The following is a 115,343-nucleotide window of genomic DNA, read 5'->3' as shown; positions in this document are numbered from 1 at the left end:
TCAAGCGGGCTGCCTTCGCGGAAGGTTTCCTCCGCCCGGTTGGCGTAATAGCGGCAGAAATCGACGGCTTCGCGCACTTCGGCAACGCCATCGGAATAAAGCTTGCCGGCCTCGCGCTGACAGAGCGCGATGAACTCGTCCATGTTTTCTTCAAGCAGATCGCCCAGACGACGCAGTGCCGTCGCACGGTCACTTGCCGGTGTCTTGTTCCAGGTCTCATAGCCCTTGAGCGCTGCCACAACGGCGGCGTCAATATCAGCCTCGGTCGCCTGCACAAGATCACCGACCTTCTCGTCAAGCTTGGCCGGGTTGATGACATCAATCGGGGTGCCCGAAACAAGTTTGCCATCAATCAGCGGGGCGGCGTTCCAGGTCTTGTTCTTGATCTCGGCAAGCTTGGCACTGAGTGGCAGAAGCTTTTGCGTATCTGTCAGATCAAGCCCGCGCGAGTTGACGCGACTTGCACCATAAAGGTCAATCGGTGCCGGAATCTTCGGATGGCCTTTGCGCGGAAGGGCCGCCATCTTTTCGATCGGATCGGCGATCATTTCCTCGATCGGCAGCTGTTCATCCTGAATACGGTTCACAAAGCTGGTGTTTGCGCCGTTTTCCAACAGACGGCGCACCAGATAGGCCAGAAGGTCTTCATGGGTGCCAACCGGCGCATAGACACGGCACGGAACGTTTTCGCCGTTCTTGTCGACGATCTGCTCATAAAGTGCTTCGCCCATGCCATGCAGACGCTGGAATTCAAAGGTGCGGTCATTACCCGCCATTTCCAGAACCGATGCCACCGTGTGGGCATTGTGGCTGGCGAACTGGCAATAAAATGCATCGCGACGCGACAGCATATATTTCGCACACGCCAGATAGGACACATCGGTCGATGCCTTGCGGGTAAAGACCGGATAGCCGTCAAAACCGTTTTCCTGACTGAATTTGACTTCGGTATCCCAATAGGCCCCCTTCACAAGGCGGACCATCATCTTGCGCCCGACCTTGGTCGACAGATCGGCAAGCCACTCCAGAACGTGATAGGCACGTTTCTGATAGGCCTGAACTGCCAAGCCATAGCCTTCCCAGCCATCAAGATCCGGATCGGCAAAGACAGTGCCGATGACATCAAGCGACAGGTCAAGACGGTTGGCTTCCTCGGCATCGACGGTAAAGCCGATATCGTATTTCTTTGCCAGAAGTGCCAGTTCCTTAAGCCGCGGGGTCAACTCGTTCATCACGCGATCATAGTTGGCAAAGTCATAGCGCGGATGGATCGCCGAAAGCTTGACCGAGATGCCCGGACTATCAATCGGCCCACGGCCATTGGCAACGCGCCCGATATCATGAATGGCAGTTTCGTATGCCTTATAATATCGATCGGCATCCTTCATCGTCCGGGCGGCTTCGCCCAGCATATCATAGGAATAGCGATAGCCTTTTTCTTCATTCGCCTTGGCGCGCTCGGCGGCCTCGTCAATCGTGCGGCCCATCACGAACTGGCGGCCCATGATCCGCATGGCGTGGTTGAATGCCTTGCGAATGACAGGCTCCCCCGAACGGCCGATCATGCGTTTGATCAGGCGACCAGGATCGGCCTTTTCCGCCTTGCCGAACTTGATCACCCGCCCGGTCAGCATCAGCCCCCAGGTCGACGCATTGACAAAGAAGCTGTCGGAATGGCCGAGGTGGCTTTGCCAGTCGGCATCAAACAGTTTGTCCTGAATAAGCTTGTCGGCGGTCACCGCATCGGGCACACGCAGAAGTGCCTCGGCCAGGCACATCAGGATGACGCCTTCCTTGCTCGACAGCTCGTATTCATGCAGCAGGGCATCAATGCCGCTTTTGCCGTTATCGGCACTGCGCACGCGGGCAACCAGTTGATAGGCGCGGTTCTGAACGCGCGCGGTCTGTTTCGGGGAAAGACGCGCTGTTTCGATCAGGCGTTCAACAACGGCCTCTTCATCGGCACGATAAGTGTCACGGATCGTCTGGCGGATTTCATTCGGTTGCGGCAGTTCGGTACGGAACATGTTTAAAAGCCTCTCCCTGATGTTGGACTTTGCCGATCCCGAAGAACGCACATTATTTCAGGCGCTTCGGGGCCTTTTGCACCTCTATGGCAACAGACAATATTATTTCATCCGAAAAATGTGCTGCCATTTTTGGCTAAAATACGATATATCATCCACAATTTTTACATTCACATAGTCACAAATACTGGCTGGACGCTTAAAATGCAGAAGAACCACAAGAGCCTGGACAAGATCGACAAACAGATCCTACGCGAACTTCAGAACGATGGCCGCATGTCCAATGTGGAGCTATCACGCCGGGTCAATCTGAGCCCGACACCCTGTCTGGAACGCGTGCGCCGCCTTGAGCAAAACGGCTTTATCACCGGCTATATGGCAACACTGGATCCGCGCAAGCTTAACCAGTCACTTGTGGTCTTCGTTGAAATCACTCTTGATCGTACCACACCTGACGTCTTTGACGTATTCGCCGCTGCGATCAAGAAGCTCCCTGAAATCGAAGAATGCCATATGGTCGCAGGTGGTTTTGACTATCTTGCGAAACTGCGCGTCGAGGACATGTATGCCTATCGCGAGTTCCTTGAACGGCTGTCTTCTGTTCAGGGTGTCGGTCAGACTCATACATATGTCGTGATGGAAGAAGTAAAAGTCCGACCCGGCATCGTCATTCCCTGATTTTCTTTTTTTGTTGATTCGCAACAACTTAATAGATCAAAATCGCATTCATCAAAGCAGACATCAGATCTGCTGAAAAAGTTGTTGGTTAAAACAAAACGGAAAACGGGTGCAGGAACATGTCTGAAGTCAGCTTCTACTTCGATTTCTCGTCACCTTACGGTTACCTTGCCGCCGAGCGGATGGAAGACTTCGAAAAACGCCATGGCGTCACGGTCGTCTGGCGCCCCTTCATGATTGGTGCTGCCTTCAAACAGACAGGACAAAGCCCGCTTCTGGATCAGCCGATCCGCGGTCCTTATTTCCGGCACGACATGGAACGCTGCGCACGCCTGCAAAACATTCCGTTCCAAATCCCCAATAACTTCCCCTACGCGGCACTGGTTCCGACCCGGGCCTATTACTGGCTGGAATCGCGATCTCCGATGCTGGCGCGCAAGTTCGCCAAGGACATCTATCGCGGCTATTTTGCCGACGGGCTTGATATGTCCAACCCGGAAAATGTTTTTGCCGCCGCAACCCGCCATTCCATCAATGCATCCGAAATGCGTGCCGCCGTCGAATCCCAGAAATGGAAAGACCATGTCCGCGCTGTCACCGAGGACGCGATCAAGATGGGTGCCTTTGGATCGCCCTTCTTCTTCTACGAGGACGAACCTTTCTTCGGGAATGACCGCATCGATCAACTCGCCCAGTGGATTTCACTGCGCAAGCTCACACTTGGCAGCACAACAGACAACCCCGGGCAGTAGCACCGTCAACCATCGCTGTTGACCGAAGAACAACCCCTTCTGGAAGGCGCAGATCAGCCTTTCTACTTCACGACTTTTTCTTGCACTTTCGTGGTCGACAACCAGGTTTGTGCATTGCGTGCAAGAGCTTGGCGGATATCATCGCGTGCAAGCACTTCATCGATCATGGCGACCGCTTTCTTGCCCCAAGCATTCTTGGTGCAAACTACGTGGTAGTTGATTTTTTCTGATGCCTCGCGGAATGGGTGGGTAACGATCATCGGGGCGCTATCACCACCAAGACCGTTCTTTTGATTGACCAGAAACCACGTCAATGCCCAAGGTGGCGCCAGCGAAAAGTCCACACGTTTCATTTCAATCATCGACAACATCGGCGCCAGGAAATTGGGTGTGGGATGTCGAACGACGCTGTCTGAGTTTGAATAGCGCTGAATGATCCTGTCTGTTTCTTCGCCATACGAAATGCCCGCCCCGATTCCGACGACAAAGCCCGCGTCAAGCAATTGCGCCAGCGAGACCTTGTCATCAATCGCCTCACGGAGCTTTCGGTTGCTTGGGGAATACACCAGGTGACTGCTTTCAAGCACAGCGCTTGGCTGCTCGGAAAAATAGACAACCTCTTCGCGCTCAGCGGTCCGGATCAGTCCCGGTACACAGTAGTTTCCCGTTTTCATCAGGGCAAACAACCGCGCCATATTGGCATGCCCCTTCACCATGTCGGGATCAAGCGACGTACCGAACAATATATCAAGGATCCCGCCATGAAGCCCCTTGCCGGCCAACGGTCCGCTGCCAATACCAATCGGCGGCACATCGGCCTTAAGCCAATGAATTTCATAAAGCGTATCTTGCGCATGCGCGGACCTTTGTCCGAACACAACAGCAACACATGAACACAACACCAAACAGATCAAAGTCCGGTATGACATTATTTTTTCGCCCGCATTCCCAAGACAAGATCGATCAAAATAAGGATCGGCTGCGATTTTATGGCGACCACTGGTCATCTGCAAACAACCCATATGCGCTAAACGCTATGGGTGATTTGATAGCATATAGTTAATTTCGGTACTGAAATACCGATTTAATATTGACGTTTACGTAAACTTCACCGATAACAACAGCCATAAACACCCTGCACGCGGGCCGATTTGCCCATAACAAAAAAACGGTGAAAACGGACGATGACGGTACTGAAATCTGCGGTGAACGCCCGTTCCGAAGAATTCCGCAACAATGCCGAACATATGGAAAAGCTGGTTGCGGATTTGCGCGATCAAATCGCTGCGGTCAAACTGGGCGGCGGTGAACGCGCCCGTGATCGCCATACCGGGCGGGGCAAATTGCTGCCACGTGAACGTATTCGCCAGCTTCTTGATGTCGGCTCCCCGTTTCTGGAACTCTCCCAACTTGCCGCACATGGCATGTATGGTGATGAAGACGTTCCGGCAGCCGGCATCATTACCGGTATCGGCCGCGTTTCAGGCGTTGAATGCGTGATTGTCGCCAATGACGCCACGGTCAAGGGTGGTTCCTACTACCCGATGACGGTGAAGAAGCATCTTCGCGCACAGGAAATCGCACTCGAAAACAACCTGCCCTGCATCTATCTGGTCGATAGCGGCGGGGCCAACCTGCCCCGTCAGGATGACGTTTTCCCGGATCGCGACCATTTCGGGCGCATCTTCTTTAATCAGGCAACCATGTCGTCCAAAGGCATCCCGCAAATCGCGGTTGTCATGGGGTCGTGCACGGCGGGTGGTGCTTATGTCCCGGCGATGTCGGATGAAAGCATCATTGTCCGCAAACAGGGCACGATCTTCCTCGGCGGTCCGCCGCTGGTGAAGGCCGCCACCGGTGAAGTTGTCTCGGCCGAAGACCTTGGTGGCGCTGATGTTCATTGCAAAACGTCCGGTGTGACCGACCATTATGCACAGGATGACAGCCACGCATTGTCGATTGCGCGCGATATCGTCAAGAACCTGAACTGGACGAAGAACCCCGGCCTGACCTTGACCGAGCCGCGCGCCCCGGCCTATGACCCACGCGAGATTTATGGCGTTGTCCCGACCGACACCAAAAAGCCCTATGACGTGCGTGAAATCATCGCCCGCATCGTTGATGGCTCCGACTTTGATGAGTTCAAGGCACAGTACGGGACGACACTTGTTACAGGCTTTGCGCGCATCTTTGGCTATCCGGTCGGCATCATTGCCAATAATGGCATCCTGTTTTCCGAAAGCGCGCTTAAGGGGGCGCATTTCATCGAGCTTTGCGCACAACGCGGCATTCCGCTGGTGTTCCTGCAAAACATCACCGGCTTTATGATTGGCCGCAAATATGAAAGCGGCGGCATTGCAAAGGATGGTGCGAAACTTGTCACCGCCGTTGCCACGGCAAATGTACCGAAATTCACTGTCCTGATCGGTGGGTCCTTTGGGGCAGGCAACTATGGCATGTGTGGTCGCGCATACAGCCCGCGCTTCCTGTGGATGTGGCCAAATGCCCGTATTTCCGTCATGGGCGGCGAACAGGCAGCGAACGTTTTGACGCAAATTCGCGCCGATGCCGCCGAAAAGCGCGGCGAAAACTGGCCGGAAGCCGAGCAGGAGGCGTTCAAGGCCCCGATCCGCGATCAATACGAGGAACAAGGCCACCCCTATTACGCATCCGCCCGCCTTTGGGATGATGGCGTGATTGACCCGGCCGATACCCGCATGGTTCTTGGCCTTGGCCTGTCGGCGGCACTCAACAAACCGGTCGAAGAAACCCGGTTTGGTGTCTTCAGAATGTGAGGTGATCATGAGTAATGTAAACACCGATAACATTTCTGATGCCGCCCTGTGTGAGATCGCCGCCAATGGTGTTGCGACCATCACGTTGAACCGGCCCGAAATTCACAATGCCTTTGATGATGTCCTGATCGCTGATCTGACCGCAAAGATCGAAGCCCTTGACGCCGATCCGGCTGTTCGGGTGATCATCCTGACCGGGGCTGGCAAAAGCTTTTCGGCTGGGGCGGATCTTAACTGGATGAAGCGTATGGCGGGCTATAGCCACGCGGAAAACCTTGCTGATTCCCGTGCACTCGCCAAACTGATGAAGGTTTTGAACTTTGCCTCGAAACCGACCATTGCACTGGTTAACGGGGCTGCCTTTGGCGGCGGCGTTGGTCTGGCAGCGTGCTGTGACATTGTGATCGCGTCAGACCGCGCAAGCTTCTGTTTGTCGGAAGTCAAGCTGGGCCTCATCCCGGCGGTGATTTCGCCCTATGTGGTTGAGGCCATCGGGGTCAATCAGGCACGACGTTACTTCCTGACTGCCGAACGATTTAATGCCCAGACCGCCCATCAGATCGGACTGGTGCATGAACTCACCACAACCGATGAACTGACTGCCCGTGGGCAGGAAATGGCGAAGCTTCTGCTGGCCAACGGTCCGGATGCAATGCATGCGGCCAAGAACCTGATTTACGCGGTTGCCAACAAACCGATTTCAGATGCCGTGATTGATGACACCGCCCAACGCATTGCCGATCAACGCGCAAGTGCAGAGGGCCGCGAAGGTGTCGGTGCCTTTCTGGAAAAACGTCCCGCGAACTGGAGCAAGAAATAATATGCCGCGCAAACTTCTGATCGCCAACCGCGGTGAGATCGCCTGCCGCGTGATCAAGACCGCCCGTCGCATGGGAATTGCCACGGTCGCCGTTTATTCCGATGCCGACGCCAATGCCCTGCATGTCAAACATGCCGACGAGGCCTATCACATTGGCGCGCCTGCCCCCAAGGACAGCTATCTGCGCACCGACCGGTTGCTTGAAGTCATCGCCCAATCGGGTGCCGATGCGGTTCATCCAGGCTACGGCTTCCTGTCGGAAAATGCCGGTTTTGCCGATGCGCTGGAAAAGGCAGGCTGTGTTTTTGTCGGCCCACCGGCAAGTGCCATCCGTGCCATGGGGTCGAAATCTGAAGCCAAGAAAATCATGGGCAAGGCCGGTGTGCCGCTGGTGCCGGGCTATCACGGCGAAGATCAGGACCCCGACCTTCTGGCAGTTGAGGCCGACAAGATCGGCTATCCGGTATTGATCAAGGCATCCGCCGGGGGTGGCGGCAAAGGCATGCGTGCCGTTGAGAAGGCATCTGATTTCAAGGACGCCCTGATCAGTTGCAAGCGCGAGGCCGCAAGCAGCTTTGGCGATGATCATTGCCTGATTGAAAAACTGATTGTCAAACCGCGCCACGTTGAAATTCAGGTCTTTGCCGACAGCCATGGCAACGCGGTCTATCTATTTGAACGCGATTGCTCCTTGCAGCGCCGCCACCAGAAAGTGATTGAAGAGGCCCCTGCACCAGGCATGACCGAGGACCTCCGCGCCCAGATGGGCAAGGCCGCGGTCGATGCTGCCAAGGCAATTGGCTATCAGGGGGCCGGCACGGTTGAATTCCTGCTCGATGCGTCTGGTGCGTTCTATTTCATGGAAATGAACACCCGCCTTCAGGTCGAACATCCGGTAACCGAAAAAATCACCGGCGAAGACCTTGTGGAATGGCAGCTGCGTGTGGCCGATGGCGAAAAACTGCCAAAGGCGCAGGAAGACCTTTCGATCAACGGTCATGCCTTTGAAGTGCGCATCTATGCCGAAGACCCGCAGAATGATTTCCTGCCCGCAACCGGCAAGCTTGTCCATATGCGCATGCCACGTGAAACCGATCATGTGCGGGTTGATACCGGCGTCTATGAAGGCGGCGAAGTTTCCATTCATTATGACCCGATGATCGCCAAGCTGATCACCTGGGATGTGGACCGCACATCGGCCCTGCGTCGCATGGCGACCGCATTAAATGATGTGCAGATTGTTGGGGTGACCACCAATACCGGTTTCCTTGGCAATATCGCCCGCCATCCGGCCTTTGAGCGGGGCGAAGTCGAAACCGGTTTCATCCCGAACTATCAGGATGATCTGATCCCCGCCCCTACCACCACCGATAACGAGGCGCTGGCATTTGCTGCCCTTGATATCCTGCTGACCCGCGATGCGGAGGCCGCTCGTTATGCCGCACAAAGCAACGATCCCTATTCGCCCTGGCACAGCACCGCTGGTTTCCGGCTGAATGACGATAACCATCATGACCTGATCCTGCGTCATGACGGATCGGATTTGCTGGTCAAGGTGCATTACCGCGATCAGGGCTATGTCATCGATATGCCTGATGGTAGCGCTATCATCGCTAGTGCCGAGCATGACGAAAATGGCGCCATCGTTGCCAGCCTGAATAACGTCCGCAAACGCGCGTCGGTGCTTCGTGACGGTAATCGTCTGATGATTTTCCGTGATGGTCGCTCGGATCGTCTCGACATCTTTGATCCGCTGGCCGCGGCTGGTGGCAACGAAGGCACCGGTGGTGGCCTGACCGCACCGATGCCGGGCAAGATCATCGCAGTGATGGCAAAGGCCGGTCAATCGGTCACGGCGGGTGACAAGCTTGTCGTGATGGAAGCGATGAAAATGGAACACACCATTTCCGCCCCCGTCACTGGCACGATCAAGGAAGTGTTCTTTGGCGTCGGTGATCAGGTCGATGATGGCGCAGAACTGATCGCGATTGAGGAGGCCGAATAATGGCCTTGCTTTCCGATCTGCCAAGCCATGTCAAAATCGTTGAAGTCGGCCCACGTGACGGGCTTCAGAACGAAAAGGCAATGGTCCCGACCGCAACCAAGGTCGAGTTGATCCATCGTCTGAATGATGCCGGATTATCGGTGATCGAAGCCACCGCCTTTGTCAGCCCGAAATGGGTACCGCAAATGGCCGATGCGCCCGATGTCATGGCCCAGATCACCCGCAAACCCGGGGTGACATACCCTGTTCTGGCCCCGAACATGAAGGGTCTTGAGGCCGCGGTTGCAGCAGGCGCAACCGAGGTTGCTGTTTTCGGCGCGGCGTCAGAAAGTTTCTCCCAAAAGAACATCAATTGCTCGATTGCTGAAAGCCTTGATCGATTTCGCCCGGTGGCCGATGCGGCGCGTGACGCGGGCCTTGCAGTACGCGGCTATGTTTCCTGTGTGCTGGGCTGCCCGTATGAAGGCGACATTGCGCCTGAAAAGGTGGCCGAGGTCGCAAAGGCGCTTTATGACATGGGCTGCTATGAAATCAGTCTGGGCGATACCATCGGCACCGGGACACCCGCCAAGGCACAGGCGATGATCACCGCTGTTGCCAGACATGTGCCGACCGAAAAACTCGCCGCCCACTTCCATGATACCTATGGTCAGGCGCTGGCCAATTTGCTTGCTGTGCTGCAAATGGGTGTGACCGTAATTGACAGTTCCGTCGCCGGTCTGGGCGGCTGTCCCTATGCCAAGGGGGCCAGCGGCAATGTCGCGACCGAGGATGTTGTCTATATGCTGAACGGGCTTGGCATCAAAACCGGTATCGATCTTGAAAAGCTTGCCGAGACAGGAAGCTGGATTTGTGATCAGATAGCAAAATCAAGTGCATCGAAGGTCAATCTGGCCTTGGCAGCAAAAAGATCAACGACCGGGGACTAATGGATGGGCCCGTCAAAATACAGCTTCAGACGGGCCACCCCAAACGACCTGCCAATGATTGGCCGCTGGCTGCATGTGCCCGAAGTCATCCGCTGGTGGGGCGAACCGGCCGAACAGCTTGAACTGATTTCCGAAGATGTCGAACTGGCCGAAATGGCGACCCTGATTGTGTCGTACCGCAATCGCCCGTTTGCCTTTGTCCAGCATTACGACGCCCATCAATGGCCCCAAGCGCATTTTGATCCCCTGCCCGAACATACCCGCTGTCTGGACGCCTTTATTGGCGTGCCCGACATGATGGGCTGCGGACATGGTCAGATGTTCCTAAAGATGCTGACACGCCAGTTGTTTGAACGTGGCGCGCCCATGATCGGGATTGATCCCGATCCGGAAAACGAACGTGCGATTAGGTGTTATGAGGCGATTGGTTTTGTCGCCGGACGGGAATATGAAACCGCCAAGGGCCCGTGCCTTTTGATGACGCTTAATGCCCGCGATCAAAAACAAAGCTGATCTTTCTGATCGCAAATCACCCTGCGTTCCCGCTGCCAACCACGGGCTTGTGTGGACCCGATTGCAACAATTGGTCTGAACGCGGTTTCTGGCACGCCAGCCTGTAGCTGACGATGCCAGTCAAGGTACCGAACAATACAATGCCTGCGACCTGCCCCCACAAAACCCCGACGGCCCCGAAATAGATGCTGCCCAACCAGACGAGCGGGATCACACCAAGAAACTCCTTGGCAAGATCGGCAAGCATCGCAAGATTAGGCCGCCCGGTGACGTTAAAGAAGGTATGGGATGAAAACTGCAGGCCCAGGAACATGTAAAGCGGCGCAATCGCCGTACAAAACAGGCCCAGCAGGTTTGCGGTTTCCGGTGTGGTGCGAAACAGCTCAGCCAATTGGTCAGACAAAACAAACAACAGTGCTGACACCACCAGACCATAGACAACAATCAGCCCCCAAACCGAATGCCAGATGGCGCGCACCCGATCCGTGCGTTTGGCGGAAAAATTCTGTCCAAAGATCGGCCCGATAGCCTGCGGCAAGGCCATGTAACCGACAAAGGCGAATGGCGCGATGCGTTCAATGATCGCCATCGCCGCGACGGCGTCTGACCCAAACATTGCCATTGATGCCATGATAAAGCCGCTGGCAATTGGCGGGCCGGTTTTAGCCAGCCCGACAGGCACGGTGACCCTGGCAATTTCGCGAACATCTTGCGCGAATACAGCACGATTGAAACGGCCCAGCATGTTATGCACATTGCGCACGCCATAAAACGCAATCACCATGATCACGACGCGCGATATCACGGTGGCCCATGCAGCGCCTTCCACACCCCAGCCAAAACCAAAGATGAAGATGGGATCAAGCACACCGTTGGTGACCGCCCCTGCGATCTTGGCCCACATCGACCGTTGTTTGGCCCCGATCACCCTTAAAAGCGCCCCGGATGCCATGCTAAGCACCAGAATGGGCAGGCACAGCATGACGATCTGAAGATAACTGGTGCCAAGCTCATGAACGCGGCCTGATGCGCCAAGTGCTGCCAGCATAACTGGCGCCCCCCACCAAATCGCCGCCGTCATCAGAACCGAAAAACCGACACCGAAAAGCAGTATATGCGTTGCCATCACGCGCGCGCGCTCACGGTCGCCGAGCCCCTCGGCCCGTGCCACCAACGCCGTCATTGACGTCGACACCCCAAGCGATATCGCCAGCGTGAAAAATATCAGGGGCCAGGCAAAGCCAAGTGCGGCAACAATATCGACATCGCCCAGAAGGCTCAGGAAGAACAGATCAAGCGCATCGACAGCCACCATCGCAACAAGCGCAAGCATGCTTGTCGAAGCCATGCCGAGGATATGGCGCAGAACCGACCCACCGATAAAATACTGCTGCTGCAACGCCATTTTGTGTTTGATCCGTCACGGTTGGAAAAACGAGGCATCAATCGTTTTTGAAAGAGCTTGCAGATGTATCGGCACTGACAAGGAACTTGTGCCGCTGCCGCCTTGAAAGATGTTCTGTTTCTGCCGCCGACACCGGCTGTTTCGCCGCAAGGTTCAGATCCGTTCCGGCCTTCCATTTCGCGGCGATGACGCTTGGATTTTGCGGGCAGAACTCATTCAAGCGGGCTATCACATGATGCTGCACACGGCTGGCCTCGGGGAATTTCCGGTCCGTCCAGAACCGTTTGCGCGGCCTGAAATACCCGACCTCATCAAGGAACGAAACGCCGAAATAGTGACAGGACTCAAGCGAATTATAGAAATGTTCGTCAAAGACAAAACTGCCATCCTTACGCATCGAATGCGTCAGACACCAGCCCAACATCTCGTCAAGTTGCCTTGATGCGAAATCCCGCTGGGCTGGTGTCATATGTGACCAGCCATGACGAAATATCTTCGCGACATCGTAATTGTTGTGGTTGTTGAAATTGCCGCGGCTCCGCCAGCCAACCGGATATTCTTCACCCCGACGCTCAAGGGTCGTGCGGATCAGGCTTGGCCAATGGCGAACGTCCCCTTTGCGATAGGACACAATGTGGAACGTAAAACTCAGATCATCATAGCGATGGGTTTTACCATCTGATGAATACCATGGTCCCCAGTAACCGGTTTCCGGGTTTTGAATGTCGTCAAGGAAATCGGTAAAGGCCTTGATATATGCGTCATCAAGCGCGATCCCGCGCACATGTTCGCGGGCGAAATTGCGCAGGCGCGGCTTGAAGCATAACTGCGCCAGACAACACAGGACCGACCCCAGTTCATCACGCTTGTTGCGCCCGGTTGCGGCAATATCAGACACCAGAAGATCTTCGAGATAAGCGCGCATTTTCGCGATGGTTGATACCGGCTCCAGAAAATGAAGCGGATGGCGCGGTGCTCGTTTTTCCGTTGCCAGTTCATGCAGACGCACAATGGTCGCATCAAACTTGTGATGAAACTCGGTATATTGCCAGCCCCATGATCCATCGATCGATGATTGGCGCGCAACGTAACTTTGATCAGTTTCGGAAAAACTGCTTTCAAGGCGCGTTACAAGATCATCGAGCCGCGGCCAATAGGCCGTGTAACGTGCAAGCCACTTGGCATAGATATAGAGCTGCTGGGACGCAAGCATGGTGCGGCTATATTCGCTGAACCGGCGCAAAACCCCGGCCATGGCACCAAGATGATCGTTATATCTTTGTACTTTGTCGTGATAGGCACGGTCATAACGGGCGAAATCCCGCGTAATCACGCATCCGTCAACCGCATGAGCAAGTCCCGATACAGTAGTCATCTATGGTTCCGGCCACCTCGCTTGATCAAGAGAACGGCTGTCTGTGATTAGAACCACCTTCTTTGCCCAAAAGATGGCACACATCGAAAACTACGGATGTCGGTCAGATATCCCCTTCCGGGCTGCTATCGTCACGCAAGGAACAGCCAACTAAAACCTTAAAGGTTGTCTCAAATACCAACATAAACAGCTATTAATTGCATACAGGATATTGCGACCTGACGCTACCCTTTTGGCTAAAACTATACGTATCCATATTACCAAAGATTAATATGGCGCTGATACTCGGTTTCGCGGGCAGCACAGTTCAAGTAACTCTAAAATAATAACTTTCTAAAGTTTTCTGCCCGCCATGCAGACAGAAAAAGGGGCACCCAAACGAGTGCCCCTAAGTCAGAACATATTTGCCATGTTCGAATGTATAGGATTACACAGCGCGTACCGCGCTCAGGAATGCCTCCACCTTGTGGCGCAGGCTTTCAGATTCACGCGACAATTCTGACGCGGCACTAAGCACCTGTTCGGCAGCTGCCCCGGTGGACCCGGCCGCCTCGTTCACACTGACGATGTTTGATGTTACCTCGGTCGTACCGACGGAGGCTTCCTGAACGTTGCGGGTGATTTCAAGGGTGGCGGCACCCTGTTCTTCGACGGCACTGGCGATGGCGGCTGATATTTCGCTGATCTCGGTGATGGTGGACGAAATCGTGCCAATCGCCGTCACCGCCCCATCGGTTTCATTCTGAATACCGGTGATCTGGTTGGTGATGTCCTCGGTCGCGCGTGACGTCGCGGTCGCAAGGTTTTTAACCTCTGCCGCGACAACGGCAAAGCCTTTGCCGGCATCGCCCGCACGGGCTGCTTCGATGGTGGCATTCAGGGCCAGAAGGTTGGTTTGTTCGGCGATGTCGCTGATCAGACCGACCACATCACCGATCTTTTGCGCGGCCTCGGCAAGGCCACGGATCTGGATGTTGGTTTTCTCGGCATCTTCGACTGCGCGATTGGCAACCGTCGATGACTGGCTGACCTGCTGGGTGATTTCAGCAATCGAGGCGCTGAGTTGTTCGGTCGCACTGGCAACGGTCTGAACGTTGGTCGATGCCTGTTCGGCGGCCGCCGCAACGATGCCCGACTGACGACTTGTTTCCTCAGCCGTGCTGCTCATGCCGGTTGCGGTTGACTGCATCTCGGTCGCAGCAGAGGCCAGGGTTTTAAGGATAACCGACATGTCCTGATCAAAGCTGGCGGTCAGCTTGTTAATTTTCGCGGCCCGTTTTTCGCGACGTTTGACAGCCTCGGCTTCTTCCGCTGCGAGCTGTTCAGCCTTGATCATGTTCTCCTTGAAAACCAGCACCGCCTTGGACATATCGCCGATTTCATCGCGGCGATCCTGGCCCGGAATATCAATCTGCTTGTTGCCACCGGCCAGTTCCTTCATGACCTCGGTGATCTGACGGATCGGACGCGAAATACCCGTACCAATGATCCACGCGGCAAAACCACCAAGGATCACCGCGACACCGCCGACAATGGCGGTAACGATCACCGCCTGTGACGCCGCCTCGGTCGCACGGGGACCGATTTGATCCTGTTCCGCCTTGACCGAAAGTTTCAAGTCTTCAAGATTTTCGGCAACCACCGGGCCAACTTCATCGAGCGTATCAGCCACCAGCTGATCACGCGCCGGATCCCCCACCGGCAGTGATGCAACCTTGTCGAAGGTATCGCGATAGATGATCAGGTTTGCCCCGGCAGATTGCGCCGTTTCAATCATTTGCGGTTCATCAAGCAGGGCCACAAGTTCGTCATTCAACTTTATTGCTGTCGCCAGACGCTCATCGACATTGTCTGCAGCGGCACTGTCCCCTGTCAGCAGATAGTGTTTAACCGAGACACGTGCTTCAAGCAGGTTGGCCTGCACCCTGCCTGCTTGGTTGGACTGCAATGCGATATGGCGATACCGCACGAAGTCATCCCCTACACTGCTGATCGAGAACTCCGACCAGAGAGAGGCAAGTACGAGCAAAACCAGCACAACGCCAAAGCCGCCATATACTTTTGTTGAAATTTTGAGACGATTAAACACCGACATAAACGAGGTTCTCCCAATTACTCTGTCACCTCATTCATCATATTATATTTTTACAATCATTACGTGATATACGCGTGATTACGTCACTATGCGTTAGGTGATATCGGCCTATTCATTGTGACGACACCTTGCGTATAAGCATAAAACTTAAGAATAATCTTATATATACGTTTGATTTGTAGAAAGATTATGGTGAAATCAATCATGTAATCTATCTTATTAGAGACTTTCCAATGTATTGAGCCATGTGGAAAAAGAAAAAGGGCCCCCTGTTCGGGGACCCTTGATTGAATGGCTCAGGCTTATTCGACAATGGTCGAAGGCCGGATACTTTTCGCCGTTTACTGCAAAGCGGCGCGACGACGTTCGCGCAAAGATTGTGCCGTGACGCGACCATCACCGGTCGGCTGATAATAGACCGACATTTCCTTAAGTGCGGCGCGCACCTTGTTCAGGGCGACTTCGCCTTCGACCTTAAGGTCATAGGCGTCAAAGCCACAGCGGTGCATATAAAGGATCTGGTCACGCAGGACATCGCCAACCGCGCGAAGCTCGCCGGTGAAGCCCATGCGTTCACGCAACACCCGGCCATAGGAATATCCACGGCCATCGGTGTAGGCCGGGAAATTGACCGTGATGATCGACAGACGGTCAAGATCATCTGCCAGATCTTCGGGCGCATCGCCCGGGTTCAACTGCACCCCCAGGCCGCCATTGCGGCCCAGAAGGCTGTCACGTTCTTCCTTGAAACGGGCAAGCGGCACAATAAGGTTTTCATCGCTTGCCGGAAGGTCGCCTTCGGCGTCAACCGTGATCCATTCCTGTTCGATCACGCTGTCATTCTTAACGATCGCCATAAAGCACCTCCTTGAACGGATCCATGCCGACACGACGGTAGGTGTCGATGAAACGTTCGCCGCTTTCGCGGATATCAATATATTTGGTCACAAGGCTTTCGATCGCATCGACCACTTCGGCTTCGGAGAAACCGGCACCGGCGATCTTGCCGATCGAGGCATCCTGGCTGGCATCGCCACCCAGCGTGATCTGGTAGAATTCCTTGCCGCGCTTATCGAGGCCAAGAATACCGATATGACCAACATGGTGATGCCCGCAGGCATTGATGCAGCCGGAAATCTTGATCTTGAGTTCGCCGATGTCATGTTGACGATCGAGATCCCCGAAACGTTCGGAAATCCGCTGTGACAGCGGGATCGAACGCGCGGTTGCCAAGGCGCAATAATCAAGGCCCGGGCAGGAAATGATATCGGTAACATAGCCAAGGTTGGCCGTGCCAAGGTTGGCCTTGTCCAGTTCGCTCCAAACCGCGAACAGGTCGGCCTTTTTGACATGCGGCAGAACAAGGTTCTGTTCGTGGGTCACACGCACATCGCCAAAGCTGTATTTTTCCGAAAGATCAGCAACCAGTTCCATCTGGGTATCGGTCGCATCGCCTGGAATGCCGCCAATCGGTTTCAGCGATACGTTGGCAATCGCATAGCCCGGCTGTTTATGTTCGATGACGTTCGAACGCACCCAGTTGGCGAAACGACGGTTTTCCGACTTGTGACGTTCGAAATCGGCATCGTCGTCAGAAAGCGCTTCAAACGCCGGCGGGGCAAACTGTTCGATGTAATGGACGATTTCCGCATCATCAACGCGCAGCGACCCGTCCTTGATCTGGGCCCATTCCTCTTCGACAAGCTCGCGGATTTTATCAATGCCTTCCTCGTGAACGAGGATCTTGATGCGCGCCTTGTACTTGTTATCACGACGGCCAAAGCGGTTATAAACGCGCAGGATGGCTTCGAGATAGGAGAACAAATCGTTCTTGCCGATAAACTCGCGGATGGTCTTGCCGACAAACGGCGTACGACCAAGGCCACCGCCAACCATGACTTCAAAGCCGGTTTCACCTGCATCGTTCTGATGCATGCGAAGACCGATATCATGCACCTTCACCGCGGCACGGTCATTTGGCGATCCGGTCACGGCGATCTTGAACTTGCGCGGCAGATAGGTGAATTCCGGATGGAAGGTCGACCACTGACGGATCAGTTCGCAATAGGGGCGCGGGTCTTCGATTTCATCGGCCGCAGCACCGGCATACTGGTCAGTCGTGGTGTTACGAATGCAGTTGCCTGATGTCTGGATCGCATGCATTTCGACCTTGGCAAGGTCGAGCAACGCATCAGGGATCTCATCAAGTTTCGGCCAATTATACTGGATGTTCTGGCGGGTGGTGAAATGGCCATAACCCTTGTCATAGACCCGCGCAATCATGCCAAGCTGGCGCAGCTGGTCAGCGCGCAGCGTGCCGTACGGAACGGCAACGCGCAGCATATAGGCGTGCAGCTGAAGATACACACCGTTCATCAGACGCAGCGGACGGAACTGTTCCTCGGTAATGTCACCGGCAAGGCGGCGTTTTACCTGTTCGCGGAACTGTTCAGTCCGTTCATGGACAAGCTGGCGGTCAAAATCGTCATAACGATACATGGGGCTCTCCTTATACCGCCTGATAGCCGAGGTCTTCGCGGACACTCGGACCTTTGGTGCGCAGAACTTCGCGGTATTTTGTCGGCACGATATCCGCGCCCTGCTGTTCGACATCAATCAGATACGGCCCGACAATCACGATATCGAGTTCGGGTGCACTGGCTTCAGCCAAAAGCGCATCTGCGGCCTCTTTGCCGTCAGCGATGCGGGCATCGTTGATGTTTTCGCTCCAGCTACCATCGCTGGTCAGGAACACCACCAACCCGTCTTCCAGACGGTTTGCCGTGACAACTTGCAGGGACATTCGGTTCTCTCAGCGTGTAAATCTCTCGGGTTTGGTCCTGTATCGGACCTTTTATGCACCAGAATTTGGCTGATTACCCCTTATTGGTCAAGTTTTTTTGTGAAATATCATATATTACACTTATTTTTGTGTTTTAATAATCCACTATTGACCGCTCGGCGTACGGGTTCTACCTCATCAGTCATTAAACACCACCGCACAAGAAACCCTCCTGATATGCCTTTGAACATCATCAAACTGAGCGTCGGCACAGAAAGCCCCGAAAGCCTGAAGGAATGGCAGACCTATTTTCAGGCCATGCACGGGCGCATTTTCCACACCACACGCATGACACCCAAACGCAAGGCAGAGATTCTTGATGGCGGATCCATTTACTGGGTAATCAAGGGGGCCGTGCGCTGCCGCCAGCAGGTCATTGATCTTGAAGAATACGTCAATGAAGAAGGCACGAAATATTGCCGCATCGTGCTGGACGACGAATTGATCGCCACCCGTCCCTACCCGCACCGCGCGTTTCAGGGATGGCGCTATTTCCCCGATGATAAATGCCCGCCGGATGAAAAACAGGGCGGCGGCACCGATGCCCTGCCCGATGACATGGCCGATGAATTACGTGACCTTGGGTTAATCTGAGCTCAGCCCTCGACAGGGGCGTCCGCTTCATCGGGATCAATTTCGCGCAAGGTTTCAGCCACTTCATTTTTAAGCCAGCTTACAAATGCCTTTACGCGCGGACGTCTCAGGTGCTCCTCCGGATACACCAGATAATAGGCCCCGCTTGAGGCAACGCTTTGCGCAAACGGCCGCACCAGATTGCCCGCCGCCAGATCAAGGGCGGCCAGACTTGTGCGCGCCATGGCAACCCCCTGCCCCATCAGGGCGGCCTGAATGACCATGTCGCCGGAATTAAAGCGAAGACCACGGCTGACATCAACGCCTTCGGCACCGACACCGTTGAGCCAGAATTCCCAGTCGGCGGCATGCGGGTGATCAATAAAGGTTGTCGCATCATGCAATAGCTGGTGCCCGGCGACATCGGCCGGTTCTTTCAGTTCCGGATTGGCGGCAAGATAGGCCGGACTACAAACCGGGAAAGACTCGTCGCGCATCAGCATTTCGCACACCAGCCCTGGATAATTGCCACTGCCGAACCGAACCGCCAGATCAATGCCCTCGGTCCGTAAATTGACAAGCCGGTCATCGGCATGAATGCGCACATCAATATCAGGATACGCATCACGGAAATGCCCGAGACGCGGCACCAGCCATTTCACCGCAAAACTTTGCAACACACTGACCGTTACCACACCGGCTTCCTCAATCGTGGTCAGGCGTTCGATCTCCTCGGCAATGCATGAAAAGCCTGCTGTGGTTGCCTGGGCCAGTTGCGCGCCCTCTTCGGTCAGATGGATCTGACGCGGCAACCGATGAAACAGCTTGAAACCAAGATATTCCTCAAGCTGGCGGACCTGCTGGCTGATCGCACCCTGGGTGACAAACAACTCTTCGGCCGCCTTGGTAAAGCTCAGATGGCGGGCAGCGGCATCAAAGGCGCGCACGGACTGCAAAGGCGGAATCCGCATGGATATCACTCCAACATCATGAATTAGAATTCCTAATCCGTTTGATCAGAAATACTCGTTTGTCGCGCTCGAAATATAGACGCAATATGGCTTCAACAGCAAACATTGCATTAGCAATATTAACTCATGGAGAGAATGATGGCTTATTCACTTAGCCCTGCTCCGTCTGCCGTGGAGCGCCCGCCCAAAGCAAGTATCCGTACGTTCATTACCACCCTTGTTAGCCGCCTCAATGATCTTTCAAACCGATTTGCACGGTTGCTTGCGGTTCGTGAAGAACGTCGGATGTTGCTCAGGATGTCAGATCAGCAGCTTGCCGACATCGGGATCACCCGTGCCCAGGCCGAAGAAGAGTACCGGCAGTCTTTCCCGCTGCGATAACCCTGCAAGGGATCTGTCCTGCCGTAACCCGCCCCCACGGAACACCGCGCAATACAGATCCCCCCTTCGTGCCACCGCACACCCCACCCTTGGCCTGGTCAATGCCCTCACATTGACCAGGCTTTTTCGTGCGTCACGTTCATTTAGCACGCAACAGGTCGCAATTTGATCCATTGCATTGCGATGGTTTCAATAATCCCGCAAAGTTATGGCTACATCTGACCACAACCGGCGGAATCGGGCGCATGACCTCGGAAAAGAAAATGTCAAAGAAAACCGTGAAAACAGCCAAGCAGGACAGCAATGACGTGCTCGGTGACGCAACACGGCGCACGGGTAAAAGCCGATCTGCGGCCAACCGCACAGATGCGCTTTCAAAACTTGATACTGAGGCAAAGGACCACTTCTTGCTGGATTCCGAAAACCTGACCATGGACCGGATTGATGATCATCCTTCGGGACCGAACAAAACAACCAGCCAGAACCTGCGCAACATTCCGCAAGACCAGCTTCCGCCCGATATCGACCTTAACCCGAAGGCACGGGCAAAGAAGATGCAGGGCAAGCAATATCTGGAACTGATTGCCCCGCTTCATATCGAGCTTTTGAAACTGCAAAACTGGATCAAGGCGGAAAACCTCAAATCACTGATCATTTTTGAAGGGCGCGATGCCGCTGGCAAGGGCGGCACGATCAAACGTTTTACCGAACACCTTAATCCGCGTGGTGCCCGGATTGTCGCCCTTGGCAAACCCAACGACCGCGAACTGACGCAATGGTACTTCCAACGCTATATCGAACATCTGCCAAGCGGCGGCGAGATCGCCCTGTTTGACCGGTCTTGGTACAACCGCGCGATGGTCGAACGTGTGATGGGCTTTTGCAGCATGTTTGACGTCAGCGAGTTTTTGCAATCCGTCCCCGAGCTTGAACGCATGCTGATCCGATCGGGCATCCACATGACCAAGTTCTATTTCTCGGTCAGCAAAAAAGAACAGGCACGGCGCTTTAAACAACGCCAAAGCGATCCGCTTAAACAATGGAAACTGAGCCCGGTTGATCTGGCATCCCAGAACCTTTGGGATTCCTATACCGAGGCCAAACGCGACATGTTCTTTCATACCTCCACCACCGACAGCCCGTGGGTGATCGTGAAGTCAGATGACAAGAAACGTGCGCGCATCAACGCCATCCGGTTCTATCTGTCGCAGTTTGAATACCCCGGAAAACGGCCGGAAATCCTTGTATATGACCGCCGGATCATTCACAGCGTCGCCGAGGAACTTGATGAGGATTGACGAAATCGGTCAATCTCTGGTCTTCCGGATGGTGAAAACATTGTCGCGGTAACATTTGCGTTCATTGACATTGCCCGCGCTGCAACCTTTACTGGAAGCATATAAACCTTCGGGAGGCAAACAATGGCAAAATGTGCATTTATCGGTCTGGGTGTCATGGGATATCCGATGGCCGGTCACCTGCAAAAAGCAGGTCACGACGTTACCGTTTACAACCGTACTTCAGCCAAAGCAGAAAAATGGGTGTCCGAGTTTGGCGGATCGTCCGCCCCCACCCCGGCCGAGGCGGCAAAGGGTGCGGAATTCGTCTTTTCCTGTGTCGGCAATGATGACGATCTGCGCAGCGTCATGCTGGGCGACGGCGGGATGTTCGCCGGTATGGACAAGGGATCTGTCCTGATCGACAACACCACCGCATCGGCCGATGTCGCCCGCGAACTTTATGCTGCGGCCAAGGATATGGGAATTTCCTTCATCGATGCCCCGGTTTCCGGTGGTCAGGCAGGTGCCGAGAATGGCGTACTGACCGTCATGTGTGGCGGCGATCAGGATGCGTTTGATCGCGCTGCCCCGGTCATTGATGCCTTTGCCAAGTCCTGCAAGCTGATGGGTGAAAGCGGTTCCGGCCAACTGACCAAAATGGTCAACCAGATTTGCATCGCCGGTCTGGTTCAGGGCCTTTCCGAAGGTGTCAATTTCGGTGTCAAGGCCGGCCTTGATATGGAAAAGGTCCTCGATGTTATTTCCAAGGGTGCCGCTGGCAGTTGGCAGATGGAAAACCGCGGCAGCACCATGGTCGAGAACAAGTTTGATTTCGGCTTTGCCGTTGACTGGATGCGCAAGGATTTGGGCATTTGCCTTGAAGAATCCAAACGCAATGGCGCCCGTTTACCGGTCACGGCCCTGGTTGACCAGTTCTATGCCCAGGTGCAGGAACGCGGCGGTAACCGTTGGGATACCTCAAGCCTGATTGATTTGCTGGCACGCGGTTAAACTGCCGCTTGGCATCAGACCGACAAAACAAAAAGCGCGACCCGTTAAGGTCGCGCTTTTTTGATACGATATCAGGCGATACCGATCAGAGACCTGCGCGCAGCAGCGGCTCCATCTGATTGCGGTAGTTTGCCAGCGGGCCTTTATCGAAATAGCCCACCGCGCATTCAAGAACGGAATCGCGAAGGGGTTTCTCACCCTCACCGTCTGCCAGATTTTCCTCTAGATTCTCGCGGCTCGATTTGCCGAGGCGTTCGATCTCGATGTCCTGTTCGCAACTGGTGGCCTCAAGGGTTGCCAATGACTGACGCGGATCGCGACGGCGCGACGGCAGTGCGTGCTCAAGATCAATCTCGCGTTCGAATTCCTCGGCATCCGCCAGCGTAATTTCGATATCCGGGATCACACCGTGGCCCTGCACAATGTGGTTCTCAGGTGTGGTGTAGTAACCGGTGGTGATTTTAAGCCCACCGCCCGAGGTCAGCGGCATGATGCGCTGCATCGACCCTTTGCCAAAGGACCGTTCCCCGATGATGATGCCGCGACCGTTTTCACGGAGGGCCGCTGCCATCAGCTCTGCACCGGATGCCGAACCACGATCAAGCAGGATTGCCATTGGCACTTTCTCAAAGAAATCGGACCGGTCGGCTTCGTAGCTCCTTAGTTTGCGCTCACCGCGTCCTTCGGTGGCAACGATCAAACCTTCTGTCAGGAACTGATCGGCGATGTCTGCTGCACTGTCGAGAAGCCCGCCCGGATTACGGCGCAAATCGACAATAATGCCGCGCGGCGATGCGATCCGGTCTTCGAGTTCCTGCAAATATTCCTGCGTCTGGTCGAGTGTGGTCGCATCAAACCGCGACACCCGGATATAACCGATATCCTGATCAATGATGCTTGCCGTGACCGAGGGCACCTCAATCCGGGCACGCTTCACCGTGACATCAAAACTGTCTTCGACACGCTGGATGGTCAGGGTCACCGGATCCCCGACACGGCCACGCATCCGACGCACGGCCTCTGAAATCGGTTCGCCGACCATCTGATAGCCATCAATGTGCGTGATCCGGTCATCCGGACGCAAACCGGCGCGTGCGGCGGGTGTGTCATCAATCGGTGAGACGATCCGGATGCGCTTTTCATCATCAAGGGCAATGACGATCCCGACACCGGCAAAACTGCCTTCAGTACTTTCCTGCAGGCGGCGGAACATATCGTCGGTCATATACGCACTGTGCGGATCAAGGTCATGCAGACTGTCATCAAGCACGGCACCAACCACACCGATCGGCGATGTGTCATCGGTTTCAAGGTCTCCCAACATCGCAATGCTGTTATCAACGAACGCCACGCGATCAATTTGCTCGACATAGGTTTCCGACAGGACCTGAAGTGCTTCGACATAAAGCTTGTCGGCATGGGCAAACTGTTCTTCGCTCGCGCCAGCGGTCACACTGGTGCGGTAAGCGTCCAGAAATCTGCGTTCTTCATCGCTTGGCCACGCCGGTCCGGCACAGGCCACCAGTCTTGTCCCGGCGAACGAAATCACCACCGCAAACAAAATTGGCAATATTCCTTTACGCAGCAACAGCTTGCTCCTGTCCTTCGATTTTTTTGACCAAATGCATATTGAACATCAAGTGGCCTTGAACAACGACAAGTCTAGCCTGCCTTTTTTCGATTGGCGACCCCTTGGCAAATAATAGATGCCAGATCACGCAACTTTTACCTGTTTAAGGTATCGAATTCGGGTCTTGGGAACATATCGGTAGTCTTTTGTCATTTCGCCAGTGTGAAAGCCACAAAGCGTGACTTAAACCAATGTTGAATGCGTCCTTTTGCACGACAGCACGAATCAGACTCGATCTTGCGGGATCGGGTCGTTATGGTAGGAGGCAATAAAACAAGGTTGGCAAAAAGCCGACTGTTCCGAGCGGGCGGCTCACATTTCAGGGAGACGTCTTTTTTCATGAGCGACTTTACGCCCCCCATTTCAGATATCCGTTTTCTGATCCATGACGTGATTGGTCTGGATACGGTTTCCAACCTGCCGCCATATGGTGAAACCAGTGCGGATCTGGTTGACGCAATCCTTGAAGAAGCAGGGAAATTTGCAGCCTCCGTCCTTGCCCCGCTCAATCGCGTCGGCGATCAGGAAGGCGCAAAACTTCTTGAGGACGGTACTGTTCGCACACCGACGGGCTGGAACGAGGCCTATGCGCAATTCTGTGAAGGTGGCTGGCAAGGCATATCCGCGCCGGAAAGCGAAGGTGGCATGGGCTTGCCGATATTGCTTGGCGCGGCGGTTGCCGAAATGTGGCAGGCGGCCAATATGGCGTTTGCACTGTGCCCGATGCTGACATCCGGCGCGATTGAGGCCCTTACTGCCCATGGATCGGATCAGCAGCGTGAACTGTATCTTTCGCGCATGATATCAGGTGAATGGACAGGCACCATGAACCTGACCGAACCACAGGCCGGATCGGACCTTTCGAAAGTCCGCAGTACAGCCGTTTTGCAAGAGGACGGTAGCTACAAAATCTCCGGCCAGAAGATCTTCATTACCTATGGCGATCACGAGATGACCGAGAACATCGTGCATCTTGTTCTGGCCCGCACACCGAATGCGCCGGCCGGCGTCAAAGGTATTTCACTGTTTATCGTTCCAAAATATCTGGTCTCGGACAATGGTGAAATCGGCGCACGCAACGACGTCACTTGTGTGTCGCTTGAACACAAGCTTGGCATTCATGCCAGCCCGACGGCGGTTCTGCAGTTTGGCGACAAGGGCGGTGCGACCGGCTATCTGGTTGGCGAAGAAGGCAAGGGACTGGCCTATATGTTCACCATGATGAACAACGCAAGGCTTGCGGTTGGCCAACAGGGCGTGGCCATTTCCGAACGCGCCTATCAGCAGGCCCTTAAGTATGCCAACACGCGCAAACAGGGGCGTGACGCCAAAACCGGCGAAGAGGTGCCGATTGCAGTCCACGGTGATGTGCAGCGCATGTTGATGCGCATAAGGTCTTCGACCGATGCAGCGCGCGCGCTTTCGCTTTATGCCGCCGCCCAACTTGATCTTGCTCACCACCTTCCTGACAACCAGGATCGTGCGGCAGCACAGGCGCGTGCCGACCTTTTGATTCCGCTGGTCAAAGGCTGGGCAACGGATATTGGCGTCGACAATGCATCGCTTGGTGTTCAGGTCCACGGCGGCATGGGCTTTATCGAGGAAACCGGGGCAGCCCAGCACCTTCGCGACGCCCGCATTGCGCCGATCTATGAGGGAACCAATGGCATTCAGGCGCTTGATTTTATCGGACGCAAGGTGCTTAGGGATCAGGCGGCCGCGCTGATGGCAATGCTTGCAGACATCAAGGAAACGATCCACGGCCTGAAAGATATCGATGAAACAAGCGACCTCGCCAAGGCACGCCGTGAATTGGATCACGCAATCGTCGATCTCGAAAATTCAACGGATTGCGTGTTGGAACGCTGTGCCGCGGATGCTGATATGGCACAGGTGCTTGCCACACCATATTTGCGTCAGGCCGCGCTTTGCATTTCCGGATGGCTGATGCTGCGCTCTCTTGGCGCTGTGAACAACACCGAAACACCAGAAGACCTGCGCAAGGCAAAGACAAAAAGCTGTATGTTCTTTTTCACTCAACTCCTTCCTGAAGCCGCTTTCATGGCGACACAGATCAGGAATTGCACGGAAACGGAATTGCTTTAACCGCAGTCATAATTTTGCCGCGCTTTTTGATCATCACGACGTTGCACCATCGCCGCAAATGCAGAACGATGGTGCGACTTATTTGGCGCCCCTATTCAACCCATCCGATCTTAACGACACCAACCGACCTTCATTCGGAAATCCCGCAAGATTTGAACGGGTTTGACGACAATTTCCTGTTTCGGTTTTTGATTGCTTCTCTATAATCCGCCCAATGAATCGCTTAACCCGATATATGCTCAAACAGCAATTGATCATGATGGTCTTTGTCACACTGGGGCTTCTGTGTGTGATCTGGCTATCGCAAAGCTTGCGCTTTGTTGAAATGATTGTGAATCGGGGCTTGTCGATCTCGGTCTTTTTGCAGCTGACATCCCTGTTGCTGCCCAGCTTTCTGACGATCATTATTCCGATCGCGCTGTTTTTCGTTATTGTCTTTACCTACAACAAACTGATCCAGGACCGCGAACTCATCGTCATGCGCTCGGCGGGATTGAGCCAGTGGGCGCTCGCCAAGCCAGCCCTGATTGTCGCGCTTCTGTCGACGGCAGTCTGTTATTTCCTGACACTGTTCTACCTTCCCTACAGCTACACACAGTTCAAGGAGTTGCAGTTCTCGATCCGCAATGATTTCTCATCGGTACTGTTGCAAGAAGGCAGCTTCACCGACATTGACGGCTTGACCATTTATGTTCGCGAAGTCGGTCGGGATAACGAATTGCTGGGAATTCTGGTGCATGACGCGCGTGCCCCCGATGCCCAAACCACGATGATGGCCAAACATGGAGCCTTGGTGAGGACTGACGAGGGTCCACGCATTGTTCTGCTTGATGGCAACCGCCAGGAAGTCAATGCCGAGGATGGCACCATGTCGATCCTTTATTTTGATCGCTATGCGGTTGATATTGCGCAAGGCGCTGTCGACGAGGGCCTTCGCTATCAAGACGCGCGAGAACGCAGCGTTGAAAACCTTTTAACGGCCGTCCCCCCGGACATAATAGAGAGAGACCTTAATGCGTTTCGGGCAGAGGGGCATGACCGCCTGATCTCACCACTGAATGCCATCGCATTTGCCAGCATTGCACTGGCTGTGCTTGTATCAAGCAGCTTCTCCAGACGTGGTCAGACCGGCAGATTGTTGCTCGCAATTGGCGTGATGGTAGCTTTTCAGGCAGCCGGTATCGCCATGAAAAACCTTGCTGCCAAAAATCCGTCGCTTGTGCCATTGATGTATATGAATGCAATGATACCAATTGCCCTGGGGCTTTACTGGACTTTCCGTGGTCCGGTTATCAAGGCAAGGCGCGCAATAAACCAAGAGGCGGAAGCATGAGAATTTCACCGCTTCTAACATGGTATTTTGGCAAGCATGTCCTGATTTCGATCCTGTCTATTCTTGCACTCCTAATCGGTCTGATCCTGATCGGCGACACGATTGAGCTCCTTCGTCGTGCAGGCAATAAACCAGACGCCACGGTGAGCATTGTCTTGCAGATGGCCGCTAGTCGCATTCCGTTCATGACGGAGAAAGTCCTGCCTTTCGCCGTCCTGTTCGGGTCGATGTTTTCATTCTGGAAACTGACCGGCAATCAGGAGCTTGTAGTGACGCGTGCAGCCGGTGTCTCTGCATGGCAGTTCATGCTACCGCCTATCTTATGCGCCCTCGTTCTAGGCAGCCTTCAGGTAGGCGCACTCAATCCGTTGTCCTCAATCCTGCTTCAGAAGTACGAGACGCTTGAAGCACGCTATTTGCAGAACAATGCAAGTGTCATGAACCTGTCCTCAAGCGGTCTATGGTTACGGCAGGGCACGCAGGACGGTCAGGCTGTTATTTTTGCGCGATCGGTCAGCAACCAGCAGGGCGACCAACTTGATCTTCGAAACGTGACAATCTTCCGTTTTGAAGATGCGGATGATTTTACGATGCGGATCGATGCCGGTCGGGCAGTCCTCGAACCAGGAACTTGGCGTTTCTATGATTCATGGACATTCGTCCCCGGTCAGGCCAGCACGTTTGCAGAAGAAATGATGCTGCCAACGAACCTGACTGCGCGGAAGATACAAGACAGCTTCGCGTCCCCGGAAACGATGTCATTTTGGGACTTGAAGCCGTTCATCACGCTGCTTGAACGTGCTGGTTTTAATGCCACCCGTCACCGCATCCATTTTCATAGCCTGTTGTCGAGACCTTTACTTTTATGCGCCATGGTTTTAATCGCGGCTGCATTTTGCCTTAAATTTTCTCGACGTCGGCGCGCATCCCTTGTTATCGGTGGGGGTGTTGCATCTGGCTTCATTCTATATTTTTGCACAGACGTGATTTCAGCTTTGGGCGTTTCCGGCGGAATTCCACCGGTTTTGTCGGCGTGGGCTCCAGCTGGAATTTCTCTGTTGCTCGGGGTTACCACATTGCTACATCTTGAGGATGGCTAGCCTATGGTCATGGCGGGGGGAATGATAAAAAGACTTGTGACCAGCACCATTCTGGGCTGTGGGATCTTCGTGGGTGGCGGTCTTGCAAGTTTGCATTCAGCCACGGCACAAACAGCAGGCTCAGAAGTTCCTCCGCCGGAACCAGCCATTTTGTTCAGTGCCGACGAGGTCGATTACAATCAGGAACTGCAAACCGTCACTGCGCGTGGAAATGTCGAAATTTCCCGGGAAGGACGTATATTGCTTGCTGATACGGTGAGCTATGACCGATCACAGGATGTTCTCACGGCTTCGGGAAATGTCAGTATCACTGAACCGACGGGCGAAGTCACCTTCGCTAGCTACGTCGAGCTGAGCGGCGATTTCAAGGAAGGAATCGTTCAGGATATTTATGTCCTTCTCGATGAGAACACCCGGATTGCCGGTGCTGGTGCCCGTCGCAGCGGCGGGAACTTTACCGAGATTGCCAAAGCCGTATATTCCCCCTGCAAAGTCTGTGAAGACAATGGCAGCAGTTCGACGCCGCTTTGGCGCATTCGCGCGGCGCGCGTGCTGCATGATTCAGACAGTAAAACGGTGGAATACGAAGACGCTCGTCTGGAGGTCGCAGGTATTCCTGTTCTCTACACCCCATATTTTCAGCACCCAGACCCAACCGTGAAACGGCAGTCCGGTTTGCTTGCGCCATCATTCGGCAGCACCAGCCACGTTGGAAGCTACTTCAGCCAACCCTATTACTGGTCGATCGACAATAGCAAGGACATGACTTTCACGCCAACCTACACAACGGATGAAGGTCCTGTCCTCGCAACCGAGTACAGACAGCGTCTGGACAGTGGGGAATTCGACGTCGTCAACAGCATTACCAGAGATACAGAGGATGACTGGCAAGGCCATATTGACGCCAAAGGACGGTTTGACATCGATCCGACGTGGCGTTGGGGCTTTGACGCTGAGCAAGCCTCAGAGAAGACCTATCTCTCACGGTATGGTTTTGGCTCACCTTCTGTCCTGACCTCGAACCTGTTTACCGAGGGGTTTCGCGGCGCCAGCTACACGCGCGCTGATGCATACTACTTCCAAGGGCTAAAGAGTGATGATGACCGGGACACGACCCCCATTGTTTTGCCGCATCTGCAGTTTCACGGACAATCCGCGCCAGCAAAATACGGTAGCATAACAACCTTGGACTTGGATGGCCTCTCCTTGACCCGCGACGAGGGTACCAATTCGCATCGTATGTCTGCCAAAGCCGGTTGGGAGCTCCCTCACGTCGGCACAATGGGTGATGTCACCAAACTTAGTCTCTCCGTCCGAAGTGACAACTACCTCGTCTCAGACGTATCTCGCACTAACAGAGAAAACTACAGTGGATATACGGGACGCCTGCTGCCATTGGCAGCAATTGATTGGCAAATGCCGTTCGTAAGCAGCCAAGGCAGCTACCAACAGGTCATTACTCCAATCGCCATGGCAGCCTGGTCTCCGAACGGCGGCAATCCTGATGAGATTCCGAATGAGGACTCGCAGTCGTTTGAACTGGACGATATCAACCTGTTCTCCCATGACAGGTTTGGCGGCCTGGATCGCGCAGAAGACGGTCTCAGGGCAAGTTATGGGCTTGAGTGGGGGATCTACGGTCCCCAAGGAGGCTATACCAGCGCAATGTTTGGCCAAAGCTACCGCGCCAATGAAAATGATACTTTTGCCCAAGGCTCTGGACTAGATGAGCATCTTTCAGATTATGTTGGTCGAGTAACTGTTGCCCCGAACCAATATCTTGATCTGACATATCGCTACCGTCTTTCAAAAGACGATTTTTCTGCTCGCCGAAATCAGGTAACAGCGACTGTCGGATCACTAGATACGTTACGTCTAAATACGACGTATCTACACTTCACAGATGAAGCAGGCAGCGAAGAGTTTGACGAGCGCGAGGAAATCTACTTCCGTGCGGAACGTCAATTTAATCAGTACTGGTCGGGTCAGGCGTATGGACGCTACGACCTCGATGAAACCGACCCCTTGGAATATGGTATCGGTTTCGTTTATGAAGATGAGTGCTTCATCTTCGATGGGCGAGTCCGTCGGACCTTCTATCGGGATCAGGATCTAGGTGAATCTGACGAATTCCTTTTCCGTCTCGTTTTCAAGACCCTGGGCGAGTTTGCATCTGCAGCCGGATTGTAAGTAAAAATGATTTCCAATATTTCGATTTCGACTTCCGTAAAAATCTGCGCTGTGATGATTGCTGTCACACTATCGATGATGGTCGCACCAGTTCGTGCACAGTCGCCGGTTGGCGTTGCTGCCGTGGTCAATGATGATCCGATTTCAGTCATTGATCTGGTTGAACGTATCAAGCTTGTTGCCGTGTCGTCCAACATCGAAATGACACCTCAGCGCAGCAACGAGATGGCGCCGCAAATCCTGCAGCAACTGATCAATGAAAAACTGCAACTGCAGGAAGCCGAGCGTCGTGGCATCGAAGTGACCGATGAAGACATCGCGCGCGGCAAGTCAATGATCGAGCAAAATGCAGGCCTTCCCGACGGCATGCTCGACAGGTATCTGTCGCAACGGCAAATCGCATCTGGAACGATTGAAAATCAGATCCGCCCGCAGGTCGCCTGGCAAAAAGTTCTCGGCAGCATGCGCGGTGAAGTTCAGATTTCCGAAGCCGAGATCGACGACACGCTTGAGCGCATCATCAGTAACCAGAACAAGCCGCGTAACCGCGTTCAGGAAATCTTCCTGCCTGTCGACAACCCGCAGGACAGCACACGGGTTTACCAAACCGCGCAGGAAATTCGTGATGCCCTGAACACGGGTGCGGATTTCGCAGGTCTGGCGCGACAGTTCTCAGCCAGCGCGAGTGCTGCCAATGGAGGCGACCTTGGTTGGCTTTACGCCGGTGAAATGTCGGCTGACTTGCAACAGGCTGTCAACCAGCTGCAACCCGGTGATGTAAGTGCGCCGGTCCAGACCGTCCGCGGATATTACATTGTCAAACTGCTGGACCGTCGCGTTGGTGACACTGATGCTGTTACCGATACCAGACTGGACCTTTATCAACTGTTTGTCCCGATTAGCGGTGACATGCCGCAAGACCAGATTGATGCCAAAATCGCAGTCCTGCAGAACACCCGTGAAACGGCAAATAGCTGTGACGCCATGGCGAATGTCGCTGTCGACCTTGGATCTGATCTGAGCGGCAAGATGGAAGGCATTTCGCCGGATGCACTCTCTGGGCAGATCCGACAAGCTGTCACCAATCTTGATGAAGGAACACCGTCCAACATTATTCAGGTTGATGGCGGTGCACTGATGGTGATGATTTGTAACATCACCGAAGAAAGCAACCTGCCCAGCCGTCAGGACATTGAAAACCGTCTGCGGTTGGAACGTCTTGATATTCTGGCACGCCGCAAACTTCGTGAACTGCGCCGTCAGGCATTTATTGATATCCGGATCTGATCCGGTCGACAGGACCCCGATAGGAAGATGACAGAACGCGCCCCCATCGCATTGACGATCGGCGAGCCCGGCGGCATTGGCCCCGAGCTTGCCATCAAGGCATGGCTGCGTCGTACGCAGGATGAGCTTGCACCATTTTGCCTGATCTCGCCTGTCAGCATGATCACTCAAGCAATCGCCCGAAGTGGTACTGATGTTCCAGTGCGCGTGATCCAGACAATCGACGAAGCCACGTCCGTTTTTAAGGATGCCCTGCCGGTTCTGGAAATCGCAGATAGCGCAACCGAAGTTGTTTCAGGTGTAGCATCACCCAAAACAGCCAGCGTCGTGATTGAAAGCATCACAAAGGCCGTCGAACTGGCGACCTTGGGTAAAGCAAGCGCCGTCGTCACCAATCCGATCCAGAAAAGCGCATTGTATGAAGCGGGCTTCCGACATCCCGGCCATACCGAGTTTCTGGCAGAGCTCGCAGGACCGGGCACAATCCCCGTCATGATGCTGGCCAATAGCAAACTGCGCGTGGTGCCGCTAACCATCCATATACCGCTCAAGGATGTCCCGACACAGCTGACAACCGAGCTGATTGTCGAGCGTTGCCGGATCACACATCACTCCCTGCAAAATGCCTTCGGGATCGCCAAGCCGCGCCTTGCCATTGCCGGGCTGAACCCGCATGCGGGCGAAGATGGCACGATGGGTACCGAAGAAAAAACCATCATGGCCCCGGCCGTCAAACAACTGCGTGATGAGGGCGTGGATGTCATCGGTCCCCTTCCGGCCGATACCATGTTCCATGAAGAGGCTCGCGCCAATTACGATGTGGCGCTCTGCCCCTATCATGATCAGGCTCTGATACCGGTCAAGACGCTTGATTTCCATGGTGGTGTGAATGTCACGCTGGGATTGCCATTTATCAGAACATCGCCCGATCATGGCACCGCGCTTGATATTGCCGGCAAAGGCATCGCGCGCCCTGATAGCCTGATTGCGGCCCTGAAAATGGCATCAGAAATGGCGACAAAACGCCTTGCGACAGGAGCCTGACCGACGTGTCAGAAGACAATGACAATACTGGCAAGCTTGCCAATGACGGCCTTCCGCCACTGCGGGAGGTAATTGCGACCCATGACCTGTCAGCGCAAAAGAAATTCGGCCAGAACTTCCTGTTTGATTTGAACCTGACCGGGCGCATTGCCCGTGCGGCCGCACCGCTTGATGATGCCACCGTGATTGAAATCGGTCCGGGGCCCGGCGGCCTGACGCGTGCGTTGCTGTTTAACGGTGCGAAGAACCTGACCGTGATCGAGCGTGATCCGCGCTGCCAACCGGTTCTGGAACAGATCAGCAATCATTACCCCGGTGCGCTTCACGTCATTGACGGCGATGCGCTTGAGGTCGATGTCACAACATTGGGCCCGGCCCCGCGCAAGATCGTCGCCAACCTGCCCTATAATGTCGGCACGCAACTATTGCTGGGCTGGCTGATGCAGATTGATCAGTTCGCCAGCCTGACCCTGATGTTTCAAAAGGAAGTGGCTGAGCGCGTCGTCGCACGCCCGAAAAGCAAAGCCTATGGACGTCTATCCGTGCTGTGTCAGTATCTGTGCGACTGCGATATCCTGTTTGATGTCCACCGCAGTGCTTTTACCCCACCGCCAAAGGTGACCTCTGCCGTCGTGCAATTGCGCCCCAAGGCGGATCGCGGCACAGACATCAATTTGGATAGCCTTGCGAAAATTACTCAGGCGGCGTTTGGTCAACGTCGCAAGATGCTGCGCGCAAGCCTTAAGACCCTGAACATCAATGTAGGTGAATTGCTTGCGAAGGCCGGGATTACCGAAACCGTCCGGGCCGAGGAGCTTAGTGTTGCGGATTTTGTCCGCCTGACACAGGTTCATGATGAAATGGCCGCTTCGTAAAGCGGCCATTTTCGTATCCGGTATCAGTCTGTCAGAAGCTTTTTGACAAAGCCCGGCAAGCCTGTCTGGCGCTCGCGCTTGATGCGTTCGGCACCGATAATGTGTTGAACGTCAGAGATGCAACGATCCAGATCATCATTGATCAGCACATAGTCAAATTCTTCCCAATGGCTGATTTCCGCACCGGCCTTGGCCATGCGTTTCATGATCACGTCATCGGCGTCCTGCCCGCGATCACGCAGGCGGCGCTCCAACTCACCCGATGACGGTGGCAGGATAAAGACCGATACAACGTCATCACCGCCCTTGTCACGCAGTTGGCGGGCACCCTGCCAGTCGATGTCAAACAGAACATCGCGGCCTTCCGACAGTGCCTTTTCAACCGGTCCAATCGGCGTGCCATAGTAATTGCCAAACACTTCTGCCCATTCAAGCAGTTCGTCATCGGCAATCATATGTTTGAACTCATCAACCGATTTGAAAAAGTAGTGGGTACCTTCTTGTTCACCGGGGCGGGCCGCACGCGTTGTTGCCGACACAGACAAGGAGATCTTGTCATCGTTTTCTAGCAACTGACGGGTGATTGTCGTTTTCCCGGCACCGGACGGCGCACAGAACACCAGCATCACGCCACGGCGGTTATGCGGATCAATCATGTTGTTTCCTTCCCTGCCGCTTATTCGACGTTCTGGACCTGCTCGCGGAGCTGATCAATGATCACTTTAAGCTCCATACCGCAATTGGTCAGTTCAATATCATTGGCCTTTGAGCACAGCGTGTTGGCCTCGCGATTGAACTCCTGGCACAGGAAGTCAAGCTTACGCCCGATTGCGCCACCCTTAGTCAACATATCACGTGCTGCACTTATATGGGCCTTCAGACGATCAATCTCTTCGCGGATGTCGGCCTTGGTCGCCAAAATCGCTGCTTCCTGATGCAGGCGTTCGGGGTCGAACTTGCCCGCATCCATCAATTCTTCGACCTGACGTTTCAGACGATCCTTGATGGCGTCTGCGCGCGCTGATTCGCAGTTTTCAGCACGTGTAACAGTCGCCTCGATGTTATCGACATGGCCGCGCAGCATGGCGTCAAGTTTCTCGCCTTCCTCTGCCCGGTGGGCGGCCATCTGATCGATGGCCTCATTCAGGCTTGCCAGCACGGCGGCATCATTGGCGTCCCGGGTTGCTTCGTCTTCCTGTGGCTCATAGGCTTCAAGCACACCACGCACATTCATAAGATCTGCAATCGTTCCTGCCGACAGGCTGCTGGTATTATCAAACTCCTCAGCAATCTGGACCAGTTCGGAAAGCAGTTCCCGGTTCACCGAATAAGCATTGTTATCGCCGGAACGCATAACATTCAGGGTCACGCCCATATTGCCGCGCTTGAACCGCTTGGAAACCGCATCGCGCACCTTGGCCTCAAGACGCTCAAACCCGCCATTCAGACGCAGGCGAACATCAAGTCCCTTGCCGTTGACGCTGCGCAGTTCCCAGGTCCAGCCGAAACCATCGGCCGCGCCATCAACGCGCGCAAATCCGGTCATGCTTGAAACGGTCATCTTTTCATCCAGTTTGCTTTTGTGTTTAGGCGTTTATAACCATTGGCCAATGTCCCGCCAAGGGTGAACACCGATCATCACGCGATAACGACAATATGGTAAACATAAGCCGTATTTCATAATGCTGCCCTATTGCTGCAGCATGTTCCGCAAAAATCAATTTCCTTATTTCAAAACCCAGTACGAGCAACAATGTCCTTTCAGTACGATGCCATTCTGATCACCGGTGCCAGTTCGGGTATTGGCGCTGCCCTTGCCCGCCATTTCGCACGTACCGGCGTGACCCTTTTTATCAGCGGTCGCAATCAAACACGCTTGCAACTGGTGGAAAATGATTGCCGCGCCGCCGGGGCCAATGTTTATGCCGATGTTCTCGATGTGACGTCCCGCGAAACAATGGACGCCTATGTCACCCATTGCGATGAAATTGCGCAGCTCAGCCTCGTTATTGCCAATGCCGGCATTTCGGCAGGTACGGGTGGCCTTGGCGAAAGCCCAGAACAGGTTCGCGATATCTTTGCCACCAATGTCGCCGGTGTCCTGAATACGATTGATCCGGCGATCAAGGTCATGCGTGCGCGCAGACGCGGTCAGGTCGCATTGGTCGCATCCCAGGCATCATGGCGTGGATTGCCCTCTGCCCCGGCCTATTGCGCCAGCAAGGCGGCTATTCGGGTTTACGGCGAAGGATTGCGTGGTGCATTGGCGCCCGATGGCGTGAAGGTCAATGTCATCTGCCCGGGCTTTGTTAAAAGCCGCATCACCGATGCCAATGATTTCCCGATGCCATTCTTCATGCAGGCCGACAAGGCCGCAAAGAAGATCGTGCGGGGGCTTGAACGCGACAAGGGCATGATCGCCTTCCCGTGGCAAATGAACCTGATTATCGGAATACTTAAGATGACACCGCAATGGTTGATGGATCTTGCGGCATCCCGGATCCCGAAGAAAACATCATCGCCCGATAGCCAAGGCGAACACTAGGAAGCAAAAAGACGGCATCAACCCGATTCCGCCTTTATCATTTGGTTCGAACTCTTTGGCGTGATCACTGCCCGTCGCGGATGCGCCGCCACTTGGCAACGTTGCGATTATGCTCATCAAGGGTTCTGGCAAATGCATGTCCTCCCGTCCCGTCTGCAACGAAGTACAGATCTTCGGTCGCTGCTGGATGCAGGACCGCATAGAACGCATCGCGCCCCGGATTGGTGATCGGTCCGGGCGGCAGGCCGCTGGTGACATAGGTGTTATAGGGGCTCTCAAAACGCCAATCCTTGCGCGTCAAAGGACGTTCAAGACGCTTGTCCGGGCTAAGCGCATAGGCAACTGTCGGATCAGACTGCAAGCGCATATCGCGTCGCAGACGATTGATAAACACCCCAGCGACCCTTGCCCGTTCGCCAGCAACGCCGGTTTCGCGTTCAACGATGGAGGCCAGAATAACCGCCTCTTCAATGGTGTCGAACGGCAATCCGTCCTGACGGCCCGGCCAAAGCTGTTTGACCATTTCATCGTGGGCTGAGCGCATACGATCAATGATGCTTTGCTTCGTATCCCCAAACGAGAACTGATAGGTTTCGGGCAACAAGGTGCCATCGGCCGGAATATCGGCGATCTCGCCGGTTAATCCATCGACCAGCTTGATCCGATCAACGATTTCGCCGGAACGAAGACCTTCAGGGATGGTGACGAACCGTTTGACCGTATCCCCAAAGGCCAGAATTTCAGCAGCCTGTTTCGGGCTGACCCGGGCCGGGAAATGGTATTCCCCCGCACGCAGCGACCGGTCAAGCTGACTGACGCGAACCCCAGCAAGGAAGATCAGCGGTTCGGTGATGATGTTTTCACGTTGGAAAATCTCGGCAATACCGCGCACACCGGTCCCCTGCGGGATGATGATGTCGCGTTCCTGCGCCAAATTGCTCGGCGATGTGTATTGCACATAAACATACACCGCTGCCCCACCTGTGGCGAGAGCAGCGGTGATGATCAGAAAGCCAATAAAAAGCAGAAAACGCTTCAAGGGAATGCTCCCGGGGGTTGCTCTGCTGTTTAAACGGCCTTGAAAACAAGCGATGCGTTGGTGCCGCCAAAGCCGAACGAGTTCGACAGAGCGACATTGACTTTACGCTGTTTGGCTTCAAGCGGAACCAGATCAATGCCTTTGCATGCCTCGGACGGATTGCGCAGGTTCAACGTCGGAGGAACAACGCCTTCGTGGATCGCAAGGATCGAGAACACGGCTTCAATCGCACCGGCAGCACCCAGAAGGTGACCGGTTGCCGATTTGGTCGAAGACATCGACATTTTCTGGGCATGATCACCGAACAGGCGCTTTACCGCACCCAGTTCGATTTCATCACCCAGCGGAGTCGAGGTGCCATGTGCGTTGACGTAATCAACATCTTCCGGGTTCAGACCCGCATTGCGAATGGCATTGCGCATCGAACGGAAGCCGCCATTGCCGTCTTCGGCCGGTGCGGTGATGTGATAAGCATCACCCGACATGCCGTAACCGGCAACTTCGGCGTAAATCCGAGCCCCACGCGCCTTGGCGTGTTCGTATTCTTCAAGAACAACACAGCCCGCACCTTCGCCCATGACGAAACCGTCACGGCCTTCATCCCACGGACGGGATGCTTCGGTTGGTGTGTCGTTGTAGCTGGTCGAAAGCGCACGTGCAGCAGCAAAGCCTGCCATGCCAAGACGGCAAACAGCAGCTTCGGCACCACCCGCAACCATGACATCGGCATCGCCAAGCATAATCATGCGCGATGCGTCGCCAACGGCGTGTGCACCGGTCGAACAGGCGGTAACCACCGCATGGTTCGGACCTTTAAGACCGTGTTTGATCGAAACCTGACCTGAAACCAGGTTAATCAGACAAGACGGAATGAAGAACGGACTGACACGACGGGTCTTGCCGTTATTGACCAGATCAGTTGCCTCGGAAATCTTGGGCAACCCACCGATCCCCGAACCGATCAAAACGCCGGTTGCTTCCTGATCTTCGTCGGTTTCCGGCTTCCAACCAGAATCCGCAATCGCCTGATCAGCTGCAGCAATCCCATAGACGATGAAATCGTCCATTTTCTTCATGTCTTTGATCGAGACATGATCTTCAGCGTTGAAAAGTCCGTCACCCTCACCGCGCGGCACGAGGCCTGCGATTTTGGCAGGGATATCCGACACGTCAAACGTATCGATGCTTTTGATCCCGGATTGGCTGTTCAGCAGTTTCTGCCAAGTATTCTGTGCCCCGCTAGCAAGCGGAGTAACAGCACCAATACCGGTAACAACTACGCGTCTCATCCCGCATTACGCCTTTATTCTATGAATCCAGCAAAGACGAAAAGGGCGCCTGAGGATGCCCTCTAGGCGCCCATGTCTAACAGCAAACTTAGCTGTCCGCCTTTTCGATGAAGTCGATCGCGTCTTTAACGGTCAGAATTTTTTCAGCCGCGTCATCCGGAATTTCACAACCGAATTCTTCTTCAAACGCCATAACCAGCTCAACGGTGTCCAGGCTGTCTGCGCCCAGATCGTCGATGAAGCTTGCGTTTTCAGTGACCTTGTCTTCTTCAACACCGAGGTGCTCGACAACGATCTTCTTCACGCGATCTGCGACATCACTCATAGCTCAAATCCTTCAATAGGTTTTCTGTCAGTTAGTTTACACGTGGTACCCGTTGTGTCCCCCTATTGAAGGAGTTCCCGGGAACCGGAAACCGGCAACGAACAATCGCCAGTTTCAATATTTGGTATAGCGGCCTCTTTTAAACAGAAAAGAAGGCAACCCGCAACGGGTTAAATCATCGCCATTCCGCCATTCACATGCAAGGTCTGTCCTGTGACATAAGCTGCTTCGTCACTTGCAAGATACAGAACCGCTGCTGCGATCTCTTTGCTGTCGCCCATGCGACCTGCCGGAATACCGCCCAAAAGCTTTTCTTTCTGGGCATCTCCGAGTTCTTCGGTCATGGCCGTGGTAATAAAGCCCGGTGCCACACAGTTAACCGTAATTCCGCGCGCCGCAACCTCTTGTGCCAGCGATTTTGACCAACCGATCATCCCGGCCTTGGCAGCGGCATAGTTGGTCTGGCCCGGGTTGCCGGTCACACCAACGATCGAGGTGATGTTGATAATACGGCCGTGGCGACGCTTCATCATGCCGCGCAGTGAATTGCGCGCAAGCTTGAAGGCAGAGGTCAAGTTCACATCAAGAACCGCCTGCCAGTCTTCATCCTTAAGACGCATGGCAAGCTGATCACGGGTAATTCCGGCATTGTTAACCAGAATATCAAGCTGACCGCCAAGGGCCTCCTCAGCATTTTTGATCAGGCCATCGACCGATTCTTTATCCGAAAGGTTGGCCGGAACAACAACCGCGTTGCCACCGATTTCGGCAGCAACCGCTTCGAGGCGTTCCTGACGGGTGCCCGACAGAGCAACCTTCGCACCAGCTTCGGCCAGAACCTTGGCGATTTCGCCACCGATACCGCCGGTCGCACCGGTTACGAGTGCTGTTTTCCCTGCAAGATCAAACATAAATTTTCGTTCCCTTTGGGTTCGTTCGTGTTCCGGACACTCTTACAGAGCGCCGAGGAATGCTTCGATATCTGCCGGACCATTCACAGCCGTACCGCTCAGATCGCGGTCAATACGACGTACCATGCCGGTCAAAACTTTGCCTGCGCCGATCTCTACCAGATCGGTGATGCCCTGTTCTTTCATATAAAGAACCGACTCACGCCAGCGCACTGTGCCGCAAACCTGCTCTACAAGGAGTTTACGAATGGTTTCCGGATCGTCAGTTTTTTCTGCGGTCACGTTGGCCACGACCGGCTTGCCCGGTGCATTCATGGTCACAGCGCCAAGCGCCTCTGCCATGCGATCGGCTGCCGGCTGCATCAGGGCACAATGGAACGGTGCCGATACCGGCAACAAGACGGCGCGTTTTGCGCCCTTTTCCTTGGCGATCTCAATCGCGCGCTCCACAGCCGCCTTGTGACCGGAAACAACAACCTGCCCGCTGGCATTGTCATTGGCGGCGGTGCAAACTTCACCCTGTGCTGCTTCTTCGGCAACCGCGACCGCGTCGACATAATCAAGACCAAGAAGGGCTGCCATCGCGCCAACACCGACCGGAACGGCGGCCTGCATTGCCTGACCACGGATTTTCAAAAGGCGCGCGGCATCCGAAATGGCAAAGGTGCCTGCTGCTGCAAGGGCGGAATATTCGCCAAGAGAATGACCGGCAACAAGGTCGCACTTGTCGGTCAGGGTAAAGCCGCCTTCTTTTTCCAGAACACGGGTCACCGCAAGGCTGACCGCCATCAAGGCCGGCTGCGCGTTTTCGGTCAGGGTCAGTTCGTTTTCCGGACCTTCAAACATCAGCGCGCTAAGCTTTTGCGAAAGCGCATCATCAACTTCCTGGAAAACTTCGCGGGCAACCGGAAATGCGTCTGCCAGTTCCTTGCCCATACCTACCGCTTGCGACCCCTGTCCGGGGAAAACGAGTGCGCGTGTCATTATATTAAATAAACCCTTGTCCGCTTCTACGAAGACTGTGCCGAAAACCGGCCCCTTGAAATTGAGCCACCCTTGATAGCGTGCGCAAGCGCACTGTCAAGAACTGAAACCTGATGGGCGCGGTTGGTTTGATTTTTTTACGCCCCAAAACTGCACGTCGCGATAACACTATAACAATAGTGTTACTTTCGGGTTTGATACCCGATTTGCGCGTTTATGGCATATTTTGCGTCATTTACGAAGGACTGGCTGTTGCGCAGCGCACAATACGCAACACCCACACATCCCCAACGGACACCGCCGAAGAAGCATGGAAAACCAAGGCCTGCTGTAGCTTTAAGACCGAAGATGCATTGAATGCAGCGACAAACGCCGCCTTCACAATCGCGTGCATGTCGGTTATCCCGAAACCGCAATACTCACCCCATGATAGATCCAAGTCAGAAACACGCAGGTTTCTGCCGATACTGTCAAAGCCATCGCGCTATCCCGTAATCGGCAAAAAGCTGCATTTGGCGTTGCACTCATGGGCGAAAAGTGTATATTCCGCCGTCTCACGGCTCCTTGCCGGGATTGTCCGGCTATGCCTGCATGGCACGAGGTCATGCAGGAAGAGATAAGCCAAAAGGAGTAATAGGAGTATTATGAGCAAATACGAAAGCGTGTTTATCGCACGTCAGGACTTCTCGACCGCACAGGTCGAAAGTCTGAACGAAAAGCTGACCCAGACCATCGAAGGTCTCGGCGGCAAAATCGCCAAAACCGAATATTGGGGTCTGCGTTCCCTGGCATACCGTGTCAAAAAGAACCGCAAAGGCCACTATACTCTCTTCCAGATCGAAGCTGACAAAGACGCGATCGCGGAATACGAGCGTCAGATGCGCCTGAACGAAGACGTTCTGCGTCAGATGACTGTCAAGGTTGACGAGTTCGAAGAAGAACAGTCTGCCATTCTGCGCAACCGCGACGAGCGCGGCGGTCGTGGCGGTAATCGCCGTGGCGGCCCCCGTCAGAACGGCTAACAGATAGCGAGGAGATAATATCATGGCTGGACGTCGTCTGTTTTTCCGTCGTCGTAAAACCTGCCCGTTCTCGGGTGATGATGCGCCGAAGATTGACTACAAAGATGTCAAACTGCTGCAGCGTTTCGTTTCCGAACGCGGCAAAATCGTTCCGAGCCGTATCACTGCGGTTTCGGCCAAGAAGCAGCGCGAACTGGCGAAAGCCATCAAGCGTGCACGCTTCCTGGCGCTGCTGCCCTACGCAGACCAGGTCTGAGGCAGTCGGCAAGAGACCCTTTTGAGGTCTCGGGCCGGGAGTAAATGATGCAACGTGACACCCTCATAGCGATTGGGACCGGACTTGGCAGTGCCGTTCTGTTCCTGCTGGTTCTATCAGGAAATCCGTTTGCTCTTTTGCTTTCATACTTCGGGCATCTGCCGCTTTTCCTTACGGGATTGTGGCAAGGGCCCAAACGCCTGCTGGTTGCGGCATTTGCCGCATGTATTGCCCTCATTCTTATGGGGGGATTACTGCCTTTCACGGTCTTTATGGTCGTGTTTGCCGGACCGGCGATGTTGTTGACCCGCATGGCGCTGGTCGTCCGGAAAGATCAAAACGGCAATCTTGCCTTTCTGCCTTCCGGAATTGTCGTAAGTGCCATGGCCGTCATGGTCGCGACGGTAATGATCTTCGTTACCGGAACACTGACGGCGGAAGGTGTGGACATTCAGGACTTCATCGCGAAGTTCCTGAGCCAGATGTACTCGGAAATGGGTGTCCCTATGACATCCGATGTTCAGGGTCTGATTGGTATGTTCCAGACTTACTTCCCGGCGATTGCAGCGGTGAGCTGGCTATTGATGCTGTTCGCCAACGCCGCAATCGCACAGGCAATTTTGGTGCGTGCAGGCAAAAACCTGCGTCCGACACCAAATATGGCAACCTTTGCCTTGCCTGGCTGGTCACTGTTTGTGTTTGCCCTGGCCGGGTTTACGGTCGGCTTTGCCGATGGTTCGCTGGCTTATGTGGCGCGCAACGTCGCGGTGGTACTGGCAGTGCCGTTCCTGTTTCAGGGATTGGCGCTGGTGCATGGGCAGGCAGCCCGATGGCCGCAAAAACGTGTAATTCTGACGGTGTTTTACATCGTCGCGGTTCTGTCCACCTGGTCGTTTATCGCGATCACCGGACTTGGAATTGTTGAGCATTTAATCAGGCTGCGGGGGAAAGAACCGATGACCCGTAGCAATGAGGAGGATCGGTGATGGAAGTTATTCTGCTCCAGCGGGTAGAAAAACTCGGTCAGATGGGTGACGTAGTCACTGTCAAGCCGGGCCACGCCCGCAACCGCTTGCTGCCGCAGGGCATGGCCCTTCGTGCAACCAAAGCAAACATCTCTGTGTTCGAAGCACAGAAAGCACAGCTTGAAGCTGACAACCTGGAACGCCGTAAGGAAGCAGAAGCTGTTTCCGAGAAGATGGGTGAACTCGCAGTCACCGTCGTTCGTCAGGCATCCGACGTTGGCCAGCTTTATGGTTCGGTCACTGCCCGCGATATCGCAAACGCAGTAACCGAAGCAGGCTTCACTGTTGCCCGTACCCAGGTCGTTCTTGATCAGCCGATCAAGACCCTTGGTCTGCATCAGGTCCGTATCAACCTGCACCCGGAAGTTATCATTGAGGTAACTGCCAACGTTGCACGTTCCGAAGAAGATGCCGCTGAACAGCTCCGCAAGGGTTCTGCTGTTCTTGGCACCATCGAAGAAATGGAAGCGGAAGAAGAGGAAGCCCTCGAAGCCGCTGAAGAACTCTTCGAAGAAGAAGTTCCGGCTGACCTTGCAGAAGCAATCGAAGCTGACGAAGAAGAAACCAACGCTTAATCGCAGGTTCTTCGAACGATTTGAAAACGGCACATCCGCAGGGATGTGCCGTTTTCTTTTGCCCTAACGCCAAAGCCCGTCGATTTTTTCAAAGCATTTCAGGAGCCTGCGGCATTTGCGACCTCTGCGCTGGCGGAATACCGGCTATGAGTTATACCGATTAGCTCTTTGCGGTCTTGCTGATGCCTGCTACCTTTTCGGCCCATGACAGATCCCAATTTAGATGCCCTTTTTGCCCCGCTTGAACCGGACCATGGTGCCGACACCGAAATGGTGCTCGATCGCATGGCGCCGCACAATTTTGAAGCGGAGGCTGCCCTTCTTGGCGCGATCCTCAATAACAACGCGGCCTACGAGCGCGTGTCTGATATTCTGCGCCCGGAACATTTCGCCGATGGGCGTCACGGTCGCATCTTCGAGGCTTGCGGCAAGCTGATCGAACGCGGCCAATTGGCCAACCCGGTCACGCTCAAAGCCTATTTCAAGCAGGATGAACATCTTGCCGAAATCGGTGGTGCGCAATATCTGGCCGAACTGTCAAACAATCTGGTTTCGGTGATCAATGCCAGCGACTATGGCAAGCTGGTCTATGACCTGTATCTGCGACGCGAACTGATCGAACTTGGCGAGGAAGTCGTCAACGAAGCCTATCAGTACGAACTTGATACCGACGCTACCAACCAGATCGAAAGAGCCGAACAGAAACTGTTCTCGCTGGCAACAGCCGGTTCTGCGGAATCGGGCTTTGTCGCGTTTGGCCCTGCCCTTGCCAAGGCCTATGAGAATATCGATCACGCCTATAAAAACGCCGGGCGCGTTGTCGGTGTGACCACGGGCTTGCGCGATATCGACCGCAAGCTTGGCGGTTTGCACCCGTCTGACTTGCTGATCCTTGCCGGTCGTCCGTCGATGGGTAAAACAGCCCTTGCGATGAACATCGCGTTTAACGCTGCCATTGCATCGCATCAGAACCGCGCGGCGGGCGAAGACACCCGCGATGAAACACGAACCGGGGCGATTGCCGTATTCTCGCTTGAGATGGCGGCCGAACAGCTTGCCGGACGACTTCTGTCGCAGGCGGCCGAGGTTTCAGGCGATAACATGCGCCGTGGTGACCTGAACGAACAGGATTTCGAACGTCTGTTGCTGGCCACCCAGGAACTCAATACCGTTCCGCTCTATATCGATGATACACCTGCCCTTCCGGTATCGACACTTCGCACACGTTGCCGCCGTCTAAAGCGTCAGCACGGCCTTGCGATGATCGTCGTCGATTACCTGCAGCTTCTGGCACCGCCGACCAACTTCCGTGGCGATGGCCGCGTGCAGGAAGTTTCCGAAATTACCCGTATGCTCAAGGCGATTGCCAAGGAGCTCGAAGTTCCGGTACTGGCCCTGTCGCAGCTCTCACGTGCGGTCGAACAGCGCGAAGATAAACGTCCGCAGCTTTCCGACCTTCGTGAGTCCGGCTCAATCGAGCAGGACGCCGACGTCGTGATGTTCATTTATCGCGAACAATACTATCTCGAACGTGCCGAACCGGCCCAGCGCCCGGAAGAAGCCACCGACAAGTTCGGGGAACGCTATTCGCAGTGGCAGGAACGTCTGAACCACGTTTACAACACTGCCGAGGTTATTGTTGCCAAGCAGCGTCACGGCCCGGTGGGCAACGTGCGCCTGTTCTTTGACGGGAACTACACCAAGTTTGGTGATCTTGATCACACAGAAGAAGAATATGAATAGAGGATAGGGCAACCACCCATCCACCAACGGATTCCACGGGGTATTACGAATGACCGTTCTTCCCGCCGTCGGCCGTGCTGCCGAGTGCGCGGAACTGCAAATCAATCTGAAAGCAGTTGCCGACAACTATAAAACCCTGACCAAACGCTATACCGGGCGCACCTGTGCGGCTGTGGTAAAGGCGAATGCCTATGGTCTTGGCGCCGAAACCATCGTCCCGGTCCTGAAAAAGCAGGGATGCCGGCTGTTCTTTGTGGCACAAGCCAACGAAGCCGCCGAACTGTTCCCGGTTTTGCGTGGTGGTGGTCGCATTGCGGTTCTGAACGGTGTCCTGCCCGGTGACGAGGAATTCTTTATTGAAAATGACGTCATCCCGGTTCTGAATGATCTTGAACAGATCGAACGCTGGTCAAACCTGTGCCGCGAATATGAACGTCCGGCCCCGGCCTTTATCCATCTTGATACCGGCATGAGCCGCCTTGGCCTGACCCCACTTGATGTCAGCAACCTTGTCGACCGCTATTCATCCCTGCTCTATGGGTTTGAAAAGGCCGGTTACATGACCCACCCGGTTGCGGCTGATGAGGCCGGAAACCCGGTCACCAAGGAACAGTACGACCTGTTCATGAAATGGTATCGTCGCCTGCCGCCGGCCCCGCGCGGGTTCTGTAACTCGTCGGCGATTTTCCGCAACGATGACTACCATCTTGAATTCTGCCGTCCGGGCATCGCCCTTTGGGGGGGCAACCCGACGCCGGAAACCACCAACCCGATGCGTTCTGTCGTAAACCTTAAGGTCAAAGTCCTTCAGGTCCGCGAAATCGATGAACCGCAGACAGTTGGTTATGGCGGCACTTGGCAGGCAAAACGCAAATCGAAAATCGCCACCCTTGCAGTCGGGTATGCTGATGGTTGGCTGCGTTCACTGTCCAATTCCGGCAAGCTGATCATCAAGGGGCATGAAGTTCCCTATGTCGGGCGTGTTTCAATGGATGCGATCACGGTTGATATCACCGACCTTCCGGGCAAAACGCTTAAGGCCGGGGATATGGTGTCGCTTCTTGATGACAAGATGACGGTTGACGACGTTGCATCTGCTGCTGGTACAATCGGTTATGAAATTCTAACTTCTCTTGGACATCGCTACCGGCGGGTTTATACAGAGAGCTAAATCATAATAGCCAGCCAGACAATTCCGGCAGGTCGATAACAGGGGACTTCGAAGTACAGATGCCGATCTTTGCGCCGGTTGGCCATATGTTTCTGACCTTTTTGGCCCTTGTCGGTCGCGTCACGGTATTTGCGGGTCGCACCATCGGCCACATGGTCACACCACCGATCTATTTCCGCCTGATTTTCAAACAGATGCGTGAAATCGGCTATTTCTCGTTGCCGGTTGTCGCCATGACCACCCTGTTTGCCGGGATGGTTCTGGCGCTGCAATCCTATTCCGGGTTCTCGCGATTTTCGGCCGAAAGTGCGGTTGCGACCGTGGTTGTCATTTCCATGACCCGCGAATTGGGCCCGGTGCTGGCTGGCCTCATGGTCGCTGGCCGTGTTGGTGCCGCCATTGCCGCAGAAATCGGCACCATGCGTGTGACCGAACAGATCGATGCGCTGGTGACCCTTTCGACCAATCCGTTCAAATATCTGGTCGTGCCGCGTGTGATTGCCGGTTTGATCACCCTGCCCGTTCTGGTTCTGATCGGCGATATCATCGGGGTGATGGGCGGCTATCTGGTTGGCGTGAACAAGCTTGGCTTTAATGACGGCTCCTATATCCGCAACACGTTCCAGTATCTTGAACAGCTTGATGTGGTTTCGGGTCTGGTGAAGGCCGCCGTGTTTGGCTTTATCATCACGCTGATGGGGTGCTATCACGGGTATCATTCCCGCGGCGGCGCACAGGGTGTTGGTCAGGCAACGACCAACGCGGTTGTTTCAAGCTCCATCCTGATCCTGATTTCGAACTATATCGTCACCGAACTGTTCTTCACGCGATAAGGGCCGGTTGACAGGATCATGAGCAACACAGCCAAGATATCGCTTCGCAACGTTCACAAGGGCTTTGGCCCGAAAAAGGTGCTTCAGGGTGTCGACCTTGATGTCGCCAAGGGTGAATCGGTTGCCATCATTGGCGGTTCGGGCACCGGCAAGTCGGTTACGCTGAAATGCGTTCTGGGCCTTCTTACCCCGGATCAGGGGTCGATCAAGGTGGACGGGGTCGAAATGACCACCGCATCACAGGCCGAACGCGATGCCATGCTGGCAAAGACCGGCATGCTGTTTCAGGGTGCTGCCCTTTTTGACTCCCTTACCGTTTGGGAAAATGTCGCATTTGGCCTGATCGAAGGTCAGGGCATGAAACCTGCCAAGGCCCGCGATCTTGCCATTGCAAGGCTTGAGGATGTCGGTCTGGCGGCTGATATCGCCAAAATGTCCCCGGCATCACTTTCGGGCGGCATGCAAAAACGTGTCGGCCTCGCACGCGCCATCGCGACGGAGCCGGAAATTTTGTTCTTTGACGAACCGACCACCGGCATTGACCCGATCATGGGCGATGTCATCAACGATCTGATCGTCAAATGCACCCGCGAACTGGGGGCCAGTGCGATGACCATCACCCATGATATGGCCAGCGCACGCAAGATCGCCGATCGGGTTGCCATGCTGTATCAGGGCAAGATTATCTGGGATGGGCCGGTTGCCGATATTGACGATGCCGATAACCCCTATTTGCAACAATTCGTTGCCGGTGATATCGAAGGTCCGCTTGAACTTGATCTCAAGCATCTCTGAGCACTGTCTGACCGACATTCGCCCTTACTGACACTTCTTTGATCTGCGGAGCATTCTGTGGCCAAAACCCAAAGCCGTTTCATCTGCCAGAACTGTGGTGCCGAGTACCGCAAATGGACCGGACGTTGCGACGGCTGCGGCGAATGGAACAGCATCGAGGAAGAACGCGTTGAAAGCGGCCCCAAGGCCACTGGCGGCATTGCCGGGGGTGCCAAGGGCAAGACCATCGAATTCGTCGCCCTTGAAGGCGAAAGCGCCAGCCCGAAACGCATCATAAGCGGCATCACCGAACTCGATCGTGCGTGCGGCGGCGGGCTTGTACCGGGTTCGGCCCTGTTGGTCGGCGGCGATCCGGGGATTGGTAAATCAACCATCCTTTTGCAGGCCGTCGGGGCCATGGCCGCCAAACATAAATGCGCCTATATCTCGGGCGAGGAAGCCGTTGATCAGGTCCGCATGCGCGCCGCCCGCCTTGGCCTTGAAAAATCCAAGGTCGACTTTGCCGCCGCGACCAGCCTGCGCGACATCATCACAACCCTTGAAGCCAGCAGCCACGACGTGGTGGTAATTGACTCGATCCAGACCATGTATGCCGACACGCTTGATAGTGCGCCGGGCACGGTTTCACAGGTCCGCGCCTGTGCGCTGGAACTGATCCGCCTTGCCAAGCGCAAGGGCTTTGCTGTGCTGCTTGTCGGTCACGTCACCAAGGAAGGCCAGATTGCCGGTCCGCGCGTGCTGGAACATATGGTCGATACGGTTCTGTATTTCGAAGGCGAACGTGGTCATCAGTTCCGCATCCTGCGCGCGGTGAAGAACCGTTTCGGCGCGACCGATGAAATCGGCGTGTTTGAAATGGGTGATGCCGGACTGGTCGAGGTGCCCAACCCATCCGCGCTGTTTTTGGCAGATCGTGATTCCCCGGTCAGTGGCACCGCGGTCTTTGCCGGGCTTGAAGGCACACGCCCGATGCTTGTGGAAATTCAGGCGCTTGTTGCGCAATCGGCCCTTGCCACCCCGCGCCGTGCGGTCGTTGGCTGGGACTCTGCGCGCATGAACATGATTTTGGCCGTGCTGGATGCCCGTTGCGGCCTACCGCTTAGTCAGTTTGATGTTTACCTTAACGTCGCCGGTGGTTTGCGGGTGGGTGAACCCGCCGCCGACATGGCGGTTGCGGCGGCACTGATTTCAGCGGTCGCCGATGCGCCGGTTCCGGGCGAGACGGTGATTGTTGGTGAAATCGGCCTTTCGGGGGAAGTCCGCCCGGTCGGACAACTCGAATCGCGACTGAAAGAAGCGACCAAACTTGGCTTTGGCAATGCCTACACCCCCAAGAATGGCACCCAGGGCAAGAAGAAGATGTCGATCAAGGGCCTCAATCAGACCGAAATCGGCCATCTTCAGGATTTGGTAAACCTCTTCGGCGACGATGTCCGCGACAAGGTGCGTCCGCGCGAAGGCATGTATTAAGCGCCTTCAAAGCACGACTGCCCGCCACCCGGACTGACGAACAAGGTTTACACATAAATGGATTTCTCCGCCCTTCCCGATCTTGGCGCACGTGATGTGTTTGATCTGATTGTTGTCGGCATTTTGCTGATATCGGGGATCTTTGCCTTTTTCCGCGGTTTTATTCACGAAACCCTGTCGATGATGGGCTGGGTCGGTGCCGGGCTTGTCGCGCTTTATGGCTATCCGGTTGCGCGGCCCTATGTGCGGGATTTGATCCCGTCCGAACTGATTGCCGATCTGGCAACCGGGGTTGGCCTGTTTCTGATTTCGTTTTTGATTTTCTCGTTCATCAGCGGGCGCATTGGCCGGGCGGTTCAGAATTCCGGCCTCGATAGCCTCGATAGCACGCTTGGCTTTGTTTTCGGGCTTTTGCGCGGGGCACTGATCGTCTGTATCGGTTTCCTGGCCCTGTCCTGGTTGCTGCCAGCAGATTCGCAGCCCGACTGGGTCCGTGATGCCCGTACCCGCCCGGTTCTTGAGGAAGGCGCCTTCCTCATTATGCGCATGGCACCTGACGAAATTTTCGATACCACGGCGCAAGAGCTTGAGCGCGCTCAGCGTGAGGCCGATGCGAACGAAAAAACCTATCGCCAACTTCTTGGTCCGGAACCAAAAGGGACTGGACCCGCGCCCCTAAACGGGTATACAAGGCCCTCGCGCGATGATTTGGATCGCCTGATTGAGGCGACCACTAACGAGTGAGGCGTGTGGGTTTCGTACTAATAACGAATTCCGTGCGCCACCGGCGAGAGAGCGGAACCCACTCATGCTGACCACCAATCCATTTGATGACGACAAGCTACGTGAAGAATGTGGCGTCTTTGGCGTTTTTGGCTCCCCCGATGCGACGGCATTAACGGCCCTTGGCCTGCATGCGCTGCAGCATCGCGGACAGGAAGCCGCAGGCATTGTGTCCTATGACGGCGAAGATTTTCCGGCACACCGGGCATCCGGCCAGGTTGGTGATATCTTCGGCTCCGAGGATGTCATCAAAAGCCTGCCCGGCCACCGTGCGGTCGGCCATGTCCGATACTCGACGGCGGGCGGCAAGGGCCTTCGCAACGTGCAGCCGCTTTTTGCCGACTTTGAATTCGGTGGTCTGGCAATTGCCCATAACGGCAACCTGACCAACTCGCTTGCGGTGCGTGAACGCCTTGTGAAACGCGGCTCGATCTTCCAGTCGACCTCGGACACCGAGACCTTCATTCACCTGATCGCGACCAGCCTGTATGAAAAGATCGTCGATCGCTTGATCGATGCGGTCCGTCAGGTTGAAGGTGCCTATTCCCTGGTCGTCATGACCCAGAAGAAACTGATCGGTCTGCGGGACCCGCTGGGTGTGCGTCCGCTGGTTCTCGGCAAGCTCAATGACGCCTATATCCTGTCATCGGAAACGGTCGGCCTTGATATCGTTGGCGCGGAATTCATCCGCGACGTCGAACCGGGTGAAATCGTTGAAATCACCGATGATGGCCTGCGCTCGATCAAGCCGTTCAAGCCGCAAAAATCGCGCTTCTGCATTTTCGAGCATGTCTATTTCGCCCGCCCCGACAGCATCGTCGAAGGCACAAGCGTCTATGACGTGCGCAAGCATATCGGCCGCGAACTGGCCCGTGAATCCGCTGTTGATGCCGACGTTGTCGTGCCTATCCCGGATTCCGGTGTGCCGTCAGCCCTTGGCTATGCCGAGGAAAGCGGTATTCCGTTCGAACTGGGCATCATCCGCAACCACTATGTCGGGCGTACCTTTATCGAGCCGACCGATCAGATCCGCCACCTTGGCGTGAAGCTGAAACATAACGCCAACCCCGGCAAGCTTAAGGGCAAGCGCGTTATTCTGGTTGATGACTCGATCGTGCGTGGCACCACCTCGACCAAGATTGTTGATCTGGTCCGTCAGGCCGGTGCGGCAGAGGTGCATATGCGCATCACCAGCCCGCCGACCATGAACCCGTGCTTCTATGGCGTTGATACCCCGTCCAAAGACAAACTGATGGCGGCCAATCACGACATCGAAAGCATGGCAAAGATCATCGGCGTCGACAGTCTGGCCTTCGTCACCATTGATGGCCTGTATCGTGCCACCGGTCTTGAAGGCCGTGACAACGACAACCCGGCCTTCTGCGATGCGTGCTTCACCGGCGATTACCCGATCAAGCTCACCGATCACAATGCCGAAAACAAGGACCGCAAGCTCAGCCAGTTGGTTGAAAGGCAGTCTGCATGACCGACACCAAACGTCTTGAAGGTCGCGTTGCCCTGATCACCGGGGCCTCGCACGGGATCGGATGTGCGGTTGCCAAACGCTTTGCTGCCGAAGGTGCGCATGTGATTGCGGTTGGTCGTAATGTCGGCGCACTTGAAGAACTCAGTGACGAAGTGACCGATGCCGGTGGCAAGATCACCCTGCTGCCGCTTGATCTGACCATGTTTGACAAGATCGACATGCTGGGTCCGACAATCTATGAGCGGTTTGGCAAGCTTGATATCGTTGTGGGCAATGCCGGCCTTCTGGGCGAAATCGCCCCGGTGGGTCACATTGATGCGCAGGTGTTCCAGAACACCTTTGCCACCAACGTCACGGCAAACTTCCACCTGATCCGCACCACAGACAAGCTTTTGCAGCTTTCAGAAGCTGGTCGGGCAATCTTCGTGACCTCGAACGCATCAAGCAAGGGGCGTGCCTTCTGGGGCCTCTATGCGTCGACCAAGGCAGCCCTTGAAAGCCTTGTTCTGTCCTATGCGCAGGAACTCGAACAAACCAAGGTCAAAGTCAACCTGGTCAATCCGGGCCGCATCCGCACCAAAATGCGTGCCGAAGCCTATCCGGGCGAAGACCCGCAAACGCTTCCGACGCCTGAAAGCATCACCGACGTGTTTGTCGATCTGGCAGAAGCCAGCTGCACCAAACATGGCGAAGTGGTCGACGCGTACTAAGTTTGCACCGCGAACAGCACTCAGAACTGAAAAAGGCCTTGCTACATCAGCAAGGCTTTTTGTTTTGGAATGGCTGGAATGCAACCCTACTTAACCCCAAGCCACAAAATGGCCGTTGCCAACGGGTGCATTCAATTTGGGATCCAGATGCTGGCATGCTCCAGAGGAAATGCATTGTCATCTTTGACTATCTCAGAAGAAACATATCCGCGCTGAACTGATTTCAGGCGGGACCATTTCCTACGAACCTTATGCAGCCGAAGGCTCTCCGGATAGTCAATATCGAGTTCGGAGTCCGGGCCTCGTCCAGAAATTGAGATAAATCTGGGGTATGAGCCTTTTGCTTTCCGTAATTCCTCGTGAGCCGCGCCTAGATCCTCAAACGCGTCGTCCAAAATTACTTGAGTGGACTGCCTAATATTCTCGTGGATGCCTGCAAGAAGCGACACAAATCCGCGAATAAGAAACTTTAAATTTAGGTAATCAACCCCTAAAGAACTCACTTCTTTTCGCGTCTTTTGTCTAACTTTCTTCGCCGCCACAAAATCCTTCACACTAACCATAGGCTCAATAGTGACACGAAGACGACTAGGCTTTCCGGCCCTCTTATGACCGTACTGATTAAGGTTTGAGCTATGAAAGCTAAGATAATTCATAGGGATATTTTGATGAAGGGCATAGTTGCGGAGAGCATGCATCACGCGATATTCGATACTCGAATCAAAAGCCTCTGAAAAATAGTGATTAACATCTGCTGAGCACATTTTTCCCCTATTTATTTCGCCGACTTTTTTAATCACCTGATCTTCGTATATCCTTGATGACGCTAGAAATGACACCAACTTCAAATTGAGTTTCTGCCGAGCATCATCAAAAAACTCCCGATTATGTCTCTGCTCCCCATCGGTATAAAAGTACTCCAAACACAGATGCAGTAACTCAGTCTCGAAATCAACAAATGCATCAGCAAGTAGCGAGAAGAATTCCTCAATCTGAAAAATCAGCCCTATTAATTCGTTGCTTGCCAACAAACTGCTGTACCGACCTTCTGTTATCTCTATGCCTACACCACCTATTATTGGCTCTCGTAAAATGTAATCGGCCAATGGCCCGCCCCCGAATAAACACTAACTAAAAGTAGGTTATTCAACCATAACACTACCTGATCTCCAGACCATAAATTCTCAGCTAAGCATACCATTTCATTGAAGTTCAGGACCGGAACTCGTTAGGATGCAAATAGCAACCAAACGAATTTAGGACCGAAAATGTCGCCCGCACGTTCTCTAACAATCGCGATGGCATCTTTTTGCCTAGCAGTAACGCTTGTCTCATCGATTCCTTTCAATGAAGTACGGGCAGCAGACCAAAAAATACTACATATGCCAGACGCCGATGCAAAACGCGGTAAGGCCCTGTTTGCAGAGCGTGGATGCGTGATTTGTCACTCGGTCAACAATGTCGGCAGTGAGGTGGCGACCAGCCTTGATGCATCAAACATGAATATCGCACGCGAACCGTTCGAATTCTTTGCCCGCATGTGGCGCGGCGCACCGCAGATGCTAGCCCTTCAGCAAGCCGACCTTGGCTATCAGATTGATTTTTCCGGCCAGGATATCGCCGACATTTTCGCCTTTGTCCAAAGCCGCGAAATCCAGGAAGGCTTCACCGAACAAGACCTTCCCGACCATATCAAGGAAATCATTGATAACGGCCCTTCCGCGGCGTTCGAATAAGCTCTTGCGCAGCAACCCGGCACGAAAAAGCCGCCCTCGTTTCCGACGGGCGGCTTTGTTGTGTTTGGCAACAAGTCGAAACTAGCGTTTCTTTTTCTTGTTGGCGTAGGGGTTATCGCTGCTGCGCAGGTAAATACGGATCGGAACGCCCGGCATATCGAAATCTTCGCGCAGACCATTGATCAGATAGCGCGTATAGCTTTCGGGCAGTTCCGCCGCCTTGGAGCAGTTGATAAAGAAGCTTGGCGGACGCGATTTCGCCTGGGTCATATAGCGCAGGCGAATACGACGCCCGGAAATGACCGGCGGCAAATGGCGTTCGGTGGTTGCTTCAAGCCAGCGATTGAGCTGCGAGGTCGGGATGCGGCGGCTCCAGATATCGTGGATATCAAGAACGGTCGGCATCAGGCGATCCGTGCCACGCCCGGTCAGGGCCGAGAAGGTCAGAACCGGAATACCCTTGGCCTGGGCAAAGGACGTATCAAGCTTGTCACGCAGTTCCTGCATGACGCCCTTTTTGTCGATGATCGCATCCCACTTGTTGACCGCAATGATCAACGCACGGCCTTCTTCAAGCACCATACGCGCAATCGTCAGGTCCTGCTTATCAAGCGTGTTGGTCGCATCAATCATAAGGACCACGACCTGCGCATAGCGGATCACGCGCAGCGTATCGGCAACCGACAGCTTTTCAACGCGGTCATCAATCTTCTTCTTGCGGCGCATACCGGCGGTATCGACCAGACGGATCGGGCGGCCTTCATAGGACCAGTCGACCGCGATCGAGTCACGGGTGAGCCCGGCCTGCGGCCCGGTCATGACGCGCTCTTCGCCCAAAAGCTGGTTCAGAAGGGTTGATTTACCGGCATTCGGACGGCCAACAATCGCCAACTGGATTTTCGAATTGTCACGTGCGCCTTCGACAATCAGTTCGCCATCTTCGTCTTCGTCGTCCTCGCTGAATTCGATTTCATAGGACGGGAAGACTTCACCTTCGTCATCGGCAAAACCGTCTTCATCGTCGAAATCTTCATCTGCAAGGCTATCCGCACGGGCTTCGTCCAGGGCTTCTTGTGCGGCTTCGCGCGCATGCTGTCTGGCGATCCGTTCGCGGTCTTTCCATTCTTTCCAGTGCGGTTCAAGCATGTCATAGAGTAACTCGATCCCAAGGCCATGCTCGGCCGAGATCGGCGCGACATCGCCAAGGCCAAGGCCATAGGCCTCATAAAGCCCCGGATCCTGATCACGGCCTTCGTGCTTGTTGGCAATAACATAGACCGGCTTCTCGCGTTTGCGCAGCCAATCGGCAAAATGGTTATCAAGCGGCGTCAGACCGGCACGGGCATCAATCAGGAACAGCGCAACATCGCATTCCTCAAACGCCTTCTCACTTTGCTGGCGCATCATGCCTTCGACGGAATTATCAAACGCTTCTTCCAGACCGGCGGTATCGATAATGTCAAAAGACATATCACCAAGGCGTGCCTTGCCATAACGGCGGTCACGGGTCACACCGGGCTGATCGTCCACAAGCGCCAGCTTTTTGCCGACCAGACGGTTAAACAGGGTCGACTTCCCGACATTGGGGCGACCGATAATGGCAACTTTCAGCGACATCTGATTTTCAGACTCTCGTAATAAAAGGCGTTATGCGCCGTGGGCACATTGTCCCACGGCGCATCGCAAATCCTGCAAGGCAAATCGCCTTGCCTAAAACTGTATCCTGATCAGCGATATGCGATTAGATCGGCATCCGCAGTCAGGAAGTAAAGGCTGTCACCGGCAACAGATGGCGGCAGGGTAATTGGCCCGGAAACTTCGTCCTCACCAAGAATGTCACCGCTATAAGGGGAAACAGTCATTACTTCGCCCTGCTCGTTACCAACGATCAACCTGTCACCGGCCAGTACCGGCCCTGTCCAGACTATCGGGCCTTCCTGATCCTCGGGATCGGTAAAACGGGGCAGAACGGTCACCCATTTAACCTGTCCGGTGCGTCGACGCAAGGCAATCAAGTCATTTGTATTGGTTAGCAGGTATACATATTCGCCGGCCACCCATGGTGACTGGATGCCACCGGCCTCAAGTTCCCAGACACGAACCCCGGTGCGAAGGTCAATCGCGGTCGTCAAACCGGAGTTACTTGTCGCGATCACCAGATCATTATCAATCACCGGCAGGCCGCGAATATCGGCAATCGCCGACACCGCATCGGTACGACCGGCCGCCGCCAGCGCATCCGACCAGATCACCTGACCGTTTTCAACGCGAAGGGCATAAAGCTCGCCCGTCGAATAGGCTGAAATGACAACGCCCTGATCCACCGCCGGGCTGGCACCACCGATAAAGGACGCGCCCTCGGATGCACCACGATGGTTCCAAAGCGTTTCGCCCGTGCGCGCATTCAGTGCGACAGTCTGGTTATCGATGGTAATGGCAAAGACGCGACCACCGCGCACAGTCGGCGCAGAACGCATCGGTGCCGTGACCTGTTGACGCCAGAGGATCGTGGCACTTGGCGCATCAATGGCAATGATTTCGGCAAAGCCCGTGGTGGCATAGATAACACCGGCCTCATAGGCCAGACCGCCGCCCAAAAGCGAGCTGTCTTCTTCGTCCTCAGGGGCGAGTTCAAGCGACCAGATCCGCTTGCCCGAAGATGCGGCAAAGGCACGGACTTCGGCGCTGGCGTCGATGGTAAAGATCACACCGCGCGCGACAATCGCCTGATTAAGCAAAAGGTTGTCATCCATCGACCCTTCGCCGATATCAATCGACCAGTCCTGTTCGAGGACGTCGTTATCAAGGGCAACGTGATGAAGTGCGTGGCTCGGATAGCCGCCATTTTGCGGCCAGTCGACCATCGGTTCGGGTTCAGGCAAAATCACGCGCTGGTCGGTCAGTTCAATGTCGGGCTGAACCGTGCTTTGCAGGGCAAGGACCGAAATACGCTCCCCCGGGAGCGGCGGATCTTCTGCCTCGCCAAGCCAGCTTGAACACCCTGCCAAAAGGCCTGTCAGGCCCATTACGCAAAGAAGTGACTTAATACCGCGTGTGGTCAAAACCGTATCCCCTGAAAAAACTCACGTCATATGGATCGCGGGTTGCGATCCATTGATGCCCGAAGAACCTCAGGCACCAACAGCCTTGAGAATTTCACTTGCCCGTGCGCGCATTCCGGCCGGCGCACTGTTATCATCAGCAATCTCGGTCAGAAGCGGTTTGGCGGCTTCGACCTCATCACCCGCGATATGCAGAAGTGCAATCATTTCACGTGCAGAGTAGTACCACGCATTCTCGGGCACTGCGATCGGCTCCAGACGCGTGATCAGGTCCTGTGCGTTTTCGGCACTGGCACTGTTCATTGCGATCTGAACAACCGCAAGATCACGATAAACCTGATCAATGTCGGAATTACCGGCAATCGCTTCGAGTTCGCTGATTGCTGACGGCGTCGCATCCGCGCGAAGGTAAACGGCAGCCTTCTGGAAATGACCAAGCGCGACAAAATCGGCATTGCCATCGGCGATGATCGCATCAAGGGCGGCCAATGCGGCGTCTTCGTCGGTTGCGCTGTCCTGTGCCAGTTCGACGGCATTGGCAAGACGGGTACCGTTTTCGATGCTGGTGCTGGTTTCATAGGTTTTCCAGCCTTCACGACCGGCAACACCCAGCACGATGGCCGCTGCAACGCCGATCACGTATTTCCCGTATTTGCGCCACAGCTCTTCGCTGCGTTCACGCTTAAGGTCTTCTTCGACTTCCTGGAAAATATCAACCACGAAAACGGCTCCAATCCGGTCACAATAAAGCGGGCAACCTGCCCGCTTATCTGAAAAATTTCTGGCAAGGATTTAACGCGCCAGCGGGTACAGGGTCAAGTCTGCTCGACACCATTCCGGTTATTCCGACGATTATTTTGCCCCGTCCTCGGATTAAGCGGGATCGCAATAACCGTTTCATGGCTGATATCAGCGCCATGTGGCCCAATTCGGGCACAGCAAACCCAACGGGAAAGAATTGCCTGCCAGACACACATTTTCCCCGCGACATCGCCGGTTTTAAACGGCTTTGAAATGTTTGAACGCCACCATCACCGCACCCGGATGCTTTTTGACGGTGATGCACAGGGCTGAAAACGCCCACGATCAGTGCCACATGTCGTTTTATCGGGGGCAAAGACACAGTTCGGCACAGGGCTTGCTTTGGTAAATGCCAAGGGAACAGATTTGAACTTGTCATCGGTCATATTTGCCCGGTGAGCGGACGGAGACCACAATGAAACGTCGCGAGACTGCACATACCAAGCCCGCAAAACGGCGCCTTATCCGACAGCGTATCCTTGCCGGGCTGTTTGCAGCCTTGATGGGGTCGACTGTATCGGGCTGTGGAACAACGATGTCCGATGTTGTCGGCACCAGCCTGTTTACCGGCGGTGAGTGGTATATTGCCTTTGACGTGGTCAGCATCATCAATTCGGACAAAACCCTGATTGACCATGCGGTTTCGCTATCGACCGGTCAGGATTGCTCGACCATCCGCAAGATTGACGGCAAGTCCTATTGCAAAAAGGAACCGGTGCCTGAACCGCCGCTTTATTGCTATCGCTCGCTTGCGGCGGTCAGTTGCTATCGCACACCGGATCCCTACAACACCGGATCGCAAACCGTTGATTGGCCGCCAACCCGTTCTCGCAGCCTCTAAAATCCGGTCCGTTTTTCATCCATTGAAACTTGAGGCCTCGGTCAATCCGCGCTACCGTGTCATCAGGTTGTCATCTTCCCGTTGTGGCAAAGGACAACCCCGAACACACGCTGCCGGAGTACCACATGGGAACATTGTTCGATTTGGCCAAATACCGCAAAGCCAAAAGCTTTGTTCATTTTGACCGGGCTGAACTGATGAAACTCATGAACACATATTCCCGACAGGTTGCCAGCGGCGCCTGGAAGGATTATGCCATCGATCATCTGGACGGGATGGCGATGTTTTCGATTTTCCGTTCAACCCACGAAACCCCTCTTTTCACGGTCATCAAGCTCGGTAACGAGCACAAAAATGCCGGACAATATGTTGCCCTGCATAGCGGTGAGCGCATCAAACAAAGCGCTGAAATCGTCAATGTGCTTGAAGCCATCGAAAAACGCGCCCGCAAGGTCGTGCCCCTGTTTAAAACAAACTCCTGACGGTTCCCACACGTGACCAGCCCCACATCGGCCAGCCTTTCGGGCCGACACCCCTTATTCGCACTTGCCGTGCTGGCCTGCCTGCTGTTGCCAACAGCGGGACACACAGCAGGCATGAGCAAGGAATACCAGACAGGTTACTATGCCTATCAGGCTGGGGATTACCTGCGCGCGCAGTCCTTCTGGCATCTGGCGGCACAGGAAAACGACCCGTATGCGCAATATGCGCTGGGCCTGCTGTATTTTCGTGGTGATCTGGGTGCGCCTGAATATGAAATGGCGGCCGAGTGGTTTGGCAAAGCCGCAAAGACCAACCATGGCGGGGCGATCTATTATCTTGGTCTGATGCATTTCAACGGATTTGGCCTGCCCTACGATCATTTTCAGGCCACGAAGTATTTCAAGCGCGCACTGCGCATTGATCCGCACAATGCCAATGCCGCCTATATGATCGGCGCGCAGTATTTCCATGGCCGCGGGGTCCGCCAGAACTTTGTCGAGGCCGCGCATTACTTTGAAGTTGCCGCAAACGAAAATATGCACGCCGCACAATTCATGTTCGGTGCCTTGCTTGAACGTGGCTGGGGCGTGAAACAGAATTATGCCGACGCCTATTATTGGCTAAGGCGTGCGGCACGCGGCCCGATCACCTTTCCCGAAGGTGCCAACGAGGCAGAACCACTGGACGCACAGGCCGCACTGGACGCGCTGGAACCAAGGCTCCGGCCTGAGGAAATTCAACGGATTGAAAAACGCCTCGCCCTTGATGCAACGGGATAGGCTTGCAAGCGCCACATACGACACGGGCACCTGATTTCTTTCAGGTGCCCGTGCGCTTTAAGGTCTGTTTTGGCCGATCTTACTCGGCAAGCTTGTAGGCAATCACATAATCGCCCGGTTTGGTGCCAATCGATCCATGACCACCGGCGACGATCAGCACATATTGTGTCCCGTCATCGGTTTCATAGGTCATTGGCGTTGATTGACCACCGGCCGGAAGACGGGTTTCCCAAATTTTCTCGCCGGTCGTAGCGTCATAGGCACGGAAATAGTTATCAACCGCCGCCCCAAGGAACGCCACGCCACCCTTGGTCAGGATCGGGCCACCAATGCCCGGCACACCAAGTTCGAATGGCAATGGCAACGGGGTCATGTCTTCGACCGTACCATTTTTATGCATATAGGCAATCTCGCCCGTGCGCAGGTCGGCACCGGCAACATACCCCCATGGCGGGGCCTGACACGGAATGCCAAGCGGCGACAGGAACGGCCCCATTTCAACGGCATAAGGCGCACCTTCGTTCCGGTTAATCCCCATTTCACTGGCCTTTTCACTGCCACGGGGTGGCACCTCGGCACGCGGGATCAGGCGCGAGGTAAAGGCAAGATAGGTCGGCATGCCAAACATGATCTGGCGTTCCGGATCAACCGCAACACTGCCCCAGTTGAACGTCCCGAAGTTGCCGGGATACACCAGCGTCCCTTCCAGAGACGGCGGCGTGTAACGGCCTTCGTATTTCAACAGATGGAACGCGATACGGCACGCCATCTGATCAAACAGGGTAATGCCCCACATATCCTTGCCGGTAAGCGGTTCTGGCATGAAGGTCAGGTCTGAGACCGGCTGGGTCGGGGCGGTATGATCCTCGGGGATTGCACCGCCGGGTGCGGGCACCTCGGTCACCGGAATGATCGGCTCACCGGTGCGGCGATCCAGAACATAGATATCGCCCTGTTTGGTCGGTCCGACCAATGCCGGAACGGTTTCCCCATCGGGGCTGGTGATATCAAGCAGAGCTGGCTGTGCCGGTACATCCATGTCCCAAAGGTCATGATGCACCGTCTGACGCACCCACTGGACCTGCCCGGTCTCAAGGCTGAGTGCCACGATCGACGAGGAATAAGTTTCGACATTTTCATCGCGGTTCATGCCCAACTGATCCGGGACCTTGTTGCCCAGCGGCACGTAAATCATGCCAAGCGCCTCGTCCGCACTGGATACAGACCAGCTGTTGGGCGAGTTGGCAGTATAGGTTTGATCATCGGGGATTGGTTCGGTTTGTTCCGGATTGCCGGAATCCCAGTTCCAGATCAGCTCGCCAGTATTGATGTCATAGGCGCGAATAACGCCCGACTGCGATTTGGTGGAATAGTTGTCATTCACCGCCCCGCCGATAATGATCTTGCCATCTGCAGCAACCGGCGGTGACGTTGAATAGTAATAACCCGCCGGGTTGTAGGGCATGTTGGTTTCCAGATGCACCGTGCCCTCATCCCCGAATGACGGGCAGATTTCACCCGTTGCCGCATCAAGGGCGATCAGGCGTGCATCGGATGTCGGCAGGAACACACGTTCGGTGCAGGGACCGGTTTCGTTCGTCGCAGCATCCTTGTAATAGGTCACACCCCGGCATGTTTGATGCTGACGGTCCGGGTTTTGCGGAATACCCGGATCAAATTTCCACTTTTCCTGACCGGTTTTGGCATCAATCGCAATCGCCCAACTGTGTGGCGTGCAAAGATATAGCGTCTCGCCGATCTTAAGCGGTGTGACCTGATAGGTGGTTTCCGGCACGTCACTTTCGCGTTTCAAATCACCGGTCTGATAGACCCATGCCTGTTCAAGCGACGCAACATTGTCGGTATTAATCTGATCAAGCGGTGAATAGCGCTGCCCATAGGTCGTCCGACCATAATGATGCCAATCGCGATCGGGCACAGACCCGCCATATTGCGGGTTCTCGACAACCGTGCTGGTTGGCAGGGTGCCCTCGATTGCATTGGGATTGTTCATCATCGAATAAACCGCAACGATCACGGCGATAACGACGCTGCCTTCAAGCACAAAGGACCGAACCGGCGCCTTATTCTCGCTTGCACCATCCTCATCCTGCGACGTCCGGACCAGCGTTTTGCGGAAAACAGGCGTCATCAGCCAAAGCCCGACAACAATGATCAGGCCGCCGCGCGGTGCCAGTTGCCACCAGTCAAACCCGGCCTCCCACACAGCCCAGACCAGACTTGCGAGTGTAAACGCGCCATAAAACGGCAACAGAACGGGCTTGCGTGTAAAGGCCAGAAAGCTTGCAAACAGGAAGGCCAACCCGGCAAGCGCGTAATAGAAGCTCCCGCCGACTGCAATCAGCCATGCACCGCCAACAGCAAGTGCAAGACCGATCAAAGCCAGAAGGCCTGATGTCACTAGATTAATCATGGGGTAACCCTCGGCTAAATGAGGTCGCCAACTGTCATCAAATACAGTTGACCGGAACTTGAGTCTTCAAAGGGGTTTATCCACAAACGCCTGAAAATCTTGCAAGTTCCACCGAAGACAAAAAAATCCCACCGTCAGCCAAGAACAGGTGGGAAGCGTTGATTGCGGTGCGTTCGCAATTAGTGGTGGGTTTCGATGACCATGCCGCTTTTTACAACCTCGGTAATGGTCACACCCAGATTTTCATCAACGACAACCAATTCCCCGCGGGCGACCAGTCGGTTGTTGACGTAAATATCGACCGGCTCCCCCACACGGCGGTCCAGCTCAAGCACGGCGCCACGGGTCAGGCGCATCAATTGCGCGACCTGGATCTGGCTTTTGCCAATCACCGTTGACACACGCACAGGCACGTCATAGGCCGCCCCAATGTCGGAGGCCCCCATACGTACGCTAAACGGGTCCTTATCGTCGTCAGCCATGATTTCGCGCCATCCCGTCAAATCGAAAGAATCGTGAAGCTTGTATCTTAAAGGTGAGCTTTGAAAAAAGTGTTAGCAAGCCCAATCTGATAAAATCGACGATTGCTGATCGGTTCTCAAAATGTATCGGCACAATTTTACTGTCGTTTTTTGTATTATATTGCCCTAAACAGATGACGATTCCGGGCCAAACTTGGCCAAAAAGTGATCCAACCAGACGTCAGGATGTTCCATGCCTTATGACCGCCAATGGGTGGCCGATGCCATCAGCACGATTGAAGCCGATTTCAACCGGTCTGCCGATACCCATCTGATCCGCCTTGATCTGCCAAAGCTTGGTGACATTGGCCTTTACCTTAAAGATGAGTCGACCCATCCGTCCGGCAGCCTCAAACATCGTCTGGCGCGTTCGCTGTTTCTGTATGGGCTGTGCAATGGCTGGATCAACAAGGACACCCCGATCATCGAGGCATCCAGTGGCTCGACCGCCGTGTCAGAGGCCTATTTCGCCCGCCTTCTTGGCCTGCGCTTTATTGCGGTGATGCCGAAATCCACATCACAGCAAAAAATCGATCAGATCGCCTTTTATGGCGGTGAAAGCCATCTGGTTGATCACAGTGGTCAGATTTATGAAGAATCGCAACGTCTGGCACGCGAACTGGGCGGCCATTACATGGACCAGTTCACCTATGCCGAACGCGCGACCGACTGGCGCGGTAACAACAACATCGCCGAAAGCATCTTTGATCAGCTCAAACGCGAACCCCACCCCATTCCGCGCTGGATCATTGTTGGTGCCGGAACGGGCGGAACATCATCGACCATCGGGCGCTATATCCGTTATGGCCGAAGCCTTGGTCAGGGCTGCGAGCTTTGCGTGGCCGACCCGGAAAACTCGGTGTTTTATGATGGATATGAAACCGGCGACTGTTCGGTCACCAACAGCAAGGGATCGCGCGTCGAAGGCATCGGTCGCCCGCGTGTCGAACCCAGCTTCAACCCGACCGTGGTCGATCGCATGTACCGCATCCCCGACGCAGCAAGCTTTGCGGCCCTCTATTACCTGAAAAAGCATCTTGGGCGGCGCTGCGGCGGATCGACGGGCACCAACCTGATTGCGACCCTGTCGCTGATCTCGGAAATGAAGAAAGCCGGTCAAACCGGGTCGGTCGTGACCTTGCTCTGTGATGGCGGGGATCGCTATTGCGATACCTATTACAATCCCGACTGGCTCAAGACGCAGAACATCGACCTGACACCGTGGACAGATGCACTCGACCGTTTTGATGAAACAGGGCTCTTTGATATGCCGCTTGATCATTGCAGCGGCTATGCCGGCCGTTAAGCAATCTAAGCCTCACCAATCTGCGAACACAAAAAAAAGACGGGCGGTAAAACCGCCCGTCAGTCTTATCAGGGGAAGCTTCTCAGGGAGGAGAGACAGTCCTTAGCCTGTCACCGCAATCTTGCGCGGCTCGGGCTTCTGTTCTGCTACCTTTGGAAGAGTAAGCAACAGAACACCGTTCTTGAAGGATGCGGTAATGTTGTCGGCATCAATGGTATCGTTCAGGCGGAAGGACCGCTTGAAGCTGCCATAGCTGCGCTCGACAACATGGGCGCCATCCTTGCTTTCACGGCTGAATTTCTTCTCGCCGGTGATGGTCAGAACACCGTCAAGCACTTCGACATTGACATCATCCTGGTCAACGCCCGGGAGTTCGGCGGAAAGTTCAAAGTGATCTTCGCCGTCATAGATGTCGATCCGTGGGCTCAGCAACGGTCGGGCCGCTTCGCCTTCTCCGGAAGATACCTGTGCCGACGGGGCTGCACGGTGACCAAAGATCGAACCGATCATGCGATCAACGTCACGGGAAATAAGAGTGAAAGGATCACCGTAAGTCGGTGCAAAAGACGGACGACGGGATCCATTAAGAGTCTGAAGACCAGTCATTGTAGTACCCTCCATTACAGACGAGTATTCTTGCGCCATCAGTCCAGACCAGGCTGCAACCTTGACGCGCATCGGGGCACCATGCCCCTTTCCGACCTTGAGATAGATCGGGTGAAAATTTCTGCAAGTAGGTCGATGCATTTTTTTGCGAATTTTTGATTTTTTCTGATCGTCTGCTTGGACAATTCCCTTCTGGCATTCCATTCCCTGGAAAAATCCAACATGACACTGGCGCCCGCCCCGCCCCCGGATTAGCTTCATCCCATTGATTGGCGCCCGCGCGCCACCGTCCGAGTTAAAGGAACGCATATGAGCACTCTTTTCACGCCGCTTTCACTGGGCAAGCTATCGCTTGATAACCGCATTATCATCGCACCGATGTGCCAGTATTCCGCCGATAACGGCAAAGTCACCCATTGGCATGACATGCATCTGGGCAATCTGGCGCAATCTGGTGCCGGTCTTCTGATTATCGAAGCCACCGCTGTCGAACCTGAAGGACGCATTACCTATGGCGATGTCGGCCTGTGGGATGACGAAACCGAGGCAGCACTTGGTAAAACGCTTAAAGCTGTGCGCAGCCATTCCGAAATGCCGATTGCGGTTCAGCTGGCCCATGCCGGGCGCAAGGCATCGTGTGAAAAACCGTGGCTCGGGGGCCATGCCCTTTCCCCGGACCATGAAAATGGCTGGCAGGTCTCAGCCCCCTCTGCCGTGCCGTTCCGTGACGGTGATCCAATCCCCGAGGCAATGACAAAATCGCGCATTGCAGAAATCATTCAGGCCTTTGTCGAGGCGGCTGAACGGTCCGTCCGGTTGGGCTTTGACGCGATTGAAATTCATGGCGCGCATGGCTATTTGCTCCATCAATTCCTGTCACCGCATGCCAACAAGCGTGACGATGAATATGGCGGTTCCTTTGAAAACCGCACGCGCATCGTGATCGAAATCTATGACGCCATCCGCAAGGCCGTTGGCACGGACTATCCGCTGGGCATCCGTATTTCGGCAACCGACTGGGTCGAAGGCGGCTGGGATATTGACCAAAGTGTCGCGCTGGCAAAACTCCTCAAGGATCGTGGATGCGATTTTATCGATGTTTCATCAGGTGGCCTTCATATCGATCAGCAAATTCCGCTCGGTCCCAATTATCAGGTACCGTTTGCCGCCCGCATCAAGGCCGAAACCGGCATGACCACGATTGCGGTCGGCCTGATCACCGAGGCCGAACAGGCAGAAGCCATTACCTTTACCGGTCAGGCCGATGCCATCGCCCTTGCGCGCGGTATTCTGTATGACCCGCGCTGGCCGTGGCATGCCGCCGCAACGCTGGGCGCCGAGGTCAAGGCCGCCCCGCAATATCTGCGCTGCCAACCCCGAACACTTAAAAAGCTGTTTGGCTGACACCTTTTGAATTCATCAAAGAGCCCGCCAGTGTGCGGGCTCTTTTTTATTGCCGCTTAGACAAAGAAAAGGGGCCCGCCAGTGGCGAGCCCCTTCCCTTATGCGATAGGTCGGTTGGGTAAGGCTTAGAAGCCCATGCCACCCATGCCGCCCATACCACCCATGCCGCCCATGTCAGGCGCGCCGCCAGCCGATTTGTCTTCGGCTTTCTCGGCGATCATGCATTCGGTGGTGATCAGCAGACCAGCGACCGATGCTGCGTCCTGCAGAGCAGTACGAACAACTTTGGCCGGGTCGATGATGCCAGCTTTGACGAGGTTGGTGTATTCGCCCTTCTGAGCGTCGTAACCGAACTCTACGTCGTCCTGCTCAAGCAGTTTGCCAGCAACAACAGCGCCGTCTACGCCAGCGTTCTGTGCTATCTGGCGAACCGGTGCCTGCAGGGCACGGCGAACGATGTCAACACCGATGGTCTGGTCGTGATTTTCACCTTCAAGGCCTTCGAGGGCTTTGACAGAGTACAGCAGAGCCGTACCACCACCAGCAACAATGCCTTCTTCAACAGCAGCGCGGGTCGCGTGCAGGGCATCGTCAACGCGGTCTTTGCGTTCTTTCACTTCGATTTCCGAAGCGCCACCGATTTTGATCACTGCAACACCGCCTGCGAGTTTCGCGAGACGTTCCTGCAGTTTTTCACGATCGTAGTCAGAGGTGGTTTCTTCGATCTGGGCGCGGATCTGGCCAACGCGTGCTTCGATCTGCGCTTTCTCACCAGCACCATCAATGATGGTGGTTTCTTCTTTGGTGATGGTAACCGATTTCGCGGTACCAAGCATATCGAGGGTAACGCTTTCCAGCTTGATGCCGAGATCTTCGGAGACAACCTGACCACCGGTAAGGATGGCGATGTCTTCGAGCATGGCTTTACGACGGTCGCCGAAGCCCGGTGCTTTAACAGCAGCGATTTTCAGACCACCGCGCAGCTTGTTGACAACCAGGGTTGCCAGTGCTTCGCCTTCGATGTCTTCAGCAATGATCAGAAGCGGCTTGCCGGACTGAACGACCGACTCAAGCAGATGCAGGATAGGCTGAAGCGAGGAGATTTTCTTGTCGAACAGCAGGACGTACGGAGCATCCATTTCTGCGACCATTTTCTCCGGGTTGGTTACGAAGTACGGAGACAGGTAACCACGGTCGAACTGCATGCCTTCGACAACGTCGAGTTCGGTGTGCAGGCCTTTGGCTTCCTCAACGGTGATAACGCCTTCGTTGCCAACTTTTTCCATGGCTTCTGCGATCATGTCGCCGACTTCACGGTCACCGTTAGCAGAAATGTTACCAACCTGTGCGATCTCATCGCGACCGGCAACTTTACGTGCACGGCTCTGGATGGATTCGATCACTTTGGTGGTCGCAAGGTCGATACCGCGCTTAAGATCCATCGGGTTCATGCCGGCAGCAACAGACTTGTTGCCTTCACGAACGATGGCCTGTGCCAGAACGGTTGCGGTCGTGGTGCCGTCACCAGCCAGATCGGCGGTTTTCGACGCGACTTCGCGAACCATCTGTGCGCCCATGTTTTCGAACTTGTCGGTCAGTTCGATTTCCTTGGCGACCGAAACACCGTCCTTGGTCACGCGCGGTGCGCCAAAGGACTTTTCGATAACAACGTTACGACCTTTCGGGCCGAGGGTCACCTTGACAGCATCTGCCAGGATGTCGACACCGCGCAGCATTTTGGCGCGTGCGTCAGTGGAGAATTTTACTTCTTTAGCAGCCATAATATTCTTTCCTCTCTATGAGACGGATGAACGTGGACAAATCACCCAAACGGGCTGACTTAGTCCATGATGCCCATGATGTCGGATTCTTTCATGATCAACAGCTCTTCGCCGTCGACCTTGACTTCGGTGCCCGACCATTTGCCAAACAGGACTTTGTCACCTGCTTTGACGTCGAGGGCTACGACCGAGCCATCTTCTTTGCGAACGCCAGAACCAACAGCGATGACTTCGCCTTCCTGCGGTTTTTCTTTCGCGGTATCCGGAATAATGATGCCACCGGCAGTTTTGGTGTCGGATTCGACACGACGTACCAGTACTCGATCATGCAGCGGACGGAACTTCATTTTAGACAACTCCGTGTTTAAGCTAAGGCTCGTTAATAACTAAGACTAACCGGGATGAGCCCGTATTAGCACTCACCCCCGGCGAGTGCTAACAGCATTTATTGGAGTACCAGTTCAAAGTCAATAGGGAGATGTAAAAAGACGCAGAAATGTCACGATTTTTGGCGATTTCCGCATGCGGAGCGCAGCAAAAATCCGCCCCCGTTTTAAAGCGGGCTGATCAAAACATTTTCATGCTTAGGAAACAAGCCCCGACACCGCGCCGCAGAAGAATATATATCGGGCTGTCACACTTGCTTTTGCCATAGGGTTGTTTGGCAGATCCGGTTCAGGCGCCGAAGATGCTTGGCTCAAACACCTATGAAAAAGCGGGTTTCACGTCTAAGCTCCAGCCAAAGAACGCAAACAACGTCCAATGACCGCACAAACACCCGGATTGCAAAAAATGTCGTGCAGTAAAAATTCATCGGCCCTGCCGTCCGGGCCTTCAGATAAACGACAGGATCTGATGGCGCCTGCTTTTCTGTTATTTGCCCTTGTCGGTTTGTTTTCTTCGCAAACAATCAGCACCGATGCTTGGGCCGATGAGGTTGAGATCGAATGCCCCCAAAAGATCGCTTATGTCGAAAATGACCCGATGTCGCAGAAGTCGATTGTCATCCTGCAGAAACTCTATGCGGATCTCGGCTGCCCGCTTCAGGCCGTCAAACTACCGGGGCGTCGCGGGCTTTTGCATTTCAACCAAGGCCTTGTGGATGGCGAGTTATACCGCGCAATCCCAGCCGAAAAGAACTATTCGCGCGCCTTTGTAAGATCATCTGTTGCCCTGCGCGAGATCGCAAACCGGCTTTGGCGCAATCCGAACGATCAAGATCCGTCAACGCCGATTGCCTTTACGCTCGGCGTGATATGGCAGGAAAAGTATGTCCATGCGGATACGGTCAAAACCGGCATCACGCACATGCCAATGATGTATAATACGGAAAAGCACCAAGCCTATGCCGAAGGCCGCATCACGCGTTTTCTGTCAGCAGATAGCAATATCGACGACATGCTGACACAGGGCATTCTGGGCAACACACCAGCACCGGTAATCGAGGAGACGATTTCGGTCTTGCCGCTTTATCATTATCTCGGCGCGGAATTCGCCCCCTTCATGAAAAAGTTCTCCGCCCTCGTCGCGCAAACGGATCCATTTCGCAAGGCCCAGAATCAATAACCGCAATGATGAGCACCGCAACCTTGATAAAGCCGACCGCCCGTTCAATTGCCACGCCCGGAATTTTATAAAAATGCGCATATGCACGAAGGCCAAGCTTCTGCTATCCATAGTCTGAACGAATTAATTTACCCTGCACAAGGCAGCACGGATGCAATTTGAAGAGCTGGAAATTCCCGATCTTAAGCTGATCTTCCCGAAGAAATTTGGCGATGAGCGGGGTTTTTTCTCTGAAACCTATAATCTGGAAGCCTTTGCCAAAGCCGGCATCGATCCGCAGTTCGTGCAGGACAATCACTCTTTATCGAGCAATGTCGGCGTATTGCGAGGACTGCATTTTCAATGCCCACCCTTTGCCCAAGACAAGCTGGTTCGGGTCATCAGAGGCCGCATTCTGGATGTCGCAGTCGACATTCGCGCCAAGTCAAAGACGTTCGGGAAATGGGTTTCAACTGAAATCAGTGCAGAAGACTGGAACCAGATATTCATTCCCGCCGGTTTCGCCCACGGCTTTGTCACGCTCGAGCCCGATACGGAAGTGAACTACAAGGTATCAGCACCTTATGCTCCGGAAAGCGAACGTGCGATCATGTGGAATGATCCGGACCTTGGCATCGACTGGCCGTTTGACGAAAACCAGGTCACGCTGTCGGCAAAAGACGAGAAAGCCATGAGTTTTGCGAGCTATCGCGAGAACCCGGCATTCTAGTTCCACTTAAAGGATATCGTAGGTTTTTAGAACCGTCTGGAGATATACCTTGTAAGAGCTTGCGCCAAACTCACTCGCAAGCTTTTCAAACTGCTCGACCGAGATCATGCCCTTTCTCAGCGCGATTTCTTCAGGACAGGCAATCTTAAGGCTTTGGCGGCTCTCGACGGTGCGGACAAAATTGGCGGCATCAAGCATTGCCGCGTGCGTTCCGGTATCGAGCCAGGCATAACCCCTGCCCATCTTCTCGACCTTGAGCGTGCCACGGTTAAGGTAAGCCTTGTTGACGTCGGTAATTTCAAGCTCACCGCGTTTAGACGGCTTGATCGATTTGGCAATGTCGACAACATCTGAATCGTAAAAATACAACCCCGTCACCGCAAAGTTCGATTTGGGATTGGCCGGTTTTTCCTCAATATCCAGGGCCACACCATCGCGGTCAAACTCAACCACGCCATACCGCTCGGGATCCTGAACGTAATAGGCAAACACCGTTGCCCCATCGGATTGGGCCATTGCATTGCCCAACAATTCGGTCAGGTTGTGACCAAAATAGATGTTGTCGCCCAAAATCAAACAGCACGGGTCGTTCCCGACAAAATCCGCTCCGACAATAAACGCATCGGCAAGGCCTCGGGGTTCCGGCTGAACCGCATATTGAAGGCTGATGCCCCATTTCGATCCATCACCAAGCAGGTCTTTGAACAGCGGCACATCGCGGGGCGTGCTGATAATCAGGATGTCTGTGATCCCCGCCAGCATCAATGTGGTCAGCGGATAATAGATCATCGGCTTGTCATAGACAGGCTGTAACTGCTTGGAGACAACCAGTGTCGAAGGGTGCAACCGTGATCCTGTTCCGCCTGCCAGTATGATCCCTTTACGCATCCGCATTTTCCTTCCCAAGCCCTCTGATAACAGCCGTCAGGCTGTTATCAACATTTGGCAACTTGATACCAAACGTATCATTGATAAGCCTGCAAGACAGCACAGAGTATTCCGGCCTTTTTGCAGCGGTTGGAAATTCCGAGGACTTGATTGGCAAAACCACACAGTCCTTGCCTTTCCAATCCTCACCCCACTCCTGCAAAGCGATCTTGTGAATGCTTTTGCCAAACTCAAACCATGTCATTTCTTGATCTGAGGTCAGGTGATAGGTCCCGAATTTGTCAAACTCGGCAGAGGTCGCCGCACCGCAAAGCTCCAAAATAGCATGTGCCAAATCATGGGCGCTTGTGGGACACCCGGTCTGATCATCGACAATTCGAACCTCATCCCTTTGCGCCATGAGATTAAGCATCGTTTTGACGAAGTTTTTGCCAAACTGGCTATAGACCCAGGATGTCCGCACTATAAGGTGCTTTTGATGCGCCTCCCGGACAGCAACCTCACCCGCAAGCTTGCTGTTACCGTAAACACCCAGGGGCGAGACCTCATCTTCCTCGCGATAAGGCCTCGTTCCCTTCCCGTCGAAAACATAATCCGTTGAGACATGGATCAGCGGGATGGCGCGTTTAGCGAGGGCTTGTGCCATTGCGCGAACGGCATCGAAGTTAACCTTGAACGCGATATTTTCCTGCTGCTCGGCCAAATCCACGGCGGTGTAGGCGGCGGCATTAACAACAATATCCGGTTGCAAGCGGTCGATAACGGGTTCGATTTGGGATGCATCCTCAAGGTCACATTCTTCCCGGCCAACAAAGGTCAGTTGCGCGTCGGGAAACTCATGCGCAGATGCAGCCAGACAACTGGCAAGCTGACCATTTTTGCCAAATACCAGTATTTTAGGCATCGGCCTGCCCCTTGGCACTTCCCAGACGTTGGCCTGCATATTTGTTCTTTAGAATCGGCTCCCACCAGTCACGATTATTCACATACCACTCAATGGTTTGCCGAAGGCCGGTTTCGAAATCGTATTTCGGCTTCCAACCCAATTCATTCTGCATTTTGGTTGGATCGATGGCATAGCGCCAATCGTGGCCGGGGCGGTCTTTCACGTACGTAACCGCTTCATCAAAATTCTCGAAAGAGATATCGGGCACGATCTCTTGCACCGTATCGAATATGCGTTTGACGACGTCGATGTTGGTCAGTTCGTTGCAACCACCAACATTGTATTTCTCGCCAATGCGGCCCTCGGTCAGGATCTTGACCAGTGCCTCGGCATGATCTTCGACATGCAGCCAGTCGCGCGTATTCAAACCCTCGCCGTAAACGGGCAGCTTCTTGCCATGCAGCAGGTTGAGCGACATCAGCGGAATGAGTTTTTCCGGGAACTGATAAGGACCGTAATTGTTGGAACAATTGCTGATGACGATGGGCAATCCATAAGTATGGTGCCAAGCCTGCACCAGATGATCCGAACTCGCCTTGCTGGCAGAATAAGGGGAAGTCGGGGCATAAGCCGTCTCTTCGGTGAACAACCCGTCGCTGCCAAGCGATCCATAAACCTCATCGGTCGAGATATGGTGGAACCGAAATTTTGAACGTTTATCCGCCGGCAGCTTATCGAAATATGCACGCGCAACGTCAAGCAAGGCAAACGTACCAACCACATTGGTCTGAATAAAATCAGCCGGTCCGTCGATCGAACGGTCAACGTGACTTTCCGCCGCCAGATGCATCACCGCATCGGGCTGGAATTCATCGAACAGCTTGACGATGGCGTCCCGGTTGCAGATATCCTGATGGGCAAAATGGTAGTTATCGCGTGCGGAAATCGACGCCAACGTCCGCAGGTCCCCCGCATAGGTCAGTTTATCGATATTAAGGACTTCATAGCCCTTCAACCCGGTCATCAGCCGACAAACAGCAGACCCGATAAAACCTGCACCGCCCGTCACAATAACTTTCATTTTGCTCTCATTCACATCTATGGCTTGGAAACGACATCGTCGATTAGACATTACATCGCACAAACGACACTGTCGAACCTGGGCTTAACTGATTGACTAAAATAAGTTATTTTACTTTCTTGCCTTCTATGAACTAATTACACACAATTTGATATCAAACACACACCACATTTACATAGTCCATTGTGTACACGCACAAAAAGGCCAGATACATCTGGACCAAACCTCTGTATTTTTCCCGACACGGGACGCGCTTATTCAACCGTTACTGATTTCGCAAGGTTGCGTGGCTGATCGACATCGGTGCCTTTGTGAACAGCAACGTGATAGGCCAGCATCTGCACCGGGATGGTGTAAAGGATCGGTGCGACGAAGTCGGCGACCTTGGGAAGCTCGATCGTAGCAGAGGCCATATCGCCCAGTTTGGCTAGGCCTGGCGCGTCGGAAATAAAGATCACCCGGCCGCCACGTGCGGCAGCTTCTTGCATGTTTGAGGCGGTTTTTTCAAACAGCTCATCGGACGGCGCAATGACGATGATCGGAACCGACTGGTCGATCAGGGCAATCGGGCCGTGTTTCATTTCACCAGCCGCATAGCCTTCGGCGTGGATATAGGAAATTTCCTTGAGTTTGAGCGCCCCTTCCATCGCAATCGGATAACCCAGACCACGACCGAGATAGAGCACGTCACGCGCATCGGCGATATCAAGGGCTAGCTGTTTAAGTGCCTCGTCATGATGCAGCACTTCGGCTGCATGTTTTGGCACTTCGGTCAGCGCAGTGACGATGGCGGCTTCTTCGTCCTTGGCAAGGGTGCCGTTTTCACGACCAATGGTCACCGCAAGGCAGGCGAGAACTGTAAGCTGCGTCGTAAACGCCTTGGTCGAGGCCACCCCGATTTCAGGTCCGGCATAGGTCAGAAGCACCACATCACTTTCGCGCGCAATCGTGCTTTCAGGCACGTTGATGATCGATACGATCTTCTGGCCCTTGGACTTCGCGTAACGAAGGGCTGCCAGAGTATCAAGCGTCTCGCCCGACTGCGAGATGAACAGGGCAACGCCGCCTTTTGGCAGCGGCGGGCAGCGATAGCGGAACTCGGATGCCACGTCGACATCCACACCCAGACCGGCATAGCGTTCGATCCAGTGCTTTGCCACCAGACCGGCATAGAACGACGTTCCGCAGGCGACAATCGTCAGGCGCGATGCATCGGCAAAGGAAAACGGCATGTCCGGCAGTTTGATCGTCTGGGTCGCCGGGTTGATGAAAGCATGAAGGGTATCGCCAATCACCGCAGGCTGCTCAAAGATTTCCTTCTGCATGAAGTGATTGTAATTGCCTTTGCCCATCATGGCGCCGGAAACAGCCGACAGTTTGGTTTCGCGGGAGACGTCTTCGTCATTTTCATCGCGAACCTGAACGCTATCGCGGGTCATTTCGACCCAGTCGCCTTCTTCAAGGTAAATCAGCTTGTTGGTCAGGTGCGACAGCGCCATGGCGTCTGAGCCAAGATACATCTCACCCTCGCCCAAACCAACGGCAAGCGGCGTACCACGACGGGCGCCAAAGATGACGTCATGCTGACCGGCAATCATGATTACCAGTGCAAAGGCACCTTCGATCCGATGCAGGGTCGCCGCCACGGCGTCACGCGGGCTTTTGCCCTGATCAAGGAAATCGGACACCAGATGCACGACCACCTCGGTATCGGTGTCGGTGGCAAATACCCGCCCCTTGGCAGTGAGCTCCGCCTTGATTTCCTGGAAGTTCTCGATGATGCCGTTATGAACAACGGCAACCTTGCCATCGGTATGCGGATGGGCGTTGTTTTCGGTCGGAACACCATGGGTCGCCCAGCGGGTGTGGCCAATACCAACATCACCTGCAAGCGGCTCGTCGCTCAAACGGTTGGCGAGGTTGATCAGCTTACCTTCTGCGCGGCGGCGTTCGATATCGCCATTGACCAGGGTCGCAATCCCGGCACTGTCATAACCGCGATATTCAAGGCGTTTGAGCCCTTCAAGAATGCGATCGCTGACGCTGTCTTTGCCGATAATCCCGATAATGCCGCACATATTGGTTTTCTTCCTGCTTTATATCGCGTGTCTTCTGGCCACCCGAAGACGCGTGGCAATTTCAAAATCTTTGTTTTGGGCTATTTCTTGCCGGTCAGTTGGCTCATTTTTTCGCGAAACTTGGCCGCCCAGCCCTTTTTCTCGATCCGTTCGGCCCGGGTCAGGGTCAGCGCATCTGCTTCGACCTTGCCGGTGATCGTGCTGCCCGCGCCAACAATCGCGCCATCGCCAATTTCGACAGGTGCGACAAGCGATGAGTTCGAACCGATAAACGCCCCGGCACCGATGTCGGTATGCTGTTTGCGGAAGCCGTCATAGTTACACGTGATCGTCCCGGCACCGATATTGGCCTTGGCACCGACACGGGCGTCACCGATATAGCTCAGATGATTGACCTTTGCCCCGTCTTCGACAACGGCCTTCTTGATCTCGACGAAGTTGCCAACCCTTGCACCGGCACCGATTTCGGCCCCCGGACGCAGACGGGCATAGGGACCGATATCAGCCCCCTCGCCGACGACACAGCTTTCAAGATGGCTGAATGCCTTAATCACGGTGTTATCGCCAACAACAACGCCCGGGCCAAACACGACATTCGGTTCGACAATCACGTCACGGCCAAGCTTGGTGTCCGCACTAAAGAACACGGATGCCGGATCAATCAGGGTTGCGCCATCCACCATCGCCTGTTCACGCAGGCGGTCCTGAAGGATTCCTTCGGCCACAGCAAGCTGGGTGCGCGAATTCACGCCAAGGGTTTCGGCTTCATCAACCTCGACCGCGACACAGCTCTGCCCATTTTTCTGCGCCACTTCGACCGCATCGGTCAGGTAATATTCACCCTTGGCATTGGCGTTATCAATCGCCTCAAGGGTTGCGATCATGTCCTCGGCCTTAAAACACATCACCCCGGAATTACAGAAATTGATCTGACGCTGTGCGTCGTTGCATTCCTTATCCTCGACGATCGCTGTTAGGTTGCCATTCTGATCTGTGACCAAACGGCCATAACCGGTCGGGTCTTCGGGCCGGAAGCCCAGAACCGCCACCGCGTGATCATTTTCTTCGCGTGCCGCGACCAGGCGCGCCAGTGTTTCGGCGGTGAAAAGCGGGCTGTCGGCATAGAGCACCAGAACATTGCCCGTTAGGCCCTTCAAGCCATCCTTGGCAGCAAGAACGGCGTGCGCAGTCCCAAGGCGATCTGTTTGCTCAAAGGTCGGATGCGGCGCAACGGTCTTGATCAGATCCGGCATATCCGGGCCAACAACGACCATGGTCTTTGCGGCCTTCAGATGGGCAGCGGTGTCAATGACATGCCCCACCATCGGCTTGCCCGCGACCTTGTGCATGACTTTGGGCAGTGCGCTTTTCATGCGCGTGCCCATCCCGGCGGCCAAAACAACAACACTTAGTTCAAGAGACATTTATAACCCTGTTGGCTGCGCCATTCCGCAGCATCCCCTTTGCAGGCACCATCACGATGAAGTGTGATGCAAATATTCCCGTTCGCAGCAAGTCTTAGAACATATTCCCTGGCAGCAAAAGCCCATAAAGAATCACGTTTTGTTACCAGCTGTTAGCAGATGTTACCGATTGTTAATGGCACGGTTTCCGTTAAGTTCCTATAAACCATGCTGCACTTGTCACCACTGCTGCCAATTCACATCTAAGGAGCCCCACCCGATGGCCAAATTCATTCTGTTCGACCTTGATGGCACCCTGATTGACGGGGTCGATGACATCCTGTTTGCGATGAATGATTTGCTGGCCGCCCATGGTCATGCGCCGCTTGTTCGTCATGATATCGAGGCCATGCTGGGGGATGGCACCTGGATGCTGACCAAACGCGCCTTTGCCGCACGCGGATCAAAGCCCACGGATGCGATGCTGGACGAGCTTAATGTCGATTTCAACGCGCGATATGTCGAAACCGACTACGTCTATACCCGCCTGTTTGAAAACGCCGAAACAGTCCTGCGCCAACTGAAATCAGATGGCTGGACGATTGCGCTGGCGTCGAACAAGCCCGAAGCCCCGTGCAAGGCAATCCTGACCAAGCTTGGCGTTGCCGATCTGTTTAGCGTCATCGCTGGCGGGGACAGCTTTGAGGTCAAAAAGCCCGATGGTCGTTTCCTTGGCTTTGTGCTGGGTCAGCTTGGCTTTGATAAATCAACCGACACCGCAATCATGGTTGGCGATCACGCCAATGACATGAATGCAGCCCGCGCTGCCGACATTCATGCAATTGCCGTTGCGATGGAGGTCGATGATACGCGTGCCAAATCGCTTGACGCGGATGCGGTTGTGACCGGCTATGCCGACCTTGTATCGGCGATAAACGGCATTATAGATCGAGCCTGACAAACCAAAACCGGCCAGCAACGCAATGCTGGCCGGTCTGGCGTGTATCACATGTCACCCCCCAGCGACATGTGATCGTAAATCAAATCCCGGCAGGATCAATCAGTGACTATCCTTCGGAATTGCCTTGCCGCGATGACCGACGAGGAAGTCGAAGTCGGCCCCGCGATCTGCACCAATGACCGATTTGTAATAGAGCGAGGCATAGCCGCTTTCAGGGACCGGAACACTATTTTTCCAATCTTTCAGGCGCTGGGCCAGCTCTTCATCGCTGATATCGAGATGCAGGCGACGGTTGGGGACATCAAGCTCGATCATGTCGCCATTCTTAACGACCGCAAGCGGGCCACCGGCCGCGGCCTCGGGCGAGGTATGAAGCACGACCGTGCCATAGGCCGTGCCGCTCATGCGGGCATCTGAAATACGGACCATGTCGGTGATACCCTTGCGGAGCACCTTGGGCGGCAGGCCCATATTGCCGACCTCTGCCATGCCCGGATAGCCTTTCGGGCCGCAGTTTTTCAGAACCATGATGCAGGTTTCATCGATATCAAGGTCCTCGTCATAGATCTTGGCCTTGTAATCATCGATGTCTTCAAACACCACAGCCCGACCACGATGGGTCAGAAGTTCCGGGGTTGCGGCCGATGGTTTCAGGACCGCACCATTTGGTGCGAGGTTGCCTTTGACAACGGCAATGCCGCCACTGGCGGTCAGGGCCTTTTCGAACGGGCGAATGACGTCCTCGTTCCAGTTGCGGACATCCTTGACCTGTTCCCACATGGTTTCACCCGAGACGGTCAGGGCATCGTTATGAAGCTTGCCAGCCTCGGCCAATGCCTTGATCACCACAGGCAGACCACCGGAATAGAAGAATTCCTCCATCAGGTAATCGCCAGACGGCTGCAAGTTCACAATCGTCGGGATATCACGGCCCAACCGATCCCAGTCATCCAGCGACAGATCGATGCCGACACGTCCGGCAATGGCAAGCAGGTGAATAACCGCGTTGGTCGAACCACCGATTGCGCCGTTGACCCGGATGGCGTTCTCGAACGCTTCCTTGGTCATGACGTCTGACGGTTTCAGGTCATCCTTGACCATCTGAACGATACGGCGACCGGTAATGTGCGCCATCACGCGACGGCGGCTGTCGACAGCCGGGATGGCCGCATTGCCCGAAAGCGCCATACCAAGCGCCTCGGCCATGCTGGCCATGGTCGATGCGGTACCCATGGTGTTGCACGAGCCCGGCGACCGCGACATGGCAATTTCAGCTTCAAGGAAATCTTCGGTGCTGATCTTGCCAGCCTTGCGGTCCTCGGAAAGCTGCCAAAGCGATGTGCCTGACCCGATATCCTCACCGCGCCATTTGCCATTGAGCATCGGCCCACCGGTGACAACAATCGCCGGGATATCAACACTGGCCGCGCCCATCAGAAGCGACGGCGTGGTTTTATCGCAGCCCACCATCAGGACAACGCCATCAAGTGGCGTTCCGCGCAACATTTCCTCGACATCCATCGAGGCAAGGTTACGGAACATCATCGCAGTCGGGCGCAGCGTGCTTTCACCGGTCGAGAACACCGGGAATTCAAGCGGAAGACCACCAGCCTCGTAGATGCCGTGTTTGACGCGTTCCGCCAAATCGCGCAGATGGGCATTACACGGGGTCAGTTCCGACCAGGTGTTACAAATGCCGATCACCGGACGTCCGTCAAACAGATCCGATGGCAAGCCCTGGTTCTTCATCCAGCTGCGGTGATAGATATTGTCCTTGCTGGTTCCGCCGAACCATCCCTCTTGCGAGCGGAGGGTACGCGGCCAGGGTGCCGGTTTGAACTTCGTCATGCCCGTTTTCCTTTTTGACTTATTATCGTGACGGATCCGGTGATGTGCGGTTGGGATGGCCGCACACAGGACTTTGAACGACACGCATCAGCAACCAGCGCCATAAACCAATTATGGTGAAACCGGTTGGTGTGACACCGATGCGTATCGTTCCGCGCCATCGTGTTGTTACGCCTTGTTTTTGTTGTAGACGTCGAGGATCACAGCCGCCAAAAGCACGAGGCCCTTGATCACCTGCTGCCAGTCAATACCGACACCGATAATCGACATCCCGTTATTCATGACACCCATGATCAATGCGCCAACGACGGCACCAATGACCTTGCCAACACCGCCTGACATCGACGCGCCACCAATAAAGACAGCGGCAATAACGTCAAGCTCAAACGCAAGACCGGCCTTTGGCGTTGCCGTGTTCAGACGGGCGGCAAAGACCAGCCCGGCAAGGGCGGCCAACATGCCCATATTGGCGAATGTGAAGAAGGTCAGGCGTTTGGTATTGATGCCCGAAAGCTTGGCAGCCTTTTCATTCCCGCCGAGCGCATAGATACGACGGCCCAAAGTGGTGCTGTTGGTGATGAAGGTAAAGATCGCAATCAGAACCGCCATGATCACCAGAATGTTTGGCAATCCGCGATAGGTCGACAGCAGATAGGTCACAAACAGGATCGCAATCCCCGCCACCGCATGTTTGATGACAAATACGGCCATCGGTTCTTCGACTGCGGCAAACTTCTCCTGTTTGGCGCGCGAACGCAGACCAAGGATCGGCAGCAATGCCGCCAGAACCACACCCAGCGTCATCGAAAAGACGTTAAAGCGTCCCTCGATCAGGCCACCAAAGAAGTCCGGGATAAAGCCCGACGACATCGCCTGGAAGCTGTCGGGGAACGGACCAACCGATGCCCCACCCAGAAGTGCTAGCGTCAAGCCCTTGAACACCAGCATCCCCGCCAGCGTCACAATAAAGGACGGAATGCGCCAATAGGCCACCCAATACCCTTGGGCCGCACCAATGATGGCCCCGGCAATCAGGCAGACCGGCACGACCAGAACGGTTGGCAAGTCCCAATTAACGATCATCACGGCGGCCAGCGCACCGATGAAGCCAACGACAGAGCCGACCGACAGGTCAATATTGCCGCCAACAATCACCAGCAACATGCCAACAGCCATGATGATGATATAGCTGTTTTGCAGGAACAAGTTGGTCAGGTTGACCGGCTTGAGCATGATGCCGTCGGTCAGGACCTGGAAGAAGGCCAGAATGGCAACCAGCGCAACAACCATGCCGTATTCACGAATGTGGGTGCGCAGATAGTAGCCGATTGATTTGGTTTCAGTATCCGTCATTGTCTGTTCCTCAGCCTTTCAGGATCATGCGCATGATTGCTTCCTGGCTTGCGTCTTTCGCCGCAAGCTGTCCTTTGATCTCACCTTCGTTCATGACGTAGATGCGATCGCACATGCCCAGAAGCTCCGGCATTTCCGACGAGATCATGATGACCCCCTTACCGTCGGCTGCCAGTTGGTTGATAATCGTATAAATCTCGTATTTCGCCCCGACATCAATGCCGCGCGTCGGCTCATCAAGAATGAGCACTTCGGGTGCCGCAAACAGCCATTTTGACAAAACGACTTTCTGCTGGTTGCCGCCCGAAAGGTTCATCACCTTCTGTGCGACATTGGGGGTTCGAATGTTGATTTTTTCCCGGTATTCCTCGGCAACGGATCGTTCCGCGCCGTCATTGAGAACACCGTTTTCCGAAACACCCGGCAAGTTCGCCAGCGTAATGTTGGTCGTGATGCTTTCTTCAAGGATCAGACCCATTTCCTTACGGTCTTCGGTGACATAGGCCAGTCCCGATGCAATCGCCTTTTCCACGGTCGATACATCGACCGGCGTGCCATTGATCAGGATTTCACCGGAAATATCAGTGCCATAGGACTGACCAAAGATGCTCATGGCGAGTTCGGTCCGACCAGCGCCCATCAGGCCTGCGATGCCCACAACTTCACCGGCCGCAACATCAATGCTGACATTATCAACGACCTTGCGTTCGGGATGCAGCGGATGGGTTGCCGACCAGTTGCGGACTTCCATCAACTTGCCTGAACCGATACTTGGCGTGCGTTCCGGATAGCGGTGCGCCATATCGCGCCCGACCATGTCCTTGACGATATGGTCTTCGGTAATGTTGCCACCGCGCGCATCAAGGGTCGAAATTGCCTTGCCATCGCGGATAACCGTGATGCGGTCTGCCACCCGGTTGATTTCATTCAGCTTATGCGAAATCAGGATCGAGGTAATGCCCTGCGCCTTGAATTCCAGCAACAGGTCGAGCAGCTTCTGGCTGTCATTTTCCTGAAGACTTGCCGTCGGCTCATCAAGGATCAGCAGCTTCACTTTTTTCGAAAGCGCCTTGGCGATTTCGACCAGTTGCTGTTTGCCAACCCCGATATTGGTGACCAACGTCGCCGGGTTTTCTTTCAAACCGACTTTTGACAGCAACTCACCGGTGCGCGCAAAGGTCGCAGGCCAGTTGATCACGCCATTTTCGCTGATTTCGTTGCCCAGAAAAATGTTTTCGGCAATCGACAGCAACGGCACAAGTGCCAGTTCCTGGTGAATAATGATGATCCCGCGTTCTTCACTGTCGCGGATATCCTTGAATTCCTGCACCCCGCCATCATAAAGGATGTCACCTTCATAGGTTCCGTGCGGATAAACACCGCTCAGCACCTTCATCAGGGTGGATTTACCTGCACCGTTTTCGCCACAAAGCGCGTGGATTTCCCCGCGTTCAACTTTGAGGCTGACATCATCCAGTGCCTTCACACCCGGAAAGGTCTTGGTGATGTTCTTCATTTCCAGGATGGTATCCATCCGGTCCTCCCACTGCCATTGACACTGCAACGGCGTCTTCGTCTGCTTTGGTCTTTGTTTTCCTGGAAACCAGTCGGGCGAGTTGCCCTAGAGCACGTTCAGAAAAGCGGCCCCGGCGCAAACGCCGGGACCTTCAATGCCTAAGCGCTTATTGCACTTCGTCTTTGGTGTAATAGCCTGAACCAATAAGGATTTCTTCCCAGTTGGATTTATCAACCATGATCGGCTCAAGCAGGTAGGAAGGAACAACCTTCACACCGTTGTCGTAAGTGCTGGTGTCGTTGATGGTCGGCTTTTCGCCTGCAAGGACACTGTCAACCATCGAAACGGTCACGCGTGCAAGTTCACGGGTGTCCTTGAAGATGGTGGAATACTGTTCACCAGCCAAGATCGACTTGACCGACGGCAGTTCAGCATCCTGACCGGTAACGATCGGCATTTTCATATCGCCGGAACCGTAACCAACGCCTTTAAGCGAAGACAGGATACCAATCGACAGCCCGTCATACGGCGACAGAACACCATCGACTTCTTCATCGGTGTAATGTGCCGAAAGAAGGTTATCCATACGGGCCTGGGCAACGGCACCATCCCAACGCAGGGTACCGACCGTGTCCATGCCCATCTGGCCAGATTTGATCACGATGGTTCCTTCGTCGATCAGCGGCTGCAGGATCGACATCGCACCGTTATAGAAGAAATACGCGTTGTTATCATCCGGCGAACCGCCGAACAGTTCAACATTATAGGGCGGCTCACCCGATTCAATCAGGCCATCAACCAGCGAGGTGGCCTGCTGGACGCCGACCTGGAAGTTATCGAAGGTGGAATAATAATCGACATTCGGGCTTTCAACGATCAGGCGGTCATAGGCGAAAACCTTGATGCCTGCTGCTGCTGCGTTTTCCAGCGCATTCGAAAGCGTGGTACCGTCAATCGCCGCGATCACAAGGACGTCGACGCCCTTAACGATCATGTTTTCGATCTGGGACAGCTGGTTGGGAATATCGTCTTCTGCGTACTGAAGATCGGTTTTGTAGCCGGCAGCTTCAAACTGCTCGACCATGGAATTTCCGTCGGAAATCCAACGTGCCGAAGATTTGGTGGGCATTGCGATCCCGACATAGCCTTTTTCATCGGCATGGGCGTAACCGCCGGAAATCATCGGGCTCATCATTGCGGCCGCGCCAAAGGCGACCCCTGCCATTACGGCACCGAGACGTTTCATAGCTATCCTCCCTAAAAGACACGGCATACATGCCATTATTCTTTACGCCCGACTTTCACAGGCATTCGTGACCTGCATACGTCGTGTCTTTGTTTTCAATTGATATTGCATCCTATTTCCCAAAGGACACGGCGCCATTATTCAGACGCCCTACATAACAATCAAATAAACATTTTCGAAACTTGCATATCAAAATTGATATACTAAAATCACGCCATACCGGAGGAATCCATTATGGCCAAGACATCCAATCTGCTCCCGCTCAGTTCTGCCAAATCCCTGCTTTTCCGCTCTGGCAACCTGTTTCAGAGGGGGCTTAAGCTTAGTCACCTGCGCATGATTGTCGCCATGGAAGAGACCGGTCAGATCAGTCTGGCGGCTGACATGCTCAAGACATCCCAACCGGCTGCCTCTAGACTATTGTCTGAGATGGAAACCATCCTTGAGGCGCGTTTATGTGTCCGCAGTGCGCGCGGGATCGAGATGACCAATGCCGGACGCGCCCTTGCCAGACGCGCGCGCAGCATGCTGATTGAAATCCGCGAAGCCGAACGCGAGATCGAGGATATCAAACATGGTGGCGGCACTGTCTTCATTGGCGCTGTGACCGCCGCAGCCGTTGAACTGGTCGTCCCTGCCATCCGAAGTGTTCAGGCCGTCAACTCCTTGCTTGAGGCCCATGTCGGGGTTGGGCCATCGCATTTGCTGATCAAGGATTTGCTGGCCGGTGATCATGACTTTGTCATTGGCCGCGTGCCCGAAGACATGGACCCGCGCCTGTTTAACATCCGCGAAATCAGGAGCGAGAAAATCCGCCTGATGGTGCGAACCGGTCATCCGCTGCTTGAAAGCAACAAGCCGATCACCCTTGCCCGTCTTGCCCAGTTTGAATGGATCTTGCCGCCGCCGGGCAACCTGATGCGCCGCACGATCGAAGATGTGTTTATTTCGCGCCACCTGCCCTTGCCGCATTCGAGTTTGAACTCCGCATCCCTTCTGGTGACGCTGGCGACCCTTGCCGACACCAACGCCATCGCCCCGATGGCCGAGGAAGTCACAACCCTACTGACCAGTGGCGGGCTGATTACCGAATTGCCCTTTGATGGCGCGATTGAAATCAAACCCTATAGCCTGATCACCGCGCGCGGCCATCGGCTTTCACCCTCGGCACAACTGGTTTCCGATCATATTCTCGCACGCATCGAAAAACCGCATGGCTAGGCTGATCGTCATGCAATTGTTTGCACTGTGAAGCTCTCCAAAACTGGCGTAAGCTTCTGAGACAAAACAAGACATGTTGTGACCGAGAGTAAAACATGCCCGCAAGCCTTCGATATCTCAGCGCCCTGTTCGTCGTCGTCTCGCCCCTGATCGCATCGGGTGCGCACGCCAGTGCGACCGATGACAGCACGGCGGAAATGTCCGATATGGACCGCCCGGCCGCCTTTGCGGTCATGGACATGCGCGCCAGCACTGCATGGGCGATCAATCATTTTCAATGGCTGGACCCGAACGAAGAGGCACTTGAAACCCTTGTGTTTTCGGCTGGCAAAGGTCCGATGCGGCTTGATTTCGTCATGGACAATATCGTTCCGTCCTATTGCGAACTCCGCCCCGATCCCCAGAATTGCGATGGTCCGGGCGTCCCGGTCAGCTGGATGGAAGATGTCCCGCAAACCATCTGCATGGATATTCCGCTTGTGCTTAAGGCGCGCCACAAGGATGTTTTGAAAAAGGCCGACCTTCTGTGCCTGCAACCGCAAAGCAACCTGCTTTTCCCCGATGACTGGATTGCCGGCAATGGCTGGCCCCAAGTTCATCTGCACCAGACCGTCACACCGCGCAAAATCCGCAATGAAGGCAGCACGGCGATCATTGACCTTGTCATAACCGATGCCATTGCCACGGACATTGCCAACCTGTCCGAACAGGGCTATGGCCCCGCCAAAATCGGCATGAGCGATGATGAACTGCGCGATGTGATCGGCCCAAACCTTGATACCTTTATTGCCGGCGATGATGAGAGCTGCACCTATCTGCAACGCGATCTTGATCCGTCCGGACTGGGCTACATGGTTCTTGATGGCAAACTTGCCCGGGTGTCGCTTTATGGTGACGAGCATGATGTTGCCACAAGCCTCGTGCGCACCCGTAATGGCCTTTCCATCGGATCGACCAAGGAAGATGTATATGCCGCCTTTGCCGGTCAGACATTAATCGAGGAAGAAAACGAATATCTTGGCCCGGACGGGCGCTATGTCACTTGGTGGCAGGATGAGGCCAAAACGCACGGCATCAGGTTTGAGATTGATGAAAACGGCACGGTCATCGCCATTCATGCTGGCAGCGATGCCATCACATTGATCGAAGGCTGCGTCTAATCCCCGACAACCAAGCAGCACCGCATTTTCTTTGTAATTGACTTGGCATGCCAAGGCGGTAAAAGCGCGTCTTGCGCAGATCATACAGAATCTCGTCACTACCCAAAACCAACAACAATATTGCCATCCCCTTGCCGCAAAGCCCGACCAGAACGGCGTGCTTGCGGAGACACGAACACGAATGCAAACACCCATAACGTCCAACCTTGTTGTCCTTACCGGCGGTCCCGGTACGGGCAAAACCACATTGATCAATCATCTTGATGACCGGGGCTTTGACACCAGCCCCGAGGTGGCGCGTGCCATCATCGAAGAGCAGCTTGAACGCGGCGGCACCGCCCTGCCGTGGGAGGATAATGATGCCTATGCCGGGCTGATGTTCCGCCGATCCATCCGCGCATGGCAGGAAGATATCCAAAATCACCCGCGCACGGTTTTCTGTGACCGCGGCCTGCCCGACACCTTGGCGCACCGCAGGCTTTCGGGATTACCGGAAAACCCCGACCTCATCCGCGCGATCAATACCTATCGCTATCACCGGGTGGCGTTCGTCCTGCCGCCCTGGTCGGAGATCTATAAAAACGATGCGGCACGGACACAAAGCTTCTCCGAGGCCGTCAGAACATATGTCGTGCTGTGCCGGACCTATCATGAATGCGGCTATGAACTGGTCGAAATTCGCAAAGGCCCGGTCGAACAACGCGCCGCCCAGATCCTTGCCCGCCTCAAACTCTAAGAAACACGCCCCAAGATGACGTCAAACAAACCCACATCCCGATTTGCCAAACGTGCCGTCATGGCATGCGCAGCCGCAATAACGATGATCGCAAGCCTGCCGGCCATTGCCGCCTGCTATGACTGGCCGCTGCGCGAATATCGCGGCAACTATGCCTATGACGGCGACACGATCTATGTCGCCATTCCCGGCCTGCCGGATGAAATCGCCAATATGTCGGTGCGCGTGCGTGGTGTTGATACGCCTGAAATGCGCGGCCAATGCGAGAGTGAAAAGCAACTGGCGCAAAAGGCGCGCGACTATGCCCGCCAACGCCTGAAAACCGCGACATCAGTTCAATTCTGCGAACCGGAATGGGGCCGCTATGGTGGGCGTGTGGTGGCGTCTGTGCGGGTCGATGGCAGCCCGCTTGATCTTGAGCTGATCGAAAACGGCCTTGCCCGCCCCTATGACGGCAAAACCAAACGCCAGCCCTGGTGCCAAGGTTGAGTGCCAAGGCTGAGTATCAGGTCTGATCAGATCAGCTTTTGATGTCACTTCGGTGTGAAGTCACTGGACAACAGCGATATTCCAACCATCTTTGCAAACAGGAAATCGCCAGACCGAAGTTCAGAAGGCTAAGTGACGAAATATGAGCAAATATCACAAAGACCCGGATGCCATCCGCGACCTGTCGCCCGAACAATATTATGTGACACAGGAAAGCGGCACCGAACCGCCGTTTCGCAATGATTTCTGGGACCATAAGGAAGACGGGCTTTATGTCGATATTGTCTCGGGCGAGCCGCTTTTTACCTCGCGCGATAAATTCGATAGCGGCTGTGGCTGGCCAAGCTTTGTAAAGCCCGTTCAGTCCGAACATATCGTTGCCAAGGAAGACAACACGCACGGCATGCGCCGGATTGAAGTCCGGTCCAAACATGGCGACAGCCACCTTGGCCACGTCTTTCCCGATGGCCCAAAGGATCGCGGTGGATTGCGTTATTGCATCAACTCGGCGTCCCTTCGCTTTGTCGCGATCGAAGATCTTGAGGCCGAAGGATACGGCGAATATCGCCATCTGTTCGAATAAACAGACAAAAAAGACCGGCGCGAAGCCGGTCTTTTTATTTGTGTGAGGATTAAAAGTCGCCAGGTGCGCACTGCAAACAGGTCAGCCCCATGTCGCGCCATTTATCGACCACCCGTCTGCGATCATCGACCACCAGCCACGGGTTAAAGCCATCCTCGATGATCTTGGCCAGAAGGTCTTCCTTGACCTCTTCATCGGTGCGGTGATCGGCATCCATGGGGCGCAGATACATACCATCAAACGGGATATCATGCGCACGCAGCCAGGATTCTGATCGGTGTTGCCATCCCGCCGGGCGGCCCGAACAGATCAGGATCGCATGGCCGGATGCATGCAGGATGCGCAACAGTTTCTCGATATTTTCGATCGGTTTGGCGTGGTCCATGGCGTCAAAGAACGCATCCCACTGTTTTTCCACACCATGAACCAGATGCCCCAAAGCATCGGCATCAAAATGCGCCAGCGTGCCATCCATATCAAACACGACTGCATCACGCGCATCACGGGCTTTGGGTTCAGTCACGCAGAAATCTCCTTGATCAGGTTTTCGGTCAAATTTTCATACTCCCAGCCGATTTCCATCGGGCGGAACAGGATCGGGGTGGCGTTGGGCACGCGCGGGCCGTCGGCCTCAAACCCGGTCATGTAAAGAATGCAGCGCGCCACACCGGAATGAGCAACGATCACGGTTAGATCATCACTGACCTCGGCCAATGCCTGTTGCATGGCAAAGGACACGCGTTGGCACATGGCATCAAACCCCTCGCCATTGGGCGGGGTGTCAAAGCGCGGGCAAAGCTCGGAGATCGGGCGACCTTCCAGATCGCCCCAATGACGTTCGCGCAGACCATCAAGCACCCTGGCGTCATAATCGGGCAACACCAGATTGGCCGTCGTGCGTGCCCGGTCCTGCGGACTGACATAAACTGCACGCCATTTCGCCATCGCCATCAGTGGCGCAATCGCCACCGCCTGTTCGCGCCCGGTTTCATTCAGCGGCGGTTCGTTTGACCCGGCAATGATCCCCGCCCGGTTGGCATCGGTTTCCCCGTGCCGGATGAAGACAAACGGCAGTTTGGGAAAATCGAACTTTTCAGCGGCATAGATCATGACCGGACATCACCTTTGTTGGAAAACGCATGCATTACAAATAGAACCGATCTGCAAGCTGTAGCCGCCCGTCAAACCCGTCGACAAGCCCAAAATCCTCTGGCCGGCTGGTGAAAAGCGGCACGACCTGCATGGCATGGCATTGATTGGCAAGGTCGATCACATGGCTTGCCAGCGGGTGCACGTTCCAACGCCGGAAATGGGCATGGCCCTTTTCGACCATCTTGCGCGCCTCGATCGGCATGAAACCGGTAAAGATCACATGCGCACTTGCCCCCATGCGACCAGCATCCTGCCACTGATCAATGAGTTCGCGCGCCTTGCCAAAGGTCGCGCAGGGCGCATGACACAGCAACAAGCGTGCGTCGGGATTGAAATGCTTTGCCTTGTCCTTAAGGCTGCGCAATTGGCGGATCGCATCACTTGAAACGTAATCCGATCCATGGGCATCAAGCACCTGCTTGACCTGCCCATAGCAGCGATCATCCATCGACCAGTCGGCCAGCCCGTGGCGCTCGAACAACAACGCCATTTCCGCCGCCCGGCCACTGGGCGGCACCGGAAACAGGATCTGCCCATCCAGCTTTGTCATGGTGGTCAAAAGACTATCAATACGGACCTGCTGGGTCAGCTGTTCCATGCCATAGGACGCATCAAGCAACACGGTGGCGGCATCAGGCGGCGTGTCATAGAGGAAATAATCGGATTCCTGACAGAAATCGCCGGAATACAGCACCCCGCCACCCAGTTCGAAATGCAGCCACACACCGCCGAATGAATGGCCGGTGCGCCCGGTGGTGACGGTTACGCCATCGACTTGAATTTCCCCATAAGGCGGCAGCGGGATGACATTGGCCCCCTTGGGAAGGGAACGCGCGGTGACTTCGGTGCAATAGATCGGCAAACCGGCATCAACGATTTCGCCCGCCGCCCCGATATGGTCGATATGGTCATGGGTAATGAAAACAGCGTTAACTTTATTAAGCCACGCCGGATCAAAACCCTGATCACTTTCGGGACCTACCCCGCAATCAAGCAGCCAGCGCCGGTTAAAGAATTCCAGTCGCAAACAGGCCGGGCCCTTTTCACCAAGACCGGAAAGAACACGCATACGGGCTGACATCAGGCGGCCTCACCCGACATGCGATCAAACACCCAGCCGTCATTGACCTGAAGGCCAACTTGATCTCCGATCCGGGCCCGGCGGTTGGCATAGACCGGCAATGTCTGATCCGCGCCAATCCGAACCGAAAGGCGGAACCGCCCGCCGAGATAGACGCAATCATCGACTTGACCGCGCAACGGCGCATCATCCGTGACCCAGACGTCCTCGGGCCGCAGGCAAAGACCGGCATTGGCAGTCGTAAGGCCATCGGCCAGTTTCGGGCAGATGCGCGCTTTAATGCTGCTCTGCCCCAACTGGACAGAACAGTTGCCGTTACTTCCGACCGTCACACCTTGTACCGGCAGGACCGCGCCCGCCCCGACAAAGCCCGCCACCATCAGATCGGCCGGTTCGCGATAAAGCGTTTCGGGCGCTGCCATCTGGCGAATATGGCCCTTGTCCATCACCGCAATCCGGTCGGCCATTGCCATGGCCTCAGCCTGGTCATGGGTGACGTAAATCATCGTCGCCCCGGTACGGCGATGGAAATCCAGAAACGCCTGCTGCATGGTTTCGCGCAAATGGACATCAAGGTTGGCCAACGGTTCGTCGAGCAACACCGCCCGCGGTTCCATGACAAGGCAGCGCGCCAGTGCCACACGCTGACGCTGCCCGCCCGAGAGTTCCGACGGGCTGCGATCGGCATAGGGACCAAGGGCAACGATATCGAGCGCCTCGGCAATCTTGCGGTCCTGATCGGCACGGCTGAGCCCGCGCACTTCCAGCGGATAGCCGACATTGCGCGCAACAGTCATATGCGGCCACAGGGCATAGGACTGAAACACGATGCCAAGATTGCGATCCTCGGGACTGACCATGATGTTATTTTCCGGACTTGCCATGATCTGACCGCCGAGTGAAATCTGGCCGTGATCGGGTTCTTCAAACCCGGCGAGCAACCGCAAAAGCGTCGTCTTGCCGCAACCGGACGGGCCCAGCAGAGCCACGAATTCCCCATCGGCAATATCAAGCGAGACCTGATTGACCGCCCGATAATCGCCAAAGCATTTGGTAATGCGCGAAAGATTTATGTCTGCCACGGTACAACTCCTTTGGGCAAACGACGCGCGGCAAGCTGAAAACAGCTCATCAGCGCGATCACCACCAGCACGACCAGAACCGCCACGGCCGAGGCCAGAACGGTGTCGCCACTGTCATCAAGATTGAAAATCAAAACGCCCAACGTCTCGTTCCCGGCCGACCACAAAAGGGCCGAAACGGTCAGTTCGTTAAAGGCGGTCAGGAACACCAAAAGCGCACCGGCCGCAGCCGAAGGGGCAGCAAGTGGCAGCAAGATATCGCGCAAGCGTCGCGACAACCCGGCACCACAGGCCTGGGCGGCTTCTTCAAGGGCCGGGTCAAGCTGGGTAAAGCTGTTCATCACCGGACGTAGCGCAATCACCAGAAAACGCGCCAAGTACGCGACAAAAATGATCGCAAGCGTGCCATACAAACTGACATCAATCAGCGGAATGCGGATAAACAGCAAGATGCATGCAATCGCCAAAACCACACCCGGAAGCGCATAAGGCACCTCGACCAGAAGATTGATCAGCTTGGTCAGGTTCGATGGCCTGCGCACCATCACATAGGCCAGCGGCAGGCACATCAAAACAAGTGTCACCGCCGCCCCCACGGACAAAACAAAGCTGTTCTGGAATGCGCGAATGGTGGATGGCTGCACGAACATGACTTCGTGAAACGCCTCGAACGTCGCATTGGCAAATGTCAGCTTGACGCCAAAGGCCGGCACCAGTGCGGTGGTAAAGAGTGCTAGAAGCGGAATGACCAGAATGGCAACCAATACCGTCCAAAGGGCCGTTTCAACCAATCCCCGGCGCGCACCGAGTTTGACATCCAAAGGACGCCCGACCATCCCCATCAGACGATAGTCACGTTTGGACAGCAAACGGTGATGCAGCGCCACGCCGCAAATCGCAATAGCCCCGATCAGCATGGCAAGAACGGAAACCTCACCCAGAACGGACGGGCCGAACCCGGCAAGCTTTTGATAAATCAATGTCGGCAGCGTCTGGTAGCCTGCCGGAATACCCAGCATCGCCGGAATGCCAAAATTGCCAAGCGCGGTGACAAAGGCCATCGCCGTACCGGCAATCAGGCCCGGACTGGTCAGCGGCAAAATGATCTGCCACCACAAACGCCCGCCGCGTGCGCCGGCCAAACGGGCGGCTTCGATCTGTTCACGTGGCAGCATGCGCAAATTGGCGCGCAATGTCAGAAACACGATGGAGGCATGCTGGATCCCCAGCAAAAGCGCGATGCCTTCTGCGGAATAAAGCGGTTGGGGCGATCCCAGCGGTGGGGCCATGCCAATGGCGTTCAAAAGCGCACTGCTGGGTCCGGTCAATTGCACCCAACTAAGGGCCGTGATCTGTGGCGGGATCATCATCGGGATCATGAAACAGAACACCAATGCCGCCTTGGCACGTATATCGGTCAGTGCCACCAAGAAGGCAAAGGCGCCCCCGATCAAAAGGGAAATAATCGTTCCCAGACCCGCAGTATAAAGACTGTTTGCCGTGGCCCGCCAGGTTGATGAATTGCCCAGCACGTCGTGAAAATAATCAAACGAAGGCACACCACCGACCATGACGCCTTCAAACCCAAGGCGCAGGATCGGCAAAATCGAAATAATAAATACCGGCACCACCAACCAAATCAGCAACCGGTCCGAAGACCGGTTGCCATTTGGTTTGGCGATTATGCCAGGCAGAACGCCGCGAAGGCGACCTGTAGCCTGCATTATTCAGCCCCGAACATGTCTGCGAATTTCTGTTTGTTGGCTTCGGCCTGTTCCAGCGCGATGGCCGGATTGAAGTCCATCAACTTGATCTCGCTGCGTACCGGGAAACCGGCCGGAAGCGCCATGTCGTTACGCGCCGGGATGTAACCCATATCAAGCACCAGTTCCTGACCCTGTTCGGACAGAAGGAAATCAACGAACTTGTGCGCGGCATCAACGTTCTTGGCGTCTTTCATGATCGCGACCGGCTCGGTCACATATGTGACACCTTCAGACGGGAAGACGAAATCAACCGGCGATCCATCAGCTTTGCCACGGATGGCAAGGAAGTCGACAACCACGCCATAGGGCTTTTCACCCGAAGCAACCGCCTTGAAAGTGCCGCCATTGCCCCCCTTGGCGCGTGCTTCGTTGGCTGCCAGTGCCTGATAGTAATCCCAGCCAAGATCCTTGTTCTCGGTCAGGGTGGAGAGGTGAATAAGCGCCGCACCGGAATAAAGCGGGCTTGGCATTGCGATCTGGTTTTTCACCGCCGGATCAGCAAGGTCTTTCCACGATTTCGGGGCTTTGACGGCGGTGTTGTAAACGATGCCGCTGGTGATCAGCTTGGTCGAATAGTAATAGCCTTCACCGTCATAAAGACCGTCTTCATAGGCACTTGCTTCACCCGATTTATAGGCCTGAAGCTGACCTTCCTGCTTGAGACCTTCAAGGGTTACGGTATCGGCAATCAGAAGAACATCCGGGCGCGGGTCGCCTGCGGCGATTTCCGCACGCAGTTTCGCCATCAGTTTGGTGGTGCCGTCACGGACCCACTCAACTTCAATTTCCGGGTTGGCAGCCATAAAGGCATCAACAGTGGTCTGGGCATCCTTGTTCGGCTGGCTGGTATAAAGAACCAGCTTTTCAGCAGCCTGCCCAACAACCGGCAGCATCATCGCGGCAGAGGCAACCGCAGCAAGAAGAACGTTACGCATGATCGGCATCCCTTAGATCGAAAAGAAGGTTTCGTTCGAAAATGTTTCGATCCGGAAGCTATCGGGATTTCGATTTCAGTTGTGTGACAACACCAAGAATTAAATGTTTCAACAGGAAAACCGGGCTATGCAGCGGTGTTTCGGCCTGTCTATACTCAGATCACAAGCGAAATAACAACTTTCGAACGAAAGAATAACCGTGACTAAAACGTCTGATGCAGTGCCCCTTGACCGCCGACGCGACCGTATCGTCGCCCTTGTCAAATCGACCGGCTTCATGGCGGTCGAGGAACTGGCACGCCGCTTTAACGTCTCGGTCCAGACGATCCGGACTGATCTGCGCGATTTGCATGAACAGGGGCGCGTGTTTCGCCGTCATGGTCTGGCGGGCCCGGCCCCCGATCCGGACAACTCGGCCTATGAAAAACGCGAAGTCTGGAACCGCACGGGCAAGATGGCGATTGCCGCCAAGGTGGCTGATCTGATCCCGGAGGGTTGCACGCTTGCGATTGGCACCGGCACCACCGCCGAACTCGCCGCCCAGCATCTGGCAGCGCATCGCAACTTAACGGTTCTCACAAACAACCTGCATGTGGTGATGGCGCTGCAAAATGCGCCAAACGTCACGCTCCGCCTTGCCGGTGGCACCGTTCGGACCCGTGACTTGGATATCATCGGCGCAGACAGTGCGGACTTTTTCGGCAGCATGCGCGCCGATTTCGGAATTGTCAGTGTTGGCGGCATGAGTGACACAGGTGATTTGCTGGACTTCAACATGGACGAAGTCCGCGCCCGTCGCGCACTGGTATCGTGCTGCGATCACGCGATCCTGATGATCGACGAGAAGAAAGTTGGCCGCAAAGCACTCTGCCGCGACGGCCACGCCAGCGATTTTCAGACAGTGTTGCTCAACACCGCGCCAAGCGATGCCCTGCAACGCGCACTGGTCAAGGCGCGGTGTCAGATTGTGGTTGTAAATTAGTCGAGTTTTCATCGAAACTTTGAGCAAGAATTCCGATAATCCGGTTTAGAGGTGCGATATGAGTCAAGATCTTAAGGCGACCTCACTAGAAGGGACTTTGGCGTTCTGCAGGATGGCCATAAGATCCGGCGCCCTTTTCAACGGCGGAGCACTAGTAGCTCTAATTCCGTTAGCAGCAAATGAACACTCACGGATCAGCAGTTTCGACCCGATAAAGAGATTATTTGAGAGTGCATTAATTGATGGACTTGTTACATCCGGCTATTGGTTCATTGCGGGGTTATTCGTATCTGGATTGACTGGATTAATCGCTTTCTTTGGCGAGTTCTATTACACCAATTTTCATCTAACTAGTGACCAATCCTCCAAGCGCACCGCAAGGATAATTCTCATAGTAGGGACGCTAACGGTAACAAGTAGCCTAGCGTTTTTTGGCTTCGGCGCTTACTCCGCAATCAGCTCATTTCGAAGCCCCGGCAGCCTATAGCGTTGCTTCTTCGCTGATGGTCAGATCACCTTCGACATGCAGCGTATGGTTGGGCGCGACCGCCTTCCAGCTGTCGCTTTCTGTATCAAGCGGCTCGGAGACGACAATCACGTGATCATCGCGTTTGCGCCAATAGAGTGATGGTGGCTTGTCGTCGCTGGCGTGGCGGATGGCGCAGACGCTTTTGCCATTGGACAGACAGGCGGTGAACCGGAACGGTGACGTCGCACCGCGCACCTTCATTTCGTTTTCGACCACCTCGATCGTGCGGCGAATGGCGCGGTGCGGGTCTTGCTGCAAGCCAAGCGTCAGCATCAGGCAAAAGATCAGCTCGCTATCGGTTGAGCCCTGTCGGCCTTCGTAAAACTCATCCTCGATCATCATTTCCAAGGATCGACGCACCAGCGGGTAATCGCCAATCTGGCCGTTATGCATAAAAAGATACTGGCCGTTGGAAAACGGGTGGCAGTTGGTGCGGCTGGTGTGGGTGCCGGTCGAGGCGCGGACATGGGCAAAGAACAGGCCGGATCGAATGTGATGGGCAAGGGATCGCAGGTTCGGGTCATTCCAGGCGGGCAGGATTTCGCGATAAAGCCCCGGTGTCGGGCGTTCGTCATACCAGCCAAGGCCAAAGCCATCGCCATTGGTCGGCGTTTTGGCCTGTTCAGCGTGCAGGCTTTGTTCGACCAGCGAATGGCGCGGCTCAAAGACCAGCTTTTCCAGATAAACCGGATCCCCGATATAGCTCAGCCAACGACACATGATTTGTCCCCGCACATGAATTTTGATCGCGCACATCTAAGCCGGATAATCACAGCATGGTCAATGTGATATTGTGTGTCTCTGTCCTGATTTCAGGGCATGGCTGAAAGTCCAGCACTTGTTGGCAAAAAGAACAACAAACCTCTTGCCAAGGCGAGTGATTGTCCGTATTTTCCGCGCCACAAAATGAATCGTGCTGGTGTAGCTCAGCTGGTAGAGCGGCGCATTCGTAATGCGTAGGTCGTAGGTTCAAATCCTATCACCAGCACCATTTTGTAAAACGAAGACCCGCCAAGACGCAGCCTGCTGCATCTTTGGCGGGTTTTGTGTTTTCTGGGCTTGTTTGTGACTGTGCAATGGGGGATTGCAGTGCAATCTTTTCACATTCCCCCCACCCGATGCGTCTGTTTGCAAGGAACCGTTATAACTTCTTGCAGATCAGGGGCGGCATGATGGCGGCCCTTTTGAGTGTTGCAAGACACCATTGGGGAGTGCAGGCATGACCGATAGTGACGCGCCCAAACCAGCCAAGGCTTCGACCAAATCCAGCGACAATTCCGATAACGGGCAACCGTCATCCGAGGCCGGTGCGGCAGACGCCGAAAACAATCTGCGCGAACCAACCGAAGCCCCGGACGCGATCAGCTCCGAACAGGCCGCCGTGGATATGATGGCAGCCCTTTGCCGTGACTTTGGCCTGCCGGGCTTTGAGCAAGCCGCATCGAGCGGTCAGGCTCAGCCGTCACAGCAGTCACAGCCAATGGAAACCGCATTCCAGATCATTCAACGTTATCTGCTTGATGGCGGGACGTCATCGCCAACCCCAATAACTGCAAGTGCGCCGACGGAAGGCTATACCAGCCCGCTTGAAAACATGGACCCTTGGTACAGTACCGATGGCGGGTCGGCTGCCACCAATCCCCCGGGCAGTTCCGCGGACGCGCAATGGGGCGTAACCACAATCCATGCGGACGGCAGCGCAACCGACATGACGGGGCCCGTCATCCGTGATGACATGTTCCGCACCGCCATGCCAACCCTTCAGGGCAAGGCAGACACCACCGCCGATACGCCCGACTGGGCGATCAGCATGGAACAGGGCTATCCCCTGTCGCCGACCAAGACCAGTGCACAAACAGCCATTTCTGCGAAAATGCTGGCACCGGATGTGCCAAAATCCTTGTGCAAATGGTCCTTGCATGTCGGTGCATCAACAGATGCGCAGTCCGAACTTTCTGTTACGGCACCGAATGCGGCCCCGTCACAATTGCGCGCTCTTCTGTTTGATGCAATCGATGCCGATGGCGCCGCCCCCCAGATCTCCGAAGTACCGATTTATGGCGGCGCACCGCATGCCATCCATCTTGAACAGACGGTTGGCGCGACGGGCAGCGAAGCAACCCCGGATGTGGCGTTGATCCGTCTGATCTTTGCTGATCGTGCGCCGGTGCCGATCCATCTGGAATATGTCGGTACCCTGCCAAGCCCGATCGTGGCGGGAAATGTAATGGTTGGCCCAAATTCCAGCATCCCGTTCTGGGTGCAGATCACCCCGCCCAGCGAAGGCGACAAGGGGGCCGGTCTTGTTGTTCTGGTGCGCTATGAAGCCGAGACCAGCTTTGATGTCACCGCCCAGCTGATGACCCAGGCCAGAACCAGCACCCCAACCGCGATCCTGAGCTGCAATGCCCAGCATGATCAATCAGCCTGCCGGGCTGCCAGCATGATCTCTGATAGCAGAGGACGGCTTGAAACCGGGTTGACCGGCCTGCCTACCGATCCGGATGCCGCCGATCTTGAAAAATACGGGTTCATCCCACCGGCCTTTATGCTTGATGCAGACACAAGCGCACCAACACCAGCAGCGGCGAAAGCTGCGCCCACACCCACGCCGGCGAAATCTGGCGCAGCGGCAAAAACATCCGATCCGGGCGATGATGGTGACACCGACAACAGCAACAGCGACAGCGACAGCGACAGCGACAGCAGCAAAACCAGCAGCAGCAATGCCAAATCGTCATCGGGCACAAGCAAAGGCAAGAACGGCAATAGTGACAACAGTGACAACAGTGACAACTCTGGCAGCACTGGTAGCAGCAAAGGAGGCACCTGATGTCTGGGCAGGCGCAAAACGATGTAAGCACGGCAAGTGATCGCAAGGACGCGGTCCGGAAGGCGTTCAATCAGGAATATCTGGCAACCCAGCAGGCTATGGCGCAAGCCGCCGAACGGGCCCGCGCCCAGGTTCTTGATCAAAAACAGACCATTTCCAATCATGCCGAAAACGTGAAATCCGGCGCACAGGCCCCGCAGCCCGCAATCGGCAGCCAGCAAACAGGGCAAACCACCCCACATCCTCAGGCGGCACAACAAGGGGCACCGCATATGGCATCGGATCCAAACATGCAGAACGGCCAGCAGGTCATGTTCGATATCGCAAATGAAATCCGCAACATCATCGCACGCGAGATTGACTTGCGCATGCAGGCCTTGTCCGAGAAGGTGGAAACCGCCCTTGCCGAAGCCTTCCCGCCAAGGGATCCGAAAAAGGAACAAAACCCCCAATCTTCAGGTCCCGCGCCCCAGCAAAAGACATCCGGCAAAAAGACCTAGCTTGATGTCTGCAACCGGGCATCGCCCGGAACAGGAACGGCAATAACAAGCGCATCAAAGCGCGACGATCTGTCCCCAACCTATCCTCAGCCCGCATCGCGACGGCTGCGCCGTTGCGCACGAAAACACAACTATAGGATGTATAGAAACTTTTATTCACAATTCTTGTGCGGCTGCGTCATAATGATTACCGCAAAACTTAATCAGCCTATGGTTGCATTCAATCAACCGGAGGGGTCCATAGTGCAGAACGAAAAGAACAGTCCGCAGGATGAGGCAACCCTGACAGAAGCCGAGATCAGCTTTGTCAAAAGTCTTGAACAAAGCCTGTCGCTGGCGTTGGGTGATGATGACAAGGTAACGTCAATCTGGTCCCGGTTAAAACCCGAACAACGGGCGCGCATTGCCGAAGATTATCTGGCAAAGCTTGCCGCAGCCGACGATCCCGGAGATCAAGAAGCCGATCAAAAGGCCGGTCACGACAGATTGACGCCCCCGGCAAGTAGCGCCCTTGATGCACGCGCCATCATGCAATCGATGGCACCTGCGGCAGAACCGGCAAAACCGGCAGACACCCGCCCCGCCGCAACCGCAAATCCCGGCACGGCAACAAACCAGGGCCAGCCACGATACAGCCCACCGCCCGGTTACCCGGCAGACTTCAACCCCCTGGCAGGCTTCCCGGGCCTTGAACCATCGCGAAGCGGCCCGAGCCCCGAAGACATCATCGCCGGTGCACTTGGCACCCCTGGTGGCACACCGACCGACCCGCTTGATATCCTGCGTGGTCTTGTTCCGGGTGCAGAAAGCCCGACATTGCGCCAACCGGTGCCACATGTGCCGGTCCCGCAAACACCGACGGTACCGGGGACACCAAATGCCCCCGATGACGGGCAATATTCCCCCTTGCATTCCACGCCGCAAACCCATCCGCAACCGGATGCCGATTTGGGCCCGGCGGCACCGAATTTCTGGCCGCTGTGGATTGATCAGCAAGACACGCTTTTGAAGCAATGCCTGAAACTGATGTCAGGCAATATGGATGATGCGCAAGATGCGCTGTCCGAGGCGATGGTCAAGGCATCGACCAAATTCGAAGAATCGATGGATGAAATCCGCAACCATCGCGCCTGGCTGTCGCGCATTGTCCATAACGCCTGCATTGATTTGCACCGGCAAAACCGGCGCAAGGCGGAATATCGCGAAGAAACCCATGGGGCTGCCGACACACCGGCCTCCCCGATGACAGCCCCGATCACACCAAGCCCCGAGGAATCATATCTCGCCGGTGAAAAACTTGATCAGCTGGAAGCAGCCCTTCTCGAGATGCAAGAAAAACTGCGCAAGCCGCTTTTGATGCGCTGTGTTCAGGACCGCACATATGACGAGATTGCAGCGGCCCTGGGCTTAAGCAACTGCGCAGTGCGCAAACGTGTTCAGCTGGCCCGCGAACACCTCAGGGCTTCGGGCATTCAATAAGAATACGTGCGTAAAAAAACGACCAACTCGCAAAAAAGACGCGTCACAACGATACACCACCAGCGTCGATAGACTGAAAACGGGACGGCGAAACCCCGACAGAAACACAACAGCAAGCAGCACACCGCAAAGCGTAACGAAGGAGACTTTACAATGGCGATTCCGACCCCGGTAAATGGTCAGATCACTGATGCAGTCACCCAGGCTAACGTGAAAGTTCTGGGCGACGCCCCGGCAATGGCAATGGGCTCGATCTTCCAGTCCCTCGCACATTCCACCGGCATTCTTTATGAAAACGCCGTCAGCGCACAGCAGCAGATCGGCATCACCTCGCAGGCCGCAACCAACCAGGGCGTCATCCAGATCTATTCGGTCGATACGATGGCAGACTCTGTTGCGACCTCCAAAATTGCCAAAAGCGACGTTCCCGACAACATGCTGTCGCTTCTTACCGCTCTTCAGGCAACCAAGGGCTGATTTTCAAAACATCTTTGGCCCCAAAGCCAGTTTCAAATCGGGCGGTCGCAGTCATCAGCGATCGCCCGATTTCATTTGATCAGGGCTTTGCAAAACAATCCGTTCTTTTGCAAAGCCCGGCGTCACAAGACGCCAAGCCCCCCGTCATCTGTCTGACCGCAACACACGCAAAGTGGCTGGTTTGGAACATCTCTTCCTTCCAGCATTTCCCTAGGCAAACAGGAGATAAACAGTGGCTGATAACACTCCGCTAAATGGTCAGATCACAGATGCCGTGACCCAGGCGAACGTGAAAGTTCTGGGCGACGCCCCGGCAATGGCGATGGGTTCGATCTTCCAGTCTCTCGCACATTCGACGGGCATCCTGTATCAGAACGCCGTCAGCGCCCAGCAGCAGAACGGCATCACCTCGCAGGCCGCGACCAATCAGGGCATCCTGCAGATCTATTCGGTCGACACCATGGCTGACGCCGTTGCGACCTCCAAGATCGCCAAAAGCGATGTGCCCGACAACATGCTGACGCTTCTGACGACGCTTCAGGCAACCAGAAACTGATTTTGATCAGGGTTCCGGCCCGTCCAGCCAATATCACACCGGGCGGTCGTATTGATCTGCGACCGCCCGTTTTCATTGTGGCGACGGCTCTGCAAGCAATCCAAGTTTTTGCCAGCCCATCGTCACAAGACACCAAGTCCCCCGTCATCTGTCTGACCGCAGGACATGCGGAAAGGGTCGGTTCGGGGCCTTACGTTCCTTCCGGCACTTCTTTAGGTAACCAGGAGATACACAATGGCTGATAACACTCCGGTCAATGGTATGATTACCGACGCCGTCACCCAAGCCAATGTCGAGGTTATGGGTGATGCGCCGGCAATGGCCATGGGCTCGCTTTACCAGTCGCTGGCGCATTCTCATGGCATTCTCTATGAGAACGCTGTCAGCAGCCAGCATCAGGTGGGCATTTCCTCTCAGGCGGCCACCAATCAGGGCGTCATCCAGGTCTACTCTGTCAACACTATGGCGGGGGCCGTTGCGACCTCGAAACTCGCCGCAAGCGACGTTCCCGACAATATGCTTTCGCTGTTGTCGGCTCTTAAGGCCACGACCGGTACGGCCGTGTCCTAAACATCCCCACTGGTTTCGCCGCCAACCCCGCCCGGCATGCATGCGCTTGCCGGGCTTTTTCTTTCACAAATGCCCGCGTTCGGCGTCAAACCGATACGTAGCACTTCCGCCAGCCCATTCCTCCAGACAAGGAGACGGACATGCCATCGGCACCACCTGAGCAAGACGGCAAGAAATCCCAGCACCACCCCGCCAGTCACCACGAAGATGATCATCAGTGCTCGGTTTCAGATCAGATCACTGACAGCGTTGCCCAGACCAATGTTGCCACGATGGGGGCCGGTCCGGGCTTCGCCGCGTTGCAATCCATGATGGGTCAGGCGCAATCGCAGAACATCCTGATGGCGAACATGGTCTCGGCTCAAAAGCAAAATGCGATGATCGGCATGACGACCATGACCCAGAGCATTCTGCAAATGATGAAACGTCGTAGTTAATAAGGATCACCCCAATGAGCAATCCGAACGAAGTCGACGAACAAATTACCGACAGCGTCACCCAGACCAACACATCGGTCATTGCCAATGGCCCGGCGATGGGTGCGATGCAGACCTATCTGTCGCAGGCCCAGGCACAGGGGATCCTGTTTGCCAACATGGTCAATGAACAGCAGCAACAGGCGGTCGCAAGCCTTGCAACCACCATGGAATGCGCAAAGGCCACCCTGTCGGTCCAGGACAACAAGCCAAATTTTTTTACGACACAGCAGACTGGGACGAAGGGGAAATAGCATCTTACGACGGCCTCGATGCGACAGGGGATTCGGATACCGTGTCCCTCGAAGACGCAGATTCACAAGAATCCGGCGATCAGAAAGGTGAAGGTCAAGATAACACCGAAACCAGTTCGTGGCTTGGCCAGCCCGACCCAATGTTTATGGGGGATGGGTCGGACTACAAGGAAAAGTTTGACTACGCCGCCAGCGCCCAGGGCGAACAGACAAAGGACGTAACATGAGTGATATCGTAAACCCGCAAGTTACCGATGCTGTCACCCAGACCAACGTCAAAATTCTGGGTGAAAGCCCGGCACAGGCGGTTTCCATGGCCATGCAGTCGCATTCACATGCCACCGGCCTTGCCATGGAAAACGCAACCCTGACACAAGGCAACATGCAACAGGTTGCCAATACAGCAACGTCAAAGCTTGTTGCCCTGATCACCGCCCAGGCGGGCTAAGCGCAACAGACTCTAATTGATCACAATCACGTCCGTGCGACGTCTAGAGATGTGCGGTCAGACCGATCGCTTTTTCGGAGGATAACATGGCAATTCCAACCCCGGTGAATGGTCAGATTACAGACTCTGTGACCCAGAGTGCGGTCAGTGTTCTTGGTTCCGCGCCTGCGAATGCGATGGGTGCGATTTACCAAAGTGCGGCCCATTCAACATCGATCCTGTTCCAGAACGCGGTTCAGGCACAGCAACAGGCATCGATGTGTTCGCAAGCCGCCACCAATCAGGGCGTGATGCAGCTTTATTCCGTCAACACCATGGCGGGTGCGCAGGCAACAGCCAAACTCGGCCGGTCCGACAACAGCGATGCGCTTTTGACACTACTCGTAATTTTGGCAGCAACCCGCCGCTAGGCACATGATCCGTCTGGTCCTGCCCGGACCAAATACGGTCAAAACATGAGGGCGTGAAATGGCAGACAACACCCCTGTAAACTCACAAATCACCGATGCAGTGACCCAGAACAACGTCAAGGTTCTGGGCGAAGCACCGGCACATGCCATGGGGCTTGTGTATCAGACGATGGCACATTCCATCAGTTTGTCGATGCAAAACGCCATGCAGACCCAAGGCGGCCTGCAGCAGATCGGCAACGCCGTCACATCAAGCGCCTGCCGTATGATCCTGGAAAGTACTGGCGGTGGCATGGGCGGCGGCAAAAGCGGCGAATAACGCGCCCGCAGATTTTATGGCTCCTGGCCCGTCCCGACAGAGATAATCAAACCGGTCTTTTGACCCGTTGCATATGAGGTTTTCGATGGCAGACGACGACGCAAAACAGAACGAAGATCCGAAAGCTGGAAACAAAGATCAGGGCAATGAGCCGGACAAAGCCGCGTCCCCCGCCGACAAGGGTGGTGACGGCGACAAAAACGCCGCAGACACCAAAGACGCGAAAGATGGTGGCGACGCAAACGGCGATAAAAAGGCCGATGACAAGGATGATGCAAACAAACCGGCATCCCCATCTGATCCCGCAGCCCCGGACAATCCGCCGGGCACCCCGCCGCTCAGCACGGCATTGAACCCGCAGATCGTGCAGGCTGTCGGCACGACCAACCATGCGGTTCTGAACGGTGCGATCCCCGGTGCCAATGGTGTGGCCTATCAAAAGGTTGCCCAGGCCGCCGCCTATGCGGTGCAGGATTCCACGGATTATCTGCGCAATATCATGTCGATGGCATCCGCCACCACCGGTGTCGCGATGCAACAGATGCTGGCAACCAAGGAAGTCGACCCTTATTCCAAGATCATCAAGGCTGCGACCGATGCCGTCAGTGACGCACAAACAACCTTTTCCAAGGTCGGCACGTCCGCCAGTTCGGTGGTGAAGGATTTTGATAGCCTCGCCTAAACAGGCTCAGGCGCTGCGCATCAGCTCGATACGGTGGCAGGTTTCTGAGAAATCCGGGGCAAACAGTTTAAGACTGACACCCGTCCCCTGAAGCTCATAGGCGCCCATTTCCTCTGTCGGGCAGGAAATGAACCGGGCCACGGTCGAACTGACCAGCACACGCCGACCAAGTTGCTTGGTAAGCTGTTCGATGCGGGCTGCTTCGTTTGCCGCCTGCCCGACCACGGTAAAATCAACACGCTCCGACACGCCAACATTGCCGTAAATCACTTCCCCGACATGCATGCCAAGGCCGTAATCGAATGGCAGTTTTCCGACTTCTTCGCGCCGCGCATTTAGCGCATCGATGTTCAACTGGGCCTCGGCTGCGGCATAAAGTGCTGCGTAACAGGCGGTTTCAAGATTGGTTTCATCTTCATCAATCGGGAAAATCGCAAGCGTCGCATCCCCGATATAGCGCAATACCTGCCCGCCGTGCTTAAGCACGGCACCGGCTGTTGCGCCAAAGAAATCATTCATTTCGCCCAGGAACGCATCATCACCGACATGGGTCGCAACCGAGGTCGAGTTACGCATATCCGAAAACCAGATCACCGCACGGGTTTTGGTACTGTCGCCCAGTTTGATCTGACCATTGCGGACACGTTGCCCGGCATCGGTGCCAAGATAGGTTTCCAGAATGGTGCGGGTTTCTTCATGGTTGATGCGCATTTTGCATGACACGGCAAAGCGGCGCTGAATACCAGACAGGATCGCAAGATCCTCGTCCGAGAAACCACTGGGACGCCGCGTCAGATAGGTCATGAAGATACGGTTGCTATTGAGCGTGCTGTCGCTATCGGTCACGAACGGGGTCATCAGGGCGTAATAGTCCGTGCCCCGTTGGCGGCGGAAAGTTTCAAGGATCGGGAAGTCGACAACCGCACTGGGGCCAATAAGATGACGGCGCATGAAGCTGACATCGCTATCAAGCATCCATTTCATCGGGCTTTCAGCCCAATCGCGGTCCTTTTCGTCATCGCCCATATGGGTGGTGCGTACAACCTGGCCATTTTCCTTGGTCCAGATATAGGAAACACCTTCATACAGCGGGTGCAGGGTCTTGAACGCGACCATGACGCGATCAATCGGGATCCCCGATGCCACCAGACGGCTGGCCATGCCTGACAGAAGTTCGCTGATGTCGGTATCATCAAGCGCACATTCCATCAGCCAGTCGTTAACAGAGCGCACAAAGCCACGCGCGGCTTGCGCGTTGTTGGTTCCGGGAAGCGGGGTTACCACGCCGGATGAAGACTGGTTGTTGGTCATGGGCACGCTCCGTCCGTTCGTCTGCTTGATTGTCGCACTGCCGCTGGTTCAAATCCAGACCCTAAATAGAACAGCAATGCAATTTAGCAATTATTGATTTGGAAACAGTGAAATTCCAGCCCGTAAATGACTATTGGTCACTTAAAACGCAAGGGCTATCTGTCAAAAAACTGTCGCACAGTGTCAGGAGAAAAATCTTAAGCCTTCGGACTGGTCGAAATCACAGCTATTGCGGCTGTGCCGGTGGCAGGTAAATACGCGCCAGAAGCCCGCCTTTCTGGGAGTCTTCAAGGTATATTTCGCCACCATGCGCCCGGACGGCGGTGCGCGCGATTGCCATTCCAAGACCAATACCGCCGGTATCACGATTGCGTGACGCTTCAATCCTGAAGAACGGCTCAAACACCTGTTCGCGCTGTTCGAGCGGTATCCCCGGCCCGTCATCGGCAATTTCGATCCACAGGCCGCCGTCATCGGCATCGCGCACCGCAACCTCGACCGTATCGCCGAAGTTGAGGGCATTGGACACCAGGTTGCCAAAGGCGCGCTTGATCGAAAGCGGCCGGCACGGATAAACCCGGGTATCGACCTCGCCAATGTATGTGATTGGGCGTCCGGTTTCTGCCAGATCCTCGACCGCGGATTCAACAAGGGCGGTCAGATCGATTTTACGGGTTTCCTCCTTCGCGGTTTCTTCGCGGGCAAAGGTCATCGCCGCTTCGACCATCTGTTCCATTTCATCAAGGGTTTCGATGATGCGCGCACGGTTTTCCGGATCATCGACAAATTCGGCGCGCAACCGCAGCGATGTGATCGGTGTGCGCAGATCATGCGAAATGGCGGCCAGCATCCTTGTGCGATCCTCGACAAAGCGTTTGAGGCGCGCAGTCATGCGGTTAAAGGCCTTGGTGGCGCGTCTGATTTCAATCGGACCGGTTTCAGGCACCGGTTCGGGATAATCCCCGCGCCCGACACGATCAGCCGCCTGTGTCAAAACGTCCCACGAACGGGAAATCCGGCGCGCCAGGAAGAAGGCGATCACGGCAATAACAAGCCCGGATGCCAGAACACGCAAAAGATTATCGAAGACAAACCAGGGCGGCGAGACCACCCCGCCGATCATGGCTTCCAGCCATACATCGGGTTCTGTGCCAGTTGGCTCCCCGTCCGGACCAAGGATCCTGATCGGCACAACAAGGCGCATCACCGGCGAGGTATCGCAATCAAACCGGTCAAGGTAGCGCAACGACCAGGGTGCGCGACGATCATCATCACGGTCATCATCGCGATCATGATGATCATCGTCGTGGCCGGATCTCTCCATACGGTCACGTTCCAGAAACGCATCCTTTTCACGCCGGAGTGTTTTACGTTCCGTCCAGCATTCATCCTCAGACAGGATTTCGACCCGCGCCGGAACACCGGTTTCAAGGTCCAGTGCCTCGTTCAAACGCTGGCTCAGCGTGTCCGAGGCAAATCCGTCACCGGAAACCACATCACTTTCCGGCACCAGCCGCAGGCGGTTTTGAGGTGATTGCGCCACGCGCAACACATCGGCCCAGTTATCACGCGGCGTTGTTGTCAGAATGCGTGAAATTGCCGCCACCCGTGACAGGGCATAGCCGCGTCGCTCGGATGCCACCGCATCCCGGCGTTCTTCGGCCAGCATGACACCAAGGACGATGTGGGTCAGGATGATCGCGCCCAACAGCAAACAGACAAGCTGCGCGGTCAGACTTTGAGGCCAAAGGCGTTTGATCAGGCGGCGCTTGGTCATTTCTCGCTCACCTCGCAGGTGAACATGTATCCCCCGCCCCAGACGGTCTTGATAAGGGTCGGGTTCTTGGCATCATGTTCGATCTTTTTGCGCAGGCGGCTGACCTGATTATCGATGCTGCGATCAAACGGCACCGCTTCGCGCCCACGGGTCAGGTCAAGCAACTGATCACGGTTAAGCACCATGTTGGGATGTTCGACAAAGGCACAAAGCAGGCCATATTCCCCGGCACTGAGTGGCACGACCACATCATTGGCATCGCGCAATTCATGGCGGGTGCGATCCAGCACCCAGCGATCAAAATGCACCTGCCCGCCCGGAAGCGGCCCCTTGCGCCCCACCGGAAGACTTTGCGCACGCCGCATCACGGCCTTGATCCGGGCCAGCAATTCTCGCGGATTGAACGGCTTGGCCAAATAATCATCTGCGCCCATTTCAAGACCGATGATGCGATCGGTTTCCTCGCCAAGGGCGGTCAGCATCACCACCGGCACATCATAGTTTTCGCGCAGCCAGCGACACAAACTCAACCCGTCCTCGCCCGGCATCATCAGATCCAGCACGATCAGGTCGGGTGCGATGTTATCATTCATCAACTTGCGCAACTCCCGCCCGTCGGACGCCAGTGTCACCCGGTATTCATGCTGGCGCAGATACCGCCCCAGAAGGTCACGGATATCACGATGGTCATCGACAACAAGAATGTGGGGCTGGTCGCTCATATGCGGTCCTGAAATCAAAATCGTCTGTGAAGCCTAACCTAACGCGTCGGCAGTTCCGGCAGAAACGGCAATTTGTATCAGATTGTCGCAAAACGGCCTTTTGGCATAGCTTGCGACCATTTTGCCCGTTCGCCGGGATCATTTCGCGACAATCATAGGCGATAACGGGCTTCAACACATTAATCCCCCACAAACCTGATGAGGTCCCCGATGAAACGCAAAACCACCCTTAAACTTGCCGCGGCCCTGATTGCCACCACCATGATCGCAACCCCGTTTGCAGCGGCTTATGCATCGCCCGGCGAACGTGACCATAAAGGCGAATATATGCGGGGAGAACACGGTGAATACGGCGAACATGGCAAGTACGGCAAAGGCGGCATGTTCCATGGCGAAGGCCGCGCACGCGCCGTGCCATTGACCACCGATGAAGCCCGCACGCTGGTTGATGCGATGCTTTTAAAAATGGGTCAATCAAACCTCAAGACCGGCGATGCAAAGGCATCCGAACAGGCTGGCAAGATTGATGTTGTCTTGCTGAATGCCAGTGGTGATGTGGTCGAGGTTTTGAAATTTGATGAAAAAACCGGCCGCATGGATCGCGGCACCCGTCACGACCTGCGTAAACTGATCGGCAAACCGAACAAAGACAAGGCCGCACGTTTTGATCGCAAATTCACCGCTGATCAGATGACGCTTCTGGCCAATGCGATGGTGATCCGGTTTGGCAATGGTGAACTCAAACTTGGCGACATCACCGAAACCCCGCGCGGTACTTATACCGCCACTGTCACCAATCAGGCCGGTGACATCGTCCGCGAAATGGAACTGAGCAGCGTGACCGGTCGCCCGATCAGCTGATCGGTCCGTCAAAACCTGACCTTCCCCGGTCCGGGGACATCCCCCATCCCAACCGATACCCCGGACCCGCCAGCGCCCCCAAGGCACCCCTTGGGGGCGTTTTGCGTTTTGGCGTTTAACTTCATCGGCTTGTCACGCAATTGGGTTTGACGGCCTTGCGTAATCCAAGCATTGTTACGCGCTTCTGTAACGCGCCCCATGAAAGAAGCACCATGACGACCAACGCCCCAAAGTCCCAGCCCAGAACAGCCACCCTTGATGATATCCCCGCATTAACAGCCCTTTGGCAGGAAACCGGGCTTTATCGCCCGTACAATCCGCCAGAATGGGATGTGCGCTTCGCGCTTGAAAGCAGCGAAGCCACCCTTTTTGTTTGGGAAGATAACAGCGATAACATGATCGGCTCCATCATGGCGGGTCGTGATGGGCATCGTGGCTGGGTCTATTATATGGCCGTAACACCAAGTTTGCAGAAATCAGGGCTGGGTCGCCGCCTGATGCAGGTCGGGGAAAACTGGCTGCGCGATCAGGGTGTCTGGCGGATGCAATTGATGGTGCGTGCGGATAACCATGCGACACAGGATTTCTATCGCCATCTTGGCTATCGCGCCTGCGACGTCACGGTGATGCAAAAAGACATCAATACCCCGCCTGCCGACCGTTAAGGCACCAGAACATTACATGGCATCGGCGATGGTCGATGCCGCGTTTTGTTCCGTCGGCGCTGGTTCTTGCTGATTTTTAATCGCGATTGTTGCATGGGCAATCCGCCGCGCGCGCTCATACAGGCGGTTGATGCGTTCGACCATCGCGACCTCAATCCGGTAACGGCGAATATCAAGATCGCGCGGGCCGATTTCATCGCTGACCTTGCGCAATGTCGTATCAAGCTTGGTGGTGAACTCCGCCTTGCGGTTAAGGACACGATTGGCGGCCTCCAGATCCTCGGCCGAAAAGGCGGTCATCGCCTGTTTCAGGCAATCTTCGGCAATCTCGTAAAGCTCTGCCATTTTCTGGCGGTTTTCGTCTGATGGCATGTGGCGAATATCAAGCCACTCGCCGACCAGCTTGACCATTTCCTCGCTGATCAGATCGCCAACGGCTTCAAGATGGTTGCTTACGGCCAGTTCGTTCTGCATGCGGTTTACATCGCCGGGCAGCAGTTCCGCACGTGGCAGTTTTGCGGCAAACAGCGCAATCGCATCTTGCAGGCTATCGACCCCGTCATCCAGTTCGCCAAGCTTTTTAAGCTTTGGTCGTGTCGGGTTGCGCAGGTTTTCGCGCCCGCGCCGCACGACATCAATCACCACGTCGCCCATATGCATGACTTCATTGCGCAGCAAACTAAGGGCAGCTGCCGGGGCAATGGTCAGTTCGTGGATGACGTATTTCGGCTCCGGGCTGAGGCGCGGTTCGGTATCGATTTCGGCCGGGACCAGCTTTTCAATCAAGCGTGCGATCAACGGCACAAACCCGATCATCAGGATAACGTTGGCAACGTTGAAAATGGTGTGCGCGTTGGCAATTTCGCGCGCGATATCGACGGTCTCGGCGGTGCGTCCGGTGGTGATGAACTCCACAAGTGTCACCAGATGATCAATAAAGGGCAGCCAGATCAAAACCCCGACCACATTAAACAGGATATGACCAAGGGCGGTTCGGAACGCATCGCGGTTCTTGCCAATCGTCACCAGAAGGGCCGTGACACAGGTACCGATATTGGCCCCGAAAATAAGCGCGATCCCGCTATCAAGGGGCACCAACCCCTGCCCGGCCAGAACAATGACAATCCCCATGGTCGCGGCACTTGATTGCACCAGCGCAGTGAACGCCGCCGCGACCAGCATGGCGAGAAACGGGTTGCGCATCTGGCCCATCACATCGATGAACGGGCCATAGGTCCTAAGCGGCTCCATGGCATCACTCATCATGCCCATGCCAAAGAACAGCATCCCCATGCCCAGCACTGCCTTGCCAATCAGCGTAAACCGCTTGCGATCCGCCAGCATCGTCATGGCAAAGCCAATCGCGATGACAAGCGGGGCGATGGCATCAATCCGAAAGGCGATGATTTGCGCGGTCAGGGTACTGCCGACATTGGCCCCCATGATCACGGCAATCGACTGCGCAAACGGCATCAGTCCGGCGGATACAAAGCCGACCACCAGCACGGTCGTAACACTTGAAGATTGAACCAATCCAGTAATGACCGCGCCCGAAACTGCTGCCCAAATGCGATTGCGCGTCATGCCAGATAAAACGCGGCGCAACCTTGCCCCGGCAAGGGTTTTAAGTGCGCCTGCAAGATGATCCATCCCGTATAAAAACAGGGCAAGCCCGCCAACCAAACCGATAACCATCGACCAGGCATCAAGCGATGGCACGTCGTCCGCCGCCCGTGCCGCCGAGTTGGTCACAAGGAGCAAGACCGCGCTTGCAAGGATGGATTTCAGGATGGGTGGCATTGGGCACCGGCGAGGTAATCGGTTGAAAACAAACCGACCATAGCGCAGTTTGGGGACTAAACCCAATTGGATGTTTAGTCCCTTGCCAAACTGTCAGGTGGCAGACATTCCACCAGCCTAGCCTAGCCCATTGCCGCGCCCGACCTACGATCCGACGATCACGTCTGACGGTTCGCGGGCAATCGTTGAATTATTCGGCGGCAACCGATTTATGATCTGGCTTTTCCTGTGCCAGACGTTCGCGCAGGACCGCGACCTGATCGCCAGACAACCGCAGACCAAGCTTCGAGCGACGCCAGATCAGGTCATCAAGATCGCGGACCCATTCGTTTTCGATCAGATAGCGGACCTCTGCCTCATAGAGGTCATGACCATAACATTTGCCAAGATCACCAACAGTTTTGGCATCGCCAACAAACTGGTCGATCCGCGTGCCATAGGCGCGCAGCAAACGTTTGAGCATCACCGCATCCATCCAGTCATAGCGTGCGGCATAATCGGCAAACGCCGCCTCATAGGATGCATTGGGGAAATTCCCCCCCGGCAGCACGGCATTTGCCGTCCACGGGGTATCCTTGGTGCCCAGTTCCTTTGAAATGATCTGAAGCGCGTGTTCGGCAAGCTTGCGATAGGTGGTGATTTTGCCACCGAACACATGCAGTGCCGGGGCCTGATCACCGTTGGCTTCCAGTTTAAGGGTGTAGTCACGCGACACCTTGGACGCGTTTGATTCTGCGCCTTCACCGGCATAAAGCGGACGCACGCCGGAATAGGTCCAGACGACATCGTCAGACGTGACGGATTTCTTGAAATAGCCGCTAGCAAGCTTGCACAGGTAATCGATTTCGTCCTGATCGATCTTGACCTTGGACGGATCGCCCTTGAAATCGACATCGGTGGTACCGATCAGGGTGAAGTCGTCCTGATAGGGAATGGCAAAGACGATGCGGCCGTCGCCGTTCTGGAAGATATAGCAGAAATCATGATCGAACATCTTGGGCACGACAATGTGGCTGCCCTTGACCAGACGGATGTTGGCCTTGGTGTCAGATTTAACCACACCGTTGTCTGGGTTGATCAGATCGGCACACCACGGGCCGGCGGCATTGATCAGCATGCGCCCTGATACCGAACGGTTTTCGCCGGTTTCCTGATCGCGCAGCGTCACATTCCAACCATCGCCTGCGCGGTTTGCCCCAACGCATTCAGTGCGGGTCAAAATCTCGGCCCCCATGTCCTTGGCATCCATCGCATTGAGGACAACAAGACGCGCATCATCGACCCAGCAATCGGAATAGACAAAGCCCTTTGTCATCTCGTCACGCAGCGGCGCACCCGATACGTGCTTGGCAAATGAAATGCCCTCGGACGCCGGTAGCTTTTTGCGACCACCCAGATGGTCATACAGGAACAAGCCAAGACGGATCATCCAGGCCGGACGCAGATCATTGCGATGTGGCAGCACGAAACGCAGCGGCCAGATGATATGCGGTGCATTATCCAGCAATACTTCACGTTCGGTCAGCGCTTCGCGCACCAGACGGAACTCGTAATGTTCAAGGTAACGCAACCCGCCATGGATCAGCTTTGTACTGGCCGACGAAGTGGCACTTGCCAGATCATCCTTTTCACACAGCAACACTTTAAGGCCCCGGCCCGCCGCATCGCGTGCGATCCCGGCACCGTTAATGCCGCCGCCAATAATGATCAGGTCATAGTTTGAAGTGCCAGCCATCGGGGCCTCTCATCACAGAAGGGAAACTCGTTAGGCTTCAAAATAGTTCATTTTCGAAAATTTTCAAGTTTCGAATTGTGACATTTATTCGACACAGCCATGCGCCACTTGCACGCGCATGCTTCAGTTATGCGTAATAAACCCGAATCAACCACAGGAAAGGAAACGTTCATTCGTGAACGAAAATGAAAAACCCCGCCTGAGGTTCAGACGGGGCTCAAAGAATGCGCAACACGCAAGATGCCAGAGCAAGATGTAAGAACAGATCAGGCCAGCCAGCGTTTCTGCCAGTCAGACAGCATGGCAATCGTCCAAAGCTGATGGCCCCAATTGCGCTTGCCCGACATATGCTCAGACCGGAGCTTTTCGATCTGGTGACGATCCAGACCGAAGTCGGTATAAAGCGCTTCATTGGCCAGATGGTCGCCCATCCATTCATGAAGCGGCCCGCGCAGCCATTGCGCCAACGGTACGCCAAAGCCGGTTTTCGGCCGGTCAATCATTTCGCGCGGGACATATTTATACAGGATCTGGCGCAAGGCATATTTGCCAACCGATCCATTCATCTTGAGCCTTGCGGGCAAACGCCAGCCAAACTCGATCACGCGGTGATCAATGAACGGCACGCGCACTTCAAGCGAATTGGCCATCGATGCGCGGTCCACCTTGGTCAGAACATCATCGACCATATACATCATCGTATCCATGGCCTGCATGGAGGACACGTAATCAAGATGACGGTTGCGACAGAACTTCTCGCCCGGCACACGGAATTTCTTGGTCGATGCGCGGTTGCCGCGCAGCTTGTCCGGATCAAACAGCGAAATCAGCGCATGATAGCGATCAATATCATCGCGGATCGCCAGAAGCGGTGCGGCCTTGTGGATCTTATCGCCAATCGCACTGGTCGATTTCTTGCCCGGCATCAGGCCGATAAGCTTGTCCCAATGATCGGGCGAAAGCATTGTAAGACCACGCGACACAAGCCCGCTGCCAAATGGAATGCTGCCAGCCGCGGCACTTAACTGCTTGGCCCACAAATAGCGGTTATACCCGCCAAAAGTCTCATCCCCGCCATCGCCCGAAAGGGCAACGGTAACGTGTTTGCGGGTCAGGGCCGAGATCAGATAGGTCGGAATGGCAGAACTGTCAAAGAACGGCTCGTCATAGGTTTCCGAAAGCTTCGGCACCAGATCAAGCGCATCCTGTGGCGTGACATAAAGTTCGGTATGGTCGGTCTTGAGATGTCTGGCGACTTCACCGGCGAAGGCCGCCTCGTTAAAGGCCTCGTCCTCGAACCCGACGGAGAATGTCTTGACCGGCCGGTCTGAAACCGACTGCATCAGGGCAACGACGGTCGATGAATCAATCCCGCCCGACAGGAACGCCCCCAACGGCACATCGGCCACCATGCGGCGTTGAACCGCATCGCGCAGCAAATCTTCAAGCGCATCAATCGCACTTTGATCATCACCGCTCCAGGC

The 115,343-nt window shown here is 55.0% G+C and carries 109 protein-coding genes and 1 tRNA gene (2 of these 110 cut by a window edge); 62 read left to right on the top strand and 48 right to left on the bottom strand.

Translation table 11 applies throughout. The features are described 5' to 3' along the window. A protein-coding gene (gene putA / locus TH2_RS11385) for a bifunctional proline dehydrogenase/L-glutamate gamma-semialdehyde dehydrogenase PutA (protein ID WP_008890580.1) crosses the window boundary here: on the bottom strand, positions 1–2,027 show its 5' portion. It extends 1,777 nt beyond the left edge of the window; 2,027 of the gene's 3,804 nt are visible here — the first part of the coding sequence; it begins with the start codon at positions 2,025–2,027; its stop codon lies off the left edge, out of view. Positions 2,028–2,231: 204 nt separating this feature from the next. Between putA and TH2_RS11375 the strand changes: the two genes are divergently transcribed. Both TH2_RS11375 and TH2_RS11370 read left to right on the top strand, forming a co-directional pair. Further along, a complete protein-coding gene (locus TH2_RS11375) occupies positions 2,232–2,705 on the top strand; it encodes an Lrp/AsnC ligand binding domain-containing protein (protein ID WP_008890579.1) in 474 nt (157 codons plus the stop codon). 119 nt (positions 2,706–2,824) lie between these two features. Continuing rightward, positions 2,825–3,457, top strand: coding sequence for a 2-hydroxychromene-2-carboxylate isomerase (locus tag TH2_RS11370; RefSeq protein WP_008890578.1), 633 nt, complete (start codon positions 2,825–2,827; stop codon positions 3,455–3,457). A 62-nt stretch (positions 3,458–3,519) separates the two neighbouring features. Here the strand turns inward: TH2_RS11370 and TH2_RS11365 are convergent, their stop codons facing one another. After that, positions 3,520–4,335 (bottom strand): hypothetical protein, encoded by an 816-nt coding sequence (locus TH2_RS11365; RefSeq protein ID WP_157194054.1) that lies wholly within the window; start codon positions 4,333–4,335, stop codon positions 3,520–3,522. A 306-nt stretch (positions 4,336–4,641) separates the two neighbouring features. Between TH2_RS11365 and TH2_RS11360 the strand changes: the two genes are divergently transcribed. The 5 genes from TH2_RS11360 to TH2_RS11340 are packed head-to-tail and all read left to right on the top strand — an operon-like array spanning position 4,642 to position 10,519. Next, complete coding sequence (locus tag TH2_RS11360) at positions 4,642–6,252, top strand: carboxyl transferase domain-containing protein (RefSeq protein WP_008890576.1); 1,611 nt, start codon at positions 4,642–4,644, stop codon at positions 6,250–6,252. Between the two features lie 7 nt (positions 6,253–6,259). Next, positions 6,260–7,072: an enoyl-CoA hydratase/isomerase family protein gene (locus TH2_RS11355; RefSeq protein ID WP_008890575.1), complete on the top strand. Its 813-nt coding sequence runs from the start codon at positions 6,260–6,262 to the stop codon at positions 7,070–7,072. A 1-nt stretch (position 7,073) separates the two neighbouring features. After that, complete coding sequence (locus TH2_RS11350) at positions 7,074–9,077, top strand: acetyl/propionyl/methylcrotonyl-CoA carboxylase subunit alpha (protein WP_008890574.1); 2,004 nt, start codon at positions 7,074–7,076, stop codon at positions 9,075–9,077. Continuing rightward, positions 9,077–10,006 (top strand): hydroxymethylglutaryl-CoA lyase, encoded by a 930-nt coding sequence (locus TH2_RS11345; RefSeq protein ID WP_008890573.1) that lies wholly within the window; start codon positions 9,077–9,079, stop codon positions 10,004–10,006. Before TH2_RS11350 ends, TH2_RS11345 begins: the two co-directional genes overlap by 1 nt. 3 nt (positions 10,007–10,009) lie before the next feature. Further along, complete coding sequence (locus TH2_RS11340) at positions 10,010–10,519, top strand: GNAT family N-acetyltransferase (protein ID WP_008890572.1); 510 nt, start codon at positions 10,010–10,012, stop codon at positions 10,517–10,519. Positions 10,520–10,535: 16 nt separating this feature from the next. On the opposite strand, the gene TH2_RS11335 is transcribed toward TH2_RS11340, so the two are convergent. The 6 genes from TH2_RS11335 to TH2_RS11310 all read right to left on the bottom strand — a co-directional run bounded on the left by TH2_RS11335 (position 10,536) and on the right by TH2_RS11310 (position 18,197). Then, positions 10,536–11,924 carry an MATE family efflux transporter gene (locus TH2_RS11335; RefSeq protein ID WP_008890571.1) on the bottom strand — a complete coding sequence of 463 codons (1,389 nt, stop codon included), beginning with the start codon at positions 11,922–11,924 and terminating at the stop codon, positions 10,536–10,538. Positions 11,925–11,961: 37 nt separating this feature from the next. Beyond that, positions 11,962–13,299, bottom strand: a complete 1,338-nt coding sequence (locus TH2_RS11330; protein WP_008890570.1) for a hypothetical protein — start codon at positions 13,297–13,299, stop codon at positions 11,962–11,964. Between the two features lie 427 nt (positions 13,300–13,726). Further along, the gene (locus TH2_RS11325) at positions 13,727–15,394 is read right to left on the bottom strand and encodes a methyl-accepting chemotaxis protein (RefSeq protein ID WP_008890569.1); all 1,668 of its coding nucleotides are present in this window, start codon (positions 15,392–15,394) and stop codon (positions 13,727–13,729) included. Positions 15,395–15,735: 341 nt separating this feature from the next. Then, positions 15,736–16,251: a DUF934 domain-containing protein gene (locus tag TH2_RS11320; protein ID WP_008890568.1), complete on the bottom strand. Its 516-nt coding sequence runs from the start codon at positions 16,249–16,251 to the stop codon at positions 15,736–15,738. After that, on the bottom strand, positions 16,238–17,893 hold the full coding sequence (locus TH2_RS11315; protein WP_008890567.1) for a nitrite/sulfite reductase: 1,656 nt from the start codon (positions 17,891–17,893) through the stop codon (positions 16,238–16,240). The genes TH2_RS11320 and TH2_RS11315 overlap by 14 nt, the downstream gene beginning before the upstream one ends. 10 nt (positions 17,894–17,903) lie before the next feature. Further along, positions 17,904–18,197 carry a DUF2849 domain-containing protein gene (locus TH2_RS11310; protein WP_008890566.1) on the bottom strand — a complete coding sequence of 98 codons (294 nt, stop codon included), beginning with the start codon at positions 18,195–18,197 and terminating at the stop codon, positions 17,904–17,906. Between the two features lie 216 nt (positions 18,198–18,413). On the opposite strand from TH2_RS11310, the gene TH2_RS11305 reads away from it, so the two are divergent. Then, positions 18,414–18,830: a DUF1489 family protein gene (locus tag TH2_RS11305; RefSeq protein ID WP_008890565.1), complete on the top strand. Its 417-nt coding sequence runs from the start codon at positions 18,414–18,416 to the stop codon at positions 18,828–18,830. 2 nt (positions 18,831–18,832) lie between these two features. Here TH2_RS11305 and gcvA read toward each other — a convergent pair whose 3' ends face one another. Continuing rightward, positions 18,833–19,780 carry a transcriptional regulator GcvA gene (gene gcvA / locus TH2_RS11300; protein WP_008890564.1) on the bottom strand — a complete coding sequence of 316 codons (948 nt, stop codon included), beginning with the start codon at positions 19,778–19,780 and terminating at the stop codon, positions 18,833–18,835. 138 nt (positions 19,781–19,918) lie between these two features. Here gcvA and TH2_RS11295 point away from each other — a divergent pair, with 138 nt between their 5' ends. The 3 genes from TH2_RS11295 (at position 19,919) to TH2_RS11285 (ending at position 22,452) form a co-directional block, all read left to right on the top strand. Beyond that, positions 19,919–20,161: a DUF1127 domain-containing protein gene (locus tag TH2_RS11295; RefSeq protein ID WP_008890563.1), complete on the top strand. Its 243-nt coding sequence runs from the start codon at positions 19,919–19,921 to the stop codon at positions 20,159–20,161. Between the two features lie 263 nt (positions 20,162–20,424). Beyond that, positions 20,425–21,459, top strand: coding sequence for a polyphosphate kinase 2 (ppk2, locus tag TH2_RS11290; RefSeq protein ID WP_157194052.1), 1,035 nt, complete (start codon positions 20,425–20,427; stop codon positions 21,457–21,459). A 123-nt stretch (positions 21,460–21,582) separates the two neighbouring features. Beyond that, the gene (locus TH2_RS11285; RefSeq protein WP_008890561.1) at positions 21,583–22,452 is read left to right on the top strand and encodes an NAD(P)-dependent oxidoreductase; all 870 of its coding nucleotides are present in this window, start codon (positions 21,583–21,585) and stop codon (positions 22,450–22,452) included. 85 nt (positions 22,453–22,537) lie between these two features. On the opposite strand, the gene TH2_RS11280 is transcribed toward TH2_RS11285, so the two are convergent. Beyond that, positions 22,538–24,040 (bottom strand): S41 family peptidase, encoded by a 1,503-nt coding sequence (locus TH2_RS11280; protein WP_232308362.1) that lies wholly within the window; start codon positions 24,038–24,040, stop codon positions 22,538–22,540. A 381-nt stretch (positions 24,041–24,421) separates the two neighbouring features. Here TH2_RS11280 and TH2_RS11275 point away from each other — a divergent pair, with 381 nt between their 5' ends. The 7 genes from TH2_RS11275 to rsmA all read left to right on the top strand — a co-directional run bounded on the left by TH2_RS11275 (position 24,422) and on the right by rsmA (position 34,017). After that, complete coding sequence (locus tag TH2_RS11275; RefSeq protein WP_008890559.1) at positions 24,422–26,188, top strand: acyl-CoA dehydrogenase family protein; 1,767 nt, start codon at positions 24,422–24,424, stop codon at positions 26,186–26,188. Positions 26,189–26,402: 214 nt separating this feature from the next. After that, entirely contained in the window at positions 26,403–27,521 is a 1,119-nt protein-coding gene (gene lptF / locus TH2_RS11270) for an LPS export ABC transporter permease LptF (RefSeq protein ID WP_238538694.1), read from the top strand. Then, positions 27,518–28,621: an LPS export ABC transporter permease LptG gene (lptG, locus tag TH2_RS11265; RefSeq protein ID WP_008890557.1), complete on the top strand. Its 1,104-nt coding sequence runs from the start codon at positions 27,518–27,520 to the stop codon at positions 28,619–28,621. The genes lptF and lptG overlap by 4 nt, the downstream gene beginning before the upstream one ends. 36 nt (positions 28,622–28,657) lie before the next feature. Continuing rightward, positions 28,658–30,811, top strand: a complete 2,154-nt coding sequence (locus TH2_RS11260) for an LPS-assembly protein LptD (RefSeq protein WP_238538693.1) — start codon at positions 28,658–28,660, stop codon at positions 30,809–30,811. A gap of 6 nt (positions 30,812–30,817) precedes the next feature. Continuing rightward, positions 30,818–32,098, top strand: coding sequence for a peptidylprolyl isomerase (locus TH2_RS11255; RefSeq protein ID WP_008890555.1), 1,281 nt, complete (start codon positions 30,818–30,820; stop codon positions 32,096–32,098). A gap of 27 nt (positions 32,099–32,125) precedes the next feature. Then, positions 32,126–33,142 (top strand): 4-hydroxythreonine-4-phosphate dehydrogenase PdxA, encoded by a 1,017-nt coding sequence (gene pdxA, locus TH2_RS11250; protein ID WP_008890554.1) that lies wholly within the window; start codon positions 32,126–32,128, stop codon positions 33,140–33,142. A 5-nt stretch (positions 33,143–33,147) separates the two neighbouring features. Next, a complete protein-coding gene (rsmA, locus tag TH2_RS11245; RefSeq protein WP_008890553.1) occupies positions 33,148–34,017 on the top strand; it encodes a 16S rRNA (adenine(1518)-N(6)/adenine(1519)-N(6))-dimethyltransferase RsmA in 870 nt (289 codons plus the stop codon). A gap of 23 nt (positions 34,018–34,040) precedes the next feature. On the opposite strand, the gene gmk is transcribed toward rsmA, so the two are convergent. Next, entirely contained in the window at positions 34,041–34,673 is a 633-nt protein-coding gene (gmk, locus tag TH2_RS11240) for a guanylate kinase (RefSeq protein ID WP_008890552.1), read from the bottom strand. A gap of 20 nt (positions 34,674–34,693) precedes the next feature. Then, complete coding sequence (locus tag TH2_RS11235; RefSeq protein WP_008890551.1) at positions 34,694–35,578, bottom strand: YicC/YloC family endoribonuclease; 885 nt, start codon at positions 35,576–35,578, stop codon at positions 34,694–34,696. 192 nt (positions 35,579–35,770) lie between these two features. Between TH2_RS11235 and TH2_RS11230 the strand changes: the two genes are divergently transcribed. Then, positions 35,771–36,562 (top strand): SDR family NAD(P)-dependent oxidoreductase, encoded by a 792-nt coding sequence (locus TH2_RS11230; RefSeq protein ID WP_008890550.1) that lies wholly within the window; start codon positions 35,771–35,773, stop codon positions 36,560–36,562. Positions 36,563–36,626: 64 nt separating this feature from the next. Here the strand turns inward: TH2_RS11230 and mltG are convergent, their stop codons facing one another. The 5 genes from mltG to fabD form a co-directional block, all read right to left on the bottom strand. Continuing rightward, positions 36,627–37,601, bottom strand: coding sequence for an endolytic transglycosylase MltG (mltG, locus tag TH2_RS11225; protein WP_008890549.1), 975 nt, complete (start codon positions 37,599–37,601; stop codon positions 36,627–36,629). A gap of 29 nt (positions 37,602–37,630) precedes the next feature. Continuing rightward, positions 37,631–38,890, bottom strand: coding sequence for a beta-ketoacyl-ACP synthase II (fabF, locus tag TH2_RS11220; RefSeq protein ID WP_008890548.1), 1,260 nt, complete (start codon positions 38,888–38,890; stop codon positions 37,631–37,633). A gap of 88 nt (positions 38,891–38,978) precedes the next feature. Then, on the bottom strand, positions 38,979–39,215 hold the full coding sequence (locus TH2_RS11215) for an acyl carrier protein (protein WP_008890547.1): 237 nt from the start codon (positions 39,213–39,215) through the stop codon (positions 38,979–38,981). A 170-nt stretch (positions 39,216–39,385) separates the two neighbouring features. Further along, positions 39,386–40,126, bottom strand: a complete 741-nt coding sequence (gene fabG / locus TH2_RS11210; RefSeq protein ID WP_008890546.1) for a 3-oxoacyl-[acyl-carrier-protein] reductase — start codon at positions 40,124–40,126, stop codon at positions 39,386–39,388. A gap of 42 nt (positions 40,127–40,168) precedes the next feature. Continuing rightward, positions 40,169–41,110 (bottom strand): ACP S-malonyltransferase, encoded by a 942-nt coding sequence (gene fabD, locus TH2_RS11205; RefSeq protein ID WP_008890545.1) that lies wholly within the window; start codon positions 41,108–41,110, stop codon positions 40,169–40,171. A 644-nt stretch (positions 41,111–41,754) separates the two neighbouring features. On the opposite strand from fabD, the gene rpsF reads away from it, so the two are divergent. The 12 genes from rpsF to TH2_RS11145 all read left to right on the top strand — a co-directional run bounded on the left by rpsF (position 41,755) and on the right by TH2_RS11145 (position 52,979). After that, the gene (rpsF, locus tag TH2_RS11200; protein ID WP_008890544.1) at positions 41,755–42,132 is read left to right on the top strand and encodes a 30S ribosomal protein S6; all 378 of its coding nucleotides are present in this window, start codon (positions 41,755–41,757) and stop codon (positions 42,130–42,132) included. Positions 42,133–42,154: 22 nt separating this feature from the next. Next, positions 42,155–42,388 carry a 30S ribosomal protein S18 gene (gene rpsR, locus TH2_RS11195; protein ID WP_008890543.1) on the top strand — a complete coding sequence of 78 codons (234 nt, stop codon included), beginning with the start codon at positions 42,155–42,157 and terminating at the stop codon, positions 42,386–42,388. A 47-nt stretch (positions 42,389–42,435) separates the two neighbouring features. Next, on the top strand, positions 42,436–43,374 hold the full coding sequence (locus TH2_RS11190) for a DUF2232 domain-containing protein (RefSeq protein ID WP_008890542.1): 939 nt from the start codon (positions 42,436–42,438) through the stop codon (positions 43,372–43,374). Beyond that, entirely contained in the window at positions 43,374–43,988 is a 615-nt protein-coding gene (gene rplI / locus TH2_RS11185) for a 50S ribosomal protein L9 (protein ID WP_008890541.1), read from the top strand. The genes TH2_RS11190 and rplI overlap by 1 nt, the downstream gene beginning before the upstream one ends. Before the next feature lie 204 nt (positions 43,989–44,192). Then, complete coding sequence (locus TH2_RS11180) at positions 44,193–45,731, top strand: replicative DNA helicase (protein ID WP_008890540.1); 1,539 nt, start codon at positions 44,193–44,195, stop codon at positions 45,729–45,731. A 49-nt stretch (positions 45,732–45,780) separates the two neighbouring features. Then, complete coding sequence (gene alr, locus TH2_RS11175; protein WP_008890539.1) at positions 45,781–46,902, top strand: alanine racemase; 1,122 nt, start codon at positions 45,781–45,783, stop codon at positions 46,900–46,902. 59 nt (positions 46,903–46,961) lie between these two features. Beyond that, positions 46,962–47,735, top strand: coding sequence for an MlaE family ABC transporter permease (locus tag TH2_RS11170; RefSeq protein ID WP_008890538.1), 774 nt, complete (start codon positions 46,962–46,964; stop codon positions 47,733–47,735). Between the two features lie 18 nt (positions 47,736–47,753). Next, positions 47,754–48,530 (top strand): ABC transporter ATP-binding protein, encoded by a 777-nt coding sequence (locus TH2_RS11165; protein ID WP_008890537.1) that lies wholly within the window; start codon positions 47,754–47,756, stop codon positions 48,528–48,530. Between the two features lie 57 nt (positions 48,531–48,587). Then, positions 48,588–50,000, top strand: coding sequence for a DNA repair protein RadA (gene radA, locus TH2_RS11160; RefSeq protein ID WP_008890536.1), 1,413 nt, complete (start codon positions 48,588–48,590; stop codon positions 49,998–50,000). Between the two features lie 57 nt (positions 50,001–50,057). Continuing rightward, complete coding sequence (locus TH2_RS11155) at positions 50,058–50,744, top strand: CvpA family protein (RefSeq protein WP_008890535.1); 687 nt, start codon at positions 50,058–50,060, stop codon at positions 50,742–50,744. Between the two features lie 64 nt (positions 50,745–50,808). Next, positions 50,809–52,269: an amidophosphoribosyltransferase gene (gene purF, locus TH2_RS11150; protein ID WP_008890534.1), complete on the top strand. Its 1,461-nt coding sequence runs from the start codon at positions 50,809–50,811 to the stop codon at positions 52,267–52,269. Continuing rightward, positions 52,266–52,979: an SDR family NAD(P)-dependent oxidoreductase gene (locus TH2_RS11145; RefSeq protein WP_008890533.1), complete on the top strand. Its 714-nt coding sequence runs from the start codon at positions 52,266–52,268 to the stop codon at positions 52,977–52,979. The genes purF and TH2_RS11145 overlap by 4 nt, the downstream gene beginning before the upstream one ends. Before the next feature lie 131 nt (positions 52,980–53,110). On the opposite strand, the gene TH2_RS11140 is transcribed toward TH2_RS11145, so the two are convergent. After that, positions 53,111–54,085: a hypothetical protein gene (locus TH2_RS11140; RefSeq protein ID WP_008890532.1), complete on the bottom strand. Its 975-nt coding sequence runs from the start codon at positions 54,083–54,085 to the stop codon at positions 53,111–53,113. Positions 54,086–54,361: 276 nt separating this feature from the next. On the opposite strand from TH2_RS11140, the gene TH2_RS11135 reads away from it, so the two are divergent. After that, a complete protein-coding gene (locus tag TH2_RS11135; RefSeq protein WP_008890531.1) occupies positions 54,362–54,715 on the top strand; it encodes a c-type cytochrome in 354 nt (117 codons plus the stop codon). A gap of 81 nt (positions 54,716–54,796) precedes the next feature. On the opposite strand, the gene der is transcribed toward TH2_RS11135, so the two are convergent. The 3 genes from der to TH2_RS11120 form a co-directional block, all read right to left on the bottom strand. Then, a complete protein-coding gene (der, locus tag TH2_RS11130) occupies positions 54,797–56,332 on the bottom strand; it encodes a ribosome biogenesis GTPase Der (RefSeq protein WP_008890530.1) in 1,536 nt (511 codons plus the stop codon). A 110-nt stretch (positions 56,333–56,442) separates the two neighbouring features. Beyond that, positions 56,443–57,777, bottom strand: a complete 1,335-nt coding sequence (locus TH2_RS11125; RefSeq protein WP_040823592.1) for an outer membrane protein assembly factor BamB family protein — start codon at positions 57,775–57,777, stop codon at positions 56,443–56,445. A 69-nt stretch (positions 57,778–57,846) separates the two neighbouring features. Continuing rightward, on the bottom strand, positions 57,847–58,497 hold the full coding sequence (locus tag TH2_RS11120) for a tetratricopeptide repeat protein (protein ID WP_008890528.1): 651 nt from the start codon (positions 58,495–58,497) through the stop codon (positions 57,847–57,849). Between the two features lie 496 nt (positions 58,498–58,993). On the opposite strand from TH2_RS11120, the gene TH2_RS11115 reads away from it, so the two are divergent. From TH2_RS11115 to TH2_RS11105, 3 genes are all read left to right on the top strand, one after another. After that, positions 58,994–59,419, top strand: a complete 426-nt coding sequence (locus TH2_RS11115; RefSeq protein WP_008890527.1) for a hypothetical protein — start codon at positions 58,994–58,996, stop codon at positions 59,417–59,419. A gap of 125 nt (positions 59,420–59,544) precedes the next feature. After that, complete coding sequence (locus TH2_RS11110; protein WP_008890526.1) at positions 59,545–59,901, top strand: DUF2794 domain-containing protein; 357 nt, start codon at positions 59,545–59,547, stop codon at positions 59,899–59,901. 114 nt (positions 59,902–60,015) lie between these two features. After that, positions 60,016–60,681 (top strand): tetratricopeptide repeat protein, encoded by a 666-nt coding sequence (locus tag TH2_RS11105; RefSeq protein WP_008890525.1) that lies wholly within the window; start codon positions 60,016–60,018, stop codon positions 60,679–60,681. Between the two features lie 79 nt (positions 60,682–60,760). Here TH2_RS11105 and TH2_RS11100 read toward each other — a convergent pair whose 3' ends face one another. Both TH2_RS11100 and fliN read right to left on the bottom strand, forming a co-directional pair. After that, the gene (locus TH2_RS11100) at positions 60,761–63,115 is read right to left on the bottom strand and encodes a glucose/quinate/shikimate family membrane-bound PQQ-dependent dehydrogenase (protein ID WP_008890524.1); all 2,355 of its coding nucleotides are present in this window, start codon (positions 63,113–63,115) and stop codon (positions 60,761–60,763) included. 179 nt (positions 63,116–63,294) lie between these two features. Next, the gene (gene fliN / locus TH2_RS11095) at positions 63,295–63,597 is read right to left on the bottom strand and encodes a flagellar motor switch protein FliN (protein WP_040823589.1); all 303 of its coding nucleotides are present in this window, start codon (positions 63,595–63,597) and stop codon (positions 63,295–63,297) included. A 232-nt stretch (positions 63,598–63,829) separates the two neighbouring features. On the opposite strand from fliN, the gene TH2_RS11090 reads away from it, so the two are divergent. Further along, complete coding sequence (locus TH2_RS11090; protein ID WP_008890522.1) at positions 63,830–64,942, top strand: PLP-dependent cysteine synthase family protein; 1,113 nt, start codon at positions 63,830–63,832, stop codon at positions 64,940–64,942. Between the two features lie 102 nt (positions 64,943–65,044). Here TH2_RS11090 and TH2_RS11085 read toward each other — a convergent pair whose 3' ends face one another. Continuing rightward, positions 65,045–65,548, bottom strand: a complete 504-nt coding sequence (locus TH2_RS11085; protein ID WP_008890521.1) for an Hsp20/alpha crystallin family protein — start codon at positions 65,546–65,548, stop codon at positions 65,045–65,047. A gap of 309 nt (positions 65,549–65,857) precedes the next feature. Between TH2_RS11085 and TH2_RS11080 the strand changes: the two genes are divergently transcribed. Continuing rightward, positions 65,858–66,952 (top strand): NADH:flavin oxidoreductase/NADH oxidase, encoded by a 1,095-nt coding sequence (locus tag TH2_RS11080; protein WP_008890520.1) that lies wholly within the window; start codon positions 65,858–65,860, stop codon positions 66,950–66,952. A gap of 125 nt (positions 66,953–67,077) precedes the next feature. Here TH2_RS11080 and groL read toward each other — a convergent pair whose 3' ends face one another. Continuing rightward, entirely contained in the window at positions 67,078–68,733 is a 1,656-nt protein-coding gene (groL, locus tag TH2_RS11075) for a chaperonin GroEL (protein WP_008890519.1), read from the bottom strand. A 59-nt stretch (positions 68,734–68,792) separates the two neighbouring features. Continuing rightward, positions 68,793–69,080, bottom strand: coding sequence for a co-chaperone GroES (gene groES, locus TH2_RS11070; RefSeq protein ID WP_008890518.1), 288 nt, complete (start codon positions 69,078–69,080; stop codon positions 68,793–68,795). A 508-nt stretch (positions 69,081–69,588) separates the two neighbouring features. Between groES and TH2_RS11065 the strand changes: the two genes are divergently transcribed. Both TH2_RS11065 and rfbC read left to right on the top strand, forming a co-directional pair. Further along, positions 69,589–70,299: a hypothetical protein gene (locus TH2_RS11065; RefSeq protein WP_157194047.1), complete on the top strand. Its 711-nt coding sequence runs from the start codon at positions 69,589–69,591 to the stop codon at positions 70,297–70,299. 151 nt (positions 70,300–70,450) lie between these two features. Continuing rightward, positions 70,451–71,008 (top strand): dTDP-4-dehydrorhamnose 3,5-epimerase, encoded by a 558-nt coding sequence (gene rfbC / locus TH2_RS11060; RefSeq protein WP_008890516.1) that lies wholly within the window; start codon positions 70,451–70,453, stop codon positions 71,006–71,008. Positions 71,009–71,014: 6 nt separating this feature from the next. Here the strand turns inward: rfbC and rfbA are convergent, their stop codons facing one another. From rfbA to glmU, 5 genes are all read right to left on the bottom strand, one after another. Beyond that, entirely contained in the window at positions 71,015–71,896 is an 882-nt protein-coding gene (rfbA, locus tag TH2_RS11055; RefSeq protein WP_008890515.1) for a glucose-1-phosphate thymidylyltransferase RfbA, read from the bottom strand. Then, a complete protein-coding gene (gene rfbD / locus TH2_RS11050; protein WP_008890514.1) occupies positions 71,889–72,800 on the bottom strand; it encodes a dTDP-4-dehydrorhamnose reductase in 912 nt (303 codons plus the stop codon). The genes rfbA and rfbD overlap by 8 nt, the downstream gene beginning before the upstream one ends. Next, positions 72,793–73,863 (bottom strand): dTDP-glucose 4,6-dehydratase, encoded by a 1,071-nt coding sequence (gene rfbB / locus TH2_RS11045; RefSeq protein WP_008890513.1) that lies wholly within the window; start codon positions 73,861–73,863, stop codon positions 72,793–72,795. Before rfbB ends, rfbD begins: the two co-directional genes overlap by 8 nt. 254 nt (positions 73,864–74,117) lie before the next feature. Then, positions 74,118–75,941: a glutamine--fructose-6-phosphate transaminase (isomerizing) gene (gene glmS, locus TH2_RS11040; RefSeq protein WP_008890512.1), complete on the bottom strand. Its 1,824-nt coding sequence runs from the start codon at positions 75,939–75,941 to the stop codon at positions 74,118–74,120. 80 nt (positions 75,942–76,021) lie between these two features. Next, complete coding sequence (gene glmU / locus TH2_RS11035) at positions 76,022–77,365, bottom strand: bifunctional UDP-N-acetylglucosamine diphosphorylase/glucosamine-1-phosphate N-acetyltransferase GlmU (RefSeq protein WP_008890511.1); 1,344 nt, start codon at positions 77,363–77,365, stop codon at positions 76,022–76,024. A gap of 259 nt (positions 77,366–77,624) precedes the next feature. On the opposite strand from glmU, the gene TH2_RS11030 reads away from it, so the two are divergent. After that, positions 77,625–78,302, top strand: coding sequence for an HAD family hydrolase (locus TH2_RS11030; RefSeq protein ID WP_008890510.1), 678 nt, complete (start codon positions 77,625–77,627; stop codon positions 78,300–78,302). Between the two features lie 102 nt (positions 78,303–78,404). Here TH2_RS11030 and araD read toward each other — a convergent pair whose 3' ends face one another. From araD to chvE, 4 genes are all read right to left on the bottom strand, one after another. After that, positions 78,405–80,153 carry an L-arabinonate dehydratase gene (araD, locus tag TH2_RS11025; protein ID WP_008890509.1) on the bottom strand — a complete coding sequence of 583 codons (1,749 nt, stop codon included), beginning with the start codon at positions 80,151–80,153 and terminating at the stop codon, positions 78,405–78,407. A 168-nt stretch (positions 80,154–80,321) separates the two neighbouring features. Further along, positions 80,322–81,506 carry a multiple monosaccharide ABC transporter permease gene (gene mmsB, locus TH2_RS11020; protein ID WP_008890508.1) on the bottom strand — a complete coding sequence of 395 codons (1,185 nt, stop codon included), beginning with the start codon at positions 81,504–81,506 and terminating at the stop codon, positions 80,322–80,324. 10 nt (positions 81,507–81,516) lie between these two features. Further along, complete coding sequence (mmsA, locus tag TH2_RS11015; protein ID WP_008890507.1) at positions 81,517–83,040, bottom strand: multiple monosaccharide ABC transporter ATP-binding protein; 1,524 nt, start codon at positions 83,038–83,040, stop codon at positions 81,517–81,519. Between the two features lie 148 nt (positions 83,041–83,188). Beyond that, on the bottom strand, positions 83,189–84,268 hold the full coding sequence (gene chvE, locus TH2_RS11010; RefSeq protein ID WP_008890506.1) for a multiple monosaccharide ABC transporter substrate-binding protein: 1,080 nt from the start codon (positions 84,266–84,268) through the stop codon (positions 83,189–83,191). A gap of 234 nt (positions 84,269–84,502) precedes the next feature. On the opposite strand from chvE, the gene TH2_RS11005 reads away from it, so the two are divergent. From TH2_RS11005 to msrB, 5 genes are all read left to right on the top strand, one after another. Next, on the top strand, positions 84,503–85,489 hold the full coding sequence (locus tag TH2_RS11005; protein WP_008890505.1) for a LysR family transcriptional regulator: 987 nt from the start codon (positions 84,503–84,505) through the stop codon (positions 85,487–85,489). Between the two features lie 95 nt (positions 85,490–85,584). Continuing rightward, positions 85,585–86,649, top strand: coding sequence for a hypothetical protein (locus tag TH2_RS11000; RefSeq protein WP_008890504.1), 1,065 nt, complete (start codon positions 85,585–85,587; stop codon positions 86,647–86,649). Positions 86,650–86,830: 181 nt separating this feature from the next. Next, the gene (locus TH2_RS10995) at positions 86,831–87,385 is read left to right on the top strand and encodes an AAA family ATPase (protein WP_008890503.1); all 555 of its coding nucleotides are present in this window, start codon (positions 86,831–86,833) and stop codon (positions 87,383–87,385) included. Positions 87,386–87,400: 15 nt separating this feature from the next. After that, complete coding sequence (locus TH2_RS10990; protein WP_008890502.1) at positions 87,401–87,874, top strand: thermonuclease family protein; 474 nt, start codon at positions 87,401–87,403, stop codon at positions 87,872–87,874. Between the two features lie 142 nt (positions 87,875–88,016). Further along, positions 88,017–88,457, top strand: a complete 441-nt coding sequence (msrB, locus tag TH2_RS10985) for a peptide-methionine (R)-S-oxide reductase MsrB (protein ID WP_008890501.1) — start codon at positions 88,017–88,019, stop codon at positions 88,455–88,457. 49 nt (positions 88,458–88,506) lie between these two features. Here the strand turns inward: msrB and TH2_RS10980 are convergent, their stop codons facing one another. Genes TH2_RS10980 through TH2_RS10955 form a run of 6 tightly spaced genes read right to left on the bottom strand, consistent with a single transcriptional unit; the run spans position 88,507 to position 94,473 of the window. Further along, positions 88,507–88,980, bottom strand: coding sequence for a phosphatase domain-containing protein (locus tag TH2_RS10980; RefSeq protein WP_008890500.1), 474 nt, complete (start codon positions 88,978–88,980; stop codon positions 88,507–88,509). Next, the gene (locus TH2_RS10975) at positions 88,977–89,567 is read right to left on the bottom strand and encodes a histidine phosphatase family protein (protein WP_008890499.1); all 591 of its coding nucleotides are present in this window, start codon (positions 89,565–89,567) and stop codon (positions 88,977–88,979) included. The genes TH2_RS10980 and TH2_RS10975 overlap by 4 nt, the downstream gene beginning before the upstream one ends. Before the next feature lie 34 nt (positions 89,568–89,601). Next, positions 89,602–90,690, bottom strand: coding sequence for an MBL fold metallo-hydrolase (locus tag TH2_RS10970; RefSeq protein ID WP_008890498.1), 1,089 nt, complete (start codon positions 90,688–90,690; stop codon positions 89,602–89,604). After that, positions 90,690–91,772 carry an ABC transporter ATP-binding protein gene (locus TH2_RS10965; RefSeq protein WP_008890497.1) on the bottom strand — a complete coding sequence of 361 codons (1,083 nt, stop codon included), beginning with the start codon at positions 91,770–91,772 and terminating at the stop codon, positions 90,690–90,692. The genes TH2_RS10970 and TH2_RS10965 overlap by 1 nt, the downstream gene beginning before the upstream one ends. After that, positions 91,760–93,496, bottom strand: coding sequence for an ABC transporter permease (locus TH2_RS10960; RefSeq protein WP_008890496.1), 1,737 nt, complete (start codon positions 93,494–93,496; stop codon positions 91,760–91,762). The genes TH2_RS10965 and TH2_RS10960 overlap by 13 nt, the downstream gene beginning before the upstream one ends. Then, a complete protein-coding gene (locus tag TH2_RS10955; protein WP_008890495.1) occupies positions 93,496–94,473 on the bottom strand; it encodes an ABC transporter substrate-binding protein in 978 nt (325 codons plus the stop codon). Before TH2_RS10955 ends, TH2_RS10960 begins: the two co-directional genes overlap by 1 nt. 199 nt (positions 94,474–94,672) lie before the next feature. Here TH2_RS10955 and TH2_RS10950 point away from each other — a divergent pair, with 199 nt between their 5' ends. Beyond that, positions 94,673–95,455, top strand: coding sequence for a DeoR/GlpR family DNA-binding transcription regulator (locus tag TH2_RS10950; RefSeq protein WP_008890494.1), 783 nt, complete (start codon positions 94,673–94,675; stop codon positions 95,453–95,455). A 481-nt stretch (positions 95,456–95,936) separates the two neighbouring features. Here TH2_RS10950 and TH2_RS10940 read toward each other — a convergent pair whose 3' ends face one another. Beyond that, complete coding sequence (locus tag TH2_RS10940; protein WP_008890492.1) at positions 95,937–96,704, bottom strand: class II glutamine amidotransferase; 768 nt, start codon at positions 96,702–96,704, stop codon at positions 95,937–95,939. Between the two features lie 195 nt (positions 96,705–96,899). Between TH2_RS10940 and TH2_RS10935 the strand changes: the two genes are divergently transcribed. From TH2_RS10935 to TH2_RS20570, 14 genes are all read left to right on the top strand, one after another. Beyond that, a tRNA-Thr gene (locus TH2_RS10935) sits at positions 96,900–96,975 on the top strand. A 228-nt stretch (positions 96,976–97,203) separates the two neighbouring features. Continuing rightward, entirely contained in the window at positions 97,204–98,817 is a 1,614-nt protein-coding gene (locus TH2_RS10930) for a hypothetical protein (RefSeq protein WP_008890491.1), read from the top strand. Further along, positions 98,817–99,317, top strand: coding sequence for a hypothetical protein (locus tag TH2_RS10925; RefSeq protein WP_008890490.1), 501 nt, complete (start codon positions 98,817–98,819; stop codon positions 99,315–99,317). Before TH2_RS10930 ends, TH2_RS10925 begins: the two co-directional genes overlap by 1 nt. A 243-nt stretch (positions 99,318–99,560) precedes the next feature. Further along, the gene (locus tag TH2_RS10920) at positions 99,561–100,796 is read left to right on the top strand and encodes an RNA polymerase sigma factor (protein WP_008890489.1); all 1,236 of its coding nucleotides are present in this window, start codon (positions 99,561–99,563) and stop codon (positions 100,794–100,796) included. Positions 100,797–100,949: 153 nt separating this feature from the next. Beyond that, positions 100,950–101,273 carry a RebB family R body protein gene (locus tag TH2_RS10915; RefSeq protein WP_008890488.1) on the top strand — a complete coding sequence of 108 codons (324 nt, stop codon included), beginning with the start codon at positions 100,950–100,952 and terminating at the stop codon, positions 101,271–101,273. A 232-nt stretch (positions 101,274–101,505) separates the two neighbouring features. Further along, on the top strand, positions 101,506–101,829 hold the full coding sequence (locus tag TH2_RS10910; protein ID WP_008890487.1) for a RebB family R body protein: 324 nt from the start codon (positions 101,506–101,508) through the stop codon (positions 101,827–101,829). Between the two features lie 234 nt (positions 101,830–102,063). After that, positions 102,064–102,399 (top strand): RebB family R body protein, encoded by a 336-nt coding sequence (locus TH2_RS10905; RefSeq protein ID WP_008890486.1) that lies wholly within the window; start codon positions 102,064–102,066, stop codon positions 102,397–102,399. A gap of 140 nt (positions 102,400–102,539) precedes the next feature. Further along, the gene (locus tag TH2_RS10900) at positions 102,540–102,836 is read left to right on the top strand and encodes a RebB family R body protein (RefSeq protein ID WP_008890485.1); all 297 of its coding nucleotides are present in this window, start codon (positions 102,540–102,542) and stop codon (positions 102,834–102,836) included. A 14-nt stretch (positions 102,837–102,850) separates the two neighbouring features. Then, on the top strand, positions 102,851–103,129 hold the full coding sequence (locus tag TH2_RS10895; protein WP_008890484.1) for a RebB family R body protein: 279 nt from the start codon (positions 102,851–102,853) through the stop codon (positions 103,127–103,129). A 41-nt stretch (positions 103,130–103,170) separates the two neighbouring features. Next, positions 103,171–103,356: a hypothetical protein gene (locus TH2_RS10890; RefSeq protein ID WP_008890483.1), complete on the top strand. Its 186-nt coding sequence runs from the start codon at positions 103,171–103,173 to the stop codon at positions 103,354–103,356. Beyond that, positions 103,353–103,577 carry a RebB family R body protein gene (locus TH2_RS10885; protein WP_008890482.1) on the top strand — a complete coding sequence of 75 codons (225 nt, stop codon included), beginning with the start codon at positions 103,353–103,355 and terminating at the stop codon, positions 103,575–103,577. The genes TH2_RS10890 and TH2_RS10885 overlap by 4 nt, the downstream gene beginning before the upstream one ends. 86 nt (positions 103,578–103,663) lie before the next feature. After that, positions 103,664–103,987, top strand: coding sequence for a RebB family R body protein (locus TH2_RS10880; RefSeq protein WP_008890481.1), 324 nt, complete (start codon positions 103,664–103,666; stop codon positions 103,985–103,987). 58 nt (positions 103,988–104,045) lie between these two features. Further along, complete coding sequence (locus TH2_RS10875) at positions 104,046–104,306, top strand: RebB family R body protein (protein WP_008890480.1); 261 nt, start codon at positions 104,046–104,048, stop codon at positions 104,304–104,306. Positions 104,307–104,391: 85 nt separating this feature from the next. Beyond that, on the top strand, positions 104,392–104,988 hold the full coding sequence (locus tag TH2_RS20570) for a hypothetical protein (protein ID WP_008890479.1): 597 nt from the start codon (positions 104,392–104,394) through the stop codon (positions 104,986–104,988). Between the two features lie 6 nt (positions 104,989–104,994). Here TH2_RS20570 and TH2_RS10865 read toward each other — a convergent pair whose 3' ends face one another. The 3 genes from TH2_RS10865 to TH2_RS10855 form a co-directional block, all read right to left on the bottom strand. Next, entirely contained in the window at positions 104,995–106,299 is a 1,305-nt protein-coding gene (locus tag TH2_RS10865) for an adenylate/guanylate cyclase domain-containing protein (RefSeq protein ID WP_008890478.1), read from the bottom strand. A 226-nt stretch (positions 106,300–106,525) separates the two neighbouring features. Next, complete coding sequence (locus TH2_RS10860; protein ID WP_008890477.1) at positions 106,526–108,076, bottom strand: ATP-binding protein; 1,551 nt, start codon at positions 108,074–108,076, stop codon at positions 106,526–106,528. Continuing rightward, positions 108,073–108,798: a response regulator gene (locus tag TH2_RS10855; protein ID WP_008890476.1), complete on the bottom strand. Its 726-nt coding sequence runs from the start codon at positions 108,796–108,798 to the stop codon at positions 108,073–108,075. The genes TH2_RS10860 and TH2_RS10855 overlap by 4 nt, the downstream gene beginning before the upstream one ends. A gap of 210 nt (positions 108,799–109,008) precedes the next feature. Here TH2_RS10855 and TH2_RS10850 point away from each other — a divergent pair, with 210 nt between their 5' ends. Next, a complete protein-coding gene (locus TH2_RS10850; protein ID WP_008890475.1) occupies positions 109,009–109,659 on the top strand; it encodes a hypothetical protein in 651 nt (216 codons plus the stop codon). 212 nt (positions 109,660–109,871) lie between these two features. Beyond that, entirely contained in the window at positions 109,872–110,324 is a 453-nt protein-coding gene (locus TH2_RS10840; protein ID WP_008890473.1) for a GNAT family acetyltransferase, read from the top strand. 12 nt (positions 110,325–110,336) lie between these two features. On the opposite strand, the gene TH2_RS10835 is transcribed toward TH2_RS10840, so the two are convergent. The 3 genes from TH2_RS10835 to asnB all read right to left on the bottom strand — a co-directional run. Then, positions 110,337–112,124 (bottom strand): Na/Pi cotransporter family protein, encoded by a 1,788-nt coding sequence (locus tag TH2_RS10835; protein ID WP_008890472.1) that lies wholly within the window; start codon positions 112,122–112,124, stop codon positions 110,337–110,339. A gap of 190 nt (positions 112,125–112,314) precedes the next feature. Continuing rightward, positions 112,315–113,859, bottom strand: coding sequence for a glycerol-3-phosphate dehydrogenase (gene glpD, locus TH2_RS10830; protein ID WP_008890471.1), 1,545 nt, complete (start codon positions 113,857–113,859; stop codon positions 112,315–112,317). Positions 113,860–114,125: 266 nt separating this feature from the next. Continuing rightward, positions 114,126–115,343 carry the 3' portion of an asparagine synthase (glutamine-hydrolyzing) gene (gene asnB / locus TH2_RS10825; RefSeq protein ID WP_008890470.1) on the bottom strand. 717 nt of this gene lie beyond the right edge of the window, so only the last 1,218 of its 1,935 coding nucleotides appear in the window; its start codon lies off the right edge, out of view; it ends in the stop codon at positions 114,126–114,128.

The sequence above is a fragment of the Thalassospira profundimaris WP0211 genome, from assembly GCF_000300275.1.
Taxonomy (GTDB): domain Bacteria; phylum Pseudomonadota; class Alphaproteobacteria; order Rhodospirillales; family Thalassospiraceae; genus Thalassospira; species Thalassospira profundimaris.
The sequence above is the reverse complement of the archived record's forward strand: the minus strand, read 5'-3'. Positions and strand labels throughout refer to the sequence as shown.

Excerpts from the sequence above, each read along its gene's own strand:
- TH2_RS11375 (WP_008890579.1), top strand. The coding sequence starts at position 2,232 with ATGCAGAAGAACCACAAGAGCCTGGACAAGATCGACAAACAGATCCTA.
- TH2_RS11370 (WP_008890578.1), top strand. The coding sequence starts at position 2,825 with ATGTCTGAAGTCAGCTTCTACTTCGATTTCTCGTCACCTTACGGTTAC.
- TH2_RS11360 (WP_008890576.1), top strand. The coding sequence starts at position 4,642 with ATGACGGTACTGAAATCTGCGGTGAACGCCCGTTCCGAAGAATTCCGC.
- TH2_RS11355 (WP_008890575.1), top strand. The coding sequence starts at position 6,260 with ATGAGTAATGTAAACACCGATAACATTTCTGATGCCGCCCTGTGTGAG.
- TH2_RS11350 (WP_008890574.1), top strand. The coding sequence starts at position 7,074 with ATGCCGCGCAAACTTCTGATCGCCAACCGCGGTGAGATCGCCTGCCGC.
- TH2_RS11345 (WP_008890573.1), top strand. The coding sequence starts at position 9,077 with ATGGCCTTGCTTTCCGATCTGCCAAGCCATGTCAAAATCGTTGAAGTC.
- TH2_RS11340 (WP_008890572.1), top strand. The coding sequence starts at position 10,010 with ATGGGCCCGTCAAAATACAGCTTCAGACGGGCCACCCCAAACGACCTG.
- TH2_RS11335 (WP_008890571.1), bottom strand. The coding sequence starts at position 11,924 with ATGGCGTTGCAGCAGCAGTATTTTATCGGTGGGTCGGTTCTGCGCCAT.
- TH2_RS11330 (WP_008890570.1), bottom strand. The coding sequence starts at position 13,299 with ATGACTACTGTATCGGGACTTGCTCATGCGGTTGACGGATGCGTGATT.
- TH2_RS11325 (WP_008890569.1), bottom strand. The coding sequence starts at position 15,394 with ATGTCGGTGTTTAATCGTCTCAAAATTTCAACAAAAGTATATGGCGGC.
- TH2_RS11320 (WP_008890568.1), bottom strand. The coding sequence starts at position 16,251 with ATGGCGATCGTTAAGAATGACAGCGTGATCGAACAGGAATGGATCACG.
- TH2_RS11315 (WP_008890567.1), bottom strand. The coding sequence starts at position 17,893 with ATGTATCGTTATGACGATTTTGACCGCCAGCTTGTCCATGAACGGACT.
- TH2_RS11310 (WP_008890566.1), bottom strand. The coding sequence starts at position 18,197 with ATGTCCCTGCAAGTTGTCACGGCAAACCGTCTGGAAGACGGGTTGGTG.
- TH2_RS11305 (WP_008890565.1), top strand. The coding sequence starts at position 18,414 with ATGCCTTTGAACATCATCAAACTGAGCGTCGGCACAGAAAGCCCCGAA.
- gcvA (WP_008890564.1), bottom strand. The coding sequence starts at position 19,780 with ATGCGGATTCCGCCTTTGCAGTCCGTGCGCGCCTTTGATGCCGCTGCC.
- TH2_RS11295 (WP_008890563.1), top strand. The coding sequence starts at position 19,919 with ATGGCTTATTCACTTAGCCCTGCTCCGTCTGCCGTGGAGCGCCCGCCC.
- ppk2 (WP_157194052.1), top strand. The coding sequence starts at position 20,425 with ATGTCAAAGAAAACCGTGAAAACAGCCAAGCAGGACAGCAATGACGTG.
- TH2_RS11285 (WP_008890561.1), top strand. The coding sequence starts at position 21,583 with ATGGCAAAATGTGCATTTATCGGTCTGGGTGTCATGGGATATCCGATG.
- TH2_RS11275 (WP_008890559.1), top strand. The coding sequence starts at position 24,422 with ATGAGCGACTTTACGCCCCCCATTTCAGATATCCGTTTTCTGATCCAT.
- lptF (WP_238538694.1), top strand. The coding sequence starts at position 26,403 with ATGAATCGCTTAACCCGATATATGCTCAAACAGCAATTGATCATGATG.
- lptG (WP_008890557.1), top strand. The coding sequence starts at position 27,518 with ATGAGAATTTCACCGCTTCTAACATGGTATTTTGGCAAGCATGTCCTG.
- TH2_RS11255 (WP_008890555.1), top strand. The coding sequence starts at position 30,818 with ATGATTTCCAATATTTCGATTTCGACTTCCGTAAAAATCTGCGCTGTG.
- pdxA (WP_008890554.1), top strand. The coding sequence starts at position 32,126 with ATGACAGAACGCGCCCCCATCGCATTGACGATCGGCGAGCCCGGCGGC.
- gmk (WP_008890552.1), bottom strand. The coding sequence starts at position 34,673 with ATGATTGATCCGCATAACCGCCGTGGCGTGATGCTGGTGTTCTGTGCG.
- TH2_RS11235 (WP_008890551.1), bottom strand. The coding sequence starts at position 35,578 with ATGACCGTTTCAAGCATGACCGGATTTGCGCGCGTTGATGGCGCGGCC.
- TH2_RS11230 (WP_008890550.1), top strand. The coding sequence starts at position 35,771 with ATGTCCTTTCAGTACGATGCCATTCTGATCACCGGTGCCAGTTCGGGT.
- fabF (WP_008890548.1), bottom strand. The coding sequence starts at position 38,890 with ATGAGACGCGTAGTTGTTACCGGTATTGGTGCTGTTACTCCGCTTGCT.
- TH2_RS11215 (WP_008890547.1), bottom strand. The coding sequence starts at position 39,215 with ATGAGTGATGTCGCAGATCGCGTGAAGAAGATCGTTGTCGAGCACCTC.
- fabG (WP_008890546.1), bottom strand. The coding sequence starts at position 40,126 with ATGTTTGATCTTGCAGGGAAAACAGCACTCGTAACCGGTGCGACCGGC.
- fabD (WP_008890545.1), bottom strand. The coding sequence starts at position 41,110 with ATGACACGCGCACTCGTTTTCCCCGGACAGGGGTCGCAAGCGGTAGGT.
- rpsF (WP_008890544.1), top strand. The coding sequence starts at position 41,755 with ATGAGCAAATACGAAAGCGTGTTTATCGCACGTCAGGACTTCTCGACC.
- rpsR (WP_008890543.1), top strand. The coding sequence starts at position 42,155 with ATGGCTGGACGTCGTCTGTTTTTCCGTCGTCGTAAAACCTGCCCGTTC.
- TH2_RS11190 (WP_008890542.1), top strand. The coding sequence starts at position 42,436 with ATGCAACGTGACACCCTCATAGCGATTGGGACCGGACTTGGCAGTGCC.
- rplI (WP_008890541.1), top strand. The coding sequence starts at position 43,374 with ATGGAAGTTATTCTGCTCCAGCGGGTAGAAAAACTCGGTCAGATGGGT.
- TH2_RS11180 (WP_008890540.1), top strand. The coding sequence starts at position 44,193 with ATGACAGATCCCAATTTAGATGCCCTTTTTGCCCCGCTTGAACCGGAC.
- alr (WP_008890539.1), top strand. The coding sequence starts at position 45,781 with ATGACCGTTCTTCCCGCCGTCGGCCGTGCTGCCGAGTGCGCGGAACTG.
- TH2_RS11170 (WP_008890538.1), top strand. The coding sequence starts at position 46,962 with ATGCCGATCTTTGCGCCGGTTGGCCATATGTTTCTGACCTTTTTGGCC.
- TH2_RS11165 (WP_008890537.1), top strand. The coding sequence starts at position 47,754 with ATGAGCAACACAGCCAAGATATCGCTTCGCAACGTTCACAAGGGCTTT.
- TH2_RS11155 (WP_008890535.1), top strand. The coding sequence starts at position 50,058 with ATGGATTTCTCCGCCCTTCCCGATCTTGGCGCACGTGATGTGTTTGAT.
- purF (WP_008890534.1), top strand. The coding sequence starts at position 50,809 with ATGCTGACCACCAATCCATTTGATGACGACAAGCTACGTGAAGAATGT.
- TH2_RS11145 (WP_008890533.1), top strand. The coding sequence starts at position 52,266 with ATGACCGACACCAAACGTCTTGAAGGTCGCGTTGCCCTGATCACCGGG.
- TH2_RS11135 (WP_008890531.1), top strand. The coding sequence starts at position 54,362 with ATGCCAGACGCCGATGCAAAACGCGGTAAGGCCCTGTTTGCAGAGCGT.
- der (WP_008890530.1), bottom strand. The coding sequence starts at position 56,332 with ATGTCGCTGAAAGTTGCCATTATCGGTCGCCCCAATGTCGGGAAGTCG.
- TH2_RS11115 (WP_008890527.1), top strand. The coding sequence starts at position 58,994 with ATGAAACGTCGCGAGACTGCACATACCAAGCCCGCAAAACGGCGCCTT.
- TH2_RS11110 (WP_008890526.1), top strand. The coding sequence starts at position 59,545 with ATGGGAACATTGTTCGATTTGGCCAAATACCGCAAAGCCAAAAGCTTT.
- TH2_RS11105 (WP_008890525.1), top strand. The coding sequence starts at position 60,016 with ATGAGCAAGGAATACCAGACAGGTTACTATGCCTATCAGGCTGGGGAT.
- TH2_RS11100 (WP_008890524.1), bottom strand. The coding sequence starts at position 63,115 with ATGATTAATCTAGTGACATCAGGCCTTCTGGCTTTGATCGGTCTTGCA.
- fliN (WP_040823589.1), bottom strand. The coding sequence starts at position 63,597 with ATGGCTGACGACGATAAGGACCCGTTTAGCGTACGTATGGGGGCCTCC.
- TH2_RS11090 (WP_008890522.1), top strand. The coding sequence starts at position 63,830 with ATGCCTTATGACCGCCAATGGGTGGCCGATGCCATCAGCACGATTGAA.
- TH2_RS11085 (WP_008890521.1), bottom strand. The coding sequence starts at position 65,548 with ATGACTGGTCTTCAGACTCTTAATGGATCCCGTCGTCCGTCTTTTGCA.
- TH2_RS11080 (WP_008890520.1), top strand. The coding sequence starts at position 65,858 with ATGAGCACTCTTTTCACGCCGCTTTCACTGGGCAAGCTATCGCTTGAT.
- groL (WP_008890519.1), bottom strand. The coding sequence starts at position 68,733 with ATGGCTGCTAAAGAAGTAAAATTCTCCACTGACGCACGCGCCAAAATG.
- groES (WP_008890518.1), bottom strand. The coding sequence starts at position 69,080 with ATGAAGTTCCGTCCGCTGCATGATCGAGTACTGGTACGTCGTGTCGAA.
- TH2_RS11065 (WP_157194047.1), top strand. The coding sequence starts at position 69,589 with ATGGCGCCTGCTTTTCTGTTATTTGCCCTTGTCGGTTTGTTTTCTTCG.
- rfbC (WP_008890516.1), top strand. The coding sequence starts at position 70,451 with ATGCAATTTGAAGAGCTGGAAATTCCCGATCTTAAGCTGATCTTCCCG.
- rfbA (WP_008890515.1), bottom strand. The coding sequence starts at position 71,896 with ATGCGTAAAGGGATCATACTGGCAGGCGGAACAGGATCACGGTTGCAC.
- rfbD (WP_008890514.1), bottom strand. The coding sequence starts at position 72,800 with ATGCCTAAAATACTGGTATTTGGCAAAAATGGTCAGCTTGCCAGTTGT.
- rfbB (WP_008890513.1), bottom strand. The coding sequence starts at position 73,863 with ATGAAAGTTATTGTGACGGGCGGTGCAGGTTTTATCGGGTCTGCTGTT.
- glmS (WP_008890512.1), bottom strand. The coding sequence starts at position 75,941 with ATGTGCGGCATTATCGGGATTATCGGCAAAGACAGCGTCAGCGATCGC.
- glmU (WP_008890511.1), bottom strand. The coding sequence starts at position 77,365 with ATGTCTCTTGAACTAAGTGTTGTTGTTTTGGCCGCCGGGATGGGCACG.
- TH2_RS11030 (WP_008890510.1), top strand. The coding sequence starts at position 77,625 with ATGGCCAAATTCATTCTGTTCGACCTTGATGGCACCCTGATTGACGGG.
- araD (WP_008890509.1), bottom strand. The coding sequence starts at position 80,153 with ATGACGAAGTTCAAACCGGCACCCTGGCCGCGTACCCTCCGCTCGCAA.
- mmsB (WP_008890508.1), bottom strand. The coding sequence starts at position 81,506 with ATGACGGATACTGAAACCAAATCAATCGGCTACTATCTGCGCACCCAC.
- mmsA (WP_008890507.1), bottom strand. The coding sequence starts at position 83,040 with ATGGATACCATCCTGGAAATGAAGAACATCACCAAGACCTTTCCGGGT.
- chvE (WP_008890506.1), bottom strand. The coding sequence starts at position 84,268 with ATGAAACGTCTCGGTGCCGTAATGGCAGGGGTCGCCTTTGGCGCGGCC.
- TH2_RS11005 (WP_008890505.1), top strand. The coding sequence starts at position 84,503 with ATGGCCAAGACATCCAATCTGCTCCCGCTCAGTTCTGCCAAATCCCTG.
- TH2_RS11000 (WP_008890504.1), top strand. The coding sequence starts at position 85,585 with ATGCCCGCAAGCCTTCGATATCTCAGCGCCCTGTTCGTCGTCGTCTCG.
- TH2_RS10995 (WP_008890503.1), top strand. The coding sequence starts at position 86,831 with ATGCAAACACCCATAACGTCCAACCTTGTTGTCCTTACCGGCGGTCCC.
- TH2_RS10990 (WP_008890502.1), top strand. The coding sequence starts at position 87,401 with ATGACGTCAAACAAACCCACATCCCGATTTGCCAAACGTGCCGTCATG.
- msrB (WP_008890501.1), top strand. The coding sequence starts at position 88,017 with ATGAGCAAATATCACAAAGACCCGGATGCCATCCGCGACCTGTCGCCC.
- TH2_RS10975 (WP_008890499.1), bottom strand. The coding sequence starts at position 89,567 with ATGATCTATGCCGCTGAAAAGTTCGATTTTCCCAAACTGCCGTTTGTC.
- TH2_RS10970 (WP_008890498.1), bottom strand. The coding sequence starts at position 90,690 with ATGTCAGCCCGTATGCGTGTTCTTTCCGGTCTTGGTGAAAAGGGCCCG.
- TH2_RS10960 (WP_008890496.1), bottom strand. The coding sequence starts at position 93,496 with ATGCAGGCTACAGGTCGCCTTCGCGGCGTTCTGCCTGGCATAATCGCC.
- TH2_RS10955 (WP_008890495.1), bottom strand. The coding sequence starts at position 94,473 with ATGCGTAACGTTCTTCTTGCTGCGGTTGCCTCTGCCGCGATGATGCTG.
- TH2_RS10940 (WP_008890492.1), bottom strand. The coding sequence starts at position 96,704 with ATGTGTCGTTGGCTGAGCTATATCGGGGATCCGGTTTATCTGGAAAAG.
- TH2_RS10930 (WP_008890491.1), top strand. The coding sequence starts at position 97,204 with ATGACCGATAGTGACGCGCCCAAACCAGCCAAGGCTTCGACCAAATCC.
- TH2_RS10925 (WP_008890490.1), top strand. The coding sequence starts at position 98,817 with ATGTCTGGGCAGGCGCAAAACGATGTAAGCACGGCAAGTGATCGCAAG.
- TH2_RS10915 (WP_008890488.1), top strand. The coding sequence starts at position 100,950 with ATGGCGATTCCGACCCCGGTAAATGGTCAGATCACTGATGCAGTCACC.
- TH2_RS10905 (WP_008890486.1), top strand. The coding sequence starts at position 102,064 with ATGGCTGATAACACTCCGGTCAATGGTATGATTACCGACGCCGTCACC.
- TH2_RS10900 (WP_008890485.1), top strand. The coding sequence starts at position 102,540 with ATGCCATCGGCACCACCTGAGCAAGACGGCAAGAAATCCCAGCACCAC.
- TH2_RS10895 (WP_008890484.1), top strand. The coding sequence starts at position 102,851 with ATGAGCAATCCGAACGAAGTCGACGAACAAATTACCGACAGCGTCACC.
- TH2_RS10885 (WP_008890482.1), top strand. The coding sequence starts at position 103,353 with ATGAGTGATATCGTAAACCCGCAAGTTACCGATGCTGTCACCCAGACC.
- TH2_RS10880 (WP_008890481.1), top strand. The coding sequence starts at position 103,664 with ATGGCAATTCCAACCCCGGTGAATGGTCAGATTACAGACTCTGTGACC.
- TH2_RS10875 (WP_008890480.1), top strand. The coding sequence starts at position 104,046 with ATGGCAGACAACACCCCTGTAAACTCACAAATCACCGATGCAGTGACC.
- TH2_RS20570 (WP_008890479.1), top strand. The coding sequence starts at position 104,392 with ATGGCAGACGACGACGCAAAACAGAACGAAGATCCGAAAGCTGGAAAC.
- TH2_RS10865 (WP_008890478.1), bottom strand. The coding sequence starts at position 106,299 with ATGACCAACAACCAGTCTTCATCCGGCGTGGTAACCCCGCTTCCCGGA.
- TH2_RS10860 (WP_008890477.1), bottom strand. The coding sequence starts at position 108,076 with ATGACCAAGCGCCGCCTGATCAAACGCCTTTGGCCTCAAAGTCTGACC.
- TH2_RS10855 (WP_008890476.1), bottom strand. The coding sequence starts at position 108,798 with ATGAGCGACCAGCCCCACATTCTTGTTGTCGATGACCATCGTGATATC.
- TH2_RS10850 (WP_008890475.1), top strand. The coding sequence starts at position 109,009 with ATGAAACGCAAAACCACCCTTAAACTTGCCGCGGCCCTGATTGCCACC.
- TH2_RS10840 (WP_008890473.1), top strand. The coding sequence starts at position 109,872 with ATGACGACCAACGCCCCAAAGTCCCAGCCCAGAACAGCCACCCTTGAT.
- TH2_RS10835 (WP_008890472.1), bottom strand. The coding sequence starts at position 112,124 with ATGCCACCCATCCTGAAATCCATCCTTGCAAGCGCGGTCTTGCTCCTT.
- glpD (WP_008890471.1), bottom strand. The coding sequence starts at position 113,859 with ATGGCTGGCACTTCAAACTATGACCTGATCATTATTGGCGGCGGCATT.